Source organism: Humibacter sp. (genome assembly GCF_035547335.1).
Lineage (GTDB): Bacteria > Actinomycetota > Actinomycetes > Actinomycetales > Microbacteriaceae > Humibacter.
In genome coordinates this window covers 1-114,711 of record NZ_DASZVF010000010.1, presented here as the reverse complement: position 1 = coordinate 114,711, position 114,711 = coordinate 1, and the positions used below count along the sequence as shown (strand labels likewise).

At 68.0% G+C, this 114,711-nt stretch carries 98 protein-coding genes, 1 tRNA gene and 1 pseudogene; 38 read left to right on the top strand and 62 right to left on the bottom strand.

The genetic code is table 11. The features are described from left to right. Positions 1–99: 99 nt before the first annotated feature. Positions 100–1,011: an alpha/beta hydrolase gene (locus tag VHB92_RS03715; protein ID WP_325451510.1), complete on the top strand. Its 912-nt coding sequence runs from the start codon at positions 100–102 to the stop codon at positions 1,009–1,011. 36 nt (positions 1,012–1,047) lie between these two features. Beyond that, on the top strand, positions 1,048–1,236 hold the full coding sequence (locus tag VHB92_RS03710) for a hypothetical protein (protein WP_325451508.1): 189 nt from the start codon (positions 1,048–1,050) through the stop codon (positions 1,234–1,236). A 76-nt stretch (positions 1,237–1,312) separates the two neighbouring features. On the opposite strand, the gene VHB92_RS03705 is transcribed toward VHB92_RS03710, so the two are convergent. Both VHB92_RS03705 and VHB92_RS03700 read right to left on the bottom strand, forming a co-directional pair. Continuing rightward, positions 1,313–1,876, bottom strand: coding sequence for a GIY-YIG nuclease family protein (locus tag VHB92_RS03705; RefSeq protein WP_325451506.1), 564 nt, complete (start codon positions 1,874–1,876; stop codon positions 1,313–1,315). Positions 1,877–1,948: 72 nt separating this feature from the next. Beyond that, positions 1,949–2,425: an Lrp/AsnC family transcriptional regulator gene (locus VHB92_RS03700; protein WP_325451504.1), complete on the bottom strand. Its 477-nt coding sequence runs from the start codon at positions 2,423–2,425 to the stop codon at positions 1,949–1,951. Between the two features lie 107 nt (positions 2,426–2,532). Between VHB92_RS03700 and VHB92_RS03695 the strand changes: the two genes are divergently transcribed. Continuing rightward, positions 2,533–2,994: a DUF2000 domain-containing protein gene (locus VHB92_RS03695; protein ID WP_325451502.1), complete on the top strand. Its 462-nt coding sequence runs from the start codon at positions 2,533–2,535 to the stop codon at positions 2,992–2,994. 18 nt (positions 2,995–3,012) lie between these two features. On the opposite strand, the gene VHB92_RS03690 is transcribed toward VHB92_RS03695, so the two are convergent. Both VHB92_RS03690 and VHB92_RS03685 read right to left on the bottom strand, forming a co-directional pair. After that, positions 3,013–3,579 (bottom strand): hypothetical protein, encoded by a 567-nt coding sequence (locus VHB92_RS03690; protein ID WP_325451500.1) that lies wholly within the window; start codon positions 3,577–3,579, stop codon positions 3,013–3,015. Between the two features lie 14 nt (positions 3,580–3,593). After that, positions 3,594–4,742 carry a zinc-dependent alcohol dehydrogenase gene (locus VHB92_RS03685; protein ID WP_325451499.1) on the bottom strand — a complete coding sequence of 383 codons (1,149 nt, stop codon included), beginning with the start codon at positions 4,740–4,742 and terminating at the stop codon, positions 3,594–3,596. Positions 4,743–4,874: 132 nt separating this feature from the next. Here VHB92_RS03685 and VHB92_RS03680 point away from each other — a divergent pair, with 132 nt between their 5' ends. Next, positions 4,875–5,246, top strand: a complete 372-nt coding sequence (locus VHB92_RS03680; RefSeq protein ID WP_325451498.1) for a VOC family protein — start codon at positions 4,875–4,877, stop codon at positions 5,244–5,246. Between the two features lie 153 nt (positions 5,247–5,399). Here VHB92_RS03680 and VHB92_RS03675 read toward each other — a convergent pair whose 3' ends face one another. Further along, positions 5,400–6,446, bottom strand: a complete 1,047-nt coding sequence (locus VHB92_RS03675; RefSeq protein ID WP_325451496.1) for a LacI family DNA-binding transcriptional regulator — start codon at positions 6,444–6,446, stop codon at positions 5,400–5,402. A gap of 160 nt (positions 6,447–6,606) precedes the next feature. Here VHB92_RS03675 and VHB92_RS03670 point away from each other — a divergent pair, with 160 nt between their 5' ends. The 4 genes from VHB92_RS03670 (at position 6,607) to VHB92_RS03655 (ending at position 11,447) form a co-directional block, all read left to right on the top strand. After that, positions 6,607–7,896, top strand: coding sequence for an extracellular solute-binding protein (locus VHB92_RS03670; RefSeq protein ID WP_325451494.1), 1,290 nt, complete (start codon positions 6,607–6,609; stop codon positions 7,894–7,896). Between the two features lie 10 nt (positions 7,897–7,906). Next, on the top strand, positions 7,907–8,929 hold the full coding sequence (locus VHB92_RS03665; protein WP_414653058.1) for a carbohydrate ABC transporter permease: 1,023 nt from the start codon (positions 7,907–7,909) through the stop codon (positions 8,927–8,929). Further along, on the top strand, positions 8,929–9,807 hold the full coding sequence (locus VHB92_RS03660; RefSeq protein WP_325451492.1) for a carbohydrate ABC transporter permease: 879 nt from the start codon (positions 8,929–8,931) through the stop codon (positions 9,805–9,807). Before VHB92_RS03665 ends, VHB92_RS03660 begins: the two co-directional genes overlap by 1 nt. A 140-nt stretch (positions 9,808–9,947) precedes the next feature. Continuing rightward, complete coding sequence (locus VHB92_RS03655) at positions 9,948–11,447, top strand: alpha-N-arabinofuranosidase (RefSeq protein ID WP_325451490.1); 1,500 nt, start codon at positions 9,948–9,950, stop codon at positions 11,445–11,447. A gap of 63 nt (positions 11,448–11,510) precedes the next feature. Here VHB92_RS03655 and VHB92_RS03650 read toward each other — a convergent pair whose 3' ends face one another. The 9 genes from VHB92_RS03650 to VHB92_RS03610 all read right to left on the bottom strand — a co-directional run bounded on the left by VHB92_RS03650 (position 11,511) and on the right by VHB92_RS03610 (position 21,370). After that, positions 11,511–11,996 (bottom strand): hypothetical protein, encoded by a 486-nt coding sequence (locus VHB92_RS03650; protein WP_325451488.1) that lies wholly within the window; start codon positions 11,994–11,996, stop codon positions 11,511–11,513. 40 nt (positions 11,997–12,036) lie between these two features. Then, positions 12,037–13,515, bottom strand: a complete 1,479-nt coding sequence (locus VHB92_RS03645; protein WP_325451486.1) for an aldehyde dehydrogenase family protein — start codon at positions 13,513–13,515, stop codon at positions 12,037–12,039. A gap of 182 nt (positions 13,516–13,697) precedes the next feature. Further along, complete coding sequence (locus VHB92_RS03640) at positions 13,698–14,585, bottom strand: BadF/BadG/BcrA/BcrD ATPase family protein (protein ID WP_325451484.1); 888 nt, start codon at positions 14,583–14,585, stop codon at positions 13,698–13,700. After that, the gene (locus tag VHB92_RS03635) at positions 14,582–15,601 is read right to left on the bottom strand and encodes an SIS domain-containing protein (RefSeq protein WP_325451482.1); all 1,020 of its coding nucleotides are present in this window, start codon (positions 15,599–15,601) and stop codon (positions 14,582–14,584) included. The genes VHB92_RS03640 and VHB92_RS03635 overlap by 4 nt, the downstream gene beginning before the upstream one ends. Further along, entirely contained in the window at positions 15,598–16,737 is a 1,140-nt protein-coding gene (locus VHB92_RS03630) for a Gfo/Idh/MocA family oxidoreductase (protein ID WP_325451480.1), read from the bottom strand. The genes VHB92_RS03635 and VHB92_RS03630 overlap by 4 nt, the downstream gene beginning before the upstream one ends. Further along, on the bottom strand, positions 16,734–17,468 hold the full coding sequence (locus tag VHB92_RS03625) for a sugar phosphate isomerase/epimerase family protein (protein WP_325451478.1): 735 nt from the start codon (positions 17,466–17,468) through the stop codon (positions 16,734–16,736). Before VHB92_RS03625 ends, VHB92_RS03630 begins: the two co-directional genes overlap by 4 nt. Then, on the bottom strand, positions 17,465–19,420 hold the full coding sequence (locus VHB92_RS03620; RefSeq protein WP_325451476.1) for a primary-amine oxidase: 1,956 nt from the start codon (positions 19,418–19,420) through the stop codon (positions 17,465–17,467). The genes VHB92_RS03625 and VHB92_RS03620 overlap by 4 nt, the downstream gene beginning before the upstream one ends. 142 nt (positions 19,421–19,562) lie before the next feature. Next, positions 19,563–20,336 (bottom strand): GntR family transcriptional regulator, encoded by a 774-nt coding sequence (locus tag VHB92_RS03615; RefSeq protein WP_325451474.1) that lies wholly within the window; start codon positions 20,334–20,336, stop codon positions 19,563–19,565. Then, positions 20,333–21,370, bottom strand: coding sequence for a Gfo/Idh/MocA family oxidoreductase (locus VHB92_RS03610; protein ID WP_325451472.1), 1,038 nt, complete (start codon positions 21,368–21,370; stop codon positions 20,333–20,335). The genes VHB92_RS03615 and VHB92_RS03610 overlap by 4 nt, the downstream gene beginning before the upstream one ends. A gap of 255 nt (positions 21,371–21,625) precedes the next feature. On the opposite strand from VHB92_RS03610, the gene VHB92_RS03605 reads away from it, so the two are divergent. From VHB92_RS03605 to VHB92_RS03585, 5 genes are all read left to right on the top strand, one after another. After that, positions 21,626–23,302, top strand: coding sequence for an ABC transporter substrate-binding protein (locus tag VHB92_RS03605; protein ID WP_325451470.1), 1,677 nt, complete (start codon positions 21,626–21,628; stop codon positions 23,300–23,302). A 72-nt stretch (positions 23,303–23,374) separates the two neighbouring features. Further along, a complete protein-coding gene (locus VHB92_RS03600; RefSeq protein WP_325451468.1) occupies positions 23,375–24,358 on the top strand; it encodes an ABC transporter permease in 984 nt (327 codons plus the stop codon). An 8-nt stretch (positions 24,359–24,366) separates the two neighbouring features. Beyond that, entirely contained in the window at positions 24,367–25,320 is a 954-nt protein-coding gene (locus VHB92_RS03595; protein ID WP_325451466.1) for an ABC transporter permease, read from the top strand. Further along, positions 25,317–26,174, top strand: coding sequence for an ABC transporter ATP-binding protein (locus VHB92_RS03590; protein WP_325451463.1), 858 nt, complete (start codon positions 25,317–25,319; stop codon positions 26,172–26,174). Before VHB92_RS03595 ends, VHB92_RS03590 begins: the two co-directional genes overlap by 4 nt. After that, positions 26,171–27,112, top strand: coding sequence for an ABC transporter ATP-binding protein (locus VHB92_RS03585; RefSeq protein WP_325451461.1), 942 nt, complete (start codon positions 26,171–26,173; stop codon positions 27,110–27,112). The genes VHB92_RS03590 and VHB92_RS03585 overlap by 4 nt, the downstream gene beginning before the upstream one ends. A 118-nt stretch (positions 27,113–27,230) precedes the next feature. Here the strand turns inward: VHB92_RS03585 and VHB92_RS03580 are convergent, their stop codons facing one another. From VHB92_RS03580 to VHB92_RS03535, 10 genes are all read right to left on the bottom strand, one after another. Then, the gene (locus VHB92_RS03580; RefSeq protein WP_325451459.1) at positions 27,231–27,992 is read right to left on the bottom strand and encodes a GntR family transcriptional regulator; all 762 of its coding nucleotides are present in this window, start codon (positions 27,990–27,992) and stop codon (positions 27,231–27,233) included. A gap of 121 nt (positions 27,993–28,113) precedes the next feature. After that, positions 28,114–29,088: an NAD-dependent epimerase/dehydratase family protein gene (locus VHB92_RS03575; protein ID WP_325451457.1), complete on the bottom strand. Its 975-nt coding sequence runs from the start codon at positions 29,086–29,088 to the stop codon at positions 28,114–28,116. Then, positions 29,085–29,867, bottom strand: a complete 783-nt coding sequence (locus VHB92_RS03570; protein ID WP_325451455.1) for a sugar phosphate isomerase/epimerase — start codon at positions 29,865–29,867, stop codon at positions 29,085–29,087. The genes VHB92_RS03575 and VHB92_RS03570 overlap by 4 nt, the downstream gene beginning before the upstream one ends. Next, complete coding sequence (locus VHB92_RS03565) at positions 29,864–30,535, bottom strand: ThuA domain-containing protein (RefSeq protein ID WP_325451453.1); 672 nt, start codon at positions 30,533–30,535, stop codon at positions 29,864–29,866. The genes VHB92_RS03570 and VHB92_RS03565 overlap by 4 nt, the downstream gene beginning before the upstream one ends. Positions 30,536–30,608: 73 nt before the next feature. Beyond that, complete coding sequence (locus VHB92_RS03560) at positions 30,609–32,273, bottom strand: ABC transporter substrate-binding protein (RefSeq protein ID WP_325451451.1); 1,665 nt, start codon at positions 32,271–32,273, stop codon at positions 30,609–30,611. 74 nt (positions 32,274–32,347) lie between these two features. After that, on the bottom strand, positions 32,348–33,466 hold the full coding sequence (locus tag VHB92_RS03555; RefSeq protein ID WP_325451449.1) for an ABC transporter ATP-binding protein: 1,119 nt from the start codon (positions 33,464–33,466) through the stop codon (positions 32,348–32,350). Further along, the gene (locus VHB92_RS03550) at positions 33,463–35,535 is read right to left on the bottom strand and encodes a dipeptide/oligopeptide/nickel ABC transporter permease/ATP-binding protein (RefSeq protein WP_325451447.1); all 2,073 of its coding nucleotides are present in this window, start codon (positions 35,533–35,535) and stop codon (positions 33,463–33,465) included. The genes VHB92_RS03555 and VHB92_RS03550 overlap by 4 nt, the downstream gene beginning before the upstream one ends. Before the next feature lie 2 nt (positions 35,536–35,537). Next, the gene (locus VHB92_RS03545) at positions 35,538–36,512 is read right to left on the bottom strand and encodes an ABC transporter permease (protein WP_325451445.1); all 975 of its coding nucleotides are present in this window, start codon (positions 36,510–36,512) and stop codon (positions 35,538–35,540) included. 7 nt (positions 36,513–36,519) lie between these two features. Beyond that, positions 36,520–37,215, bottom strand: coding sequence for a ThuA domain-containing protein (locus VHB92_RS03540; RefSeq protein ID WP_325451443.1), 696 nt, complete (start codon positions 37,213–37,215; stop codon positions 36,520–36,522). Between the two features lie 29 nt (positions 37,216–37,244). Continuing rightward, positions 37,245–38,321 (bottom strand): Gfo/Idh/MocA family oxidoreductase, encoded by a 1,077-nt coding sequence (locus tag VHB92_RS03535; RefSeq protein ID WP_325451441.1) that lies wholly within the window; start codon positions 38,319–38,321, stop codon positions 37,245–37,247. Positions 38,322–38,555: 234 nt separating this feature from the next. Here VHB92_RS03535 and VHB92_RS03530 point away from each other — a divergent pair, with 234 nt between their 5' ends. Both VHB92_RS03530 and VHB92_RS03525 read left to right on the top strand, forming a co-directional pair. Beyond that, positions 38,556–39,488 (top strand): zinc-dependent alcohol dehydrogenase, encoded by a 933-nt coding sequence (locus VHB92_RS03530; RefSeq protein WP_325451439.1) that lies wholly within the window; start codon positions 38,556–38,558, stop codon positions 39,486–39,488. A gap of 146 nt (positions 39,489–39,634) precedes the next feature. Then, a complete protein-coding gene (locus VHB92_RS03525; RefSeq protein ID WP_325451437.1) occupies positions 39,635–41,032 on the top strand; it encodes an APC family permease in 1,398 nt (465 codons plus the stop codon). Between the two features lie 33 nt (positions 41,033–41,065). On the opposite strand, the gene VHB92_RS03520 is transcribed toward VHB92_RS03525, so the two are convergent. The 3 genes and pseudogenes from VHB92_RS03520 to VHB92_RS03510 form a co-directional block, all read right to left on the bottom strand. Then, on the bottom strand, positions 41,066–42,775 hold the full coding sequence (locus tag VHB92_RS03520; RefSeq protein WP_325451435.1) for a glycoside hydrolase family 9 protein: 1,710 nt from the start codon (positions 42,773–42,775) through the stop codon (positions 41,066–41,068). Positions 42,776–42,958: 183 nt separating this feature from the next. After that, positions 42,959–43,474 (bottom strand): SRPBCC domain-containing protein, encoded by a 516-nt coding sequence (locus tag VHB92_RS03515; protein ID WP_325451516.1) that lies wholly within the window; start codon positions 43,472–43,474, stop codon positions 42,959–42,961. Between the two features lie 108 nt (positions 43,475–43,582). Next, positions 43,583–43,726: pseudogene (locus tag VHB92_RS03510) on the bottom strand (ArsR/SmtB family transcription factor); the annotation flags it as partial. Between the two features lie 135 nt (positions 43,727–43,861). Between VHB92_RS03510 and VHB92_RS03505 the strand changes: the two are divergent. Further along, entirely contained in the window at positions 43,862–44,320 is a 459-nt protein-coding gene (locus VHB92_RS03505) for an SRPBCC family protein (protein WP_325451433.1), read from the top strand. Between the two features lie 176 nt (positions 44,321–44,496). Here VHB92_RS03505 and VHB92_RS03500 read toward each other — a convergent pair whose 3' ends face one another. The 8 genes from VHB92_RS03500 to VHB92_RS03465 all read right to left on the bottom strand — a co-directional run bounded on the left by VHB92_RS03500 (position 44,497) and on the right by VHB92_RS03465 (position 54,204). Beyond that, positions 44,497–44,784, bottom strand: coding sequence for a hypothetical protein (locus tag VHB92_RS03500; protein ID WP_325451431.1), 288 nt, complete (start codon positions 44,782–44,784; stop codon positions 44,497–44,499). 157 nt (positions 44,785–44,941) lie between these two features. Then, on the bottom strand, positions 44,942–45,910 hold the full coding sequence (locus VHB92_RS03495; protein ID WP_325451429.1) for an alkaline phosphatase family protein: 969 nt from the start codon (positions 45,908–45,910) through the stop codon (positions 44,942–44,944). A 256-nt stretch (positions 45,911–46,166) separates the two neighbouring features. Continuing rightward, on the bottom strand, positions 46,167–47,258 hold the full coding sequence (locus VHB92_RS03490) for a mandelate racemase/muconate lactonizing enzyme family protein (protein WP_325451427.1): 1,092 nt from the start codon (positions 47,256–47,258) through the stop codon (positions 46,167–46,169). Positions 47,259–47,342: 84 nt separating this feature from the next. Next, positions 47,343–48,167, bottom strand: coding sequence for a carbohydrate ABC transporter permease (locus tag VHB92_RS03485; protein ID WP_325451425.1), 825 nt, complete (start codon positions 48,165–48,167; stop codon positions 47,343–47,345). Further along, positions 48,164–49,090 (bottom strand): sugar ABC transporter permease, encoded by a 927-nt coding sequence (locus tag VHB92_RS03480; RefSeq protein ID WP_325451423.1) that lies wholly within the window; start codon positions 49,088–49,090, stop codon positions 48,164–48,166. Before VHB92_RS03480 ends, VHB92_RS03485 begins: the two co-directional genes overlap by 4 nt. A 72-nt stretch (positions 49,091–49,162) precedes the next feature. Then, positions 49,163–50,482, bottom strand: a complete 1,320-nt coding sequence (locus VHB92_RS03475) for an ABC transporter substrate-binding protein (RefSeq protein ID WP_325451421.1) — start codon at positions 50,480–50,482, stop codon at positions 49,163–49,165. Between the two features lie 44 nt (positions 50,483–50,526). Next, positions 50,527–53,043 carry a hypothetical protein gene (locus VHB92_RS03470; protein WP_325451419.1) on the bottom strand — a complete coding sequence of 839 codons (2,517 nt, stop codon included), beginning with the start codon at positions 53,041–53,043 and terminating at the stop codon, positions 50,527–50,529. 402 nt (positions 53,044–53,445) lie between these two features. After that, complete coding sequence (locus VHB92_RS03465; protein WP_325451417.1) at positions 53,446–54,204, bottom strand: IclR family transcriptional regulator; 759 nt, start codon at positions 54,202–54,204, stop codon at positions 53,446–53,448. A gap of 311 nt (positions 54,205–54,515) precedes the next feature. Here VHB92_RS03465 and VHB92_RS03460 point away from each other — a divergent pair, with 311 nt between their 5' ends. The 3 genes from VHB92_RS03460 to VHB92_RS03450 are packed head-to-tail and all read left to right on the top strand — an operon-like array spanning position 54,516 to position 58,200. Continuing rightward, positions 54,516–54,941 (top strand): heme-binding protein, encoded by a 426-nt coding sequence (locus VHB92_RS03460; protein WP_325451415.1) that lies wholly within the window; start codon positions 54,516–54,518, stop codon positions 54,939–54,941. A gap of 3 nt (positions 54,942–54,944) precedes the next feature. Continuing rightward, complete coding sequence (locus VHB92_RS03455; RefSeq protein ID WP_325451413.1) at positions 54,945–57,107, top strand: malate synthase G; 2,163 nt, start codon at positions 54,945–54,947, stop codon at positions 57,105–57,107. Between the two features lie 43 nt (positions 57,108–57,150). Next, entirely contained in the window at positions 57,151–58,200 is a 1,050-nt protein-coding gene (locus VHB92_RS03450) for a D-2-hydroxyacid dehydrogenase (RefSeq protein ID WP_325451411.1), read from the top strand. Between the two features lie 4 nt (positions 58,201–58,204). Here VHB92_RS03450 and VHB92_RS03445 read toward each other — a convergent pair whose 3' ends face one another. The 6 genes from VHB92_RS03445 to serS all read right to left on the bottom strand — a co-directional run bounded on the left by VHB92_RS03445 (position 58,205) and on the right by serS (position 64,385). Continuing rightward, a complete protein-coding gene (locus VHB92_RS03445; RefSeq protein ID WP_325451409.1) occupies positions 58,205–59,722 on the bottom strand; it encodes a SulP family inorganic anion transporter in 1,518 nt (505 codons plus the stop codon). A 111-nt stretch (positions 59,723–59,833) separates the two neighbouring features. Beyond that, positions 59,834–59,918, bottom strand: a tRNA-Ser gene (locus VHB92_RS03440). A 138-nt stretch (positions 59,919–60,056) separates the two neighbouring features. Next, positions 60,057–61,166, bottom strand: coding sequence for a DNA glycosylase AlkZ-like family protein (locus tag VHB92_RS03435; protein ID WP_325451407.1), 1,110 nt, complete (start codon positions 61,164–61,166; stop codon positions 60,057–60,059). Positions 61,167–61,305: 139 nt separating this feature from the next. Then, the gene (locus tag VHB92_RS03430; RefSeq protein WP_325451405.1) at positions 61,306–62,001 is read right to left on the bottom strand and encodes a hypothetical protein; all 696 of its coding nucleotides are present in this window, start codon (positions 61,999–62,001) and stop codon (positions 61,306–61,308) included. A gap of 273 nt (positions 62,002–62,274) precedes the next feature. Then, positions 62,275–63,120, bottom strand: coding sequence for an HAD family hydrolase (locus tag VHB92_RS03425; protein WP_325451403.1), 846 nt, complete (start codon positions 63,118–63,120; stop codon positions 62,275–62,277). Next, on the bottom strand, positions 63,117–64,385 hold the full coding sequence (serS, locus tag VHB92_RS03420) for a serine--tRNA ligase (protein WP_325451401.1): 1,269 nt from the start codon (positions 64,383–64,385) through the stop codon (positions 63,117–63,119). Before serS ends, VHB92_RS03425 begins: the two co-directional genes overlap by 4 nt. A gap of 247 nt (positions 64,386–64,632) precedes the next feature. On the opposite strand from serS, the gene VHB92_RS03415 reads away from it, so the two are divergent. Then, entirely contained in the window at positions 64,633–65,685 is a 1,053-nt protein-coding gene (locus VHB92_RS03415; protein WP_325451399.1) for a diacylglycerol/lipid kinase family protein, read from the top strand. Positions 65,686–65,804: 119 nt separating this feature from the next. On the opposite strand, the gene pheA is transcribed toward VHB92_RS03415, so the two are convergent. Next, positions 65,805–66,803 carry a prephenate dehydratase gene (gene pheA / locus VHB92_RS03410; RefSeq protein WP_325451398.1) on the bottom strand — a complete coding sequence of 333 codons (999 nt, stop codon included), beginning with the start codon at positions 66,801–66,803 and terminating at the stop codon, positions 65,805–65,807. A 205-nt stretch (positions 66,804–67,008) separates the two neighbouring features. Here pheA and pgm point away from each other — a divergent pair, with 205 nt between their 5' ends. Continuing rightward, the gene (pgm, locus tag VHB92_RS03405; protein ID WP_325451396.1) at positions 67,009–68,628 is read left to right on the top strand and encodes a phosphoglucomutase (alpha-D-glucose-1,6-bisphosphate-dependent); all 1,620 of its coding nucleotides are present in this window, start codon (positions 67,009–67,011) and stop codon (positions 68,626–68,628) included. Between the two features lie 344 nt (positions 68,629–68,972). Here the strand turns inward: pgm and VHB92_RS03400 are convergent, their stop codons facing one another. From VHB92_RS03400 to VHB92_RS03370, 7 genes are all read right to left on the bottom strand, one after another. Continuing rightward, positions 68,973–69,770, bottom strand: a complete 798-nt coding sequence (locus VHB92_RS03400; RefSeq protein ID WP_325451514.1) for an ABC transporter permease — start codon at positions 69,768–69,770, stop codon at positions 68,973–68,975. A gap of 29 nt (positions 69,771–69,799) precedes the next feature. After that, positions 69,800–70,633: an ABC transporter ATP-binding protein gene (locus VHB92_RS03395; protein WP_325451394.1), complete on the bottom strand. Its 834-nt coding sequence runs from the start codon at positions 70,631–70,633 to the stop codon at positions 69,800–69,802. Between the two features lie 273 nt (positions 70,634–70,906). Next, the gene (locus tag VHB92_RS03390) at positions 70,907–71,767 is read right to left on the bottom strand and encodes a DUF4097 family beta strand repeat-containing protein (protein WP_325451392.1); all 861 of its coding nucleotides are present in this window, start codon (positions 71,765–71,767) and stop codon (positions 70,907–70,909) included. Between the two features lie 74 nt (positions 71,768–71,841). Beyond that, on the bottom strand, positions 71,842–72,348 hold the full coding sequence (locus VHB92_RS03385; RefSeq protein ID WP_325451390.1) for a toxin-antitoxin system HicB family antitoxin: 507 nt from the start codon (positions 72,346–72,348) through the stop codon (positions 71,842–71,844). Positions 72,349–72,763: 415 nt separating this feature from the next. Further along, complete coding sequence (locus tag VHB92_RS03380) at positions 72,764–73,405, bottom strand: amidase domain-containing protein (RefSeq protein WP_325451388.1); 642 nt, start codon at positions 73,403–73,405, stop codon at positions 72,764–72,766. A 161-nt stretch (positions 73,406–73,566) separates the two neighbouring features. Continuing rightward, complete coding sequence (locus VHB92_RS03375; protein ID WP_325451386.1) at positions 73,567–74,391, bottom strand: M15 family metallopeptidase; 825 nt, start codon at positions 74,389–74,391, stop codon at positions 73,567–73,569. Between the two features lie 90 nt (positions 74,392–74,481). Further along, positions 74,482–75,474 (bottom strand): amidase domain-containing protein, encoded by a 993-nt coding sequence (locus VHB92_RS03370; protein WP_325451384.1) that lies wholly within the window; start codon positions 75,472–75,474, stop codon positions 74,482–74,484. 388 nt (positions 75,475–75,862) lie between these two features. Between VHB92_RS03370 and VHB92_RS03365 the strand changes: the two genes are divergently transcribed. Both VHB92_RS03365 and VHB92_RS03360 read left to right on the top strand, forming a co-directional pair. Further along, positions 75,863–78,010 (top strand): MDR family MFS transporter, encoded by a 2,148-nt coding sequence (locus VHB92_RS03365; RefSeq protein WP_325451382.1) that lies wholly within the window; start codon positions 75,863–75,865, stop codon positions 78,008–78,010. A gap of 221 nt (positions 78,011–78,231) precedes the next feature. Beyond that, on the top strand, positions 78,232–79,248 hold the full coding sequence (locus VHB92_RS03360) for a LacI family DNA-binding transcriptional regulator (RefSeq protein ID WP_325451380.1): 1,017 nt from the start codon (positions 78,232–78,234) through the stop codon (positions 79,246–79,248). A 126-nt stretch (positions 79,249–79,374) separates the two neighbouring features. On the opposite strand, the gene VHB92_RS03355 is transcribed toward VHB92_RS03360, so the two are convergent. Further along, positions 79,375–80,244 carry a site-specific DNA-methyltransferase gene (locus tag VHB92_RS03355; protein WP_325451378.1) on the bottom strand — a complete coding sequence of 290 codons (870 nt, stop codon included), beginning with the start codon at positions 80,242–80,244 and terminating at the stop codon, positions 79,375–79,377. 122 nt (positions 80,245–80,366) lie between these two features. Between VHB92_RS03355 and VHB92_RS03350 the strand changes: the two genes are divergently transcribed. Beyond that, positions 80,367–80,663, top strand: a complete 297-nt coding sequence (locus VHB92_RS03350) for a GNAT family N-acetyltransferase (RefSeq protein WP_325451376.1) — start codon at positions 80,367–80,369, stop codon at positions 80,661–80,663. Between the two features lie 35 nt (positions 80,664–80,698). Here VHB92_RS03350 and VHB92_RS03345 read toward each other — a convergent pair whose 3' ends face one another. The 5 genes from VHB92_RS03345 to VHB92_RS03325 all read right to left on the bottom strand — a co-directional run bounded on the left by VHB92_RS03345 (position 80,699) and on the right by VHB92_RS03325 (position 85,475). After that, entirely contained in the window at positions 80,699–81,712 is a 1,014-nt protein-coding gene (locus VHB92_RS03345) for a PHP domain-containing protein (protein ID WP_325451374.1), read from the bottom strand. A gap of 154 nt (positions 81,713–81,866) precedes the next feature. Then, positions 81,867–82,175 carry a hypothetical protein gene (locus VHB92_RS03340; RefSeq protein ID WP_325451372.1) on the bottom strand — a complete coding sequence of 103 codons (309 nt, stop codon included), beginning with the start codon at positions 82,173–82,175 and terminating at the stop codon, positions 81,867–81,869. 91 nt (positions 82,176–82,266) lie between these two features. Then, positions 82,267–83,316, bottom strand: coding sequence for a biotin/lipoate A/B protein ligase family protein (locus tag VHB92_RS03335; protein ID WP_325451370.1), 1,050 nt, complete (start codon positions 83,314–83,316; stop codon positions 82,267–82,269). A gap of 210 nt (positions 83,317–83,526) precedes the next feature. Next, positions 83,527–84,372, bottom strand: a complete 846-nt coding sequence (locus VHB92_RS03330) for an alpha/beta fold hydrolase (protein WP_325451368.1) — start codon at positions 84,370–84,372, stop codon at positions 83,527–83,529. A gap of 50 nt (positions 84,373–84,422) precedes the next feature. Beyond that, a complete protein-coding gene (locus tag VHB92_RS03325) occupies positions 84,423–85,475 on the bottom strand; it encodes a beta-ketoacyl-ACP synthase III (RefSeq protein ID WP_325451366.1) in 1,053 nt (350 codons plus the stop codon). Positions 85,476–85,782: 307 nt separating this feature from the next. Here VHB92_RS03325 and VHB92_RS03320 point away from each other — a divergent pair, with 307 nt between their 5' ends. From VHB92_RS03320 to VHB92_RS03305, 4 genes are all read left to right on the top strand, one after another. After that, entirely contained in the window at positions 85,783–86,337 is a 555-nt protein-coding gene (locus tag VHB92_RS03320) for a MarR family transcriptional regulator (RefSeq protein ID WP_325451364.1), read from the top strand. Next, positions 86,334–87,644: an MFS transporter gene (locus VHB92_RS03315; protein ID WP_325451362.1), complete on the top strand. Its 1,311-nt coding sequence runs from the start codon at positions 86,334–86,336 to the stop codon at positions 87,642–87,644. Before VHB92_RS03320 ends, VHB92_RS03315 begins: the two co-directional genes overlap by 4 nt. A gap of 104 nt (positions 87,645–87,748) precedes the next feature. Then, positions 87,749–89,758, top strand: a complete 2,010-nt coding sequence (locus tag VHB92_RS03310; protein ID WP_325451360.1) for a DUF6807 family protein — start codon at positions 87,749–87,751, stop codon at positions 89,756–89,758. Positions 89,759–89,798: 40 nt separating this feature from the next. Next, a complete protein-coding gene (locus VHB92_RS03305) occupies positions 89,799–90,971 on the top strand; it encodes a M24 family metallopeptidase (protein WP_325451358.1) in 1,173 nt (390 codons plus the stop codon). Positions 90,972–91,053: 82 nt separating this feature from the next. Here the strand turns inward: VHB92_RS03305 and VHB92_RS03300 are convergent, their stop codons facing one another. The 4 genes from VHB92_RS03300 to VHB92_RS03285 all read right to left on the bottom strand — a co-directional run bounded on the left by VHB92_RS03300 (position 91,054) and on the right by VHB92_RS03285 (position 95,609). Then, positions 91,054–92,139: a mandelate racemase/muconate lactonizing enzyme family protein gene (locus VHB92_RS03300; protein ID WP_325451356.1), complete on the bottom strand. Its 1,086-nt coding sequence runs from the start codon at positions 92,137–92,139 to the stop codon at positions 91,054–91,056. Further along, complete coding sequence (locus tag VHB92_RS03295; protein WP_325451354.1) at positions 92,136–93,062, bottom strand: 5-dehydro-4-deoxyglucarate dehydratase; 927 nt, start codon at positions 93,060–93,062, stop codon at positions 92,136–92,138. The genes VHB92_RS03300 and VHB92_RS03295 overlap by 4 nt, the downstream gene beginning before the upstream one ends. A gap of 64 nt (positions 93,063–93,126) precedes the next feature. Beyond that, positions 93,127–94,065 carry an NAD(P)-dependent oxidoreductase gene (locus tag VHB92_RS03290; RefSeq protein ID WP_325451352.1) on the bottom strand — a complete coding sequence of 313 codons (939 nt, stop codon included), beginning with the start codon at positions 94,063–94,065 and terminating at the stop codon, positions 93,127–93,129. Beyond that, the gene (locus VHB92_RS03285) at positions 94,062–95,609 is read right to left on the bottom strand and encodes a Gfo/Idh/MocA family protein (RefSeq protein ID WP_414653057.1); all 1,548 of its coding nucleotides are present in this window, start codon (positions 95,607–95,609) and stop codon (positions 94,062–94,064) included. Before VHB92_RS03285 ends, VHB92_RS03290 begins: the two co-directional genes overlap by 4 nt. 326 nt (positions 95,610–95,935) lie before the next feature. On the opposite strand from VHB92_RS03285, the gene VHB92_RS03280 reads away from it, so the two are divergent. Further along, positions 95,936–96,985: a LacI family DNA-binding transcriptional regulator gene (locus VHB92_RS03280; protein ID WP_325451348.1), complete on the top strand. Its 1,050-nt coding sequence runs from the start codon at positions 95,936–95,938 to the stop codon at positions 96,983–96,985. 351 nt (positions 96,986–97,336) lie between these two features. Continuing rightward, entirely contained in the window at positions 97,337–99,583 is a 2,247-nt protein-coding gene (locus tag VHB92_RS03275) for an alpha-L-rhamnosidase (RefSeq protein WP_325451346.1), read from the top strand. A gap of 189 nt (positions 99,584–99,772) precedes the next feature. Here the strand turns inward: VHB92_RS03275 and VHB92_RS03270 are convergent, their stop codons facing one another. Beyond that, a complete protein-coding gene (locus tag VHB92_RS03270; protein ID WP_325451344.1) occupies positions 99,773–102,415 on the bottom strand; it encodes a glycosyl hydrolase in 2,643 nt (880 codons plus the stop codon). A 267-nt stretch (positions 102,416–102,682) separates the two neighbouring features. On the opposite strand from VHB92_RS03270, the gene VHB92_RS03265 reads away from it, so the two are divergent. The 3 genes from VHB92_RS03265 (at position 102,683) to VHB92_RS03255 (ending at position 105,935) form a co-directional block, all read left to right on the top strand. Next, entirely contained in the window at positions 102,683–104,014 is a 1,332-nt protein-coding gene (locus VHB92_RS03265) for an ABC transporter substrate-binding protein (protein ID WP_325451342.1), read from the top strand. Between the two features lie 83 nt (positions 104,015–104,097). Continuing rightward, positions 104,098–105,030, top strand: coding sequence for a sugar ABC transporter permease (locus tag VHB92_RS03260; RefSeq protein ID WP_325451340.1), 933 nt, complete (start codon positions 104,098–104,100; stop codon positions 105,028–105,030). Then, entirely contained in the window at positions 105,027–105,935 is a 909-nt protein-coding gene (locus VHB92_RS03255; protein WP_414653056.1) for a carbohydrate ABC transporter permease, read from the top strand. The genes VHB92_RS03260 and VHB92_RS03255 overlap by 4 nt, the downstream gene beginning before the upstream one ends. An 18-nt stretch (positions 105,936–105,953) precedes the next feature. On the opposite strand, the gene VHB92_RS03250 is transcribed toward VHB92_RS03255, so the two are convergent. Then, the gene (locus tag VHB92_RS03250) at positions 105,954–106,736 is read right to left on the bottom strand and encodes a nucleotidyltransferase domain-containing protein (RefSeq protein ID WP_325451338.1); all 783 of its coding nucleotides are present in this window, start codon (positions 106,734–106,736) and stop codon (positions 105,954–105,956) included. Between the two features lie 11 nt (positions 106,737–106,747). Next, a complete protein-coding gene (locus VHB92_RS03245; RefSeq protein ID WP_325451336.1) occupies positions 106,748–107,752 on the bottom strand; it encodes a LacI family DNA-binding transcriptional regulator in 1,005 nt (334 codons plus the stop codon). Between the two features lie 1,004 nt (positions 107,753–108,756). Between VHB92_RS03245 and VHB92_RS03240 the strand changes: the two genes are divergently transcribed. The 5 genes from VHB92_RS03240 to VHB92_RS03220 form a co-directional block, all read left to right on the top strand. Next, entirely contained in the window at positions 108,757–109,113 is a 357-nt protein-coding gene (locus VHB92_RS03240; protein WP_325451334.1) for an L-rhamnose mutarotase, read from the top strand. 102 nt (positions 109,114–109,215) lie between these two features. After that, on the top strand, positions 109,216–110,379 hold the full coding sequence (gene rhaI, locus VHB92_RS03235) for an L-rhamnose isomerase (RefSeq protein WP_325451332.1): 1,164 nt from the start codon (positions 109,216–109,218) through the stop codon (positions 110,377–110,379). Continuing rightward, on the top strand, positions 110,376–111,308 hold the full coding sequence (locus VHB92_RS03230) for an alpha/beta hydrolase (protein WP_325451330.1): 933 nt from the start codon (positions 110,376–110,378) through the stop codon (positions 111,306–111,308). Before rhaI ends, VHB92_RS03230 begins: the two co-directional genes overlap by 4 nt. Before the next feature lie 59 nt (positions 111,309–111,367). Beyond that, positions 111,368–113,422, top strand: a complete 2,055-nt coding sequence (locus VHB92_RS03225; RefSeq protein WP_325451328.1) for a bifunctional aldolase/short-chain dehydrogenase — start codon at positions 111,368–111,370, stop codon at positions 113,420–113,422. Between the two features lie 17 nt (positions 113,423–113,439). Then, positions 113,440–114,711 (top strand): rhamnulokinase (locus VHB92_RS03220; protein WP_325451326.1); only part of this gene is annotated, 1,272 nt, incomplete at its 3' end.

Genomic DNA, 114,711 nt, shown 5'->3' with positions numbered 1-114,711 from the left:
CCTCGGGGGGCCCGGGCGCCCAGGCCGGGCCCGGGCACCGCAGCCCTCCGCCGCCCCCTTCGGACGGCAACGCACCCACTCGAGAAGGACACCCGGCAGATGCCTGAACTCGGCGAACTGCACACCGCCCGCACGGCTACGCTCGACGTCGGCTACCACGCGCTCGGACCGGAGGACGGCGAGGCCGCGGTTCTGCTGCACGGCTTCCCGTACGACGTCGGCAGCTACCGCGACGTGGCGCCGAAGCTCGCCGCCGACGGCTTCAGGGTCATCGTGCCGCACCTGCGCGGTCACGGTCCCACCCGGTTCCGGCGCACGGATGCCCCGCGGTCGGGACAGCAGGCAGCGCTCGGCACCGACGTCGCCGAGCTGCTCGACGCGCTGCAGCTCGAGAAGGCGATCCTCGCGGGCTACGACTGGGGCGGCCGCGCCGCGTGCGTCGCCGCGGCGGTCTGGCCGGACCGGGTGGCGGGCCTCGTCAGTGTGAACGGCTATCTCATCCAGAACATCGCCGCCGCCGAACGGCCCGTGCGCGCCGACATCGAGGCGGGCCTCTGGTACTTCTTCTACTTCCTGACCGAGCGCGGCAGGCGGGGCCTGAGCGAGCATCGACGTGACATCGCCGAGGTCATCTGGCGCCGCAACTCTCCGCACCGGCCGTTCGACGCCGCGTTGCTCGACTCGATGGCGCGGTCGTTCGACAATCCGGACTACGTGGATGTCGTCATCCACTCGTACCGGCACCGGCTCGGCTACGCAGACGGGGCGCCCGAGTACGAGAGCGTCGAGCGCCTGCTCGCCGCATCGCCCGTCATCCCGGTGCCCGCGATCACGCTCGACGGGACGGCGGACGGCAACTTCCCCGCCACCGACGGCACGGCCGATGCCGCTCGCTTCACGGGCCAGCGCCTGCACCGGCAGGTCGCCGGAGCCGGCCACCACCTGCCGTTCGAAGCGCCGGACGCGTTCGCGGCGGCCGTGCGTGATGTCGCCTCGCTCGCGATGGCCTAGCGGATCGCGACGAGACAGGAGGCGTAGCGTTGTCCCATGAGCCTCGGCATGGGACCGGGCAACCCCGGCCCGATCACGATGAAGCCCGGCGAGGGCGCCACTTCGGGCCTGCCACGACCGCCGGAACGCGTGCCAGGCAGAGCCCGCTGGTTCACCATCGGTCTCGCTACGGGCATCGTCGGAACGCTCATCGTCGTGGCGACGATCGTGACGTTCGCCCCGTAACCCGTGCCCTCCCGCCGTCGTCTTCCTGCGACCTGAACGGGTGAGCCCGCCGGGTCCTGTCCTGTCGCGTTCCGCGTCAGCCGAGCGCGGCGATCGACTCGCTCACCCACCGTGCGTACAGCGCCCACGGATCGCCGGCGCCGAGGCTCAGCCGCGCCACGTGGTCGGCGATCTCGGGCGAGCGCTCGAACCATTCGCTGGGCCCGAGCCGGTACCGCGCGAACTGCTCGTGCCTGGACCTCTCCAGCAGGCGGTCGCCCGGCTCTATCGCGACGAGCTCGTCGTGCCAGAGCCTGCGCATCCGTTGACCGAGGTTGCCGGTCGTTCCGATCTTGATGCGGGTGTCGAGCCTGAGGTAGTAGACGACGTTCACGCGGGCTCGAAGCACCGTCTCCTCCGGCACCTCCCCGTGCACCCATTCGCAGCTGGCGCACACCCATCCAGACGGATACCGCACTCCGACCCGGGATCCGCAGGCCAGGCACGGCGACGGCAGCACGTCTTCCACACCGAAGACCGCACCGGCCCAGTCGGCCGCCGCCGCGAGATGGCGCTCGCACAGCGGGACCGGCGCATCGGCGGAGACAGGGTCACCGCATCCCGGTGAGCAGCAGACGCCCGCCGCTCGCTTGTCGTCCATCACCTCAGCATCCCCCGACCCGGCGACAGCCCGGTCCAGCACGCGCAGGATCGACGTCTCTTCGCAGGCCGGCTAACCGTTCCTGCGCGGCCGGGGCACAGGCGCAGGGTTCTGCAGGTGCTCGTACACGACGGTCGTGCGCACGTTCGCGATCTCCTTGCGCTGGGTGAGCCGGTCGATCACGAACGTGTACAGGCTGTCGTTGTCGGGCACGGCGACGTGCACGACGAAGTCGTCGTCGCCCGTGATCACGAAGAGGCCCAGCACCTCGGGCAGCGTGACCGCCCAGTCCCGGAAGGCCTCGATGTTGGTTCGCGATGGCGGGCGCACGCGCACGTTGATGAGCGCCTGCACGGGCCTGCCCAGCTTGGCCAGGTCGAGCTCGAGACGCGCGCCTCGGATGACGCCGCGCGCGACGAGCGACTTCGTCCTGTCCAGCGCCGTGGTGGGCGAAACTCCGACGGCCGCCGCGATGTCCCGATTCGTGCGCCGTGCATTCGACTGCAGTTCGGCGAGGATCGCCGCATCAAGTGCGTCCAGTTCCGCCATGCCCGGGCTCCTTTCGTACTAAATGCGGTCGATGCGCTACATCGTCACCGTTCTGCCTATCCTCCTGCATGTATCCCGAGATCCATACCGCAGGAGGTCCCATCACCATGCCATCGTTCGGTTTCACCGCTGACGAGATCGACACCTCGGCGCCCACCCGGTCCGCGCGTCTGAAGTGGGTCGTCGTCGTGGATGGAGGACTCGACGCGGGCCGCGCCGTGAACGCCGCCGCGTGTGTGGCGGCGGTCACCGGCCGCGCGGTCGACGGGCTGCTCGGACCCGACGCGATCGACGCGGAGGGCGTGTCGCATCCCGGCCTGCCGTGGGCCGGATGCACGGTGCTCGCGGCTACCGGCGATCAGCTGAGGAGCATCCGCAGGAAGGCTGCGTCGTCCGACGACGTGCTGATCGTCGACATGCCCGTCGACGCGCAGCTCACCCGCGTCTACGACGACTATCTGCGCAGCGTGTCGGCGAAGGGGTCGGACGACCTCGACTACCACGCGCTGGGTCTCGTCGGCCCCCGCAACCGCATCGACCGCATGGTCGGCCGCCTCGCCCTGCTCTGACGTGTTCGACGAGGCGGGCTACCGTCGGCTGAGCCGCACGACCGACCTGGCCAGAAGCACGCCCGCGAGCACCCACGGACCGGCGACGATGATCGGGTCCAGCCAGCTGTGCTTGACGTCGGCACGGCCCACGCCGTACCGGGAAGCGATGGGGTGCCGACCGGATTCCGCGAGGATGCCCGTCTGCGTGATGGGGTTGTCGGGCCGCGAGCTTGCGAACGACCTCAGGTGCGCCCCGACCGACTCCACCCGGTCGCCGAGCACGAGCAGCAGCCAGTGGGCCGTCTGCCCTTCGCTGTAGTTGTCGTAGGCGAACCTGCGGATCATCCCGGACAGCCCGTGCAATGGCTGCGCCGTGCCGAAGACGGGCGTGAGCATCTCGTGCTCGATCGAGCGCTCCCGTCCCTCTCGTGGCTCTTGCAGCACCGGGAGCGTCCAGTGAGCGCCGGTCTCCCCCGCATCGACGAGCTCGCGAGGATGCGACGGCCGGTCGGCCGGATCGCTGTCGACGCCCCATCCCGGGATGCGCTGACGCAGGGCTTCCGGGTCGTATCGCTTGGCGTGGTCGCTGGCGATGTACGGCATGGTCGGCTCCTCTCTCACGCTGCCGTCGGAACGACGAGCGGCTTGATGATCCCGTCGAGCTTCGCCGAGAACAGGTGGTATCCGTCCTCGATGTGCTCCAGCGGAATCCGGTGCGTCACGATGTCCGCCGGCCTCAGGTATCCGTTCCTGATGTGCTCGAACAGCCGAGGCCACTGCCGCTTGACCGGGCACTGGTTGGTGTGGATGGTCACGCCCTTGTTCATGGCGTCCCCGAACTTGACGGCGCTGAAGAGGGGGCCGTACGCCCCCATGACCGAGATGGTGCCGCCCTTGCGCACCGAATCGATAGCCCAGTTGAGCGCGACCGGCGAGCCGCCCTGCAGCTTGAGCTTCGCTGCAGTGATGTGCTGCAGCACGGCGCCGTCCGCCTCTGCCCCGACCGCGTCGATCACGACGTCGGCGCCGAGGCCGTCCGTCGCGTGCTTGAGCGTGTACACGATGTCGGAGACGTCGGTGAAGTTGTGCGTCTCGGCGTGCGCGAAGTCCCGGGCCTTGTCGAGGCGGTAGTCCAGGTGGTCGACCACGACCACCCGGCCGGCGCCCATCAGCCAGGATGACGCCGCCGCATACAACCCAACCGGCCCCGCCCCGAAGACGACCACGGTGTCGCCCTCCGCGATGTCGCCGAGCTGCGCACCGAAGTAGCCGGTCGGCAGCGCGTCGGTGAGCATGACGGCGTCTTCGTCCGACATCCAGTCGGGGATGATCGCGGGCCCGACATCCGCGAACGGCACCCTCACGTACTCGGCCTGACCGCCGTCGTAGCCGCCGGTGGTGTGCGAGTAGCCGTAGATGCCGCCGACCGCCGTGGCGTTGGGGTTCACGTTGTGGCAGTTGGAGTACAGGCCGCGCACGCAGAAGTAGCAACTGCCGCAGTAGATGTTGAACGGCACCATCACCCTGTCGCCGACCTTGAGATTCCGCACGTCGGCTCCGACCTCGTCGACCACCCCGATGAACTCGTGCCCGAACGTGTGGCCGATGCGCGTGTCGGGCATCATGCCGTGGTACAGGTGCAGATCGGATCCGCAGATGGCGGCCAGCGTGACGCGCACGATCGCGTCGCCCGGATGCTCGATGCGCGGCCTGTCCTTCTCCTCCACCCGGATCTTGTACGGCCCCCGGTACGTCATCGCCAACATGTGAGTCCCTCCCTCGCGTGCGCAGTCGGCATCCACCCCATTCGGATCGGCGGGAGGTTTCCAGGCGTTGACACCCTCGCGTCACGCGTGCAGGTGGCGCGCGAGCAGCCGGAGCGGACGTATCGTCGGACCATGCCGGATCGTCGTGGAACCCTGGCCGTCGCGGCGGTCTCACTGGATTGCGCCGACCACGGAGCGCTCGCCGGGTTCTACGCAGAGCTGCTCGGTGGATCCATCCTCTGGCAGACCCCGGCGGCAGCCGCCGTGCGAGCGGGATCGGTGACGCTCATCGCCCAGCGCGTCGAGCCGTACGAGCGGCCTCGCTGGCCGGGCACCGCCATCGTGCACCTGGACATCAGCGGGCCGGACCTCGATCTCCCGGCGCAGGCGGAGTTCGCCGTCGCGTGCGGCGCGACCGTCGCCCCCGTGCAGCCCGACCCGCGCTGGGTGGTGCTGCTCGACCCTGCCGGGCATCCGTTCTGCCTCACCCCGTTCACCCCCTGACGGCGCCCTGCGGATGCGGCGGGCCGGTTGACCGGCCACGCCTCCAACGCGTCCGTGTTGCCGTCCGGTTGTCGTCCGGCGCCGTCGACACCGGTGCCGTCGTCCTGCGCCGTCGACGCCGGCGCTACCTGGCGGGGCGGGGCGGGCAAAGCGTCAGGGTCGCGGAGCGGGTCCGCTCGACGCGCGGGCGACGAGCTCGGTCGTCAGTTCCATCCGCGTCTGGAGCCTGACGATCGAGTCGTCGCCCTTCGCCAGGTCGAGCAGCAGCTTGACCGCCGCTGCTCCGAGCTCGGTGGTCGGCTGGCGGATGGTCGTCAGCGTCGGGCTGATCCAGTGCGCCTCGGGAAGGTCGTCGAAACCGACGACGCTGACGTCGTCGGGGATGCGCAGCCCCCGTTCGGCGAGCGCCGCGTAGACGCCGAGCGCCATGGGGTCGGAGCACGCGAAGATGCCGGTGATGCGAGGGTCGGCATCGAGGAGCTCGTGGGTCGCGGCCGCCGCTCGATCCGTCTCCCACGCGCCGTACGCGACGGACACCTTCGCCCGGCCCAGGTTCGAGGTGTCGGCGGCAGCGCGGAATCCGTCCACCCGCGCGCGGCTGTAGATGTGCCTCGCGTGACCGGCGATCACACCCAGCCTGCGGTGGCCGAGGAGGAGCAGGTGCTCTGCCGCGAGCCGCCCGCCGTCCCAGTTGGCCACACCCACTTTGGCGGCTCCTGGCGGCGGTGTGCTCTGCGACTCGACGAGCACGACAGGCACGCCCGCCGCGGTGAGCGTGTTGAACTGCCGGGAGGTTGGGTCGACCAGCGCGACCACGGTCCCGATGGTGCGGCGACGCAGCACTTTGGACACCCAGTCGATGTCGGGATCGTCGGCCAGTGTGAGCACGACATCAAGCCCTGCTGCAGCTGCCTCGCGCCCGACTCCGGCCAGCACGAGATTCGCCCACGAGCCCTCGAAGTGCGTGACGACCAGGTCGATGAAATCCGAGGGACCGGTGTCATCCGGTGCTGTCTCGACCTTGCTGCCGGGCTTGCGCATGTAGCCCACGGCCTGCACGGCATCCATGACCCGTGCGCGCGTCTCGGCCGAGACGTCCGTGCCGCCGCGCAGCACCTTCGAGACCGTCGGCACGCTCGTTCCAGCAGCCTCCGCGACGAGCGCCAGCGTCGGACGTGTTCCCGCCGGGCGAGGTGACATGCAACAAGGCTATAACGACTCGATAACTTGCGAAAAGTATCGCCTTGCTTAACCCGTGATCGTGGTGTCACCATGACGTGCGGTGTCTCAGTGCGGCGATACTTTGCGCAAACTAATTGCACCGACCCGATCAATGATGATGAGTCAAGGAGTTTCCACGATGACGAGGAAATCACGCAGCGCGGCCGTGGTCGCGATCGGCCTGGGGGTTGCGCTTCTGGCAACCGGCTGCGCCGGCAACCAGTCGAACGGCGGTTCGGCCGACGGCAAGGTGACGCTCACGGTGTGGGAGAACGCCACGACCGGCCCCGGCGTCCAGTACTGGAAGGATGCCGCCGCTGACTACCAGAAGCTGCACCCCAACGTGACGGTGAAGCTTCAGGGCATTCAGAACGAGGACTTCGACGGCAAGCTGCAGACGGCGCTGAACTCGAGCTCCGCACCCGACGTCTTCATGCAGCGCGGTGGCGGCAAGATGAAGGACATGGTCGACGCCGGCCAGCTTCAGACCCTCAGCCTCGACAGCGCGACGAAGAAGGCCGCCGGCGCCGCCCTCCAGGCGAACACGATCGACGGCAAGATCTACGCGGTGCCCATGACGGTGCAGCCGGAGGGCATCTACTACAGCAAAGACCTGTTCGCGAAGGCCGGCATCACGAAGGCGCCGACCACCATGGACGAGCTCGACGCCGATGTCGCCAAGCTGAAGACCACCGGCGTCGCACCGATCGCGGTGGGCGCGAAGGATGCCTGGCCCGCCGCGCACTGGTACTACAACTTCGCCATCCGCGAGTGCAGTCAGGACACCATCAGCAAGGTGGCCAAGACGCTCAAGTTCGCCGACCCCTGCTGGACGAAGGCCGGCGAGGATGTCGCTGCCCTGCTGAAGACCGAGCCGTTCCAGGAGGGCTTCCTGACCACGCCGGGTCAAACCGGCGCCGGCTCGTCTGCCGGTCTGCTCGCCAACCACAAGGCGGCCATGGAGCTCATGGGCGCCTGGGAGCCGGGCACCCTCGCGGGTCTGACGCCCGACCAGAAACCGCTGCCCGACCTCGGCTGGTTCCCGTTCCCGGCAGTCGCGGGCGGCAAGGGCGACCCGAGCGCCCTCATGGGCAACGTCAGCGGCGGCATGTCGCTGTCGAAGAACGCCCCGAAGGAAGGCCAGGACTTCCTCGAATTCCTGCTCACCACCGATCAGCAGAAGGCCTATGCCAAGGCGTTCGACACCATCCCGGTGAACAAGAATGCGCAGTCCGTGGTCACCGAGAGCTACAACGTCTCGTCGCTGCAGGCGTACAACAAGGCGGCGTACGCGGTCGACTTCCTCGACACGGAGTACGGCCAGAACGTCGGCAACGCCCTGAACACCGCGGTCGTCAACCTGATGGCGGGCAAGACGAACGCCGCGGGCATCGTGAAGGCCGTCAACGACGCTGCGGCCAAGGGCTGAGCGGACTCCGATGAAAGACACCCTGGGTACCGCCACGGCCGGCAGCCGTGCGGCGCAGGGCGCGCTTCAGGCCGGGGACGTGGTCTCATCCGCGTTCCCGGCCGCGCGCGCGACGAAGCCTCGTCGCCGCGGGCGCGCACGGATGCGGCTGGAGATCACCCTTCTGTCGGGGCCGGCCATCATCGTGTTCCTGGCGTTCGTGATCTTCCCGGTCGTGCTCGCCGCGTTCTACGGCTTCTACCGCTGGAAGGGGTATGGCGCCCCGACCGACTTCGTCGGCCTGAACAACTACAAGCTGATCCTGACCGATCCGGCGTTCCAGGCCGTGCTCTGGCACAACCTGTGGATCATGGTGCTCTCCCTGGTGATCCAGGGACCGCTGGCCATCGTGCTGGCGCTGCTGCTCAATCAGAAGATCAGAGGACGCTCGGTCATCCGCATCTTGATCTTCGTGCCGTACGTGATCTCGGAGGTCATCGTCGGCACCGGGTTCAGCCTCATGCTGCAGACGAACGGCGCCGTCAACGACCTGCTGCACCAGCTCGGCCTCGGTTTCCTGGCGGCGGACTGGCTCGCCAATCCGAATCTGGCGATCTGGACCCTGATGGCGATCATCTCGTGGAAGTACGTTGGCTTCGCCGTCATCCTGATGCTCGCCGGCCTGCAGTCGATACCCGAGGAGCTCTTCGAGGCGGCGCAGCTGGACGGTGCCTCGTACTGGCAGATCCAGCGGCGCATCACTCTCCCCCTGCTGGGGCCGACGATCCGCATCTGGGCGTTCCTGTCGATCATCGGGTCGCTGCAGCTGTTCGACCTGGTCTACATCATCTGGGGGGCGTACGTCTCCGGCACGGCAGGCACCTCGACCATGGCCATCTACATGGTCGCCCAGGGCCGCAACGCCGGGAACTACGGATACGGCAGCGCCGTCGCCGTCGTGATGTTCCTGATCTCCCTCGTCATCGCGCTGGTCTACCAGCGCTTCGTCCTGCGCCGTGACCTGCGGGGCGCCGTCACGGAAGGAGTCCACTGATGACCGCGACCACCGCCGTCCCTGCCAAGCAGCCCGGGACCGATCGCCGCTCGGACCGGCCGGAGAAGTGGGGCAATCCGGTCACGTACTTCATCGCGCTTCTGCTCATCGCGGTGTGCCTGGCGCCCGTCGTCTACATCGTGCTCGGCGGGTTCAGAACCAACTCGCAGATCTCCACGAACCCCTCGGCGTTCCCCTCGCCGTGGGTGTTCACGAACTACGCGAAGGTCCTCACCTCGGTGACATTCTGGGGCGAGTTCGCGAACTCGATCATCGTCGGCCTGCTGAGCACCATCGGCGTGGTCGTGCTGGGCGTCATGGTGAGCTTCGTGATCGCGAGGTACGACTTCAAGCTCAAGGGCGCCATGTACTCGCTGTTCGCCGCAGGGCTGATGTTCCCCATGGTGATCGCGATCACGCCGCTCTACCTGGTGGTCAAGGATCTCGGTCTCGTCGACAACCTGTTCGGGATCATCATTCCGCAGATCGCCTTCGGACTGCCGACGACGGTGATCATCCTGGTGCCGTTCCTGAGGGCCATACCGAATGAGATCGAGGAAGCGGCGTCGATCGACGGCGCGAGCCGGCTCGGGTTCTTCTTCCGCATGGTCATCCCGCTGGCCGTGCCTGGCGTGGTGACCGTCGCGATCCTGTCGTTCATCGGCAGCTGGAACAACTACGTGCTGCCGCTGTACATCTTGAACTCCCAGGCGAACTTCACCCTGCCGCTGGGCGTTCAGGCGTTCTCCTCGCAGTACTCGCAGGACACGGCAGCCGTGCTCGCGTTCACCTCGCTGGCCATGCTGCCCGCCCTGATCTTCTTCGCGATCTTCCAGAAGCGGATCGTGGGCGGGCTCACCGGAGCGGTCAAGGGCTGAGGTCGCATCGCACCGATCCCGCGCCCTCGACTGTGCCCCTGCCGCAGTAACGGCAGGGGCACAACTCTGCCGCTGTCTCAGCACCGAATCACGACACTCCGGTCGACGACCGACCGTTCCCACTCCGAAAGGACCCTGCTGTGCCCCGCGCCCACATCGAGCTCGACAAGAGAGCCGTCATCGCTCCCGTCCACCGCCGCACCTTCGGCTCTTTCGTCGAGCACCTCGGACGCTGTGTCTACGACGGGCTCTACGAGCCTGGGCATCCGAGTGCCGATGAAGACGGCTTCCGCCTCGACGTCGTTCGGCTCGTCAAGGAGCTCGGCAGCACGACCATTCGCTACCCGGGAGGCAACTTCGTCTCCGGCTTCCGCTGGGAGGACTCCGTGGGTCCCCGCGAGCAGCGTCCTGTGCGGAGGGATCTCGCCTGGCACTCGCTGGAATCCAACCAGGTCGGCCTCGACGAGTTCGCGCGCTGGCTGCGACTCATCGACGCCGAGCTCATGCTGGCGGTCAACGTGGCCACGCGAGGCATCCTGCCCGCGCTCGACCTCCTCGAGTACGCGAACCATCCGTCGGGGACCACTCTCTCGGATCTGCGCATCGCCAATGGATCGCCAGAACCGCACAACGTGCGGATGTGGTGCCTGGGCAACGAGATGGACGGCTCGTGGCAGACCGGATTCATGACGGCCGACGACTACGGCAAGATCGCCGCGCGCACGGCCGCGGCCATGAAGATGGCGGACAAAGACCTCGAGCTCGTCGTGTGCGGCTCGTCGGGCTCGGCGATCTCCACGTTCGGCGACTGGGAGCGCACGGTGCTCGAGCACAGTTACGACTACGTCGACTACATCTCGTGCCACGCCTATTACGAGGAACTGGATGGCGACCTCGGCTCGTTCCTCGCCTCCGCGATCGACATGGACTACTTCATCGACACCGTGGTCGCCACTGCGGACCACGTCGGATACAAGAAGCGGTCGAGCAAGAAGATCAACGTCTCCTTCGACGAGTGGAACGTGTGGTACCTCAAGGCCCACCAGGAGTCGCAGAAGACGTACGACGAGTGGCGCTATGCGCCGCGGCAGCTCGAGGACGTGTACACGGTGGCGGATGCCGTCGTGGTCGGCAACATGCTGATGACGCTGCTGAAGCACAGCGACCGGGTCACATCGGCGTCCTTGGCCCAGCTGGTCAACGTGATCGCGCCGATCATGACCGAGCCGGGAGGGCCGGCCTGGCGGCAGACCACGTTCTATCCCTTCTCGATCACCAGCAGGCTCGCATCCGGTGACGTGCTGCGGCCGGTGATCCAGTCGCCGCAGTACGAGACCGCGCAGCATGGCGACGCTTCTGTCGTCGATGCGATCGCCACCGTCGATGAGGATCGTGCGGCGGTCTTCCTCGTCAATCGCCACCTCACGGAGCCCGCTCAGCTCTCGATCGACGTGCGCAGCCTGGGCTTCTCGCGCATCGCCGAAGCGACGACCCTGTCCGACGCCGACGTGTACGCGAAGAACACGCTCGAGGCGCAGTGCCGGGTCGCCCCGGCCGCGAACGGCACGGCGACTCTCGACGACGGGATGCTGACCATCGAGCTGCCGCCCGTCTCCTGGACCGCGATCGCGCTGAACTGACCGGGCGGGAAGCGTCGGCTCGCGACCCCCATTGGTCGCGGACCGGCCGGGCGAGCCACGGTGTCACACCACGAGCATCACGACGAAGCACGCCGCGGTCACCACGCCCGTGAGCACCTGCCAGCGATGCGGCCCGCGACGGACGGCGAGCGCCACGCGCGCAACGGCCCATACGGCGGCGACCAGCGCGCCCAGCAGCACTCCGCCCGGGCCGGCCGGTCCCATCGCCATGGCGCCGCCTGCCATCGTCATCGCCCCGCCACCTGACGACGAGGCGATGCAGCAGGCGACGCCGGCGATGCCCATGGCGAGCAGGTCGATCGTGTGCACCAGGATCCGATCCGAGCCGCGGCAGAACGGCGCGAGCGCCATCGCGGCCGCCACCAGCACCAGTCCGGCAGCGATCGCAGCGGGCTCGTCGCCGACCAGCATGGGCACGAGCGCGATGAGCATGGCGGCGTGCACGCATCCCTCGGTGAGGTGGAGCGCAAGGCGAGGTGCCGCACGTGCCGCCCCCGATGCCGACCGCGTCTCCGACCCGCCGCTCACCGACGACTCCTCGCGTGAAGGACGCCGCGCCCCGCAGACCTCAGTACGGGTACTGCGGCGTGCCGTGCTGGGTGCTGATCCACTTGCGCTCGGTGAACTCTTCGAGGTTGGCTTCGCCGCCCGCCCGACCCCCGAGGCCCGACGCACCCAGCCCGCCGAACGGCGCCGATGCCTCGTCCGTCGGTGTCGCGTCGTTGACGTGCACCATGCCGCTGCGCACCCGCCTGGCGAAGCGCTCGCCACGGGACTCGTCGGCGGTGAGCACCGCGTTGACGAGGCCGTACGGGGTGTCGTTGACGAGCTCGAGCGCCTCCTCGTCGGTGGCGAACGACATCACGGGCACGATCGGTGCGAAGACCTCGTCGGTCCACAACCGCATGTCGCGGGCGAGGCCGGTGACCACCGTCGGGCGGAAGAACAGCCCCTCTCGCGCACCGCCCTCCACGACCGTCGCCCCTTGCTCGACCGCCTCGCGCAGCAGCAGCTCTCCCCGGCGGGCCTGTCGTTCATTGATCATCGGCCCGATGCCGGTCGAAGGATCCGTCGGGTCGCCGACCGTGATGCGTGCGGCTCGCGCCGCGAGGTTCTCCACGTACGCCTCGACGAGGCTCTCGTGCACGATGTGCCGCCCGGCGGAGATGCAGGTCTGCCCCTGGTAGTGGAACGACGACCACGCCCCGATCATCGCGGCTCGATCGACATCCGCGTCGTCCAGCACGACGAGTGCGTTGTTCCCGCCGAGCTCGAGCGACACCTTCTTGAGTAGCGTTCCCGCGGCACCCGCGATCATCGACCCGACGGCCGTCGATCCGGTGAAGTGCACCATATCGACGAGCGGATGCGTCGTCAGCGCCTCACTGAAGGCGAGATCGCCGCAGACGGCCTGGAACAGTCCGGCGGGCGCTCCCGCCTCCGCGAACAGCGACGCGATGGCCAGTCCTCCCGAGATGGGCGTCTCGGGCGACGCCTTCAGGATGACGGCATTGCCCAGCGCGATCGCCGGCGCGATCACGCGCATGGCCAGGATGAGCGGGAAGTTCCACGGGGTGATCACGGCGACGACGCCGACCGGGATTCGCTCGACGACGCTGGTGCGCCCTGGGTCATGCGAGACGATCAGCTCCCCGCGAGGGCGTGCGGCCAGTCCTGCCGCCGCGATCAGCTCGTCGATGGCACCCCCGACCTCGTAGTCGGCCTTGCCCCTGATGGATCCCGTCTCACGCACGATGAGGTCGGCGAACTCGTCGGCGCGGGCCGCGAGCCGCTCCGCTACCGTGCGCACGAGCTCGGCCCGCACGTTGTACGGCTGCTCGGCCCAGTCCGCCTGCGCTCGTCGTGCAGCGGCGGCAGCACGATCGAGGTCGGCGAGCGACCCGAGGCCGGCCTGGCCAAGTGGCGCACCCGTCGCTTTCTCCAGCACGGTGAGGGACTCGTCGGCTGCGTCGAAGGCGCCGTCGATGTAGACGGCGGCCGGCGCGCGATACCCGGTGTCGAGGGCCGCGGAGAGTGTGTCCGTCATTGGTTTCTCCTTCTTGTTCTGCCTGATCTGTCTTGTTCTGACTGATCTGTCGTATTGCGGACCTGTCTCGTCGCGGATCTCGTTCCGCTGTCTCGTGTCCGCCGTCTGTCGGTGCTGTGAGTAGCAACCGAGGCAACGAGCCGGCCATCACGAGCCGGCCATCGCCGAACGTGGCGTGCCGCTCAGCCCGCGATCCGTCTGGCGAGAGCCACGCCGCCGGCGACGGGCTCGTCGTCGAGCAGCACGACGCGGTGTCCCGGATGCCGCAGCGCCACCCGTTCCCGCAGCCCTTCGAGCAGACGCGGCTGGGATGCGATGACGCTGCCCGCCGCGACGACCGTCTCGCCGAGCGCGCCTTTCGCCTTCACCCGATCGACGATGTCGGCGAGAGCATCCGCCGCGTCCTCGATCACGGCGACGGCGAGCGCCGAGCCGCCGTCCGCGGCACGGAAAACGCTCGGGGCCTTCGGCGCCCAGTTCGGGATCGTGGGGTCGTCGTTCACGGCGCGCGCCAGTCGTTCCGCGTCGGCGACGGCGAACTCCGCCAGCAGGGTGGCGAGCAAGCCGTCGTCCGGCTCCCCTCTATCGTGAGCCGCCAGCGCGGCCTTCGCCGCCTCGCGCACCAGGGCGGCGCCACCGCCCTCGTCGCCGATCACCCATCCCCAGCCTCCGGCGTGCACCGGTTCCCCGGCAGCGGTCGTGCCGACCGCGATGGATCCGGTGCCGGCGATGACGCCGATGCCGGAATCGAGCCCCGCACCCGGCACGAGGAGTGCCGCGTCGTTGACCACCAGCGCGGGGGATCCGAGCGCGCTGAGCTCACGACTGAGCTCGGCCGCGAGCGCCGCGCTGTCGCATCCCTGGGCTCCGACTCCGATGGCGGTGACGTGATCGCCGCCCGTCGCGCGGTCCACCCGGTCGCGCAGCCACGCCGCCGCGGAAGCGGCAGGTTCAGCCGCCCAGTCCTCGGCCTCGTACACGACGTCGGCGATCCGGTGCCCGTCGACGGTCTCGACGCGCACGGCGCACTTCGATCCACCGGCGTCGACCCCGACCAGAACGTCAGTCATGCTTCCTCCCCCGTCGGCACCTTCGTGTCCGCGTTGTGGAAGACGAACTCCTCGATGTCCAGCCCGCGTATCGCCGTCACCGACTGCACCAGAGACTGCAGCACCGCCGCCTCGAGCACCGCTCGCTGGGCGGCGGGGCTCCGAGGAACGGCGATCGGATGCAGCGTCGCCGTCTCCTTCACGGACTCGGCAGACAGCAGGATCACCTGGTGACCCGCGTCCGAGAGCGTGTGTGCCATGTCGAGTTCCCTGCCGTCGCCGAGCACGATGTGCACCCCGTTTCCTGCCGATTCCATAGAACCGTGAAGGTACTGGCGGGTACTCATTCCGGTGGCGGGGATGCGCGCCACCTCACGGAAGAGCAGCGCTCCGGCCTCGGCGGATCCCGCCGCTGGACCCGCACCGACGAAGTCCGCCGATGTGGCGTACTCGAACAGCGGGGCCAGTGCTTCCGCCCTGGCGCGCGCCACCTCGTCGACCGCGGCGAAGGTCTCACCGAGGCGCATCCACCCCGGATCGATCGGCCCGTCGTTCCAGGCGTCGGCCAGGATGCCCAGTGCTGCGACGGTCGCCGTGTATCCGATGGTCGAGGCGTAGCTGTCGTCGAGGTTGCCGAGGGACACCGTCGGCGCGCCGAGCGCAGCCATCGGGGACGGGTCGGTGTTGACGACGACGATGCGCTGCTCGGCCGGGATGGATTCCAGCACAGCGAGCGTCTCTGCGCTCCGCCCGCTCTGCGAGACGCCGACGATGGGGTGGTCGCTGTGCGGATAGGGAACCGGCAGATCTCCGGCCCCCAGCCGCCAGGAGTGGATGCCGCGCGAGCGAAGCGCCCAGACCGGAGCGCCCGCGGCGGCGAAGCTGGCCCCGATGCCGACGAAGACCGGCCCCGGCCCTGCGAGCCGACCCGCGGCGGCGAGCGTGCGCACCTGCTCGACGACGCGCGGCACGGCCAGCTCCAGCAGCGCGCTCTGCTCTCGTCGAGCCTGTGCGAACGGCACGTACCCGTTGGTCATCCTCGAGCCTCCATCTGCTCATCCCTGCTGCCTGCGGTGCGCGCGTTCGGGTCCCACTCGGGTGGCACCTGCGCAACGGCGGTCGTCGTGCTCTCGATGGAGACGGGCGAGCCGGCAACTGTCGACTCCTCGATCGCCAGCATCACGTCGAGCACGTGATACGCCAGGCGGCCGCTCGCGCGCGGCTCGCCCTCCGAGCGGATCGCTCTCGCCAGATCCACGACTCCGGCGCCGCGTTGCCTGCGTGCCCCCTCGGGAGGGACGCTCGCCCACGCGGTCGACCTGTCGTCGCCGTCGAGCACCTCGGTGTCGCCGTCGAAGCCGCTCACCGGTACCCGGAGCACGCCGGAGCTTCCCGTGATCTCGAACAGCTGGCGGCGTTGAGCCGAGTCGAACGAGTACACCGACGTTCCGACGACTCCGCTGGCGAACCGGGTGAGCACGCTCAGGTGCGTGTCGACCTTGACCGGAAAGCGGATGCCGGCATCCGGTCCCGATGCCACGACACGGTGATGCCGCGCCCGATGCCCGAGCGCGAAGACGGACTCGATCGGACCGAGAAGCTGCACGAGCGTCGTGACGTAATACGGTCCGATGTCGAAGAGAGGCCCGGCGCCGCGCGCGAAGAGGAACTGCGGGCGGGGGTGCCACGCATCGGGTCCCGGACCTTGCATGAGGGTGAGCACGGTCTGCGGCGCACCGATCCTGCCGGATGCGAGCAGCGCTGCGGACGTCTGGATGCCCTCGCCCAGAATGGTGTCCGGCGCGTTGCCCACCAGCAGGCCGGCGGCATCCGCTTCGGCCAGCACGCGACGTGCGGCGGAGCGATCGAGCGCCATGGGCTTCTCCGCCCACACGTGCTTGCCTGCCCTGATGGCCTGCAGCGTGACGTCGGCGTGAGCGGCAGGGATCGTGAGGTTGACGACCAGCTCCACGCCCGGAAGGACGAGCAGCTGTTCGACGCCGCCACTGAACGGGATGCCGTAACGCGCCGCCTGCTCGGCCGCTCGCACCACGTCGATGTCCGCGATGCCGAGCACCTCGACATCCGGTGCGGCGGTGAGCGTCCTCAGGTACTCGTCGGAGATGTTGCCTGCGCCGATCACACCGACACCGACGGGTGGGATCGACCTCATGCCGCCACCAGCCCTGCGAAGTATTCCGCGTTCCTGGCGAGCACGGGAAAGACGTCGCCCTCCACCACGACCTCGACGACGGGGAGCTCGAGGCTCGGTCGCGCCAGCTCGAGCACCTCACCGAGGCGCTGCGACACGTCGACTCCGGCGATCGGATGCCTGCCGTCGTACGGCTCGCTCTTCACATGCAGCAGCCGGACCCGCTCTCCCAGTCGACGCAGGAGTTCGAACACGTCAGCGCCGCCGACACTGGCCCAGAACGTGTCGAGCTCCAGCACGACGCGCGGGTCCAGGCGCTCCACCAGGAGGTCATAGGCGGGCCGGCCTCCCACCAGGGTGGCGAACTCGAAGTCGTGGTTGTGGTACCCAACGTGCATGCCACGAGCCGCCGCCTGGTCTGCTGCGTCGGCCATGGCGTCGGCGAGCATCGCGATGCCATCGGCGTCGGTGAACGTGGCGGGAGCGACCCACGGCACGATCACCGTCCGAGCACCGAGCTCTGCTGCCGCGTCGAGCACCCACTGCGTGTCGAGCTCGGTGATCTTGGCGTGCACCGATGCGATCCGCAGCCCGGCCGCCGATGCGGCCGACTTCAGTCCGGCGGTGTCGGTCAGGATGTCGTACGGCTCGACGTGGCTGAAGCCCAGCTCCGCGAGGCGCGCCAGAGTCGCGGGCAGTTCGCCGCCGAGCCGCTCCCTCACGCTGTAGAGCTGTACGCCGAGCGCGCTCACGAGTGTCCTCCCTCATGGTGGTGGTGCGAGGCTCCAGGTGAGCAGTGGTCGCTCTCCGGAATGTCGAGAGCGGGATTGCGCCCGAAGAACCCGTGCGGCCGCAGAGCGAAGCCCGCGGTGTCGACGGGCATCACCGGCCAGTCCTCGATACGGGGAAAGTGGGTCAGTCCGAACGTGTGCCAGATCACGATGTCCGTGTCGTCCACGTTCCGGTCAGCCTCGGTCCAGGCCGGAAGGCCGGCTCCTCCTGGATGCATGTTCACGAAGTCGCCCGCCGGGTACAGCTCGTCCGGCTCGTACGGCGTGACCCAGAGATGTCTCGTCGTGAACGTTGCCCGCTTGTGGATGTCGGACTCGGCATCCGCGAGCAGCACCGGTCTGCCTTCGGGCTGCAGCACGTACCCGACCGCACCGCCGAGCCGGTTGCGCACGGAGGGGTTCGTGACCAGCCAGGCCCGGTTCTTCGCGTTGTCCGCCAGCCGCTGCGCGTGCTTCTCGGTGCGAAGCCTCGTCACGGACTGCGTGAAGCCCGTGCCGGTCGGGTTATCGGGCCCGCGGGGCACGAAGACGGCCTCGAGCTCATCGACCGCGTTCTCGGCGCCGTCGATCATCGTGTCCAGTCGAGCGCTGAAGAGGTGCTGGTGGTACGGAGCTCCCAGGCCGGGGGCGAGCTCCGATGCGAACGGATATCCGGCTCCCGGGTATCCGGACGTGAACACGACTCCGGTGGCCTTCACCTCGAACTCGATGTTGCCGTCCAGCGAGAAGTACCAGTAGAAGCCGTAGTCGTAGTTTCCGACGGTGACGAAGAACGACACGACCAGCCGGCGGTTGCGACGCGAGTCGCTCGATCCGTTCCAGTTGTCGAAGTGCTTCCACAGGATTCCGGCATCCTCCTCGTGGATGCAGATCGCCTGCGGGATGACGCGCACTCCGCCTGCGTTGTCGGCGAGCGTGGCATCCAGGTAGGTGATCTCGCCCACGCAATCGCACCCGAGCTCGAGCGAGTTGGCGAACCCGCCGAGGAGGTACTCGCCGCAGTCGAAGAAGTTCTGGAACCAGCGCTGCGGCGCGGGATCGCCGTACGGCACCACCATCTCCGCGATCGAGGCCCGGTAGAGCACGGGGCGCTGCACGCCTCCGTCGGCGATCGACACGTTGTGCAGCACGAGGCCTTCGCGCTGGTCGAAGCTCACCTGGAGTCGCCATCCCGCCCAGTCGATGACGCCGTCGTCGTCGATCGCGAAGCTCGGGCCCTCCGGCTGACTGATCTCGATGGGCTTGAGACCTTCCCTCTCCGGCTGGTCCACCCACTCCCTGAGGTGGAAGTTGCCGTCCTCCTGCGGCACGGGAAGGTCCGCGTAGTCGATCACGTCGAGCACCTCTCGGGTCACCACATCGACCATTACGGTCACGCCGTCGACGGGATGCGCCCAGCCCAGGTCATCCGGTGTCTTCTGCACGAACGTGAAGCAGCGCTGGATGCGCCGGCTGTGCTCGCCTTCTCCTCCGACTCCCGCGGACAACGGGTTCACGCGCAACGTCGCGATGTCGGTGAGCCCGCGCTTGCGCATCGCGGCGAGCCACCGCTCATCTCGGTGCACGACCTCTTCGACCAGTGCGAACTCATCGAGCACCACGGGCACCTGGCCGTCGGCGACGACATCGAGCACCCTGGCAGAGACGACGCGATCCTCTTCAGGACACACGACCGCATCGTGCTGCACCCCGCTCGACATGTCGACGAGCATCGCCCTGAACCGTCGCGGCTGCGGGCCTTCGGTGAGGAGGGTGCGCTTGTCCTGTTCGAGCAGCCCGAAGTAGGCCACGTGTGTCTTCGGCGTCATGAGGCCCTCGCGGCGCAGAAGCGCCACGCTGGCCTCGATCTCCGAGCCACGGAGGGAGGCGAGCGCGGCGGCGACGCCCGTCGAGAGGGAGGAAGCGGTGTTCACGGATGTCTCCTGCATTCGTCTGGAGTGGGGCGGCATCCCGCCACCGGACCACTACATACCAAAGGTTATCCACTCTGTGCCAGCCGGCGCAAGCGGATCCGGCAGCGTGGGCGATCGACCCCCGTCGGCGCCCGATGGGCTCCTATTCGGCACCGAACGCACCGTGCGCTCCGCCGCGGGCGAAGTAGGTGCGGAGCCGATAGCGGTCGCCTGCATATCGGATGGTCGAGGCGAGGATGGGCCGCTCGGCCCGTGACCGCACGAGCTGGTGCATGACCAGCGTCGGCTCTCCGACGCTGACGCCGAGGTGCTTCGCGACATCCTCCGTCGCCGGCCTGGCCTCGATGGTCGTCTCGGCGTTGGCGAGATCGAGGCCCGCCGAGGCAAGCGTCTCGTACAGGGACTCGGTGCGGAAGTCGACGGAGTCGGCCGACGGGATGAGCGAGAGCGGGATCAACGACGAGTCGATCGCGATCGGCACCTCGTTCAGCATGCGTACCCGGTCGAGCCGGAACACGACGGTGCCCGGAGCGATGGCGAGCGTCTCCGCTTCGTCGATGCTGGCCGGAGCGGATGTCGAGACCAGCACGAGCGAGCTCGGCATCAGGCCCATGCGCTCCGCCGTCTCGCTGAACGACTCGAGGCTGTTCGGCCACTCGTTGCGGTCCTCGCCTGCGATGTACCAGCCGCGCCCGTGCGAGGAGCGCACAAGACCTTCCTCCACCAGATGCGCGAGCGCCTTGCGCAGTGTCACCCTGCTGATCCCGAGCCGCTGGCAGAGCTCGCGCTCCGGCGGAAGCCTCATGCCCGCGCGAAGCGCTCCTGACACCACCTGTTCGCGCAGCGACTCGACCGCCTGCATCCAGAGCGGATCCGGGTAGTCGATCCTGAAGCCCTGCGCCGCCTGTTCCGTCACGACTCCGCCCCCAGCTTCACCCAGACGCCGGACCGCATGGAGGCGTAGCAGGCGTCGATGATGCGGTTGACGACCAGCCCGTCGTCGAAGGTCTCCGACGGCGGCCTGCCCTCGGCGAAGCAGTCGACGAAGTGACGCATCTCCTGGCTGAAGCCGTAGGCGCGGGCCTCCTCGGGCACGGGGTAGACCCAGCCGGTCTCGGCATCCGCCTTCTCCACCAGGTAGCCGCCCGGGTTCTCGATGAAGCCCCACACCGGCGTGTTGGAGGTGTCCGTCACGATTCGCCCTGCGGTGCCGACGAACTCGTGCCTGAGCGCCATGCCGCCCTTCTCGATCCAGGACGATTCGATGGTCGCCAGCTGGCCGCCGGCGAACTTGAGCAGTGCGACGGCCGTGTCCTCTCCCGAGGTCTTGTCGCCGTGCACCATGGTGGCGCCCCACGCGAATACCTCGGTGACGGGGTTCTCCTTGCCGAAGAAGTGCCGCGCGGATTCGACGGTGTGGCATCCCATGTCGAGCAGCGCTCCGCCGCCTGCCGTCTCGGCGTCCCAGAAGTGGGCGGCATGCGGGCCGGAGTGCGCCTCCCTCGCCCGCATGGTCAGCACCTCGCCGATGGCTCCGGCGGCGACCATCTCATGCGCCTTCGCGATGTTCGGTGAGAACACCGAGCTCTCGGCATAACCGTGCCACACTCCGTGCTCCCGCACGATCCGCACGATCTCGGCCGCTTCATCCCCCGTGCGCGCGAGAGGCTTGGTGCAGACGACCCCCTTGCCCGCCCGCGCCGCGATGCCGACGGCCTCCACGTGCGCCTCGTTGGGCAGCGCGATGACGACGAGGTCGACGTCGTCGCGGGCGCAGAGCCGCTCGATGTCGTCGTACTGGTCGGCGATGGACCATCGGCGACCGAACTCGCGTGCCCGGTCGAGGTCGCGCGAGAAGTTCGCCACCAGCTCGGCGTTCCGCACGTCGCGCAGGGCGTCCGCATACGTGTCGGCGATGAAGCCCGAGCCCAGCAGTCCGATTCGAATCACGCAAACCTCCTCAGGTGACGGTAGTCGTCACGATAGCGATGTGGTCCGCTGTTGGTCTACAGCTTGACTTGTCATACGCACAAATACAAATACCTCTTGCTACCTCTAGCTACCCAAACCTATGCTGACCTCCAACGCGGTCTGCGCCGTTGCGCCGTCACTCGAACTCGCTCGAGCTGCCGTGCGTCGGCCGCCCGCACGAGAGCCATACGAAATCGCGACGACCGATCCGAGATCGGCAGTGAGGAGAAGCAAGTGCGTTTGGGCAAGAGAGGTCGCCGGCTGGCGACCGCCGTCGCCGGCGTGGCGATCGCCGCGCTCGCGCTGGCCGGATGCTCGTCATCCAGTGCGTCGGGTTCGTCCGGTCGCTACGTGAACATCTACACCGGCAACCCGGGGGCCATCCCGCAGAACTTCAACCCGTTCTCGTCGAGCGTGTACTGGAGCCCCACAGGGGCGATCCTCGGATCGGTCTACGAGCCGCTGTTCTACTACAACACCGCGAAGAACGAGCCGCCGCAGCCGTGGCTGGCCAAGAGCTTCGCGGTGTCGCCAGACGGCACGACCTACGACGTGACGCTCCGCAGCGGTGTCACCTGGCAGGACGGCAAGCCGTTCAGCGCGTCCGACGTCGCGTACACCTACAACCTCATCAAGTCGACGCCGGCCCTGAACACGTACGGTCTGAAGCTCGCGGGAGCGAAGGCGACGGATGCCACGCACGTGAGGATCTCGCTCACCCAGCCGGACTACACCAACGAGTTCCCGTTGCTCGGCGAGACGTTCATCGTGCCTGAGCACCTCTGGAAGTCGGTCAAAGACCCGGCGAAGTACCTCAACACGAAACCCGTCGGCACCGGAGCGTTCAAGTTCGGCACGTACTCCAGCCAGTCGTTCACCGTCGTGAAGAATCCGGACTACTACGTCAAGGGCGAGCCCTCGGTGCCCGGCCTGCGGTTCGTCGCCGAGAACGGCAACACCGGCGGCCTGAACGCTCTCAACGCGGGTCAGGTGGACTGGGCGGGCATCGCGCTCGAAGACGTGAAGAAGTCGTTCCTCGACAAGGACCCGAAGTACAACAAGGACACAGTGATCCCGGCCGACGTGAAGGTGCTCATCATGAACCTCACGAAGGCGCCCTTCAACGACGTGGAGTTCCGCAAGGCGATCAGCCTGGCGATCGACCGCGACGCGATCATCAAGCAGGCCTTCGGCGGCACAGACACTCCGGCCAACCCGACGAGCCTGCTGCAGCCGCGCGACGCCCAGTACACGGCGCCGCAGTACAAGGGCAAGACGATGACCGAGGACGTGACAGAGGCGAAGAAGCTTCTCGCGGACGCCGGCTACCAGACGGACTCCTCGGGCGAGCTGCTGGGCAAGGACGGCAAGCCGATCACCTTCGACATCGCCACCGTCACGGGATACACCGACACCATCACCGCCAACCAACTGCTCGTCGAGGACTTTGCGAAGCTGGGCATCAAGGCGACGTCCAAGCAGATGTCGCTGGGGGCGTACTCGACCGCTCAGGCGACCGGTGACTTCGACGTGCTTGACGACCGCATCGCGACCGGTCCGACGCCGTTCCAGCAGTTCAACACGGCGCTGAACTCCGACCTCAGCGCTCCGATCGGCAAGACGGCGTCAGCGGACTACGCGCGGTTCTCCGACCCGACGGTGCAGAAGCTGCTGAACACAGCTGCGTCCACCGACGATCAGGCCACCGTCGCGTCGGCGTACCAGCAGCTCGGCACGTACTTCGCGCAGAACCAGCCGTACATCCTGCTGTCGCAGAACGGCGCGGTCACCACGTATCGCGATCAGCACTTCACCGGCTGGCCGACGACCGACGACCTGTGGGCGAACCCCTCGAACTGGATCGCTCAGAACGTCGGCTGGGTGGCCAAGAAGCTGAAGCCCCGTTCCTGACGGATGCCCCGGCGGGCCGCCCTTGGAGCGCGCGTCCCGCCGGCACCCTCCGTCCCCACCGAGGACCACGAGATGCGCTATTACCTGAGAAAGATCGTCTTCTATCTGCTGGCCGGATGGATCGCGATCACTCTCAACTTCTTCCTTCCCCGCATGGTGAAGGGGAACCCGGTTCAGGTCATCATCGCGAAGACGCAGCGGCTCGCCCCGTTGCCTCCCGAGGCGCGACACGCCCTCGAACTGCAGTTCGGGCAGACGCACGACTCCATCGTCGTGCAGTACTGGCACTACCTGCAGGAGATCTTCACGGGCAACTTCGGCCTCTCCGTCACGTACTACCCGACACCCGTCGTCGACGTGATCGGTCAGGCCCTGCCGTGGACGCTGGGCCTCGTCGGCCTGGCGACGGTCATCAGCTACGTGATCGGATTGCTCTTCGGGTCGTACATCGGCTGGCGCCGCGGCACCTGGCTCGACTCGTTCGTTCCGATCTCCACGTTCCTGTCCGCGATCCCGTACTTCTGGCTCGCCTTGATCCTGGTCTACATCTTCGGAGTGAACCTGCAGTGGTTCCCGGTGACCGGAGGCTACGACAACACGATCATGCCCGGCTTCAACCTCGACTTCATCGGTTCAGTGGTCTACTACGGCCTGCTGCCGGCGTTCACGATCGTGCTGGCGTCCGTGACCTCGCAGGTGCTCGCCGCCCGCAACATGATGGTGTCGACGATGGCAGAGGACTATGTCGTCACCGCTCGCGCGAAGGGCCTGCGCCCTGGACGCGTGTTCGGCTCGTATGCGATGCGCAACGCGCTGCTGCCCAGCATCACCGGATTCGCGATCTCGCTCGGATTCATCGTCAACGGATCGGTCGTCACTGAGAGCGTCTTCTCCTACCCGGGCGTGGGATACACGCTCATCCAGGCCGTAGAGAACGACGACTATCCGCTCATGCAGGCGCTGTTCCTCATCATCACCCTCGCTGTCCTCGGCGCGAACTTCGTCGCCGACGTCATCTACGGCGTGATCGATCCGCGCACCCGCATCGCCGGCTAGGAGATCCCATGACCTTTTCCGAGCAAGACCTCGTCGTCCCCGACCTCGTCGAGGCCGAGACCGCGGACACCGGCAGGCGACCGCGCTGGGCGGTCCTTCGCAACGCCTCCTGGAAGCTGTGGACCGGCCTGGCCATCTGCGCGTTCTTCGTCGTCATCGCCGCCATCGGGCCGTTCGTGGCGCCGAACCCCAACCAGACCAGCCCGATCGGACTCGAACCGCCGTCGCCGGCGCATTGGTTCGGCACCACCAACATCGGCCAGGATGTGCTGACCCAGGTGGTCGCAGGAACGACCGGCTCCGTCGCGATCGGTTTCATCGCGGGCGCGATCACCGTCATCCTGTCCATGCTCTTCGGCGTGGGCGGTGGGTTCCTCGGCGGCAAATGGGACGAGGCGTCGTCGCTCATCAGCAACGTGTTCCTGGTGATCCCCGGGCTTCCGCTGCTCATCATCGTGACGGACTACGTGCAGTCCCGAAGCATCGTCGTCATCGCGATCGTCATCGCGATCGTGAGTTGGGCAGGGGCGGCTCGCGTGCTCAGAGCACAGACTCTGTCGGTGCGCTCCCGCGACTACGTCGACGCGGCGCGAGTGGCCAGCGAGTCCACGTGGCGCATCATGCTTCGGGAGATCCTGCCGAACCTCATGCCCATCATCGCCTCGCAGTTCGTGTTCGGTGCGCTCGGCGCCATTCTCGCCGAGGCGGGACTCTCGTTCCTGGGGCTCGGCGCCCCAGGGGGCAAGTCGTGGGGCAGCATCCTGTTCTTCGCCCAGAACGCGCAGGCCATCACGCTGGGAGCGTGGTGGTGGTTCGTGCCGCCCGGACTCTGCATCGCCGTGCTCGGCGCAGCGCTCGGGCTCATCAACTTCAGCATCGATGAGCGCATCAACCCGCGGCTTCGCACTCTCGCCGTGGTGAAGCGTGCGAAGCGCAACGCGACACGGGAGGCGACACGATGACGGAACCGCTGCTGAGCATCCATGACCTGACCGTCGAATACCAGACAGAGACGCCGGTCCAGGCGGTCAGGTCCGTCTCGCTGCACATCATGCCCGGCGAGATCTTCGGACTGGCAGGAGAGAGCGGATGCGGCAAGTCCACGCTCGCCTACGCGATCACGCGTCTGCTGCAGCCGCCTGCCGCCATCACGGGAGGTTCGATCCTGTGGCGCGGCACCGATGGAATCAGCACCGACGTGCTCGACCTTGACGGCGCCGAGCTCAGAGCGTTCCGCTGGAGCGAGATCTCGATGGTCTTCCAGGGCGCCATGAACGCGCTCAACCCTGTGCACACGGTGCGGTCTCAGATCGCCGACATCTTCATCGACCACCGCACCAAGCTGAACAGGAGGCAGCGCACGGCTCGCGCCGCTGAGCTGCTGCACACGGTGGGCATCGACGAGAGACGGCTCACCAGCTATCCGCACGAGCTCTCCGGAGGCATGCGGCAACGCGTCATGATTGCGATGGCGCTCGCCCTGCGGCCTCGGCTGATCGTGATGGACGAGCCCACCACGGCGCTCGACGTGGTGGTACAGCGCAGCATCATCGAGGAGATCAACCGGCTGCGCCGCGAGTTCGGGTTCGCCGTGCTGTTCATCACGCACGACCTCGGCCTTCTGCTGGAGATCAGCGACCGGGTCGGCGTCATGCTCGAGGGACGACTCGTGGAGGAGGGTGTGCCCGACCGGCTGCTCAACGATCCCCGGCACGACTACACCCAGCATCTGCTCCGGTCGTTCCCGAGCCTGCGCGGCGACGCGCCGGTGACGGGAACGCGATACGTCGCCTCGAAGGGAGTCACGACGCCATGACCACACTCGAAGCAGTCGGCCTCAGCAAGGAATATCGCGTGCGCGGCACCGGTCTTCGCACGTCGCGGCTGCTCGCGGTCGACAACGTCTCGCTCATCGTGAAGCCGGGCGAGACCGTGGCGCTCGTCGGCGAGAGCGGCAGCGGAAAGTCGACCATGGCCAAGATGCTGATCCGCCTGACGGAGCCCAGCTCGGGAACGATCCTGCTGGACGGCGCAGAGCCGCGGCCGGGCAGGCACGCCAGCAAGGACTACCGCTCTCGCGTGCAGATGGTCTTCCAGGATCCGTTCTCCTCGCTCAACCCGGCGCTGCCGATCCGGCACCAGCTCGCGCGGCCGCTGCGCATCCACGGCATCGTGCGAACAGGATCGGAGGAGCAGCGCGAACTGGTGCGCCTCATGGAGACGGTCAACCTCGCGTCTGGATTCCTCGACAAATATCCGCACGAGCTCTCCGGCGGGCAGCGCCAGCGCGTCGCGATCGCGAGGGCTCTCGCGCCCCGGCCCGAGGTGCTCATCGCCGACGAGCCGGTGTCGATGCTCGATGTGTCGATCCGGCTGGAGATCCTCCAGCTCATCGACGACCTGAAGCGCGACCGCAATCTCGCCGTGCTCTACATCACGCACGACCTCGCGACGGCGAGGCATTTCTCCACGCAGATCGTGGTCATGCGCACCGGACGCGTCGTGGAGCGCGGGCTCAGCGACGATGTGATCGTCAACCCGATTCACCCTTACACGCAACTGCTCGTGCGGGCTGCTCCGGATCCGAAGTCCCCGCCGTTCGTCATCGACCCCACGCGATACCTGGCGCATCCCGAAGTCGTCATCGGCGACGCCGACCCGGACCTGGCAACATGGTCGCCGGAGTGTCACTGGGCACGCGCCTGGGACGACGACGCCGCGCTGGCCGCACTTCTCGACGCCGTCGCCGTCTGAACCGCGGCTACCTCACGATCCCCGTCGGCGGCATCCGTCGTCAGCAGCGATCGTCAAGACCGATCGCCGGCGGCGATCGCCAACAGCCGCGGTCTGCAAGGCAGTGCCGGCAGCGGCGTCAGCGCGGAGAACGCGCGAAGTAGGTGCGCAGCCGGTAGCGGTCGCCTGCGTAGGTGATGGTCGACACGAAGATCGGGCGCTCCAGCGAGTTGACGACCATCTGCCTCATCACGAGAACCGGCGCTCCCACTTCGACGTCCAGCTCGGCGGCGAGCGAGGCGTCAGCACCCTTCGCTTCGATCGTGGCGTCGGCTCGCAGCGGTTCGACGCCCGCCGCGCCGAGCTTCTCGTAGAGCGAGTCGACGGCGAAGTCGGCGTTCACCACGTCAGGGGCGACGCTCAGCGGCAGGCGAGTGACGTCGAGCGCGATGGGCACGTCGTTGAGCCGGCGGATGCGCTCGAGATGGAACAGCGGCGTACCGGGCGCGATGGAGAGCTCCTCTGCCTCGTCGAGGCTCGCCGGCTTCGACTCGGCGCGCAGCACCGTCGACGACGGAACGAGGCCCATGCGCGCCGCCGTCTCGCTGAACGACTCCAGGCTGTTCGGCCACTCCTTGTTCGTCGGCGCCTGAGCGACGTACCAGCCCCTGCCGTGCGAGGCGCTGAGGATGCCGTCCTCGACCAGCTTGCCAAGCGCCTTCCGCAGCGTGACGCGCGAGATGTTGAGCTGCGCACAGAGCTCGCGCTCCGGGGGAAGCCGCATTCCCGGCTTGAGCACGCCGCTGTTGATCTCGTCGAGGATGAGGTTGACCGCCTGGATCCACAACGGCTCCGGGTAGTCCGGTCTGATCGCGGGCACTGCCTCGCTCGTATCCGTCACAGCGCGAACCTCGTGTCTACCGATGACATGCCTATTTCTTACCACCTAGACCAGCGCTCGCCGGGACCCCGGAACGATGCGCGGCCGAATCGGCGCGCCATCCTGACCGGAAAGCGGCCACTCACGCCTCAGCGATCATCGCCTCGAACGCGGCATCCAGCTCCGGATCCACCGAGTGCGGGCCGGAGGCGTCGTAGTGGCGCAGAATCTGTCGCGCGCCCTCGGAGAACGAGATGGCCGGGGCGAAGCCCGGAGCCAGCCGCTTCAGCTTCGACGTGTCGAACAGCATGGAATGCCGGAAATCGTGCTCCAGCACGTCGCCCAGGCCGGGAACATGGCGACCGACGGTCTCGCTCGATCGGTGCACGAATCGCGGTCGCCGCACGCCTGCCGCAGCGGCCAGCGCCAGGTGGATCTGATCCCAGGTGAGGATGTCGCCGCTCACCACGTTCACGCTCTCACCGACGGCATGCTGATTGCCGAGCAGCGGCAGGAACGCGCGGGCGAAGTCAGAGGAGTGCATCAGCGTCCACAGCGACGTGCCGTCGCCGTGCACGACGACGGGCCGGCCAGCGCGCATCCGCTCGATCGCCGTCGCGCCGGTGAGGATGGGCAGGGTCGTCTCGTCGTACGTGTGGAACGGCCGCGCGATCGTGACCGGCAGGCCAGAACGGTATGCCCGCTCCATCTCGTCCTCGCAGGCGATCTTGCCCCGCGGATATCCGAAGTCGTTCTGTCTGCGCGGCGAGGATTCCGTGATCGGAAGCTGCGGAACCGGGCGTGCGTAGACCGAGCACGTGCTGATCAGCACATACTGACCGGCGGTGTCGATGAACAGGTCGCGGTGGCCGGCGAGGTCGCGCGGCTCGAACGCCACCCAGTTCACGACGGAGTCGAACTCGTCTCCGCCCAGGGCCGCACGCAGCGCTCCGGCATCGCCCACGTCCGCGCGAAGGTGCCGCACCCGCTCGGGCAGAGACCGCTTCGGCTCCCCCCTCGTCACGATCGTGACCTCGTCGCCACGAGCGACGGCGGCGTGCACGACGGCGGAGCCGATCATGCCGGCGCCGCCCAGGAAGAGCAGTCGAGCCGTCATCGCGACCCCTCGACCGCTCGAGCACCGGTCGACAGCCCCGAGCCGACCAGGTGATCGTAGCTGCGGCGCAGCGCCTCGAACGTGTCGACGTGGAGCCGTTCGAGCTCGACGATGTGCCACTCCAGGCCGGATGGCGCACTCAACGCATCCGTCCAGTCGACGGATCCCTCTCCGATCGGCACCATGACGTCGTCTTCATAGCTCACGGCGGGCCCGTCCTTGATGTGGATGAGACGCGCCCGCGATCCCCGTTCCGTCAGCAGCCTGGGCACGTCTGCCCCGCCCATCCGCGCCCAGTACGCGTCGATCTCGAGCACGACCCTCGGGTCGAGCAGGTCGAGCAGCACGTCGTACGCCGTTCGGCCGTCGATCCGGTTCGCGAACTCGGCGAAGTGGTTGTGGTAGCCGATCCGCATGCCGAGCGCTGCCGCGGCCTCCGCCGCGTCGTTGACCCGCTGCACACCCCTGGCGATGTCGTCGGCCGAGTCGAACTCCTCGCGTTCCATGCTCCACACCAGCGTGGACGCTCCGAGCTCGGCGTTGACATCCAAGATGCGCCGGGCGTCGGTTCCCGCAGGGAACGGCGTGTGCGCGCTGGTCAGTCGAAGACCGGCGGAATCGAGCGCGCTGCGTACCCGCGCGGGACCGTAGTGCTCGACGACGCCGTACGTCTCCACACCGAGGTAGCCCAGCTCGGCGACCCTGGCGAACGTGCCCTCGAGGTCGTCCAGGGCCTGCGCGAGCACCGTGTACGCCATCACGGCGATGGGGGCGCTCATGCGTCGACCTTCGCGGTCCACTGCAGAGCCTGGCGCACCAGTGCGCGGAACGACGGCTCGCCCCACGCGCGCATGTCGTGACCGAGCGCGATGTAGACCACGCGCCCGGCACCATGGTCTTTGGCATAGGCGACGGGGATCACCTCGCCGTCTGCTCGGTGGCGCTGCGCGAGCACCATCACGTCGTCGGCCGCGAGCTCGAACTCGTAGTACTCGTCGAACAGCTCGAAGTCGCTCAGGCCGGCCGTCACCGGATGGTCGGCCACGATCTCGATGGTGTGCCTTCCCTCGTGATGCCCGGGTCCGTGCGAGAGATAACGGTTGCCGAGCAGCTCGAACAGCGGACGATCGGCGGGATCCAGTCCGTCGCCCTGCCACCCGAGGATGTTCGCGCCGTGCACGCCGACGAGTCCCTTCCCCGCGGCAACGGCGGCAGCAAGAGCCTCCTGCTGCGAGGTGCTGAACGTCCCGCCGGCCGTATAGAAGAGGTAGGTGTCGGCATCCGCCGTCTCCGGGCGCGGATCGATGAACCGGTTCGTCCCCATCCCCTTGCGGGTGACGAGTCCCGCCTCAAGCCCCAGCTGCTGCATCACCACCGCCGCCGAGAGCAGGTCGTGGTGGATGTCGTCGCCGTTCACGACGACGAGGGCGCGTGGATTCTCGATCATCTTCATTCGCTCAGTCGGTGGCAAGGGAGTCTGTGGACCGCGCGGGCGGGTCGCCCCGCCCACGCGGCATCCGTCATTTCGAGACGGGCTTGAGATGCATCGCGACAACCGGGTTGGGGTATGGCGCGAAGTAGGGGTTGGACTGCGACGGGAAGCCGGTCACCTTCGCCGTGCTCCAGTCGCCGTAGTTGCCCCAGTAGAACATCACGATCATCGGCAGCTGGTCGATCCAGATGCCCTCGAGCTGCGCGAGGATCTTGCTGCGCTCGGCATCCGTCGTCGCCAGCGGGTACTCGTTGAACAGCTTCTTCGCCGTCGGATCGTTGAACCGCTCGATGTTCTCGAACGTGGGCGTCATGGTGCCGATCGGGTAGTACTGGTTCGGATCCATCATGGCCTGATAGATGTTGAACGCCCGAGGGGCGGGACCGACCGGGTAGCCGATCGTCGACTCGAACTGGCCGGTACCGGTGATCTTGTTGATGTCGTTGACGCTCGTCGTGTCGATGTCGAGCTTGATGCCGATGTCCTTGAGCTGCGAGACGAGCACCTGCGCGCGGGCCGCGATGTCGGTGTACGACGCGGGGAAGCTCACCGAGAACTCCACTCGCTTGCCGTCCTTCTGGTAGTACCCGTCGCTTCCCTTCGTGTAACCGGCGTCGGTCAGCTGCTTCTCGGCCGCCGCCTTGTCGTACTTGAAGTCGAGGTTCTTGTACTGCGGCGCGACCTCGGGCGCGAATGCCGGCATCGGCAGACCCGTCTGGTTCGTGGCAGGCGGCGAATCAGTGGCTGCGCCCACCTGCTTGCGATCAACACCCAGGCTGATCGCCCTGCGCACCGCGATGTCGCTGAGCGGCCACTTCTCGAGGTTCGGGATGAGTCCGTCCTGGCCCACGACAGGTGCCCAGTAATGGTTGTTCGGGCTCTTGGAGGTGTAGGTCTTCTCAGCGTCGGCGATGTACGTGCCGCCCCAGTCGGCCTGACCCTGCACCAGCGCGTTGGTCTGCCCCTGGTTGTCCTTGTAGGGAATGAACCGCAGTCCGCCGATCGTCGGCGCACCCTGCCAGTAATCCTTGTTGGCCTTCAGCACGAAGCTCTGCGGCGAGAACGTGCTCAGTTCGAACGGGCCCGTGCCGACGGGCTTCTTGTCCGCGTACTTCGTCGGATCCTTGACCTGGCCCCAGATGTGCTTGGAGACGATGGCAGCGGACACGATCGACGTGAAGTTGATCTCCGACGGCGTCGTGAACGTCATGACCACGGTGTTCGGGCCGTCGGCCTTGATGGTGTCGAACGTGATGCCGCCGACGTTGAGCGCCGGGAACTTCTTGAGCATGTCGTAGGTGAAGACGACGTCGTCCGCGCTGAACGGCTTGCCGTCCGTCCACTTCACGCCGTGCTGCAGGTCGAGCGTCAGCGTCTTGTTGCCGTTCGACCACTTCCAGCTCTTGGCCAGCCAGGGGATGTCGTCGCCGATCTTGACGTTGTTGATCTGTACGAGCGGCTCGTAGATGAATCCGCCGGAGCCCTGGCTCGTGAAGGTGGCGCCCTCTGCCGTGTTCGGAAGATAGGGGTTGAAAGCCTGCGTCAGCGAGTCGGACTGGCTTGCGACGTTGAGGATCAGGCCGTCGCCAGAGGCGTTACTGCCGCTGGAACAGGCGGCGAGACCCGTGATCATCGCACCGGCGACGGCGACGCTGATCAGTTTCCGCCAGCGCGGAATCCTGCCGTTGTGCATCTGTGTGCTCCTTGTCGTGTCTTGCGGAAGGTCATGCTTGATGAGTTCAGTTGCGTGAGTTCAGTTGCATGTGTTCAGAGCTCTCCGTCGGGCACGGGTCGTCCCGCCCGGCGGATCGCCCCTGTGCCGTGCAGCCGAGCGTTCTGCGCTCTGCCTGCCGCGGCTTCGTCGTCGTCTGCATAGAGCCAGCACCTCGCCCACTGCCCGTCGTCGACGGCGAATCTGGGCGGCGCCTCCTCGGCACAGCGCTCCATCGCGAAGGGGCAACGTGGGTGGAACCGGCATCCGCTCGGCGGGTTGATCAGGCTCGGCGGTTGGCCGATGTCGGGCACCCGGTTCTCGTCGGCGCGCGAGGGGTCGGGTGCCGACGAGATCAGGAGCTGCGTGTAGGGATGCGCGGCGTTCTGCGTGACCTGCTCCGAGCTGCCGTGCTCGACCAGCTGTCCCGCGTACATGACGGCGGTGTCCTCGGCGAAGTACCTGGCGGATGCGATGTCGTGGGTCACGTAGAGCAGGGCGACGCCGCGCTCCTCGGTCAACTTGCGGAGCAGGTTGAGCACGCCGAGGCGGATCGACACGTCGAGGCTCGACACCGGCTCGTCCGCGAGGAACACCGCCGGGTCGGCGGCGAGCGCCCTGGCGATCGAGATGCGCTGCAGCTGGCCGCCGGAGAGCTCATGCGGATACTTCTGCGTGAACTGCGCGGCAGGACGCAGGCTCACCTGCGCGAGCAGGTCGTCGATGATGGCCTTGCGACGCGCCGGCGACGCTGTCCTGTGGTGGATTCTCACGGCGCGCATCAGGGTGCGCGCGATCGTCGCCACCGGGTTGAACGACCCGAACGGGTCCTGGAGGATCAGCTGAACGCGGCTGACGTGCTCGCGGAACCGTCTCCCGCCCCTGGCGTCGACCTTCTCGCCCTTGAACAGGATCTCGCCGCGGGTGAGCGGATGCAGCGCGGCGAGAAGTCTCGCGAACGTGGACTTTCCCGATCCGGACTCGCCGACGAGCGCCGTGATCCGGCCCGCGTACAGCACGAGCGACACATCGTCGACGGCATGCACGACGCGACCCTTGCCGCGTCCGAACGGGTTGCCGCGAACGGGGAACTCCTTGGTCACGTGGCGTGCCTCGAGCACCGCGACGCCTGGCGCGGTCTCGTTGCGCACCATGCCGGTCTCGGTCGTGGTCATCGTGCCTCCTCGACCAGCCGGTGATCTTCTCGTGGCGCTCCCTCGTCCGACGGCACGCGGTCCGGCGCGGATCCATCGCCTTCGTAGAGCAGGCACGCCGCCTGCGCCTGCTGCCATTCGGCCTCGCCGGCGAGCGCGAAGAGCGGAGGGACGACGGCCGTGCATCGGTCGAACGCGAGCGGGCAGCGCGGATTGAACGCGCATCCGCTGGGCAGTCGACGCAGGTCGGGTGGCGCGCCCGGGATGCCCTCGAGCTCCCGCTTCGGGCCGGACAGCGTGGGGAACGAACCGAGGAGCCCCCCGCTGTACGGATGCCGCGGGTTGCGGTAGAACTCCTTCGCGTCGGCCAGCTCGACGACACGGCCGGCGTACATCACGGCGATCGTGTCCGACATCTCGATCAGCAGCGACAGGTCGTGCGTGATGAAGATGACCGAGAAGCCAAGTCGGTCTTTGAGCTCGATGATCTTCTCCACGACCTGACGCTGGATCACCACGTCGAGCGCCGTCGTCGGCTCGTCCATCACGATGATCTCGGGGTCGAGCGCGAGCCCGACGGCGATCATGGCGCGCTGCCGCATGCCTCCCGACAGCTCGTGCGGGTAGGCGTCGACCCGGTCCGTCTGGATGCCGACGAGATCGAGCAGCTCGAGCACTCTGGCCGCGCGCTCCCCTGCCGACATGGCGGGCCGGTGGGCCTTGATGGCGTCGTCGATCTGCGTGCCGATCCTCAGGATGGGATTCAGCGCGTGCATCGCGGACTGGAACACGATCGCGAGCTCTTCCCAGCGGAACCGCCGCAGCTCGTCCTCGTCCATGGCGAGGATGTCGATGGTGGTGCCGTCGTCGCGCTGGTAGAGCAGTTCGCCTGCACTGATCTGAGCGGGCGGTTTGTGCAGCCTGGTGATCGCGTGGGCCAGCGTCGACTTGCCTGATCCCGACTCGCCCGCGATCCCCAGCACCTCGCCGCGGCGCAACGTGAGCGAGACGCCGTTGACGGCCTTGGTGATCGATCCCTCGCCGACGTAGTCCACCTCGAGATCGTTGATCTGCAGGATGACGTCGCTCGTGCGCGTGCGCCCCTGCGAGGAGCGCGCCTCGCTCCTCCTCCTCCGCGGCGCCTTGGCGCGCGCGGCCTTCGCCTGTGCGCGCTGCGCCTTCTTCGTGCCGATGCCCGCCTGACGCAGGCGCGGGTTGATGAACTCGTCGATGCCGAAGTTGACGAGCGAGAGTCCGGTTCCCAGAAGCGCGATGGCAGCGCCGGCGGGCACGAACCACCACCACGAGTTCGTCAGCAGCGCGCTCGACACCTGCGCCCAGTACAGGATGGTTCCCCACGACCACTCCGTGACGTTGGTGAGGCCGAGGAACGCCAGGCTGGCCTGGGTGAGGATGGCGCCCGTGACGGTTCCGAGGAACGACGCGGCGATGACGGCGACCTGATTCGGGAAGATGTCGCGGAAGATGATGCTGGTCGTGCGCTCCCCCGTCGCGCGCGCGGCCTCAACGAAATCGCGTTTGCGCAGCGAGAGCGTCTGCGCCCGCAGCACTCTCGCTCCCCACGCCCATCCGGTGATCGAGATGACGAGGATGATGCCGAACGACCCCGTCTTGGGCAGGTAGGCGGCGAGGATCACCGTCAGCGGCAGCGCCGGGATCACAAGGAACACGTTGGCCAGCAGCGAAAGGATCTCGTCCGACACGCCGCCCAGGTATCCGGCGGCCAGTCCCACGACGACGGACAGCAGGGTGGCGACGACGGCGGCCAGCACGCCGACGAGCATCGACACCTGGGTGCCGTAGAGCATCTGCGAGAGGATGTCCTGCCCGGTCTGCGTGGTGCCGAGCCAGTGCTCCGGGCTGGGCGGCTGGAGCGTCGCCTTGCTCACGCCGGACGGGTCGTACGGCGCGATCCACGGTCCGATGATGGCGAGCACGCAGAAGACGCCGACGATGACGACGCCTGTGAGCGTCATGGGGCGACGGAAGGCGCGCAGCCATCCGAACCTGGACGAGCCCGTCGTGTCGGTGGATTCTGCCTCTTGAGCGGTGGCGGCGGAGATGGCCACGGTCAACCCTCCCTGGTTCGCGGGTCGAGGAACACGTACGCGAGGTCGGCGAGCATGTTCGCCACGAGCACGGTCACGGTGATGACGAGGAAGATGCCTTGCATCAACGGGTAGTCCTGGGCCTGCGCCGCCTTGAACAGCACGGTTCCGATGCCCGGGTAGTTGAACACCACCTCGGTGACGATCGACCCGCCGACGACGAAGCCGAGCGACATGGCGAAGCTGGAGAACGACGGCAGCATCGCGTTGCGGGCCGCGTACGTGAACATGATGCGGCGCTTGGGCAGGCCCTTCGCCTCCGCGAGCTTGACGTAGTCCTCGCTCAGCGTGGTGACCATCATGTTGCGCATGCCGATCAGCCATCCGCCGATCGAGGCGACCACGATGGTGAGTGCGGGGAGCACGGCGTAGTAGGTGGCCGACGAGATGAAGCCCCAGTTCAGGCCGATGGTCTCCGTCACCGAGTAGCCGCCGGACAGCGGGAACCAGTGCAGCACGATGGCGAACAGCAGCACGACGCAGATGGCGAACCAGAAGTACGGGATGGACGACAGCAGCGTCGTGATCGGAATGAGCGAGTCGAGCCAGCTGCCGCGCTTCCAGCCGACGATCATGCCGAGACCCGTGCCGATCAGGAAGCCGAGCACCGTGCAGACCGAGATGAGCACGAGCGTCCAGCCGATGCTCTGGCCGAGCACATCGGACACGCTCGTCGGGTAGTACGCATACGAGATGCCGAAGTTGCCCGTGAACACGTTGTGCCAGTAGTCCACGTACTGCTGCCACAGGCTCGCGTGGCTCTGGCCGAACAGCACCCGGAGCGCCTTCACCGCCGCCGGCGTCAGCTTGCCGTGGAACTTCTCGATCAGCGCGTCGGCCGGATCGCCCGGCATGATGCGGGGAAGGAGGAAGTTCAGGCTGATCGCCGCCCATGCGGTGACCAGATAGAAGAACCCTCGTCGGAGCAGCACCCTCATGTCTCGGTCAGTCCTCGTTCTCTCTGGCCTGCGGCAGATCGGCCGCCCAGCTCACGGCCGCGTCGATGAGCTTTCGCACGGCGGGGTTTCCCCAGGCGGCCATGTCGTGTCCGAACTGCACCCAGCACGCACTGCCACGACCCACCCGGTTCGTCGTCATGAGCGGTTCGGGGCCGTACGGCGCATCCCGCCACACGAGAGCCCGCACTCCGGGGAGCGTCGCAGTGCGGTAGTGCTCGTGACCGACCACGGCGCCGTCCACATCGGCGACGGCCGGGGCGAGCGGATGCGCGTGATCGACACGGAGCCGCACGTCACCGCTGTGCGGAAGCGGGCCGTGCGAGCGGAACACGACTCCCGCGAGACGGTCGAACGAGTCGTTCTGCGGCAGCACGCTCGAGTGGACAGAGACGAGTCCAGCCCCCGACTCGACGGCGGCTCGCAGCGCTCGCAGCGGAGCCCCGTCGATCACCACGCCGGCCGTGTACAGCACGATGAGGTCGTCGCACGACGCCTCCTCGAGCGCTGCGATCCCGATCCGCACGCGTGCGACCAGGCCGCGCGCGACGAGCAGATCCTGCAGTTCGCAACTGGCGGTGAAGAGGTCTTCGTACACGTCGTCGCCGGCGATCACGACAAGGGCGCGCTTGCGCGTTCGACGTGTCGCGGCAGCGGGAGCGACGGAGGCTGAAGTGGGGGGCATGGGGTTGTTCCGGGTAGTGGACGGACGGGTCAATACGTGGAGATGGTCTCTCCGATCGGACTCCAGTAGCCGAGGGCGACGCCCTCGGGGATGGTCGTCGCCGCGCGATCGAGCGGAAGAATCACGCGTGCTCGAGCTGCGCTGCTCTGGTACGTGGCGAAGATGAGCTCCGCCCCCGCGGCTGCGTGCCGTGCCGAGCAGACCGGTTCGCGCCCGGTCTCGAGCGCGTCGAGCGCGTCGGCGACGGCATCCGACGTCGCATCGAAGATGGCCGGATCGATGCCGTGGTCCCAGGTGCTGCTGTCTCGGTTCGTCGGCGCCTCGTAGCGTTCCGCCGACCCGCCGAAGCGCTGCACCTGGCAGCCGTCGCCGGTGACGGTGATGCGTCCGCGCGTTCCCTCGACGATGACCCCGAGCGGCACGGCGGGATGCAGCGCGGGCGACCTCGAGTCGCGGCCCGTCGTCACCGTCGCGTGCACGCCGTCGGGCCAGGTGACGGAGGTGAGCGACGCCGTCTCCATCATGGCGCCGTACACGTAGCGGTTGACGCTCACGTCCACCTGGCCGAGCACGTCGATCGGCGCCTGGTCGTCGCGATGGAACAGCAGCAGATCGACGATGTGGCTGCCCCAGTCGAGGAGATTGGGACAGTGCGCCTCGAAGGAGAGCACGTCGCCGATCGCACCGGAGCGGATGGCCTGCCTGGCGTAGCGCTGCACGGGATCGAATCGGCGCTGCAGATTGAAGGTGAGCTGCGCGCCAGCGCGTTCCGCCGCCTCGACGACGTCCAGCACGTCGCCGTAGGACAGCGCGACCGGCTTCTCGCAGTGCACCGCCTTCGTTCCCGCGGCGAGGGCTGCGAGCACGGCCGGCTTGTGCAACGCAGGAGGCGTGCAGACCGAGACGATCTGCGGATGCTCGGTCTCGAGCATCGCTTCGAAGTCACCGTACGTGCGCGGGATGCCGAAGTCCGCGGCGAGCCCCTCGCGTGCCGATTCCACAGGATCGGCGACGGCCACGAGGTCGGCGAGACGAGAGTAGGCGGCGGCATGCACTCGGGCTTGACTGCCCGCGGCGATGATCGCCGCCGTGCGTCTCGTCCGCATCCGTTTCTCCCTCGAAGTACCTATCCCAAAGCTATACCACTTTGAGCCAGCGTAAGACGAATAGGTTCCGCGAGCAAGGGCGATCTGCCCGATTCGTCCACCTTTCCACCCGCCGAGAAGCGTTCAACCCCACCCTCTGTGCTCTCGTATCGGTTTTCCGGCCGATATTCCACACATGACCACTATCGACCACTCGGTACACTGGCGAGCATCCCGCTGCCAGAGAGGACGAGAATGAAGATCAGCCGGCTCATCGCTCCGCGCACGTCCAGGGTCGAGGAGGTCCCGACGCCGCGGCCCGAACCGGGACAGGTTCTGCTCGAGGTGGTCGCCTGCGGCGTGTGCACCTCGGATCTCGACGTCTGGCGCAAGGGACCGGGCGACGGCCGGCCGACCGAACTCGGGCACGAGGTCGTCGGCAAGGTGGTCGCCGCCGGGTCCGCCGACTCCCGCTGGCGCGAGGGCGACCTCGTGACGGGGCTGGGCGGCCCGGGTTTCGCGACCCACGTGGTCACCGAGGAGCGCGTTCTCCTCCCCGTGCCACACGGCATCCGCCCTGAGCATGCGATCGCCGAGCCCATCGCCACACTCGAAGAGGCCATCGCGAGGTGCGCACCCGCTCCGGGAGCTCGGGTGGCGGTGGTGGGCCTTGGGTTCATGGGTCTCGGTCTCGTTCAACTCGCTCTCGCACGAGCCCCTCGTGAGGTCATCGGCGTCGATCCCAGTCCTGCGGCGCGGCAACGGGCGCTCGGTCTCGGCTGCTCCGTCGCGCTGCATCCCGAGGAGGTGGCCGGCTACCTCGGCAACGAAGGCGACAGCCGGGTCGACCTCGTCATCGAGGCGACAGGCGTCACGCCGGGACTGGAGACGGCGTCACCGCTCGTGGCGCCGTTCGGAACGCTCTGCGTCGTCGGCTACCACCACGCCGGAACAGCCAGGTTCGACATGGAGCTCTGGTACAAGGGAGCGACGGTCGTGAACGGCTTCTGCCCCGATCGCGGTCGCGTGATGCGCGCGATGGATGACGCGCTCGGCCTGGTCGCGCGGCGTCGCTTCAGTTACGCTCCGTTGATCACGCACAGCTTCGCGCTCGATCAGGTGGATGCGGCGTACGAGCTGATGGACGCGCGCGAAACGTCTTTCGTGAAGGGCGTCATCCTGCCGTAGGGCGACTTCGGGCAGGTCTGAAATTGGTACTTAACCATTCAAGACCAAAGGTGTACATTCTGCGGTAAGCGGTTTCCAGGGCTGCCCGCGTCGCGGCATCCGACCGCATTCATACCCGAGTGTCACCGCGATCGAAGGAGATTGTCGTGTCCGCTTCGTCCTCGCCCACTGCGCCTGCGCGGCTGAAGCGCTCGCTCGGCACGCCCTCGCTCCTCCTGTTCGGGCTCGCATACATGCTGCCGCTCGCCGTCTTCACCACCTACGGTCTCGTCACCCAGGTCACCGGAGGGCATCTCGCCGGCGCGTACTTCATCACGACCGTGGCGATGCTCTTCACCGCGTACAGCTACGCCAACATGGTGCGCGCCTATCCTGCTGCCGGCTCGGCCTACACGTACACGCAGAAGGCTTTCGGCCCGCACCTCGGCTTCCTCACCGGATGGGCTCTGCTGCTCGACTACCTCGTGCTGCCGCTGCTGAACTACCTCATCATCGGGCTCTACCTGAACCAGGCTTTCCCCGCCGTGCCCGCGTGGGTGTTCATCGTCGTGTCGGTCGTGCTCGTGACGTTGCTCAACGTCATCGGCATCACACTCGTCTCGAGTGCGAATCTCGCCCTGGTCGGCGTACAGCTGGTGTTCATCGCCGTGTTCGTGATCACCGGCATCGCTTACGCGAGCGGGCAGTCCTCCCCGCCGAACCTGCTCGATCCGTTCATCGGATCCAACTCCACGGTCGGCAATCTGATGGCGGGATCCGCCTATCTCGCGCTCGCCTTCCTCGGATTCGATGCCATCTCGACACTGTCCGAGGAGGCGAAGAACGCGCGGCGCTCCATTCCCAGGGCCATCGTGCTCTGCACGCTCATCGGCGGCCTCATCTTCATCGTAATCTCCTACGTCGCCGGCATCGTCTTCCCCGACTACGCGCACTTCAAGGATGCCGACACGGCGTCTCTCGAGGTCATGACGCGGATCGGCGGAGCGGCGCTCTACGCGTTCTTCACCGCTGCCTACATCGCGGGCAGCTTCGCTTCCGTCATCACGTCGCAGGCGAGCGTCTCGCGCATCCTGTACGCGATGGGCAGGGATGGACAGCTGCCTCGCCGCGTCTTCGCAGCCGTCCACGCAAGGTTCAAGACGCCGTGGCTCGGCATCATCATCGTCGGGATCGTCGGGCTGCTGGGCGCCGTCTTCCTGGGTCTGGACTTCGTCGCGTCGATCATCAACTTCGGCGCCCTTGTGGCGTTCAGCTTCGTCAACCTCTCGGTGATCAAGCACTTCATCATCGACCGCAAAGAGCGCGGCACCGCCGCCGTGCTCAAGTACGCGGTCGCTCCGGGCCTCGGATTCGCCATGACCGCATGGCTGTGGACGAGCCTGTCGGGCACGGCGCTGATCACCGGCATCGTCTGGGTGGCGATCGGGCTCGTCATCCTGCTCGTCCTGACCAAGGGCTTCCGCCGCCGGCCGCCCGTGATGGACTTCAGCGAGGACGACCCGGCCCCGCTGCTCGAGGTGAAGACGCCAGAGCCCAGCGCCTGAACGGCATCCGGCCGGCTGCCAGGACGGGACCGCCTAGCGTGCAGTGCACACTGCGAGCAGGAACCACGCGCTGTGCGGTATCCACTGCTCGGCCCAGCGCCACTCCTCGCCGTCGCCGGCCTCCTCGGGCAGGAACGCGATGTCGTTCTCGTCAGACGGATGCGACGTGACGCCGTTCACGATGGCGCCGGGGCTGTTCTGATAGGCGCCGAGGTACTCGACGTTGCCGCGTCCTCTGCCCTGCAGCATGCACGAGTCGAACGGGTTCAGACCACCAACCCACGCGAGGCAATCGGCGGCCAGCACCGAAAGGCGTTCGCCGAGCTCGGCGCCGCACTCCGGCAGCTCTGAGACCAGACTCGCGGCGACCGCGACCGAACCGAGATTGGCGTTCTCGCCCTGCCACCAGTAGCCCGTCTCGTTGTCGTGCGGAAAGAAGAATGCGTTCCGCGGGGCGTCGGAGTGCTCGTCCTGCACAAGCTGGATCGGGTATCCGAACGGATTCGGCACGGCATCGGTTCGCTCGGCGACGGCGGCCATGATCGCAACGGCGAGCGCCCGCGCGACCGGCGCAAGCGGATCGTCGGGTGCGACCGTGGCGAATCGCACCAGCGCGATGGTAGGCAGCCCCGACTCGGCCGCATGGAAGTAGGGACGCCCGAGCCGGTCGCCGACCAGGTGGCCGATGCCATCGGATCCCTGCACCCATCGGCCGCGCAGCCGCTCGACCCGCCCGCGCGCCGCGTCGAGGAACCGCTCGCCTCCACCGGCGGCCACAAGCTCCGATGCGGCGAGAAGCGCGCAGTAGTCGTCGATGATCGACTCCGCGCCGTCGAACAGGTATTCCGTGTTGTGCTCTTCGAGGTGGTCGAAGGCCTGCTGCGCCGCATCCAGATACTCGTGCGAAGCGTGCTCGCCGTGGTCGTCCTGAGTGGATGCTCGCGCGAGAGCCGCGATGGCGAGTCCGCCGCCGTGCCGGAACGCCGCCTGCCACCGCTGCGTGCGAACGCTGTCCTGCAGCGGAGCCGTGATCACGCGCTCGTTCAGGTCTTTGGTGAGCGCGTCGAAGATCGCCGTGTAGAAGTAGCCGTCGGGCGACCGGAACCGCATGAGGAAGTCGGCTCCGAAAAGGCCCTCGTCACGCAGGCGCGCGTGTTGCGACGTCACGAATCCCGGATGCCGCCGCGCGAGCTCGTCCCGCGCAGCGAACATGGCCCACGCGCAGAGCGGGATCTGCTGCGGACTCATCATCCGCGTGTACGTGAGGTGGCTGAGGAACTTGCTGTAGTCGCCGGAGGCGTCGAGCCAGCCGCCGCGAGCGTCCACCTCGGCTCCGCTGTCGTCGCCGTAGAAGCGGGCGTGGGCATCCTTGCGATCGATCTCGCCCGACGAGCGGGCGGACCGGAACGCCGCGGTGATGTCGGCGACGGCGACGCGGGGCAGCCGATCGGGAGCGATCACGACGGGTGCCGTCACCGTCCCGTCCCCGACCCGCACCTGCAACTCGTGCACGCCGGGCTCATCCACCTGCGACAGGTCGATCCTCGAGTACAAGACGGGTCCCCATCCGTCTACGCGCTCCGGTTCGCACACCTCCAGGGGCAGCGCACGGTCGCCCATCCGCAGGACTGCCGACCGCACCGAAGTCCCCGAGACGGCAGCGACGATGGCGGCCTTGGGCGCGTGAGCGTTGTAGCCGAGATGGTCGACCAGCACGATCGGGTCCTCGCCGACGGGCTTCATGCGACTACCGGACCATAGCAAGACCACATGGAACCAAACGTACAGGTGCGACGCTCGTCCGTCATCTCGCCTGGGGTGGGGCGCCGTGCCGCTGCTTCAGGTTCGTGGCTGTATGGACTCGAGCGCGCCAGGTGAGGAGTCCGGAATCGATGCGCGAGCCAGGTCCGTTGTCGAGCCCGCCTGTCATCCGCGGTTACCTGACATGAGCTCTTCCAGTTTGTCGAGCTGTTGCGACCAGCCGGCCCTGAGTCCTGCAATCATCGGGGCCGCGCCTGCAACCCCTCCGCTCGCACGGATGGTCAGGCGAACGAAGGAGTCGGCCTCGCCTTCGATGCGAGCGTCCAACTCGACCCGCACTGCGGTTCGGCCCTGATGGTCCAAGGGCGAGAGCTCGAACGACAGCCTCCTCCCCGGATCGACTGCACTGACCGAGCCCGCCGAAACATACTCGGTCCCGTCGCCTTCCCGGATCACGAGTTCGACGTGACCTGCCGGGTTCGGGTCGATCGAGCATCGGACCACGTCGAAATGACGCGGTGCCCACCATTGCGCGGCAAGCTGCGAATCGGTCCACGCCCGCCACACCGCGTCGGGCGGTGCGGGGATCCGCCGGTCGAGCTCGATCTGGGCCGCCAGAGGATCTCCTCCTGCCGTGCGAGCTTCGGCATCGGCGACGCTCGCAGCGTAGTCGCGCAGCACCGCGTCATCCTCCGTTTCCGTGGCAAGCCCGTCGAACCATGCTCCGAGCCGACGCAGCGTGTCACGGTCGAGCCTCGCCAGCCGGCGACGCCCCAGCCGTTGCACCCGGACGACTCCCGCTGCCTCCAGCGCCTGCACGTGCTTCGTCGTCTGCGGCTGAAGCGTTCCCAGCTCAACTGCCAATTCGCCGACCGTGCGCGGCCCGGCCGCGAGCAGGACGATGATGCGGAACCGGGTCGGCTCTCCGATCACCGCAAGCAGCTGCTGCACGTCCACGCCGCTCCTCCTCGCAATCCTTGACACATTCGTCTAGACGAATATAACGTGACCATCATGACTTCGCCGGCAAGACCCGTTGATCCAGGAACAAGCTCGTCAGGAGACATCATGAAGACCATCGAACGTACCGTGTCCGCCGCCCCGAACCAGGTCTGGAACCTCTGGACCACGCCGGACGGCGTCTCACAATGGTGGGCCCCCGACGGGTTCCGCACCGATGTGAACCGCCTCGATCTACGCCCAGGTGGTGAGCTGATCTACACGATGACCGCCGAGGCGCCGGAGCAGGTGGCGTTCCTCGAACAGAACGGTCTGCCTCTCAGCACAGAATCTCGCAAGGTCTTCACGGAACTGCGCGAGCCGACACGAATCGCCTATCTATCGGTGATCGACTTCGTACCCGATCACGAGCCGTACGAGCAACTCACCGTCGTCGACCTCGAGCCGACGGCTGACGGCACCCGGATCGTCATGCAGGTCGAGGAGATGCACGACGAGATCTGGACCGAGCGCCTGCTTGCCGGCCGTGCCAACGAGCTCGAGAACCTCGGCCGCCTCGTGGGCTGAGACGCCGCCGGACCGAACTCCGTCATCCCTTCACGCCGGTCTGCGCCAGCCCCTCCACGAACTGTCGCTGGGCGATGATGAACACGACCAGAACGGGCACCGCCGTCATCGTCGCCGCGGCCAGCTGCACGTTCCACATCGGTCCGCTGTACGGGTCGACGTAGTGCGTCAGCGCCTCAGGCAGCGTGAACAGCCCCGATCAGCACGATCACGAACAGCAGGATCGCCAGCGTCGATCCGTAGCCGAAGTTGTGGAACTGGAACGCCTGCTGGAACAGGTAGTAGACGAGCACGGTCGTCGAGATGCCAGGTCCACCCTTGGTGAGCACCGCGATCTGCGCGAAGACCTGCAGCGATCCGACGATCGTGATGATGACCGTCAAGAGGATGGTCGGTGAGATGAGCGGCAGCGTGATCCTGCCGAAGTGAGCGTGCGCGCGAGAATTGAATAGACGTGAGGTCATGCGCGTTAGCAACTAGACCACGCGGGTCGCACTTCGGACCGGCCGATGCACGGTCGGACAGGCCGGCACACGTCCGGACGGCCGCTAGGCGGAGGAGCGCTTGCACCCATCGGGCACGGCGGACGACGAGCCGAGGTCGACGCCGTGCGGCCTACGGCTAACCCGGCGGCTGGTCCAGGAGCTGTGTCATGGGCTCGGCCCTGGCATCGTTCGCCGTCAGCGGGGCCAGCCCTAAGGCATCCTCGACGGTCCTCAGAAGCGAGTAGTGCGTGAACGACGTGCTCACGACGGCGTGCGGCCGTGCCGCCGGGCCGGCGAACACACAGGCGACCAGATTGCTGTCGGAGTCCCCTTCGTCGAAGGTCACGACCAGAAGGGAGCGCTGCGCGGCGAACGCCGGTGAGTCGAGGATCTTGGGCACGTTGGTGGCGAGCCAGGCATCCCCGGTGGCCACCGAGCAGTTGTGCATGTCGTCGCACAGGTTCGGGCTGACGAACGAGAAGTCGGGCAGGGCGCCGGATGTCGACAGGTCGGATTTCAGCCGATCGAACGGCACGTCGTGGGCTCTGCAGTAGGAAGAGTCGCGCGTCACGCTCGGAAAGTAGAGGAAGGGGTTGTGCCGCACGACGTACAGCCCGGCATCGGACGCCGTGCACGGCGCCGGCATGCTCTCGGCGTACATCTTCCAGGTCAGTCCGCCGCGGTCGAGCTCCTCGGCGAGATTGTGTCCGGTGGCCAGGCAGCCCGGCCCCGGCGCGCAGTCCGCGGTGATGCCGGCCGTCGATCCGGCGGTGAGAGCGAGGTAGTTGGGAAGACTCGGATGCGTGATCGCGGAGTAGTGGCTCGCCCGGGCACCGGCCTGCGCCAAGGCGTTGAGATAGGGCGCGTCAGGATTGCCGATCACGGATGTCGACGGCTTGTTCTCGTCCATGATCACGACGACGTGCTGAAGGCGCGGCGTCCGCGCCTGACCCACGTCCGCCGGCGCAGACGCGCTGGCCGAAGGGACGCCGGCACCGGTCGTCCCGGGTCCGGATCCGCTGGGGCCGGGCGCACACCCGGCGAGCGCGAGCACCACCGATCCGGTCAGGATGACGGCGGCGATGACCTTGGCGCGGATGCTCACCTGACGGAGGTGCCCCGCTCGCACGGTGAACGGTCATACCGCTTTCTCGTGCCATCGGCGAGGAGCGCACGCCAGCCGGATGCCACAGGGAGCGGAAGGGACACGCGCGCGATCATCGGCCCTCCTGGCTCTCGGAAACGGTGGACGCTCTCGTAGAGATTGCTCCACTCGAGAGTCGACCGCCTACCCTAAGGCTCCTCTAAGCGCCGCACCCTGTGTGCTTCACTCCGTCAGGTCGACCTCGCGAACCTCGCGCTCACGCACTCGTCATGACCGTCGCGGAACGAAGGAACTCGGGATCGATCTCGATCCCCCAGCCCGGTTCCGTCGGAAGCGCCACCTCGCCATCCACGACCTCCAGCAGAGATGCGTAGATCCCCTGCGTCCACGACGGCTTCTCCGCACTCCACTCCTGGAACTGGCTGCACGACGGCATTGCCACCGCCAGGTGCAGGCTGAACACCTGCAGTAACGAGTGGTTCGCGCAATGCGGCGTGCACGGTATGCCGGCCGCCTCCGCCATGATCGCGACCTTGCGAGCGCGAGACACACCTCCGATGTATCCCACGTCGGGCTGGACGATGTCGACGGCCCGCATCGCGAGCATCCGCCGGAACTGCGAAAGCGAGTAATCCTGCTCACCGCCCGAGACCGGGATGTCGAGCGTGGCGGTGACATGCGCCGTGCCCTCGATGTCGGTGTACGGCAGCGGCTCCTCGAAGTGGAAGTATCCGTAGTCCTCCAGCATCCGTCCCACGCGCACGGCGCGGCCGATGGAGAACCCGCCGTTCGCATCGGCGCTGAGCTCGATGTCGTCGCCGAGCACGTCTCGCATGACGGGGATGATCGCTTCTGTTCGTCCTGGCCACTTGTCGACATCCGCCCCCATCTCGAGGCCGACCCGAGTCTTCACGGCCCGGAACCCCTTGTCGGCGATCTGTTCCGCGATCCGCGCCGCCTCCTCCTCGGGCGTGGTCGTGCGGATCATGCTCGACAGGTACATCGGAACGCTCGTTCGGGCCGCGCCACCGAGGAGCCTGTACACCGGCTGGCCGGAGGCCTTGCCGAGGGCATCCCACAGAGCCGTGTCCACGCCGCCGATGGCGCGGTGCAGGAATCCGCCGAGGAACTTGTAGTGCGTACGCAGCGTGCGGTTCACCAGCGCCTCGACATCCCACGGCTCCCGCCCCAGGAACAGCGGCGCCACCATCGTGTGCAGCACCTGTTCGGTCAGTGCGGCCTCGTAGGGAGCCGTCTGTCCCCATCCCTGCAGGCCGTCGTCGGTGGTCACCCGCACGAGCAGAACCTGGTCGCGGAGGAACGTCTCGATCCGATCGATCCTGGTCATCGTGTGTGCTCCTCCGATTCGCGGTTCTCGTCCGTCATCGCCAGCTCCGTCCCGCCCAGCCCTGTCACGCTCAGCTCCGTCATCTCAGCCCTTCAATCCGCTGCCGAAGCTCTTGATCATGTAGCGCTGGAACACGAAGAACAGCAGCAGAACAGGGAGGCTCGCCATCACGAGGCCGGCGAACACCTTGCCCCAGTCCGCGCCGTACTCTCCGACGAAGCCGTAGATGCGCACCGGAATGGTCACCAGATCCGTTCCACCCAGGTAGAGCAGCGGCGTGAAGAACTCGTTCCACACGCCGATGCCGTCGAGGATCACGACGGTGCCGGTCACCGGCAGGAGCAAGGGGATGAGCACGCGCCAGAAGATCTGGAACGAGCTCGCCCCGTCCACCCGGGCCGCTTCCTCGTACTCGGCCGGGATCTGCCTGATGAACCCGGTGTAGAGGATGATCGTGAGCGGCAGGTGGACGCCAGCGCTGATCAGGATGATCGCCAGCGGATTCCCCGTGAGCCCGATGCTCGACATGATCCGGTACAGCGGCAGCAGCCCGATCTGGAACGGCACCATCATGCCCGCGGCGATGATCGCGTACCACCTCATGCCTGCCGCTCCGCGCGAACGTGCGAAGTAGTAGCTGCCTGCGGCTCCGCAGATGACGAGAAGCGCGACGGAGGTCACCGTGATGGCGATGCTCACGATGAACGCCGAGCCCAGCTGGCCCTCGGTCCAGGCCCCGGTGAAATTGTCGAGGTTGAACGAGGTGGGCACGCCCATCGGGTTCTGCGCGACCTCGGGGGCCGTACGGAAGCCGACCGAGATCAGCATCCACAGCGGGAAGGCGAAGGCGGCCGTGACGAGGACCATCACGATCTCGAGGAGGAACGTTCTCCAGGTGTAGCGATTCATGCTGCGTTCCGATCGCGGAAGAGGCGCATCTGCGCGAAAGAGATGACGGCCGTGAGAACGAACACGATGACGCCGAGCGCGATGCCCGAGCTGAAGTGGTTGAACTGGAAGGCCTCGAAGTACAGCAGGGTCGACAGGGTCTGCGTCGAGTAGCCTGGCCCGCCCTGGGTCGTCGCCATCACCTGGTCGAACAGCTTGAACGACATGATCAGCGACAGGGTGATGTTGATCACGAGCGGCGTGCGCAACAGGGGCCACGTGACGTGCACGAATCTCTTCCACACCCCGGCGCCGTCGAGGGCGGCTGCCTCGTTGATCTCCTCGGGGATGCCCTGCATGCCGGCCAGGAAGATCACCATCGAGTAGCCGGCGTGCTGCCAGATCACGACGACCATGACGCCCCAGATCGCGGTCGCCGGATCACCGAGCACGTTGAGATTGTGGATGCCGACGACCTCGGCCAGCCGCGCGATCGGGCCGTTCGGAATGAAGAGGAACTGCCACAGGTAGCCGACGATGATCGGCGTCATCACCACGGGAGCGAACAGGAACGTCCGCAGCACGTTCCTCGACTTGATGCGGCTGTTCACGCCTGCCGCCAGAGCAAGGCCGATGGCGTTCTGGGCGACCGTGATCACCAACGCCATGAGCAGCGTGTTGCCGAGCGCCTGAATGGTCTCGGGGGTCTTGAACAGTTGGATGAAGTTGTCGAGGCCGACGAAGACCGGGGCCGCGCTGATACCGTCCCAGTTCGTGAAGGCGTAGTAGACGCCGAGGACCGTCGGTATCGCAACGATGGCGGTGAAGAACGCGAAGGCGGGGACGGCGAACCACGGCGGCGTTCCGAACCCCTTCGCCCGAACGGGGCGGGTGGCGGTGCGCTGCGCCGGCGGAGTGGGCGGCGCCTGCGTGAGAGTGGTCATGGGAGGGCTCCTTCTCTTGAAGGGATGGCCCCGCTCAGCAGCGCGAGCGGGGCCATCCCGACCATGGTCGGATCACTTGCCGCCGAAGGACTTCTGCACTGCCTTCAGCACACCGTCGACCGTCTCGTTTCCGTTCAACAGGTTCTGGCACTCCGCGATGATCGTCTGCTTGACCTCGGGGTTCGGCCAGAGCGCCGTCGGGAACAGCAGCACCTTGCCCTCCTTGTAGAGCTTTCCGGCGCCCGTGAGTTCGGCGGGGACCTTCACGTCTTTGTTCACGGTGTACGGGAACCCGAAGTTGGCCTGCGCGTCCAGCGCCTGGCGCTGGGGCGTCCCCATGTAGTTCACGAGGGCCTCAGCCGCCGCCTTGTTCTTCGACGAAGCCGAGACACCCCACGCGCTGCCGGGGTTCGCCGTCAGCACGAGATCGCTGGCCTTCTCGGTCGCCGGCAGCGTGGCGAAGTCGATCTTCATGTCGGGAGCCAGCGCCCTGAGGGCGGGCAGCCCGGCACTGATCAGGTAGGTTCCGACAGCCTTCCCGCTCGCGACCATCTGCTTCACCGCATCTTCGGAGTAGCCGGTGACGTTGTCCTGGAAGCAGCCGGCCTTGATCATCGTCTGGTACTCATCGAGCGCTTTCGAAAGCGACTGGTTCCACACCTTCGAATCGGTCCAGGTCTCCTCGCCCTTGCCGAGCTTGGTGAGGTAGTTCGGGTCTTTGGTGTAGGCGATCGAGTTGGCCAGTTGCGCAGGGATGCCGTACGCGAGGTATCCGGTCTGAGCGCCCAGGGCGATCAGCACCAGGCCCTTCTTGCGCACTGCCTTGCAGGTGTTGATGAGGCCCGAGAAGGTGGTCGGCGGTGTGATGCCGAGCTCCTTCATCTTGTCCTTGTTGTAGAAGAAGCCGTAGGGGTTCTGGACGGTGGTGAGGCCATAGACCTTGCCGTTCAGGCTGACCAGTGTCTTCGCGGCGGGATCCATGCTCTTGGCCCACGGCTGGTTGCTCAGGTTCACGAGCTTGCCTGCGCCACCGAGGATCTGAGCCGCCATCGCATTGCCGGAACCGGTCCAGATGAAGATGACGTCGGGGCCCTGACCGGAGTCGAGCTGTGCGCGGATCTGTGCCTGATAGGTGTTCGACGTCGATTGCACATCCCGGATCTTCAGGCCGGGATTCATCGCTCCGAACTTCTTGAGCGTGTCATCCGTGAACGGGTTCCCCGACAGGTACGACACGGTGAGATCGCCGCTGAGCGAGCTCGAGCTCTTGACCGGGTCGGACGACGTGCTCTTCGAGGATGGGCTGCTGGCGCAGCCTGCGAAAGTGAGAGCGATCACCGCACTGACGGCAATGCCGGCCAGAGTGCGGATGGCGCCTTTCTTGTGGAACATCTTCATTCCATTTCTCTTGGGGGGTGATGTTGACGCGAAGGGCGTCACGCAGTGGACACGACCCGATACGGCCTGCCGCAGAGGTTGTCTCCTAGACCAGGCAGGTTCACCGGCGGCGACCCGGGCAGTCGCACAGTGACGTACCACTGCAACGGATATGCCGAGAAGGCCTCGGCGGGGATGACGACGCCGACCCTGCCTTCTGAGCTGGTCGCCGTGGTGGTCGCCCACTGTGCGCCCTGGTTGAGCGGGCGTACGTGGAAGGTGACCGCACCGTCGTCGGGGAGCCCGCAGGCTTGCAGCCGGAAATCACCCGACGGATCCAGCCGAGACTCCGAGAGCGAGATCCGCACGGGCGGCAGATCGACAACCGCAGGGTCCGGTGCGGGGCCCTCGATCCGCGCTGCCCGAATGGCCTGCAACTCGATCAGTTCCTCATCGAGCTGCATTAGTCGGTCTCGCCAGTGCCCGCGCTCGGTAGGCCTGTCGCCGAAACCGAGATCGCGGAAGTAGATGCCGTCGGCCTCGTCGACGATGACGCTCAGAGCGTCGCGCGCGGCCTGGAGCTGCTCGATCGCCGCTTCGAGATGGGAGCCGCCGGCGCCGCGCTGGAAGAGCTCGAAATGCACTCCCGCCCGCAGCCGACGCGCGAACATCCGTCCGAGGTGCGCCACGATGTGCACGTCGAGGGCCACTCGCCTGCGTTGCGGGGCATCATCGCCGAGTGGATCGATCGAGGCCGCCGCTTCGAGCGCTTCATCGGCCAGTCCATCGATGGTGTCTGCCACCACCCGCGGCGTGATGCGCCCCGAGGGGGCTCCTTCGAGGAGACCCTCGACGAATTGCCTGGTGGTCTCGAAGAGCTCTGGATCGAACGGGCTCGCTGCCGCCCAATCGAACGGCTCAGGCATGTCGAACGCGTAGGAGTTGTCCGGTTTCGCCAGCAGCGGGAGGTTGGTGGGAACCTCCGGCCAGTAGTAGTTGCACGACGCGCTGAGGCCGAGCGCCACGGTCGTGAGGGGCAGGATGCGACTGGAAGCGGAGAGGGCTCGTTCGACCGCTTCGCCGACAGTGCCGCGCAGATAGCGACGCCACTCCTCGGGATCGGCGCCCGGGTTGTAGAGCAACCGGCCCCAGATCCGATAGGTGTAGGCGTACTTGCGCCAGTCGTCGCGCGAGGACTGATGGAGCTGCTCGTCGACATACAGGTCACGGGGCCCGTGGCCGGAGTTCTTGCGCCCGCGGAAGGTCAACGGCTCGCACAGCTCGACGCCCAGCGCGCCGCCGATCGTGCTCTCCCGCCCGTAACCCGCGAAGAGTTCCGGATCGGCCCAGAGCAAGAAGCGCTGAGTACCCGGCCACAACCGGAAGATCACATCGGTGTCGCGAGCACTGGCAAGAAAGTCGCCGTAGCCGTATCGCGTGAACCGTCGGGTGTTCCTCGTCACGCCTGCGAGGTCATCGGTGTCGGCAGGACGAGCCCGCTCGAGATCCCTCACACGCGCCTGGTGATAGGGCAGACCCTGGTGCTCGGCCCAGTACTTGGGCGAGAGGCTGACCTGATCGAGAGTGGAACGTGCCGCCTGCAGCAAGGGAGCGTCGACGCCCTTGGCGTGCATGTCGAGCTTGACGGGTCGGCCGCAGGATGCCATGCCGGCGAACACGGTCGTCCAGAAGCCGGTGCGGAGGGCCTCGTGCACACCGCCCTCGTAGTGCACCCGGAATGTGACGCCGGCGATGTTCGGGCACTCGCGGAGGATCACCGACAACGCCTGCGCGGCGTAGTCCGCTGTGTCGGAATCGGCCAGGCCGCGGATCGGGTACTTGAGGTTCTCGTTCGCTTCGAGCTCGGGTTGCACGGCGTGGTTCCACAGACCGAGGAAGAACTCCATGCCCCGCTCCGCCGCGGCATCGCTCGCGAACCGCAGTGCCTCCAGGTTGCGGGCGCGTTCCTGGGCGTCGACGCCCACGGCGCGCACGTCCCACCCCGGAAGGTCGACCAGGAACGGGTAGGCGAACCCGAAGTAGTTGTCGTACACGCCGGGGTCGTGCGAGTAGTTGTACGTCATCCCCAGTGCCAACTGCACGCGGTTGATCCGATGCGCGGCGAGATGGTCGAGATAGGCGGTCCAGAACTCACGGTCCCGGTACCAGTCGAGGTCGAGCGCATCGCTGGAGAAAGCCCTGAGGACCGAGCGCACAGGCGTCGCGGGCGCGAACTCCGCGTCGTGGAGGTCGAGCAGTTCCTGCGCCGGATCGACCGCGAACAGAATGCGGTCGGCGAGTTCCGTGATGCCGTAGGCGACTCCACGCGCGGCACCCCGGACCGTGATGCCATCGGCGGTGCGAGCAAGCTGGAACGCCTCCTCGTTCACCACGTCGGCCGCCGGCACCGCTTGGAGCTCGACGACGGCACGTGCCCTTGCCTCGTCGGCGACCAGAGCGCCTCCGCGTTCCTGCACAGCGCGTCGCAGTTGCTCGATGGCCCAGGGCAGTGGCGACTCGTCCGCGCCCGCTCCTCGGATGCGGACAGCGACCGAGAGGGAGGTCGCGTCGTTCACGACCCCGTCCTCACGTGATCCGAATACGGGAGATCGACGGCTAGGCGCCAGTTCGCCCGACTTCTCCGGAGACTCACCATCGACCTTCCGACCTCCTCGCCACGTCGGCTCACCCGAGCCATGGGAACCGACCATACATGAGCTATCCACCATTTGGAAAGTACTTTTCACTTTCGCAACAACAATGGGTATCCGGTGGAAGCCGAGACCGGCGCGACGGCAGAGGAGGTCGGGGTACGCCTGTCACCGGAGGTCGCCGGACATCGGCCTCTGAACGGATCGTCCGGCGGTTGAGCAACCGCGGATCGCGGTGCACGGGCTCGACAGGATTCCCGATCCCTCGGGAGCGGTCGACGAGAGGGGACTCCGGGTGCGGGAGGCGAGCGTCCGCGGAGCTAGCTGCTACGCGTCACGGACGCCGCCGAACGCCTCCTGCAGCGCCTGCGCGGATTCGTTCAAGGCCGGCACGATCCACTCAGCGGACTCCAGCGTGATCCGGGTGTTCGGACCGGACACCGAGACGGCGGTCATGGACGAAGGGCCGGGCACCGCGATCGCGAAGCACCGCACGCCGACCTCCTGCTCGCCCTCGTCGATCGAATACCCGCGAGCCCGGATCGCTGCCAGATCGGTCAGCAGCGCCGCTTCGTCCACGATCGTCGTGGCCGTGTAGCGCGGCATCCCCGTGCGCCTCACGATGTCGATGACCTGGTCGTCCGGCAGCTGCGCCAGCAGGGCTTTGCCGACCCCGGTCGAATGCGGATAGACGCGACGGCCCACCTCGGTGAACATCCGCATCTGGTGGCGTGACGGCACCTGAGCGACATACGTCACCATGTCGCCGTCGAGGATGGCGAGATTGGCCGTCTCGCGAACGGACCGTTCCAGGTGCTCCAGCGCGGGACGGGCCCACGTGGCCATGAGTGCGCTCGCTCGTTCGCCGAGCCTCACCAGTCCGGGCCCGAGTGCGTACCTCCGTGAGGGCAGCTGACGCACATACCCGAGCGCGAGAAGCGTGCGGATCAACCGATGGATGGTGGGCAGTGCGAGTCCGGACGCTTCGGCGAGCTCGCTGATGCCCGCCTCGCCTCCTCGGTCGCCCAGAGCCTCGAGCAGCTCGAAGGCACGCTCGACCGATTGAACCCCGCCGCTGTCCGTCATGGAAGACCTCCGATGCCCATGATACGGAAAAGAATGTGTCATTCCTGGAGACACGTCACTCCTGTGATTCCGTACCTTGGAAGTACTATTCCAGTCTTGTGCTACTGTGCCTCCATCGTCGTAACGCGCTCGCGGCGGAACCGGCCGGGACCGCCTCGACGCGGTTCCTCGGCACGTGGTCCGTGGCGAGAACGGCAGTTGCGACGACCTCGAATCGGCTGGGGCCGTGCTTCCCGGCCCGGCGAAGCCGGCGCCAGCCGCTTCTGTCACCTTCGACCCGGCGTGCGGCACGCCGACATCAGGAGCACTCGATGAGCACCTACTACTCAGTCCCCACCGTGACGTACGAGACCGCTGCGCGGGCGGTGGCGATCGGGTTGCGACATGCCGAAGCCGCCGGCGTGAGGGCCGTCGTCACGGTTATGGACCCGAGCCTGGTGGTGGTCGCGGTGGGCCGAGCGGACGGGGCTCCCCCGCACAGCGTGGAAACGAGCCGGCGCAAGGCGATCACCGCGTCGTCGACGCGCAAGCCCAGCGCAGCCATTCCCGAAGAGAACATCACACTGCTGGAACACGGCAGCGGCGGTCTGCTGACCGGCATCAAGGGCGGCGTCCCGCTCGTGTTCGACGGCGTGCACACGGGCGGCTTGGGGATCGCCGGCGGATCACCGGAACAGGATGCGGAGATCGCGGCGGCGACGCTCGCGGAGCTGGGCACTGACAAGGCGGAGGCGTAGACGATGACCGAGTATCAGAGCCGGGCAGGACTTCAGGTTGCGCAGCCCTTGGTCGAATTCGTCGAGCGTGAGGGGCTGCCGGGAACGGGGTTGGAGCCCGAAGCCTTCTGGGCCGGCGTCGACGCGATATTCCGAGACCTCGAACCCAGAAATCGGGAACTGCTGGCCGAGCGGGACCGCATCCAGAACGCGATCGACGACTATCACCGCGCGCACCCCGGCACTCCCGACAAGCACGAGTACCGCGACTTCCTGGCAGAGATCGGCTACCTCGTACCGCAAGGCCGGCCCACCATCGCGACGGCGGATGTCGATCCCGAGATCACCTCGCAGGCGGGCCCTCAACTCGTGGTTCCCCTGCTGAACGCCCGCTTCGCCGTCAATGCCGCGAACGCGCGCTGGGTGTCGCTCTACGACTCGCTTTACGGAACAGACGCGATCTCCGAGTCCGGGGATCTGGCACGTGGTCCCGAGTACAACCCGGCGCGCGGCGACGCGGTGATCGCGTACGGTCGCGCTCTGCTCGATGACGTGGCACCGCTGGCATCCGGCTCGCACGCTGACGTGGTCGCCTACCGGGTGTCAGACGGCCGGCTTCAGGCCGAGCTGGCATCGGGGACGATCGCGGAGTTGCAGAATCCGAAGGCCTTCGCCGGCTACACGGGTGACCCGTTGGCTCCTGCCGGCATCCTGCTCGTGCACCATCACCTTCACATGGATGTGCTGATCGACCGCGAGGGCCCGATCGGCTCGCGAGATGCTGCCGGCGTGCAAGACGTCGTGCTCGAGGCGGCGATCACGACGATCATGGACCTGGAAGACTCGGTGGCCGCCGTCGACGCCGAAGACAAGGCACTCGGCTACCACAACTGGCGCGAACTCATGCGAGGAACGCTGTCCGCCACCGTGACCAAGAACGGCCGCACCTTCCTGCGCACCATGAACCCCGCACGCGTCTATTCCGCACCGGACGGAGGGACGCTGTCGCTTCGTGGGCGCTCGCTGCTGTTCGTGCGCAACGTCGGTCACCTGATGACCACGGATGCCGTGCTCATCGACGGCCACGAGGCGCCGGAGGGAATCCTCGACGCGATCATGACCACGCTCGGAGCGCTGCCCGACCTGCGGGGCGATGAGCGCGGATCGAACTCTGCAACCGGGTCCGTCTACATCGTGAAGCCCAAGATGCATGGACCCGACGAGGTCGCGTTCACCGCCGCGATCTTCCGGCGGGTCGAGGAGCTCCTCGGTCTTCCCTCCGCCACGATCAAGGTCGGCATCATGGACGAAGAACGCCGAACGACGGTCAACCTCGACGCCGCCATCGCGGCCGCGCCCGACCGCGTGGTCTTCGTCAACACGGGATTCCTGGACCGCACAGGCGACGAGATCCACACCTCGCTACTGGCCGGGCCCGTCGTGCCCAAGGCCGAGATGAAAGGCCAGCCGTTCCTCGCCGCGTACGAGGCACGCAACGTGGATGTCGCGCTGCGCGCGGGCTTCGCGGGCACGGCGCAGATCGGCAAGGGGATGTGGGCCATGCCCGACCTCATGCACGACATGCTCGAGCAGAAGATCGAGCACGTCCGGTCCGGCGCCACGACCGCATGGGTCCCGTCTCCCACCGCGGCCGCGCTGCACGCCCTGCACTACCACCGGGTCGATGCGTTCGCGGTGCAGCGCGAGAAGGCGAGCGGCGAACCCGTGCCGATCGACGACATCCTGGTGCCGCCGCTCGCGACGGAGCCGCTGACCGACGAGGTGCGCCTGGCGGAGCTCGACAACAACGTGCAGTCCATCCTCGGATACGTCGTGCGCTGGATCGATCAGGGCATCGGCTGCTCGAAGGTGCCCGACATCCATGGCGTCGCGTTGATGGAGGACCGCGCCACCTTGCGCATCTCGAGTCAGCTGCTGGCCAACTGGCTCGCGCACGGCGTCATCACCGAGTCGGAAGTGGACGACTCGCTACGGCGGCTCTCGGCCGTCGTGGACCGGCAGAATTCGGGCGACCCGAACTACGAGAAGCTCATCACCCCGGACGGCCCCGGCCTTGCCTTCCAGGCCGCCCGCGAGCTGATCCTGGAGGGCGCACGGCAGCCCAACGGCTACACGGAGCCGATCCTCCACCGCATCCGTCGCGAGAAGAAGGCGCAGCGGCGCTGAGCTCGAGACACATGAGACGCGGGGTGAAGCGGGGGCGTCGACCATGACGGACGCGATGCCGGTGGGCGACCGCCCTGTGCCGCTCGTCGTCGCCTCCCCGCTCGATCCGGCCTTGGTCGACGTCATCCGCGCCGTGGACGACCGGCTCGAGGTGATGTTCGACCCGGAGCTGCTCGCGGTTCCGCAGCATGCGTCCGACCACTTAGGTGTGTTCCGACCGCTCACCCGCGAGCAGGATGCCAGGTGGCACGACATGCTGGCCCGCGCCGAGGTGTCGTTCGACTTCGACCGCAGAGAGCCGGGCAGCTTCGCGAGGAGTTCGCCGAACCTGCGATGGATCCAGGCGGCGAGCGCAGGCCTGGGTCAGGCATTGCAGCAGTACGAGCTCGATCTGAGCAAGGTCACCGTCACCAGCGCTGCCGGCGTGCATGCTGAGCCGCTCTCGGAATTCGTGATCGCCGCGCTCTTGTACTTCGTCAAAGACATCCCTGGTCTACTCCAGAAGAAAGGCGAGCGCGACTGGACCCGGCACACGAGCCGGACCCTCTACGGGCGCAGGGTCGCCGTCGTCGGCACGGGCGCGATCGGCTCTCGCACCATCGCGAAGCTGCAGTTCCTGGGCGTGGAGACCGTCGCGGTGGGCCGGCCACCGGACCCTGACGAACCGCCTCGACCGGACAGGATCACCACCGACCGGCTCGGGGAAGTCGCACCGGAGTTGGACGCGCTCGTGCTCACTCTCCCGCTCACGCCAGCGACCGAGGGCCTGATCGATGCGGAACTCATCGCGGCTCTCCGACCCGGTTGCGTCGTCGTGAACGTCGCGCGAGGCAAGGTGATCGACGAGCCGGCGCTGATCGAGGCGCTGCAAGCCGGTCACCTCGGCGGTGCCGCGCTCGACGTCGCCTGGCACGAGCCCCTGCCCGCGGGATCGCCGTTGTGGTCGCTCGGGAACGTCCTCCTCTCCCCGCACTCGGCCGCGATGGCTCGGGATCAGAACGCGAGGATCGTGGAGATCTTCTGCGACAACCTGCGTCGCTACCTCGACGGCCGGCCGCTTCGTAACGTCTACGATCCGCGACGCGGGTACTGACCGCTCATCCGCTCAGGGACCCGCTGAGCCGCCTGTGGAACATCGCGCTGTGCTCGTTGAGGCCGATCAGCTCCACTGCGGCCCCGTGCGCGGCGTACTTCGACTCGATGGCGTCGAGGGAGGCCACGCTCGATGCATCCCATACGTGCGATCCGCTCAGGTCGATGACCACGCTCGCCGGATCCTCGGCATAGGAGAACTGGTCGACGAGGTCGTTGCTCGAGGCGAAGAACAACGGCCCGAGCACCGTGTATCTGGCGACGGAGCCGTCCGCCGAAAGCTCTCGCGTCACCCGGGTCACGTGCGCGATCCGGCGCGCGAAGAACACGAGCGCGAGGAGGATCCCGACCCCCACGCCGATGGCGAGGTTGCCGGTCCACACGACCACGGCGACCGTCACGAGCATGACCAACGTCTCAGGGATCGGCATCCTGCGAAGCGTTGAGGGCCGCACGCTGTGCCAGTCCACCGTGCGCAACGCCACAACCATCATGACCGCGGCGAGCGCCGCCATCGGGATCGCCGCCATCACGGGTGAGAGCACGGCTACGAGCAGCAGAAGGAACAGGCCCGCCACCACCGTGGAGACGCGGGTGCGCGCCCTGCCTATCTCGACGTTGACGACGGTCTGGCCGATCATGGCGCACCCGGCGACGCCGCCCCAGACGCCGGCCAGGATGTTCGCCACCCCCAAGCCCCATGACTCACGCCCCTTGGCGGAGCGGCTGTCGGTGAGCTCGTCCACGAGCTTCGCGGTCAGCAGGCTCTCCAGCAGACCGACCACGGCCGCGGCGAAGGCCGTGGGAGCGATGATCTGCAGGGTCGTCAGGTCGAACGGCACCGTCCATGGCGTGAGCCCGGGCAGCCCGCCACTGACGGAGCCCTCGTCTCCGACGGTCGGCACGTGCATCCCGAACACGACGGCGGCCGCCGTCACGACGACGATCGCCACGAGCGGTGCCGGCACCGCCTTCGTCAGTCTCGGCAGAAGCACCACGATCAGGATGGTCGCGGCGAACAGCGGGTACACCTGCCAGGGAACGTTCACGACGTGGCTGACTTGCGCGAGGAAGATCAGCACGCCGAGCGCGTTGACGAAGCCGATCATGACCGATCGCGGGATGTAGCGCACGAGCCTGGCCAGACCCGCCGCGCCGAACGCGATCTGGATGATCCCGGTCAGCAGCACCGTCGGGAGCACGTAGCCGACGCCGTGCGCGTGCGCCATCGGCGCCAGCACCAGGGCGACGGATCCGGCAGCGGCCGAGACCATCGCCGGACGCCCGCCGAGGAACGACATGGCCGCCGCCAGCACCACGGATGAGATGAGCGCGACGTCCGGTCCCACGCCGGAGATGATCGAGAACGAGATGACCTCGGGGATGAGCGCCAGCGTCGTCACCATTCCCGCGAGCACCTCGGTGGTCAGCAGCCGCGGGCGCCGAAGCACGGCGCGTACCGGCACCTGTCCGTTCGCGAGGCGGAACTCGATCGACGGGGGCGCAGAGGGAGAGACAGGCATCGGCTGGTGCGCCAGGCAGCCGCGGACGACCGCGCGGCAGTCCTTTCGGCAGCGGGGGAAGAGGGACGGGCGACGTCATCTCTCACAATCGGAGCGAACGCCGAACAGCAGCGGAGGGCGTGGGATTCGAACCCACGAGGCGTTCCCGCCCACTGGTTTTCAAGACCAGCTCCATCGGCCGCTCGGACAGCCCTCCAGCCGCCGAGTCTACCGGGCGGCAGGAGCGCGTTCCGAGCCCCGCGGTCCACCGGCGCGAGGCACTGCCCGGGGCGACTCCAATCCCGGCCGCCGCGTTGCGCGACTCACTGCAGGCCTGCCGCGCGGCGGGCGCTCCCTACTCGAACACCACCTGCAGACGCAGCATCTCGGCCAAACTCTCGAGCTCGCTGTGCACGGCATCCGTGAGTTGCAGTGTGAACGGCTCGTCCTCGTAGATGCGGTGCACCCGCAGCACGGATGCCGGCGCATCGCTCGTCGCATCCACCTTGCCCACCAGCCGGTCGCCGTGCAGCACGGGCAGGGCGTAGAAGCCGAAGCGTCGCTGCGCCGCCGGCTTGTACATGCCCAGTTGGTAGTCGAATTCGAAGAGCTCGGCCAAGCGCTTGCGATCGAAGACCAGCCGGTCGAACGGAGACAGGATCGCGGTGCGTCCGGTGAAGTCGCGCGCGAACGGCAGGGCGGCGGCATCCACTCGCCACGTGCCGCGCACTCCCTCGACGACGGCCGGCTCGCCCGCGTCGCCGACATCCATCGGTTCGAACTGCGTCTGCGTGGTGCGAGCACGCGCGATGCCGAGCGACCGCAGGCGCCGCGAGCGTCGCTCGCGCTTCGCGTCCTCGAGCGGCACCACGGGGTCGTCGGGGTAGATGCGCTCGGCGAGATCCCACTGCCGCTCGCGGCCGAGCCTGCCTGCCACGGCTACCTCTCCGCGCTGCTCCATGAACTCGAGCATCATCGCCACGTTGCGGCCGGAGTTCCAGCCGCTGGACTGCCACGGCTTCACGCAGGCGTCGTCCGGCAGGTCGCGGGAGGTCATCGGTCCGCTGCGCCGCAGACGGTCGAGGATGTCGCGGCGCAGCGCGTCATTCACCTGTACCCAGTCGGCTTGTGCTCGCTCCCATCCGGGTGCGCTGTCGGCGCCCCACGACTGCATCTCGGCCCGGTACAGCGCGATGTCGTGCGCCGGCCGCATCATGCTGCGCAGCTCGACGATCACCCTGGATGCGAGCGCGCGCGAGAGGTCGTCCGGCCGGTACAGATGCCCCAGTCGGCTCCACAGCACGAGGTCCGCGCTCGGCGCGACCGCGGCAGTCGGCTCGTACTGCACGAGCGTGAGCCGTCGCACGGTGTCCAGCAGGTCGACCGGGCGTGCGGCATCCAGCAGCTGGGCGTGCACGGCGACGCGGCGCGCATCCTGTCTGCTGAGTCGGTGCGGCTCAGTCACGCGATGAAGCGTACGCAGACTGGGCGACTTGTCGGAAGCATCCGCGACCGTAGGCGGCCCAGCGGCATCAGACCCCGCGACACGCATCCGACTTCACTAGCCGCATCCGCGTCCTGCGACCCGAGAGCACGTTGCCGAACTACCAGTCCTCAGCCGGAGCGGAGACGATGGGCACGTCGACGGCGTGCCAGATGGCGCCGTTGTTGTAGTGCCCGCCCGCCCACGGCGACGCGATGATCGCCTGCGCGCTCACCGACACCGGCGAATCGGCGTCGAACGCCTGCGCGATGCCCGAGAACAGGTCGCGGCGCAGCTGCTGCGCCACGTAGCTCGCCGCGATCGTGAGGTTGTCGTAGCTGCCCAGGCCCGATCCGCCGCCGGATCCGAGACCGTTGTTCAGCGGATTGTTGCGCAGGTACCAGCTGTGCGGATCGTTCTCGGAATCCATCCACTGCAGCATCACGGTGAGGTTGTTCGGGGTCACCGGGAACTTGCCGTCCTGCAGCACGAGGGCGGCCCAGTCCACGTTGGTCAGGCCCCCGACGGTGATCGCGGGCGATCCGTCGGGACGGGTGAAGCCGGCGGAGTTGTACTTCGGCTGCTCGACCGCGGCCTGAGCGACCGCACCGGAGACGTGCAGCGACTGGGTGTGCGCCAGCAGCTGGTCGGCGTAGACGGTGCCGGTCGGCGACGTCGTGGCATTGGCCGGGATCGCCACCACCGCACTGCCGGCCAGGAACACGGCGGCAGCTGCGGCGGCCGTCACCCGGCCGGGCGAACGCCACGGTTTGGGCTGCGATCTGTGCTGGGCCTGCGTGCCTCGCGCCGCGTCCATGCGCCGGGATCCGGTGCCCCTGGCTCGACGAGCCGGCCTGCCGGCAGAGGCAGACAACGCCTCGCGGGCAGCGCGTCGAGTGGGGTAAGCAGTCATGGACTCCGGATGCCGCGACGCACCTCGTGCACGCCGCCACTGGTTCGAGGGCCGGGCACTCGCTTTCGGCTGCGAGACCCAAGGTTCGAGGGTAACAAACACCCCCGAACGGGGCCAGGCCGTGCCTCAGTATTGCAGCGCGGAGCGCAGGCACGCGCGTCCGAAGCGCGCTTCGGATCAGCGCACGGCGGTCGAGACGGACAGCAGCACGGATGCCAGCCCGTCGTCGTCCACGCTCTCGGTGACCTCTCCGGCTGCGGCCTTCACCTCGTCGGGTGCCTGCCCCATCGCCACGGCGCGCCCTCCGTACTCGCGTGCGAGCTGGAACATCTCGACGTCGTTGCGTCCGTCGCCCACCACGAGCAGCGAGTCCTTGGGCATCCCGAGCCTGTCGATGACACGGGCAAGCGCGCTGCCCTTGCTGACGCCCTCGGGTGCGATGTCGAGCCACGCCGCCCAGCCAACGGCGTACGTGACTTTGTGCAGGCCCATCCGCTCCACGATGCCGAGGAACTCGTCCGCGTCGTGCGACGGCGAGACGACCACGACGCGGCTGACCGGCTCGCGACCGAGTTCGTCGAACGGCACGGCCTCCGCCTGTCCGATCGCCCAGTCCGTGGCATCCATGCCTGCCGTGTACAGGCGCTTGCCGTCGGCCTTCTCCACCATGTACCCGCCCTCCGGCAGGTATCCGCGCACCATCTCGAGCACCGGGCGCGCGTCGAACGTCTCGACGATCGCGCGACGGTATCCGTCACCGGATCGCTGCAGGATGACGGCCCCGTTGGAGCACACCACGTACTCGGGCGCCATTCCGAACAGCTCGAGCAGCTCGCCGGCCGTCTCCCAGCTGCGACCCGTGGCGAGCGTGACCTCGTGACCGGCCGCGATGGCGGCTGCCACGGCATCCTTGACGGCGTCGGATGACGATCCATCCTCGTGCAGCAGAGTTCCGTCGACATCGAGCGCGATCAGCAGCCGGTCGGGCGCAGCTTCCAGCCCTGCTGCATCCGCCGCGCTCATGCTACGACCGGTCGCAGAGCCTCGAGCCCGCCGAGGTAAGGACGCAGCACTTCGGGAACCGTCACCGAGCCGTCCGCCTGCTGGTGCGTCTCCAGTAGTGCGACGATCCACCGCGTCGTCGCGAGCGTGCCGTTGAGGGTGGCCGCGGGAGTCGTCTTGCCGCTGTCGGTGCGGTAGCGGATTTGCAGCCGTCGCGCCTGGAACGTGGTGCAGTTCGACGTGGAGGTCAGCTCTCGGTAGCGACCCTGTGTCGGCACCCAGGCCTCGACGTCGTACTTGCGGGCGGCGCTCGACCCCAGGTCTCCTGCTGCGGTGTCGATGACCCGGTACGCGAGTCCGAGCGACTGCAGCATCTGCTCCTGTAGGTCGAGAAGGCGCAGGTGCTCGGCCTCAGCCTGCTCCGGCGTCGTGTAGACGAACATCTCGAGCTTGTTGAACTGGTGCACGCGGATGATGCCCCGCGTGTCCTTGCCGCCGCTGCCGGCTTCGCGCCGGTAGCAGGTGGACCAGCCGGCGTAGCGCAGCGGGCCGTCCGAGAGGTCGACGATCTCGTCGGAGTGGTATCCGGCGAGCGCGACCTCGCTCGTGCCGGTGAGATAGAGGTCGTCGTTCTCGAGTCGGTAGACCTCATCGGCGTGCGCGCCGAGGAATCCGGTCCCCTGCATGATCTCGGGCTTGACGACCGTGGGAGTGATGAGCGGCACGAATCCGTTGGCGAGCGCCTTGTCGAGCGCGTAGTTCATGAGCGCGATCTCGAGGCGCGCTCCGACGCCCTTCAGAAAGTAGAAGCGTGCCCCGCTCACCTTGGCGCCCCTGGCCATGTCGATGGCGTCGAGCTTCTCGCCGAGCTCGAGGTGATCGAGCGGGTCGAAGTCGAACGCGGGGATGTCACCCACCTCGCGCAGCGTGACGAAGTCGTCTTCGCCACCGGCCGGCACCCCGTCGATGATCACGTTGCCGATGCGGCGAACCGCGTCGTCGAAGCGCTGCTCTGCCTCGGATGCCCGCGCCTGCGCATCCTTCACGCGCGCAGCCAGCTGCTGCGCCTGTGCGACGAGCTCCTTCTTCTGCTCCTTCGGAGCGGATGCCACGCGCTTGCCGAACGCGTTCTGCTCAGCCCGCAGCGACTCGTATTCGGTGATCGTGGCGCGGCGCTCCGCGTCAGCGCTGAGCGCGGCGTCGACGGTGTCGGGAGACTCTCCGCGCGCCTCCTGCGAATGCCTGATGAGGTCCGGGTTTTCGCGCAGGAGGACGGGATCGATCACCCCCCGAGTCTAGAGGCGATTGAGGATCGGCCGGCGGGAGCTTGCTTCCGATGGCCGAGCCGATTGAGCCTTTGAGCGGCGTAGCCGCGATAATTGGGCCTCACCGTCCTCCCGGACCCCGTCTCACGTGCAGAAAACGCTGTTCGCCCGCTCGCCACCCGCATTTTCCGCCCGTGAAACCCGAACTGGGGCAGCATCCGAAGGCCGGCTGCACCATCTGGGCCGCACTGTCGGTAGCGTGGTGTGGGTGAGCGAGCCGGTCGCATCTGCATCCGATGTCACGTCGGACAGCCCCGACGGGCCTCGCGCGCGCCGCGTCGCAGTCGTGTACAACCCCACGAAGGGCGACCAGCAATCGCTGCGGCAGGCCGTGAACACCGCCCTCTCGCAGGCACGCGACAGCATCTCGGATGCCGACGACTCGGGCTGGGCCGATCCGGTATGGCTGGAGACGACCGTCGACGACGCCGGCATCGGCCTCACGCGGCGAGCGCTCGACGACGGCGCCGATCTCGTGATCGCGGCAGGCGGCGACGGCACGGTGCGCTCGGTGGCGGCCGGCATGCGCGGCAGCGGCGTGCCGATGGGAGTCGTTCCGCTCGGCACGGGCAATCTGCTCGCGCGCAACCTCGCGCTGCCCTACTCCGACACGCAGCAATGCGCCCTGATCGCCTTCACCGGCGTGGACAAGTCGATGGACGTCGGCGTCGCGGAGCTCACCAGGGAGAGCGGCGCATCCAGCGATCACGTCTTCCTGGTGATGGCGGGCATCGGCATCGACGCCGCGATGTTCGCGAACACGCGTCCGCAGCTGAAGAAGAAGGTCGGATGGCTGGCCTACATCGAAGGCGGCCTGCGGTCACTAGGCACGAAGAAGCTGCACATCCACTATCGGTTCCCCGGTCAGCCCGCCCACTCGGCGCATGTCAGCACGATCCTGGCCGGCAATTGCGGCGTGCTGCCCGGCAACATGGAGCTGCTGCCCGACGCTCGCATCGACGACGGCGAACTCGACATTGCCCTGCTCCAGCCACGGACCATCTTCGGCTGGCTCGCCATCTGGCGGAAGGTGACGTGGGAGAACAGGGTGCTGCGCCGCTCCGCGTTCGGGCGCAAGATCATCCGCTTCACCGGATCGGACAAGGCCAGCATGCTCACCTACCTGCGCGGTCCCTCGCTGCACGTGGCCGTCGAGGGCGCCGAGCCGATCGAGCTCGACGGCGACGGGTTCGGCGACGTCGTCGGTGCGCACTTCTGGGCGGATGCCGGCGCTCTCGTCGTGCGCGTGCCCGCCGAGTAGCGCCCGGAGACTCTGCTCGACGCCAGACGTCACCTCGACGCCAGACGTCACCTCGACGCCGGACATCGCCTCGACGCCGGGCGTCACTCCGAGCCGGCCGCGGTGGTCAGGAGAGGCAGTCAGTCCTCGGGTTCGCCACCGATGAGACCGCGCAGCCAGTCCCTCGCCTCGATGAACACGCTGTCGGAGTAGCGCTGGTCGTAGTCGACGGGAACGCGGTCGGCACGCGGATACGAGCCGAGGAACGTGATGTTCGGGCTGAACCGGAACAGGCCGAGCAGCGCATCCGCCACCCGCTCCTCCTTGACGTGGCCGTCAGCGTCGATGATGAACCGGTACCGCCCGAACTCGTCGCCGATGGGCCGCGACTGGATGAGGCTGAGGTTGACGCCGCGCGTGGAGAACTGCTCCAGCATCTCGACGAGCGTGCCCGACCGGTCGGAGGGCAGCTCGACGATGAGGCTCGTCTTGTCCGATCCGGTGGGCTCGGGGATGTTCCTGGTGCGGCTCACGAGGGCGAACCGCGTGACCGCGTTGGCGTTGTCGATGATGTCGTCCGCCAGCAGCGCGAGATCGTGGTGGTGCACGATGCCGGGCGGGGCGATCGCGGCGTCCGCCGGGCTGACCGGCCTGCCGGAGGCATCCGTCTCCAGCAGCGACCTTGCGGCCGCCACGTTGCTCGACGCAGGCATGTAGTCGTGCGACGGCAGGTTGCGTCCGAGCCATTCCTTGCATTGCGCGTAGGCGACCGGATGCGCCGTCACGGTCTTCACGTCGGCGAGCGCCGTTCCGGGTCGTGCGACGAGCACGAAGCCCACCGGCACGAGGTATTCGCCGATGATGCGAAGCCCCTGGATGGTCGCGAGCGCGTCCTGAGTCGCGCTCACTCCGCCTTCGATCGAGTTCTCGATCGCGATCATCGCGGCGACGCTGCGCCCGTCCACCACGTCGTTGAGCGCTTCGCCGACGTTGTTCACGGCTCGCCACGGCTTGCCGGCGGCCTCCGGCACCTGTGCGAGCGCAGCCTCGGTGAAGGTGCCGCTCGGCCCGAGAAAGCTGTACGTCTCGGTTCCCTCGAGGCCGGCAGGGGCGGGGGTCTCGGCGGTGGCATCCGACATGGTGGAAGCCTAACCGGCCGCGGGTTCCCCGCCGTGCCGGTGCTCGCTACGGTGTGCGGCCTAGGGCGCCCCGGCGATCGGCGAACCGCTGCGCGATGCGTCGAGTCGCGGAACGCCGCGGCGGACTCCGGCCGTCGCACTCGCACGCCGAGCGGCGCATCGGAAGGGGCAGACGAGAATGCCTCCGGATGCCAGACTGGTTCGCATGTCCGATCGCGCAGGCACCCCGGCCACTGAAGAAGATCTGATCGACGTCGAGGCCCTGGTGAGGGCGTACTACGACAAGAAGCCGGATGCGTCGGTGCCCGAGCAGCGCGTCGTGTTCGGCACCAGCGGACACCGTGGCAGCGCGTTCGACACCGCGTTCAACGAGGACCACATCGCGGCGATCACGCAGGCGATCGTGGAGTACCGCGCGTCGCAGGGAACCACCGGTCCCTTGTTCATCGGGGCCGACACGCACGCGCTGAGCCTGCCGGCGCAGACGACTGCGCTCGAGGTACTGGTCGGCAACGACATCGACGTGCTCGTCGACGAATACGACGACTTCACGCCGACGCCCGCGGTGAGCCACGCCATCCTCACGTACAACCGCGAGCATCAGGGAGAACCGCTGGCGGACGGCATCGTCGTGACGCCCAGTCACAACCCGCCTCGCGACGGCGGCTTCAAGTACAACCCGCCGCACGGCGGACCGGCCGACACGGACGCCACGAGCTGGATCGCGAACCGCGCCAACGAGCTCATCGCCGACGGTCTCCGCGAGGTGAACCGGGCCGAGCCGAGCGGTGTATCCACGTACGACTTTCGCGAGCGCTACGTCGACGACCTCAAGAACATCATCGACATCGACGCCATCAAGAAGGCGGGAGTGCGCATCGGGGCCGATCCGCTCGGCGGCGCGAGCGCGCACTACTGGTCGCTCATCGGTGAGAAGTACGGGCTGGACCTCACCGTCGTCAACCCGGCCATCGACCCGCAGTGGGGCTTCATGACGCTGGACTGGGACGGCAAGATCCGCATGGATCCGTCGAGCCCGTCGGCCATGGCCTCCGTCCTGACCCACAAGGACGAGTTCGACGTGGTGACGGGCAACGACGCGGACGCCGACCGCCACGGCATCGTCACACCCGACGGCGGGCTGATGAACCCGAACCACTACCTGGCCGTCGCCATCCAGTACCTCTACACGCATCGCCCCGGCTGGCGACCGGATGCCGCGATCGGCAAGACGCTCGTGTCGTCGTCGATCATCGACCGGGTCGCCGAGTCGCTCGGACGCCGCCTCTGGGAGGTCCCGGTCGGCTTCAAGTGGTTCGTGCCCGGGCTCGTGGACGGCTCCGTCGCCTTCGGCGGCGAGGAGAGCGCTGGCGCCTCCTTCCTCCGCATGGACGGAACGGTGTGGACGACCGACAAGGACGGCATCCTGCTCGCGCTGCTGGCGAGCGAGATCATCGCCGTCACGGGCAAGACGCCATCGCAGCTGTACCGGGAGCTGACCGAGCAGTTCGGCGACCCGGTCTACCAGCGGGTGGATGCCGCAGCATCCAAGGAGCAGAAGGCCAAGCTGGGCAAGCTCGACGGCGACGCCATTGCGGCGACGGAGCTCGCGGGCGAGAAGATCATCGCCAAGCTCTCCAAGGCGCCGGGCAACGACGCCCCCATCGGCGGCGTCAAGGTGGTCACCGAGAACGCGTGGTTCGCTGCCCGCCCGAGTGGGACGGAGGACGTCTACAAGATCTACGCCGAGTCGTTCCTCGGGGAGGACCACCTGCGCCAGGTGCAGGCGGAGGCGAAGCGGATCGTGGACGCCGCGATCGCCTGATCGCCATAACATCCCTGGCCTGCTGTTCTCGGTCCTGCTGTTCTCTGCTCCCGAGAACAGCACTCCCGAGAACAGGCCTCCCGAGAACCGGCTCCCAAGAACAGGCCTCCCGAGAACAGGCGGGATGACGCTTTCCACACCAGAACAGGCAGATGCTGCCTGGTGCGGCGACATCTGCCTGTGCTCGTGTGCTGGTAGCGGTGGGTGGGTTCGGATGTGGCCGAGAGGATCCGGGTTCCGGTCGCTGGCATCGGGTCTGGCGGGAGCCGCGCGTTGAGCGCGGCGGGGGCATGCGACCGGAACGCGGATCCTCTCGGCCATCCACCTGCCAGAGGCCGACGCAGCTACGAGATCTTCTTGCGGTAGATCACCTGGGCGAACACGTACGCCACGACAAGGATGCCGACGAGCCACGCCAGCGCGATCCAGATGTCCGAGCCGACCGGCTGGTCGCTGAACAAGTCGCGGATCGAGTTCACGATCGGCGTCACCGGCTGGTACTGCGCGAACCAGGCGACCGGCCCCGGCATGGATGCTGTCGGCACGAACGCCGAGCTGATGAACGGCAGGAAGATCAGCGGATACGAGAACGCGCTCGCACCGTCCACGCTCTTCGCGCTCAGGCCGGGGATCACAGCGATCCAGGTCAGTGCGAGCGTGAACAGCAGCAGGATGCCCGCGACAGCGAGCCAGTCCAGCACGCTCGCCCCGGTGCGGAAGCCCATCAGAAGCGCAACGCCCACCACGACGACCATGGAGACCACGTTCGCCACCATGGAGGTGAGCACATGCGCCCACAACACTGACGACCGCGCGATCGGCATGGACTGGAACCGTTCGAAGATGCCGCCCTGCAGGTCGAGGAACAGCCGGTACGCGGTGTACGAGATGCCGGATGCCACGGTGATGAGCAGGATGCCCGGCAGCAGGTAGTCCACGTACGAGGTGTCGGTTCCCGTGTCGATCGCGCCGCCCAGCACGTACACGAACAGCAGCAGGAATCCGATCGGCATGATGCACGTGGTGATGACCGTGTCGAGGCTGCGGGTGATGTGCTTGATGGTGCGCCCGGTCAGGGCGACCGTGTCGGAGAAGAAGTGGCCGCCGACCTGTGCCGACGCGGCGATGGTGCTCGTGCTCATGACGCTCATGTCCTTTCGTTGTCCCGACGTCACTTCGTGGTCGGGGTGACGGTCGACGGGGTGTTCGTGTCCTCGGATACCGGGTCGTGCTCATTCCCGTCGTCGCCGACGAGTGCGAAGAAGACGTCCTCGAGGGTGGGCTGCTTCTCGACGTACTGCACCTCGGCTGGCGGCAGCAGCGCCTTGAGCTCGGCGAGAGTGCCGTTCACGATGATCCGGCCCTTGTGCAGAATGGCGATGCTGTCGGCCAGTTGTTCCGCCTCGTCGAGGTACTGGGTGGTGAGCAGCACGGTCGTGCCGCCGCTGGCCAGCTCCTTGACGGCATCCCACACCTCGACGCGCGCCTCCGGATCCAGACCCGTAGTCGGCTCGTCGAGGAAGATGACGGGCGGATTGCCGATCAGGCTCATCGCGATGTCGAGACGCCTGCGCATGCCTCCCGAGTACGTGGATGCCTTGCGCGAGCCGGCCTCGGTGAGCGAGAACCGGTCGAGCAGACGGTCTGCCACGCCCTCCGGGTCGGCCACGTGCCGCAGCTTCGCGATCAGCACGAGGTTCTCGCGCCCGGTGAGGATCTCGTCCACCGCGGCGAACTGGCCGGTCAGACTGATGGACTGCCGCACCTGAGCGCCCTGCGCGAATGCGTCGAAGCCGTTCACGGTGGCGACGCCGCCGTCCGCCTTCAGCAGCGAGGACAGGATCCGGATGGCCGTGGTCTTGCCCGCGCCGTTGGAGCCGAGCAGCGCGAAGATGCTCCCGCGCTCGACGTCGAAGTCGACGCCGCGCAGCACCTGCAGGTCTTTGAAGGACTTGGTCAGGCCCCGAACGTGGATCGCGGCATCCGCTGTCTGGTTGGTGGTCATGGTGGTCTCCTCGTTCTTATCGTTCGTTCTGTGGTGGAGGGGTGACTGGGCTCGTCCGCCGGTTTTCGGGCGCGATGATCAGCGCCCCGGTCGGGCGTTCGTGTTGCCGGGCTGCCGGCCGTCGCGCTGCGGGTGCTGCCGGTGCTGCCGGCTGTGGCGCTGCGGGGCTGCCGGCTGTCGCGCTGCGTGTTCTGGCGCTCTCGCTGAGACCGACCGTTCCGGTCGAGACCTACCGCGAGGAGGGAGGTCTCACGCGAGACGGTCGGTCTCGCGCTAGGTGAGCGGGCGACGGATGCTGATGGAGGCGTAGTCCGCGTGCGCCGTGATGGCCACGGTGCGGTCAGTCTCGACCGGAGCGGATGCCGCCTCGAGCTCGTTGCGCACCTGGCCGTGCCGCGACGCGACGTCGAGCCACGCGGCCGTGCCCTCCGGCACGCCGACCTCGATGGAGCCGTAGCCTCCGTCGATCTTGACCTCGCCCGTTCCGACCCGGTCGATTCGCACCTCGCCGTGTGCGCACTTGATCTCGGCCGAGCCGTTCAGCTGTTCGATCACGACGTCGCCCGTCGTCGACTTCACCGTGAGCGGACCTTCCGCCTCGCCGAAGGTGGTGTTGCCCGTGGTGTTCTTGACGTTTCCCTCGCTTTCCAGCGTGCCGATCCGGATGGATCCGGCACCGTTGGTCACGCGCAGCGGACCTGTGATCCTGCCCGCCTGGATCGAACCGGCGCCGCTGTGCAGCGTCGTCCTGCCTGCCTGTTCGATCCGGAGCTCGCCGGCCCCGGTGCGGGCCATGCAGAAGCCGAGCAGCCCCTGAGTGCTGACATTGCCCGCACCCACCTTGGCGTCGAGGCTCGACCCAGTGGGCACGGTGAGGTCCACGATGAGCCGCGGGCTTCCGCTGAACCACGTGTAGTAGCGCAGCGTGCGGGCGATTCGAATGCCGAGCACGCCGTCGGCGAAGTCGACGTTCACCTCGCCGAGGGCGCGCACGTCATCCTTCTTCGTGGGGTCGGCGGCTTTGATCGACAGTGTCGTCGTGTTCGTGTCGGCGGCCGTGACGGTCAGGCTCACGACGACGAGCATGTCGAGCACCACCTGGATGGGCTCCGGGGTCTCGTACTCGGTGTTCATGGTTGCTCTCCCCTGCGGATTCGAGGTGGAAGTGATGGATGCCGCTGTGCCGTCGGATGTCGTGCCCACGTTCGTCACCGAACCCATCCCGTGACGCGCTTGCCCGTCACCTCGCGCGCGGCGGGACGGGAAGCCCCGCCGTCCAGTGCAGCGGCGATCGTGCGGACGAGCCAGGTGTTGACCGACACACCGGCGTGCGCGGCGGCGGCTTCGACGCGCGACTTGAGCTCGTCGGGAAGCCGCAAGGTGGTGCGCGTGGTGGATGCCTCCTCCCCCTCGATGGCCGCGGGCACCGCGGGGGCCGCCGCAGCTGAGGGAGTCGACGACTCGGACCACTCGGGCGCCGCCGTCACGACGAACTCCGGCTCCCGCCCACGGAGTCGAAGATCCACGGAGCCCGGCGTCAGCTCGGTCGTGATCTCGCTCGCCGCAGCGCTGAGCGCCTCGATCAGCATGAGCCGCGCGGCGGCGTCGAGAGCCGTGGTGAGGCGCTCTGCCGTCTGGCGCGTCTCATCCGTGCCGGCCGCGGCCGCTGCCACGAGCTGACGCTGGAGTTCTTCGACATACGTTTCCAACTGCATGACACCACAATGACACCATCATGGTGTCATGTCAACAGGCAATCTCGGAGCGGGTGACACCACACGGTGTCACCCCCGCGCGTTGCCCCGCGGTCTTCCGCTCTCACCCCACGGCGAACTCAGGAGATCCGGCCACTCGGCCGCGATATACGGCCGAGGTCGTGCTCATCCTGAATACGGCCGCACGGGCGCGCGACTCGCGGTCGAAGCTGCCGAGAGCAAGGGTCGAAGAACACGGCGGGCCGAACAACACGGCGGGCCGAAGGAAACGGGCCGGCCGAAGGAGACGCAGGGGCGAACGAAGCGCCGGACCGAAGGAGGCGCAGGGCAAAGAGATGCAGAGCCGAAGGAGCCTGCGGGCCGAAGGAGGCGACGTGCTGAGGGACTAGCACGCATCCGAGCGCGCGAAGCGACCTCAGCTGCTGGGCGTCGGCGAGGCGGTGGGCGGCAGCGCGATGTGCCAGAAGTGGCCGGCGGCGCCCGGATATTCCTTGTCGATCACGTAGTCGAGGTCGCGGTACTTCGTGTCCTTGTTGTGGCCGGCCATCTTGATGTCGACGTGCTTCTTGCCGTCGACCGTCGTGTCGGTCACCTTGCTCACGATCTCGACATGGTCGTAGGAGCCGTCGTGGTCCCAGTCGAACATGACGATGTCACCCACGGCGATCTTCGAGCGCTTGTCGAACGGGTACTGCGCGAGCCCGAGCGTCTTCGCGTTGGCCGAGAAGTACTTGTCCATGGCGGGCACGTATCCCCACGCGGGACTCCAGTCCGCCGCCGCGTCGTGGTTGTACCACTCGCCTGTCATCTTCCAGCCGCGCGCGACGAGCGTCTGGCTGACGAAGTTCGCGCAGTCGCCGCCCACGGGATTGAGGTCGCCGTAGGCCTTCAGGTTGTAGTGGTTCCAGTGCGCCATGGCGTAGTCGAGCTGCTTCTGGATGGGCGCAGGCAGCGGGGCGGGGCCGGCGGAGCATCCAGCCAGAGCGAGCGCCGCGAACACCGAGAGAGCGGATGCCGCACGCCACCACCACCTGCTGCGCCGTCTCGTCGAGCTCATGGTTTCGACGTTACCGACGGCATCCTGGGCATCGCCTCGACCTGCCGCCCTCTCAGGGGGTTGCAAGGTCGCGGGCCGACGCGCGCACGACTGTTGCACGGCTAGCGCTGCTCGGACTGTTGCGCGGCTTGGCTCTTGCACGCGGCACCTCGGCTGCAACCTCAGCCCGGATATGACTCCCCGCCTGGCACCCCGAAGTACTCCTCGAGCGTCGTCACGCCTGTCTCGTGCAGCTCGGTCGCCAGCGGAACGCCCACGTACCTGAAGTGCCACGGCTCATAGGTGAAACCGGTGACGGCCACCTTGTCCTGCGGATACCGCAGCAAGAAGCCGAACCGCCACGCGTTCGCGGCAAGCCATCTGCCCTCGTCGGTCTGCCCGAAGCACGCGTCGAGGCTGCAGCGGCCGGAGGCGGCACTGATGTCGACGGCGAGGCCCGTCTGGTGCTCGCTGTGACCCGGCCGTGCGGTATCCGTGTCGGCATAGACCTGCCCGTTGGCGGCGACATCCTCGTCGTAGACCGAGACCTGGGTGTCGTACGAGCGGTATCCGCTCTGCAGCGTGAGATCCAGTCCTGCCTCGGACTTCGCGGCGGCGAACAGTGCGGCGAGCGCGTCGGAGACGGCTTTGCGCACGGGCTGCCCGTTGATGTTCGGCACGGGAGGCTGCACGAGGTCCGGCGGGACGGCGTCGACGGGGTTCAGCGCCCTCGACTTGTTGACCACGACCCAGATGCTCGCCGGGTCGTCGATCGAGTACGCACCGCGGTCGAACGAGGGGGTCGGTACGGGCGTCGGTGTCGCGGCGAGCGCCGTCGACGGAGAGCTGACCGGGGCGGGATGTGCAGTGCCCGTCGAACGGGCTTCGACCGCGTCGGCGTTCCGGGTGGCGGCAGCGGCGATCGCCCACACTCCCCCGCCGACCACGAGAAGCCCGGCGGTCAGAGCCGCGACGACCGCACCGACTCTGGTGCGCCTGGATGCCACGAGTCGAGTGTAGGGGAGCACCGACTGTCGACCCGGCGGCCGGCCGACCCCTGTTCGAGGGCGTGCGGAACGAGAGCCAACCGGCCGCGCTCAGCGCGTCAGGTGCCAGAAGTGGCCCGTCGCACCCGGGTGCTGCGTGGTGATCGTGTCGTCCAGGTCGCGGTAGGCGTAGTCGTCGTTGTGGCTGGCGAGATCGATCTTGTACTGACCGTCGACCTTGGTGATCCGGTCGACGACCTCGACGTGGTCGGGAGAGCCGTCGGCATCCCAGTCGAAGACCGCGATGTCGCCCAGCGCCACCTTGGCTCTGCTCGCCTGCGAGAAGTCGAGCTTCTCGAGACCGAGCCCGGCCGCGTTCTCGGCGAAGTAGTCATCCATGGCGGGAACGTACCCCCACGCGGGACTCCAGTCGGAGGCCGCACCGTGGTTGTACCAGTCGTCGTTCATCGTCCACCCGCGGGCGATGAGCGTCTGGCTCACGAAGTTGGCGCAGTCGCCGCCGACCGAGTTGAGGTCGCCGTACTGGGCCGTGTTGTAGTTCTGCCAGTGCGCGAGCGCGTACTGCATCTGTGCGGCCACGCCTCCCGCTGCTGTGTACTCGAGCGCATCCGGCTTGCTGACGAGTGTCTTGCCGGACTGCCCGACCAGCTTGAGGTTCACGGTCGACGGCTGGTAGTTCGCGGCGGCCGGTGCTTGGGCGACGACCTTGCCCTGCGATGCCGAGATGACGCTCACGCTCGTCGACCCGAACGTCACCTTCTTCACGTTCTGCAGATCGCTGCCGGTGATCGTCACCTTCTGCCCGACGACGGATGCCTGGGCTGGAGACACCGCGGTCACCGACGGCGACGCCTGCGCTGTGTGGTCGGTAGCAGGAGTGGTCTGAGCGTGCGGCGCCGTGCATCCGGTGAGCACGAGAAGGGATGCCGCGACAGCGGCGACCACCGCGCCTCGCGCGCCGCTCGTGCCCGGGCGTGCCCCGCGCACGAACCGCCCAGCCCGCTCGGTCGCCCGAGCGCTGCGGGAACGGGGAGTGACGGTGGAGCGGATGCCGGCGTGCGACTCGTTCGGGGGGTATGACATGGCGTGGGACAAGCTACCGGCTGCTCCTTGGAATAACCGGTGTGCAGCCTTTCGTGGTCCTCACTTCCCGGCGGCACCACGCCGCCGGAGAACACGGGCCGGTGCAGCGGTGTTCGCGGGCGGCGAACTGAGCGAACCTGAAACCTGCTATGGTTCGACGCGCGCACTCGCCGGGTGTAAATTTGCAGTCACCGCAAAAATCTCATCACCCGCTCTTCGAGGCGATCGTTCCCCGAAGAGCCGCCCTCTCCACCATGCCAACGACGGCGAGACCGCCGTCTGGCGTGTCATCGCTGCCGCGCCCTTCACCGCTATGAAGCAGAACGTACGGGGATCCATGTCAGAAGTCGCAACGTCAGCGTCGGCGCAATCCGCGCCCAAAGCCATCATGACCCACCGCCAGATCCTCTTCGTGATCTTCGGTCTCATGGCGGGAATGTTCCTCTCCGCCCTCGACCAGACCGTCGTCGGCACCGCCATCCGCACGATCGGCGACGACCTGCATGGTCTGAGCCAGCAGGCATGGGTGACCACCGCCTACCTGATCGTCTCGACGATCGCCACGCCGATCTACGGCAAGCTGTCCGACATCTTCGGCCGGCGGCCGCTGTTCATCATCGCCATCATCATCTTCGTGATCGGCTCGATCATGTCGTCGTTCTCGACGTCGATGATCGAACTGGCCGGATTCCGTGCCATTCAGGGCCTCGGCGCCGGTGGCCTCATGTCGATGCCGCTGGCGATCATGGGCGACATCCTCGCCCCGCGAGAGCGCGCTAAGTACCAGGGATACTTTCTGGCCGTCTTCGGCATCTCGAGCGTGGCGGGACCGCTGATCGGCGGTCTGTTCGCCGGTGCGAACCAGATCCTGTGGATCGCCGGATGGCGCTGGGTGTTCCTCATCAACGTGCCGATCGGCATCGTCGCGCTCATCATCGTGATGGCCTTCCTGCACATCCCGCGTCACGATCACCACTCCGTGCGCATCGACTGGTGGGGCGCTGCCGGCGTGATCGTCGCGCTGGTGCCGCTGCTTCTCGTCGCCGAGCAGGGTCGTGACTGGGGCTGGGCCAGCCCGTCCGCGATCGCGTGCTACGTGATCGGCGCCATCGGTGTCGTCGGGTTCATCATCGTCGAGATGCTGATGAAGGATGACGCGCTCATCCCGCTCAAGCTCTTCCGCTCGAACACGTTCTCGATGGCCACCATCATCGGTGTGCTGGTCGGTTTCGGCATGTTCGGCGCCATGCTCACGCTGCCGCTGTACCTGCAGCTCGTTCTGGGGTCGAACCCGACAGAGAGCGGACTGCAGCTGCTGCCGATGATCCTCGGCCTGATGATCGCCTCGATCGCGAGCGGTCAGATCATCGCCCGCACCGGGCACTACCGGCAGTTCCCGATCATCGGCACGCTGCTGCTGTCCGGCGGGTTTTTCTGGCTGACGTTCCTCAAGTTCGACACGTCGTACTGGTTCATCGCGGGCGCCATGCTCCTCATCGGTCTCGGCCTCGGCCAGCTGATGCAGACGCTGACGATCGCCAGCCAGAACGCCGTCGGGCTCCGCGACATGGGTGTGGCGACGAGCGCATCCACGTTCTTCCGTCAGATCGGTGGAACGCTGGGCACCGCCGTGCTCATCTCGGTGCTGTTCGCCGCCATGCCGGGCAACATCCAGTCGTCGCTGGCCGACAAGCCCACGCTGACCGCCGCACTGGATGCCGCCTTCGACCCGTCGGTCGCCAAGGCTCCCGAGAACAAGGGCATCATGAACACGATCTACAAGCCGATCGTGGACAAGGTGACCAAGAGCACCACGAAGGAGCTGCAGGCCGGCGTCGACAAGGCGACGGCCGCCGCGAAGGCAGCGGTCGACAAGGGCGTTCAGGCGGGAACCATCCCGCCCCAGGCGCAGCAGGCCGCCGAGGCGCAGGCCGAGCAGCAGGCCCAGCAGGCCGTGCTCGCTCAGATCCAGAAGAAGGTGCCCGTCGCCCGGCTCGACGCCAACGGCACGGTGTCGCTCGACTTCTCGACCGCATCGCAGCGCAACGAGTTCGTGGACAGCCTCGTGCCGACCGTTCAGAAGCAGCTCGACAAGTCGGGCAACACGACGACCGTGAACAGCAGCGCCATCAACGACACGTCATTCCTCAACAACGCCGACCAACGACTGGCGAAGCCGTTCCTCGTCGGGTTCAACGCCTCGGCGGTGGAGGTCTACTGGATCGCCATGTTCGTGGTGCTGCTCGCGTTCGTCCTCGCGCTGTTCTTCAAGACGCCGCCGCTGCGTGCGAAGTCGGCGCTGCAGGAGGCCGCGGACGACGAGGCCGTGCGTGCGGCGTCCGCCGCGGAGGAGACGGGCGCGCTTGTGCTGCCGGATCTCGGTGTGGACGACGACCTCGTTCCCTCGGGGCCGGTGCCCGGTGCTCGCGAGAGCGTCGAGCCCGTCGAGGTGCTTAACGTCGACGGCGAGGCGAAGGATGGCGGTCCTCGCCACGGCCGGCACATCGCGAAGCCCGGTGAGGTCGCAACCTCCTAGAACGACAAGCAGCGTTCCGTCGCGGATGCCGCGGGTTCGGTCACTCGACCGCCCCGCGGCATCCGTCGTTCACGGGCCGGCGGCATCCACCGACACGGGCCAGCGGCATGGACCGTTACCGGCCGGCCGCACCCACCAGTGTGAGAGCGCGCTCATTCAGTCGACGACTGGGCTCGCCCCGCGCTCGGAATCGCGCTAAGTTCGGGCGGGGAAGGGACGACATGGGCTTGAATGGCGCGGCGCAGGCGCCGACACTCGAGATGGTGGCGGCACGAGCCGGTGTGTCCCGAGCCACCGTCTCTCGGGTGGTGAATGGGTCGCCGAAGGTGAAGCCCGAACTCATCTCCGCGGTCAACGCCGCGATCGCCGAGCTGAACTATGTGCCCAACCGCGCCGCCCGGTCGCTCGCGAGCCGCCGCACGGAGTCGATCGCCCTGGTCATCCCCGAGTCGACGAGCCGGGTGTTCGCCGATCCGTTCTTCGCGATGATCATCCAGGGCGTTGCCGTGCATCTCGCGGCGACCGACTACACGCTGGGCATCGTCGTCGCCTCCGAGGCGAATCCCGACAAGACTCGTCGGTACCTCACGGGAGGCAACATCGACGGCGCGCTGGTCGTCTCGCATCACTCGGGCGACCACTCCTACGAACGACTCGGGCGCACGGTGCCCGTCGTGTTCGGCGGCCGTCCTCTGCACGCGGACGACGGCGAGAGCTACTACGTCGACGTCGACAACATCGCGGGCGCCGTCACAGCGACCCGGCACCTCATCGAACGCGGGCGACGGCACATCGCCACCATCGCCGGTCCCGCCGACATGCCGGCCGGGTTCGACCGCGAGCTGGGCTGGCGGCGGGCGATGACCGAAGCGGGCCTCGACACGGGACTCATCGAGTGGGGCGACTTCTCCCCGGCATCCGGCGCGATGGCCATGCGCCGCCTGCTTGCCCGCAAGGTGCCGCTCGACGCCGTCTTCGCGGCCAACGACCAGATGGCGCTCGGCGCGTACGCGGTCATCGCCGAGTCGGGGCTGAGCATCCCGGATGACATCGCCGTGGTCGGATACGACGACGACGCGCTGGGATCCGCCGCGGCGCCCGCACTCACCACCATGCACCAGTCCATGACCGAGCTCGGAGCCGCGATGGCCGAGAAGCTCGTGAAGCTCATCGAGGGCGAGCCGGCGGAGCACGCGACGATCCTGCAGACCAGGCTCATCGTGCGCGGATCCAGCTGACGCGACGCGCGGCCCGGCCGCCCGCTGCGCTGCAGCCACCGCCGGTTGAGCTTGTCGAAACCGCTGCCCAGAGGAGCTGAGTTTCGACAGGCTCAACCCTCGGTTGCGAGCCGGGTTTCGACAGGCTCAACTCTCGGTAGCGAGGCGGAAGTCGACGTCGGGCATCCGCTGGAATCGCGTGCGCATCACGGCGATCGCCTCGGGGTTGCTGTCCACGAGCACGAACCGGCGATCGAGGGCGGCGGCGACCGAACCCGTCGTACCGCTTCCGGCGAAGAAATCGAGCACCCAGTCCCCCGGGCGCGAGGATGCCTGCACGATGCGCCGCACCACTCCCTCCGGCTTCTGCGTGGGATAGCCCGTCTTCTCGCGGCCGCTCGTGGTCACGATGGTGTGCCACCAGACATCCGTCGGCAGCTTGCCGCGGGATGCCTTCTCCGCCGTCACGAGGCCGGGCGCCATGTACGGCTCGCGGTCGACGGCATCCGAATCGAAGTGATAGGCGCGCGGATTCTTCACGTACACGAGGATCGTGTCGTGCTTCGCCGGCCATCGGCGCTTGGCCTTCGCGCCGTAGTCGTACGCCCAGATGAGCTCGTTGAGAAACGATGCCCTGCCGAACAACGCGTCGAGCAGCACCTTCGCGTAGTGCGCCTCGCGGTAGTCCAGATGCAGGTACAGCGTGCCGTCGTCGGCGAGCAGCCGCCACGCCTCGACGAGGCGCGGCTCGAGGAACTCCCAGTAGTCGTCGAAGCGGTCGTCGTAGCGCAGCAGATCGCCGCGGATGCGCTGATACGTGCGCCCCTGGAAGCCCGCCACCGCGCCCACCGCCTCGCTGCGCACCGAGGTCACGGGGCGGCGTTCCTGGCGGCGTCCCGTGTTGAACGGCGGATCCAGGTAGATCAGGGTGAACGAGTCGTCGGGCAGAAGGGGCAGCACCGCGAGGTTGTCCGCCTCGAACACGAGGTTCGGGCTGTCGGGCGACCAGGCGGGCATTGTTCCATTGTGGCCGCGTGCCGCGTGAGACGGGGCGTCGACGCCCGGTGGTCACCGGTGAATTCGCCGGTGACCGGCCGAAACGGCGGCACGGATCGCATCCGCGTGCCTATGGTGGCCACATGAGCGCACAGGTACGCGACGACCGGGATGCCTCCCGCTACGTGATCGAGCTGGACGGCCAGATGGTCGGCGCGGCGTATTACAAGCGGTTCGACGACCACATCGTCTTCACGCACACCGAGGTGGACGAGGGACATCAGGGCGAGGGACTCGCGGGACAGCTGGTGCAGACCGCACTGGATGACACGCGCGCCGCCGGTCTGCGCGTCGTCGCGCTGTGCCCCTACGTGCGCGCGTGGATCCAGCGGCATCCGGAGTATCAGGACCTGCAGAAGACGACGCAGAGCGCCGACTGACCTGGCTGCGCGGCGTCGGGGCTGCGCGAAGCCGGTCAGCCGCGCGCGGCCAGCCACTCCCGCAGGCGGGGCAGGGGCCACGTCGTGACGACGCGATCGGCGGGCACGCCGGCCGCCTCCGCTCGGGCCGCGCCCAGCGCCACGAAGGCGAGATGCCCCGGAGCGTGGGCGTCGCTGTCGATGCTGAACAGGCATCCGGCGTCGAGCGCCATGGCGATGAGCTCGTCGGGCGGATCCTGACGCTCGGGGCGCGAGTTGATCTCGACCGCGACTCCCTCGGCCGCGCATGCTGCGAACACCTTCTCCGCGTCGAACTCCGACTGCGGTCGCGTGCCGCGCGATCCCTGGACGAGCCGGCCCGTGCAGTGTCCGAGCACGTTGGTCGCCGGGTCGTGCACCGCGGCGAGCATCCTCGCGGTCATCACCGCTCGATCGGCTCGCAGCTTGGAGTGGACACTCGCCGTGACGACATCGAGTCGACCGAACATCTCCCTGGTCTGATCGAGCGTGCCGTCTTCGAGGATGTCGACCTCGATTCCCGTGAGCAGCGTCACGTCGTGCTGCGAGGTGCGGTTCCACTCGTCGATGTCCGCCAGCTGCTTCTGGAGGCGCTCGACGCTCAGCCCGTTGGCGACCGTCAGGTGGGGCGAATGGTCCGTGATGGCGATGTATTCCCGTCCGAGCATGTCGGCGGCATCCGCCATCGCCGCAATCGGCACCGTGCCGTCCGACCACTCGGTGTGGGTGTGCAGATCACCGCGCAGGAGTCCGGCCAGTTCGGACTCGGGAGGTGCCTGTCGTGCATCGCGAAGCTTCGCGAGGTAGTCGGGCAGCTCTCCCTCGAGCGCCTGGGTGACGACCTGCAGGGTGCGGTCGCCGATGCCCTTCGTGCGGGCCAGCCTGCCGTCGGCCAGGCGGTCGCGCAGCTCGGCATCCGGCACGCCCGCGATAGCGGAGGCCGCGCGCCGGAACGCCTGCACCTTGAAGCGCGGAGCGAGATCGTACTCGAGGAGGAAGGCGATCTCGTTCAGCGCGGCGACGGCATCCATCCGCTCATCATGCCGCGACGCGGCGACGCGGGGCCAGCGGTTGCGAAGCGAGGCCGACATCCGTTGGGCAGGATTCGGGCGGGATGCTGCGCGGTCGTCGCCCTCCGGCGGCCGGTGCGGAGTCACCGCCGAGGTGAGCCGGGGACGGCGTGCGTCAGGGAAGAGGATTGCCGTCGGAGTCGAGCCGGATGCGCACGGGACCCTCGCCGAAGATGCCCTTGTCACCGTCGCCCGGCACCGGTGCCGGGATGGGCAGCCGAGCACGCTCGTCGAGCTCAAGCTGCGCCTCGTACTTGGCGGGTGCGAAGACCTCGTCGCCGATCAGGAGCATGCCCGAACTGCGCGTCGAACCGCTCTTCGACGGCTTGCGGCTCTTGTCGCTGAGGTCGATCCAACCCAACCGGTTCGCGAGGTAGAGAAGGATGCAGACGGCGACGACGCCGACCAGTACCCACCAACCCACGCCGGTACTGTAGCGCGGTCTCACTGCGCGCCCGCTGGGATGTTCCCCCGGCATCGGTCGACGGCTTACCGCCGGCCGATCGGCCGAGGGTTCACGGCACGCGGTAGAGCCACTCCTCCGTGCCGAACTTCTCGGCGACCAGGCGTTCGGCATCCGCGTATTCGGCGTCGGAGATGTCGCCGGGCTTGGCGCCATAGAGCTCGGTGAACGTCTGCTTCATGAGGTCGATGATCGCGGCACGGCTGAGACCGCTCTGCTGGCGCAGGGGGTCGACGCGTTTGGCGGCGGACGTGATGCCCTTGTCGCTGATCTTCTCCCGGCCGATGCGCAGCACCTTCGTCAGCTTCTCGCCGTCCATGTCGTAGCTCATGGTGACGTGATGCAGCACCACTCCGTTCTTGAATCGCTTCTGGGCGGCGCCGCCGATCTTGCCCTGCGGGCTGGCGATGTCGTTGAGCGGCTTGTAGGTGGCATCCACTCCGAGCGAGCGGAGTGCGACGAGCGCCCAGTCGTCGAGGTAGGCGTAGCTGTCCGCGAAGCTCATTCCCGACACCAGCTCCGCGGGCACGTACAGCGAGTAGGTGACGACGTTGCCCTTCTCCATCATCATGGCGCCACCGCCGGTGATGCGCCGCACGACGTCGAAGCCGTACTCCGCCGCGCCGTCGGGGTCGACCTCGTTCTTGACGGACTGGAAGCTTCCGATCACCACGGCAGACTCGTCCCACTCCCAGATGCGCAGCGTCGGACCCCTGTGGCCCGCAGCCAGCGAGTTGCTCAGCGCCTCGTCGAGCGCGAGATGCAGGCGAGGCGGAACGGCCTTCGCGTGCACGATCGTCCAGTCGTAGTCGCGCCAGGAGGTGGCGTTCGCGAGCGAGCGACGGATGGCGACGGCCACGGCCTCCGGGGAGAATCCGAGCAGCGCGGCATCCGACGGAAGCGCCCTGCGGATGGCGTCCGCGATCGCACCCGAGTCGGACTCGGCCGAGAGGCCGTTCACGGCCGCGTCGATCGCCTCCAGCGCCGAGTCGGGTTCCAGGAAGAAGTCGCCGGACAGGTGGAAGTCGGCGATGGCGCCATCCGCCACCTCGAAGTCGACGACGACGAGCTTTCCGCCCGGAACCTTGTATTCACCGTGCATGCTCCCAGCGTATGCGGCGGCCCCCGTGGGCCGCGCGGGTCGCCCTCCGTCCGCCCCCGCGGTCCCACTCCCGCGCTGAGACATACCTATTGGGGTGAGACATCACGCCAGGCGTGCGGTCTCGAACGGATCGGCATGTCTCGGCACGGGAGGCGTCGTGGGACACACGAACACGCAGGCCGCGCGGGCGGGCGCCGACGCGCCCGCCCGTCAGACGCGGGCGGGGAAGCGGACGTCGAGCCAGCGCACGAGGTCGGCGAAGACCTCTGCGCGGTTCGTCTCGTTGAAGACCTCGTGCCGCGCCCCCGGATAGATGACCAGCTGCGTGTCGGTGAGTCCGGAGCGCTTGCGGTAGGCGGCGACGAGCATCCGCGCGCTCTTCGGACCGCCCAGCGAGTCCTCTTCGCCGATCATCACGAGAAGCGGAAGGTCGCGGATGCCACGCGCAGGCCGCCCGTAGAGCCGCAGCCCGTCGGCCACACCGAAGAGCTTCAGCACCTTGGCGTCGAACGTGAGCGGGTCGGCCGCGAACTCGGCAGCGACGCTCGCGTCTCGGCTGAGCCATTCGTATCCCGTGGTGCCGAGCGTCTTGTGCCGCTTGTTGAGGTTGCCGGCCTCCATGTGCGCGGGCATGCGGTAGGCCGTCCCGGTGAGCACGAGCGCGTCCACCTCGTCGGAATGCCGGTTCACGAGCATCTGCGCCATGAGCGAGCCCCAGCTGTGCCCGAGCAGCGCGACGGGAATCCCAGGGTTCTCTTCGCGGATGATGCGGCCGAGCATCCGCACGTCGTCGACCGCGGCGCGCAGGCCACCCGGTCCGAGGCGCCCGAGTCTGGAGCGGTCGCCGTTCCATTGCTCGAGCCCCGTCTGACCGTGGCCGCGCTGGTCGGCGGCGTAGACCGAGAACCCGTTCTCGTTGAGCACGTCCACGAGCTGCTGGTAACGCGTCGCATACTCGCCCAGGCCGTGCACGAGGTGGACCACGGCGCGCGGATGCTCGACCCGCCACACGTAGTAGCTGACGGTGACGCCCTGTTCATCCTCGAAGCTCGGCACGCGGCGATTCTCCCACCCCACGTGTCAGTGGGCGATGGCGTCGCGTCGCCTCACTCGGCCGCGACGGGCGGGTTCGCCGTCTCGCCCACGTGATCGGGCAGCACGACGACCTGAGCCGCGTAGTCCAGCCCCGCGCCGAAGCCGAATTGGAGCGCGATCTGCCCGCCGTGGGCCTCGCCCTCGCGCAGCAGGCGCTCCGTCGCGAGCGGCACGGAGGCGCCCGACGTGTTGCCGGTGTCGACGATGTCTCGCGCGACCACGACGTCGTCCCTCAGCCCGAGCCGCTCCTGCAGGCTCTCGATGATGCGCAGGTTCGCCTGGTGCGGGATGAAGACGTCGATGTCGGCGGCCGTGAGGCCGGCCTCGGCGATGGCCCGTTCCGCGATGTCCGGCATGGCCGAGATCACCCAGCGGTACACCGATGGGCCCTCCTGGTACACGGTGGGCCAGGGCACGGTGCCCGGCTCGGCGTATTTGAAGTCGAGCCAGGAGTGGGTCATGGTGATCACGTCGGCCTTCGTGCCGTCGGATCCCCACACGGTCGGACCGATTCCCGGCTCGTCGGACGGCCCGAGGATGGCCGCACCCGCCCCGTCGCCGATGATGAACGACAGGCTGCGATCGGTGGGATCGCCGATGTCGCTGAGCTTCTCGGCGCCGATCACCATGACGTGCCCGGCAAGGCCCGACCGGATCATCGCGTCCGCCTGGCCGATGCCGTAGCAGTAGCCCGCGCATCCGGCGTTGACGTCGTAGGCGGCCGCGTCGGGGATGCCGAGCCGCGATGCCACCTGAGGCGCCATGCCGGGAGTCGACTGCAGCCACGACACGGTCGACACGATCACGGCGTCGATGTCGGCTGCGTCCAGACCGGATGCCGCCAGCGCTGACCGCCCCGCGTCCTCTGCCAGCTGCTCGACGGTGACCTCACGGGGAGCCCGGCGCCTGGTCACGATGCCCGTGCGGCGGCGGATCCACTCGTCCGAGCTGTTGATGGGCTCGATGATGTCGGCGTTGGGAACCACCAGTTCGCCTCGGGCACCGCCGACGCTGAGGATGCGGGAATGGGCCGTGGTGGGCGCGGACTTCAGAGATGGCGACACGTTGAGTTCCTCCGAGAAACGACGCCTTCGAGTCTATCCGCGCACCGCTCGGCGCCTTCGGGCCGCCGGTCGGCAGGCGGCGGATGCAACGGCGGGCTGACGCCCGCGCAGCAGTAGGCGGGCGCCGGGGCAGCAGCAGGCGGCCGCAGGTGGCGTCACACGGCGGAGGCCGGAGCCAGCGGGCGGACAGCGGCCTCACCGCAGGAGGCGCCCCAGAACCTCCGCGCCTCGAGACGCGGCACTCGGGAACGCGACGAAAGCCCAGTTCCGAAATAGTTAGCGTGGCTAATTTGTTATGCTAAACATCATGACTCCTCCGATGACTCCGAGTGCGACCGCCGTGTCGCCGAGGCAGGCGGGGTCGAGCGTCTCGTCGGCGGTCTCCGCTGCGACCATCGCCGGCCCGCCGCCGCAGACGCGATCCGAGTCGTCGTCGCGACGCATCACGACGCACGAGCTGTCGAGCGATGTGCGGGTCGCCGTGGCGCGGCTGTCGCGACGCATCCGGGCAGAGAAGGCCGACGGCGCCCTCAGCGACGGTCAGTACAGCGTTCTCGCGCTGCTGTTCCGCGAGGGCGAGAAGACTCTGAGCGAGCTCGCCGAGCACGAGCGCGTGACGCCGCCGTCGATGAATCGCACAGTGAACAAGCTGGAGTCGGCGGGATACGTGGTGCGCCAGGCGTCCTCCGACGACCGCCGCAAGGTGCTGTTCGTGCCGACGGATGCCGGCCGCGAGCTCGTCAAGGAGACCCGCAGGCGCCGAGACGCCTGGCTCGACCGGCGGCTGGCGAGGCTGCCGCCCGCGACTCGAGCGCTGCTGGCCGACGCCGCGCAGGTGATGCGGGAACTGGCCGATTCATGACGGCGATGTTCCGTTCGCTGTCGTCGGTGAACTACCGCATCTGGTTCGCGGGCGCGCTCGTGTCGAACGTAGGCACCTGGATGCAGCGCACCGCGCAGGACTGGATCGTGCTGACCCAGCTCACGCACAACGACGCGCTGGCCGTCGGCGTGGTCATGGCGCTGCAGTTCGGTCCACAGCTGATCCTGCTCCCCGTCACCGGATACGCCGCAGACCACCTCGACCGCCGCAAGCTCATGATGGCGACGCAGGGCGCCATGGGCGTGCTGGGTCTGGGGCTGGGCATCCTCACCATCAGCGGCGCCGTGCAACTCTGGCACGTCTACCTGTTCGCTCTGCTGCTCGGCGTGGTCGCCGCGTTCGACGCCCCTGCGCGGCAGACGTTCGTCGGTGATCTCGTCGGCACGAAGCTGCTCGGCAATGCCGTCGCGCTCAACTCCGCCTCGTTCAACGCCGCGCGGCTCGTCGGTCCCGCCGTCGCGGGGCTCCTGACGGCCGCTGTCGGCGCCGGCTGGGTGTTCCTCATCAACGCGGTGAGCTTCGCCGCCGTGCTGGCATCCCTCGCGCTGATGCGGCGTGATCGCCTGCATGCCACGAAGCGCGCCACGCGGTCCCGCGGAAGCCTGGTCGAGGGGTTCAGGTACGTTCGCCGGCGCCCCGACCTCCTGACGATCTTCACCATGGTGTTCCTCGTCGGCACCTTTGGTCTCAACTTCCCGATCTTCGTCGCGAGCATGGCGAGCACCGTCTTCCATAAGGGCGCGGGAGAGTACGGCATCCTGTCGTCGGTCATGGCGGTCGGCTCGGTCGTCGGCGCCCTGCTGGCGGCGCGGCGCGAGAAACCGCGCGGCTCGTTGCTTGCCGTCTCGGGTGTGATCTTCGGCATCGGATGCGTCGCCGCCGCTGCCGCCCCCGGCTACTGGTTCTTCGGCGCCATGCTGGCGATCGTCGGCGTGGCATCGCAGACCTTCAACACGACGGCCAACGGGGTCGTGCAGCTGAGCACGGACCCGGTCGTGCGCGGCCGCGTGATGGCCATCTACATGGCCATCTTCATGGGCGGCACCCCGATCGGTGCGCCGATCGTCGGCTGGGTGGCCGACGCCTTCGGGCCGCGCTGGGCGCTCGTGGTCGGCGGCGCATCCGGCATCCTGGCCGCGGCGGTTGGCATCTACTACATGGTGCGGTACCGCGGGATGCGCCTGGCCTTCACGGAGCGCAGGCTCCGCTTCACGTTCCAGCAGCCGAGCCGTGGACTGGCGATTGCCGAGATGGAAGGCGACGAAGCGGCCGCGCAGCGGGCGTGAGGCACCTCGGCGTCGCCGCGCAGTGGGAGAAGCGGCGCTGGAAAGCGCTTTCTGACATGATGTAAGCGGCCGTCGAGAGCGACACACAGTGAGGTGACAAGGGCATGACGCACAGCGATGCGGTTCCGCACGTCGTGATAACCGGCGTAGGGGGTTACGGGAGGCTTCACCTCGAGAACGCTCGTCGCCTGGCGGCTGAGGGTCGCCTCTCGATCGTCGGACTCGTGGATCCGGCCGTGGCCGCCAAGCGCGACCGCGACGGCGACATCCCGCTCTACGCCGACCTCGATGCCGCGCTCGCCAGGCATCGGGCCGACATCGTGATCGTGGCGACTCCGCTGGACACCCATGAGCGTCTCGCCGAGATCGCCATGCGAGCAGGAGCCGATGTGCTTCTCGAGAAGCCGCCGGTGCCCTCCATGGCTGCCTTCGAGCGCCTGCTCGCCGTGCAGCGCGAGACCGGTCGAGCCGTACAGGTCGGCTTCCAGAGCCTCGGGTCCACCGCGATCGCCGCGCTCCAGGATGACGCGCTCGACCTGGGACCCATGCGATCCGTCAGCGCGACCGGGCTGTGGAGCCGCGCCAAGTCGTACTGGGAGCGTGCACGGTGGGCCGGCCGGCGCACACTGGACGGACACGCGGTCGTCGACGGCGTCGTCACGAACCCGCTCGCGCATGCCGTCGCCACGGCGCTGCGGATCGCCGGCTACGACACGGCCGAGTCGGTCGGACTGGTCGAGACCGAGCTGTACCGGGTGAATGCGATCGAGGCCGACGACACGTCCGTGATCCGGGTGAGCGCGTCGGGGCGCCCGACCGTGACGTGCGCGCTCACGCTGTGCGCCCCGCCCGAGCTGCACGACGCGCCGGATCGCGCCGCGACGGTCGCGGTGAGGGGGACGCAGGCATCCGCGTCGTTCTCGTACACGACCGATGTGATCACTGCCGACGGGAATGAGACCTCGTTCGGGCGGTCCGATCTGCTGGAGAACCTCATCGAACACCGCAGGAACGGGGTCGACCTGATCGTGCCGCTGGTGTCGACTGGTGCGTTCATGCGCGTCGTGGAGGCCGTGCGGGAGGCGCCGGAGCCGACGAAGATCGACCCGCGCCTGGTGACCTGGCACGGAGAGGGCGCGGCCGAGTACCCGATCATCGACGGCATCGTCGCGACCGTGCAGGCGGCATCGGAGCAGGGCGCGACGTTCAGCGAGCTCGGCGTGCCGTGGGCGACGCCGGGCGCCGACAGCGTCATCGCGACGGCGCATGTGGACGGCGTCACGGTGGCGCGCGAGGTCGACGGCGGGGGAACTATCTCGTTCTCCAGCCCCCACCCCTACCTGCACCCCGTGCGCACGCTGGGCGGAGTGACGGTGACGGCGACGCATCCGGCCGACCACGACTGGCATACCGGAGTGGCATTCACGGTGCAGGATGCCGACGGCATCAACTTCTGGGGCGGCCGCACCTACGTGCACAATCGCGGCTACGAGACGCTCGATGACCACGGCCGCATCGAGGTGCTGAGCACAGATCCGACGGATGACGGCGTTCGGCACGAGCTGGCCTGGCGCGGCCCGGCGGGCGAGTCCGTGCTGGAGGAGAGCCGTGACATCCGCTGGCGGGCCCTGCCGTTCGGCGACGGCCGCACCGCTTGGTCGCTCGAGTTCGATGTGCACCTGACCCCGTCGCAAGGCGAGGTCACGCTGGGCAGTCCCGGCAGCAAGGGCAGGGTCGGGGCCGGCTATGGCGGGTTCTTCTGGCGACTGCCCGACTGCGTGGATGTCGCCGTGTTCACCGCGGATGCCGCGGGCGAAGACGCCGTCAACGGCAGCGTCGCACCGTGGCTCACCTTCAGCGCGGACTTCCTGGCAGGACCGGAGCAGAACGGCACGGCTTCCATCGTGCTGACCGGTGGCGACGAGACCACCGCGGGCGACCCGTGGTTCGTGCGCGTGAAGAACTACCCGGGCATCGGATGCGCCGTGGCGTGGGATGCCCGCACGCCCGTGCCGGCGGACGGCCTGAGCCGCAGGTATCGCGCAGCGGTCATCGACGGCGCCGTCTCGACCAGCGAGGCGAACGAGCTCGCAGAGACGCTTCGTCGCGGATGACGCCGGACGACACAGACGACATCGATCGGGATCGGACGCGATGAGACAGGGACCAACAGAGCACACGGCCGAAGCGGGATCGGAGGCAGTCGGCATCCACGAGGAGTCGTCGGGGCCGGCGGAGGCGTCGTCGCGGCCGGAGCCGACCACGGCGGCCCAACGCGCGTCGGATCGCGCCGTGAAGCGCGCCAGGGTGCTCGAACTGCTCGATCGAGCCGACGCCGAGTCCGTGCTGCTGACGAGTGCCGCGGCCGTGGCCTGGTACCTCGACGGCGGACGGCAGAACGTGAGCCTGGCGGCCGACCCGATCGCGGCGGTGCGAGTCGGCCGCGACGACGACGAGGTGTTCGTCACCTCGAACGAGGCGGAGCGCCTGGTGGCCGAAGAGCTGCCGGCGGGCGTCGTCATCCGTGATCGGCCCTGGTACGAGGCGCTCGAGATGCCCGCAATCTCGAGCGCCCTGCACGAGCACCAGCTGGATGCCGAGCTGCGGGCAGCGCGGGCCGTGCTGCTGCCCGGCGAGCGGCAGCGGTTTAGAGCGCTGAGCGCCGATGCAGCGGCAGCGGTCACCGACGTGCTGCTCGCCGCCCAGCCTTCGTGGTCGGAGCGCCGGACAGCGGCCGAACTGGCCGGCCGGCTCGTCGCGATCGGCGCCGACCCGCTCGTGCTGCTCGTCGCCGGAGAGCGGCGGGCATCCCTGCCGCATCCCCTGCCGACCGACGGCCCGCTGGGCGGCAGAGCCATGGTGGTCGTGTGCGCACGGCGCGACGGGCTCATCGCGAACCTCAGCCGATGGGTGGCGTTCCGCCCGCTCACCAGCGACGAGGAGGATGCGCAGCGACGCATCCTCGAGGTCGAGGCCGACGCGCTGGATGCGACGCGGCCCGGCACCGTGCTCAGCGACGTACTCCAGGTGATCGCCGGCGCGTACCCGGCGCACGGCTTCGACGCCGAACAGTGGCGGCGACACCACCAGGGCGGAGCCGCCGGATACGGCGGCCGCGACCCGCGCGCCACACCCTCGACGAGCGACGTCGTTCGGCTGGGTCAGGCGTTCACATGGAATCCCTGGGTGCCTGGCGCGAAGATCGAGGACACCGTACTCCTCACCGGCACGCCGGAAGCGCCCGTCATCGAGCCCATCACGCGGGATGAGCGCTGGCCGACGACGCGCGTCGGGGGGCGGGAGCGGCCGGTGACGCTGCAGCGGTAGCGATCGAGCGGCCCGCACGCAGGGCGAGATCTCTCAGCCCGATCGGTGGCCTGCGAGAGGGGTCGCCGGCACCGGAGCCGCCTCAGGCGAAGACGATCCCCAGGCCCTCGCGACCGGTCACGGTGGCGACGGTTCTGTCGACCGTGACGGGGCCGGGCTCGGCGAGCAGTCCGAGGCGCTCGAACCCGGCATCCTCGACCTCCTCGACCAATGTCGGATGCGACATCGCGACCGCCAGCTGCGCGGAAACGTCGGGGAGCAGGTGCGGGTAGAGCGGCACGTCCGCTTGCTCGGCGACCTCGGCGATCGCGAGGAACGGCGTGATGCCGCCGACCCGCACGACGTTCGGCTGAACGATGTCGGCGGCGCCACCCTCGATCGCCTCCCGGAACCGGTAGACGGTGTGCAGGTTCTCGCCGAGCGCGACCGGAACATCGACGGCGGAGCGAAGCGTCGCATGGCCCAGGAGGTCGTCGGCGCGCAGCGGCTCCTCGATCCAGCGCAGGCCGAACCGGCTCAGCTCGCCGATGGCATGCTCGGCCTCCTCGAGAGACCACAGCTGATTCGCGTCGATCGCGAGTTCCGTGTCGGCACCGATGGTCTCCCGCACGGCGGCGATGCGGTCGACGTCTTCCGACAGCGGACGGCCGCCCACCTTCATCTTCACGAGGCCGTATCCGGCATCCGCCCAGCGCTGCGCCTGCTCGACGAGCTCGCCGAGGGGATAGTGCCTGTTCACGCCGCTGCCGTACACCCCGACGGACGATCGTGGCGCGCCGAGCAGTTCCGCGACGGAGGCGTGCGCGGCCCTGCCCGCGGCATCCCACAGGGCCAGGTCGAGCCCGGCCATCGCGATCGTGGTGACGCCGCCGGAGCCCGCCTCGTGCAGGTGACGCCACAGCGGCGGCCAGAGTGCGCGGGCATCCGCTTCACGACCCACGGCGAAGTCGCGGATGTCGTGGGCGAGCATGGCCGCGACCGCATGAGCTCCGATGGAGGGCGTCCAGCTGAATCCGTGACCCGTGACACCGGCCTCGGTATCGACCAGCACCTCGATGAGATGCAGGCTTCGCACGTCGTCGCCCCACGGCCGCAGCAGCGGCGCGTCGATCAGACGCGTTCTGATGCCCGCGACGCGGCCGAGTTCGGGTGCGTGCGCACCGGTCATCGCGAAGCGCCCACCAGCTCGTCGCCGATGGCGAGGATGCGACGCAGCTCGTCGAGCTGCGCTTCGTTCGGGTCCACGAGCGGCGGCCGCACTCCTCCCACGTCGAGCGCCGGTGCACCCGCTGCGCCGATCCGCACGCCCGCCTTCACCAGCGACACGGCGAAGCCGGGCACCTCATCGCGGAGCCGCACGAGCGGCAGGTAGAACGCGTCGAGGATCTGGAGCCGCCGCTCGTCGTCGCCTCCGGCGTACGCCTCGTAGAACGCCTTCGCCACGCGGGGCGCCATTGCGAACGCGGCGGACGAGTACAGCGCGATGCCGATGGCCCGGTACGCCTGCTGCGTCAGCTCGGCTGTCGGCAGCCCGTTGAAGAACGCGAAGTCCGCTCTGCCCGTCTCCGCCACGGCTCGCACGAGTTGCTGCGCGACACCCAGGTCGCCGACGCCGTCTTTGAAGCCGAGCACCCGCGGGTTGCCGGCGAGCCGCTTCGCCGCATCCTCGGTGAGGCGTGCCGTTCCCCGGTGGTACACGATGATCGGCAGATCGGATGCCGCCAGCACGGCCTCGAGGTACGCCACGGTCCCCGCGGTCGTGCTCGCCACGAGGTATGGCGGCAGCACGAGCAGGGCGTCGGCTCCGGCATCCGCCGCGCGCCTCGCGCACTCGATCGCGTGCCCGAGCGGGCCGCCGGCACCCGCAACGACGGGCACCCGGCCGCCAACGACCTCAGCACTCGCAGCCACGACCTGCCCGACCTCCGAAGCGCTCAGCGCATGGAACTCGCCCGTGCCGCATGCCGCGAACACACCGCCCGGCTCGTACTCCAGCCGCGACGCCACGTGCTCGGCCGTGAGCGCGGCATCCACCGACCCGTCGGCGGCGAACGCCGTCACGGGAAAGAACAGAACACCGTCGAATCGCATTACTCTCCTCGTTCCTCGCGGTGGATGACACGCATGCCGTCGGCCGGCCACGCGCGCACCGGCATCACCAGCCGCTGCCCTCGAGTGACTCGGCCAGCCGATCGGACTCACTCGCCGGCGCCTCGCCGAGCTCGGTGCGCCAGTCGTGCGCCGGCGACCAGCCGAGAAGCCGCCGCGCCTTCGCGATCGAGAACGCCGGCGTCGTGCCGGTCAGCTCTTGCGCGGCTTCCGCCGCTGCCGGCACATACTGCGGCATGAGCTCGGCCAGCGGGCGGCGGGCCAGGGCGTCGGCGGCGCCCACGATGAAGGTCTGAGCGTTCGGGATGTCATCGAGCGCCGCGATCAACGTATGCAGGAAGTCCCCGACGTCACGGGCATCCACATAGTTGAAGAGAGCGGGCGCCGACAGGGCGGGGTCGTCGAGCCGCTGCGCCACGGTGTGCCCCTGCTGCGTCAGGGCACCCTGCCATTCCTCTGGGGCGATCACGTAGCACGGGCGGAACGCGGCAAGCCGTACGGCCTCGCCGCGCTGGGCAGCGAACATCTCCATGGTGCGTTCGGCGAGCAGCTTCGAGAGCGCGTAGGCGTTCCACGGCCGGGGCTGCACGTCCTCGGTCAGCGGCAACCGCTCGGGAGCCCACCCGGCCGGCGACCCGTACCCGAACACCGTGGGGCTGGATGCCGTCACGATCTTGCGAACGCCCGCGTCGACGGCGGCCTGCATGACGTTGAAGGCGAGCGACGCGTTCGTGCGGAGGATGTGCTGCTCTGGCGCGCTGAACGGAACGGCGATCGCGGCGAGGTGGATGACGGCATCCGGCTTGGCCCCGCCGATGACGTCCGCTGCGACGGCCGGCTCCGTGAGGTCCGCCGCGTACGCATCCGCGTGCTCGGCGGGCACGGTGAGATCGACCTCGACCACCTCGTGACCCCGCTCGGCGAGCACCGCGACGACGCTCCGGCCGAGCCGCCCGGAACTGCCGGTGACGAGGATCCTGCTCATCGAACGGGCTCCTGCGCCGCCTGTGCCGCCGGCTCGCCGGACTCGTCGGCAGAGCCGCCGGCGAGATCGCCGTCCGAGCCGCTCAGGCGCACGCCCAGCTCGAGCTCGTCGACGCGCACCGGAAGCCCGGTGGCCAGCGAGCGGTTGCCCGCGATGCCGACCGCGATGGCGCGGATGCCATCGCGATAGTCGGCCGCGCGGCCCAGCTCATCCGGGTCGTCCGCGCTTCGACCCACGAACACGTCGCGCAGCAGGATGGCGTCGCCTCCGCCGTGGCCGCCCTCTCCGGCCGGGATCTCGACCTCCTGAGGCGCCTCCCAGTGCCGCTGCAGCAGGATGCGCTCGCCGCGCGGACGCAGCGACGTCGACCTGGCATCCGCCACGGCGGACGGGTCGATGATGCGGCCCTCGGCATCCAGGCTCACGTCGCTCCGCTCGACCACTTCGAGCTCCACCCGGCCCTCCGTGCCGTTCACCGCGATGCGGTAGCCCTCCCACGGGCTGTGCGCATTGAGCGAGTAGCTCATGCTCGGACCGCCGGCATAGTCGACGACGAGAGAGAGGTTGTCCTCGATGGTAATGCCAGGGTCGAACACGTCCCGGTCGCGGCGGTAGCCGTCGAAGCCCTCGTTCTTCAGGTACAGGTCGCGCAGACGCGGGTCCCTGTTCTGGTCGAGGGCGAACGGGTCGGCGTTCCAGGCATCCGTGCCGCGCTCGGGACGTTCCCCGCCGCCACGCCGACGCCAGTTCTCCTCGCCGTAGAAGCGAAGGCCACCCGAGGCGAAGACGCGGGTCGGCACATCGTCGATCCACCAGTTCACGAGGTCGAAGTGGTGCGAGGCCTTGTGGATGAGCAGACCGCCCGAGTTGGTCTTCTGCCGGTGCCAGCGACGGAAGTAGTCGGCGCCGTGGGATGTGTCGAGCACCCACTCGAAGTGCACCGAGAGCGGGCGGCCGATGGCGCCGGATGCGATGGCGCGCTTGAACGCGCTGTTCCGCGGCGCGTAGCGGTAGTTGAACGTCATGACCACGTCGCCGTCGCTGTCGCGCACGGCATCCACGATGCGACCGCTGCCGGCCTCGTCGATGGTGAGCGGCTTCTCCACGACGACGCGGGCCCCTGCCCGCAACGCCCGTGACACGTACTCGGCGTGCGTGAAGTCGGGCGAGGTGACGATCACGCGCTCGATGCGCTCCTCGCGGATGATCCGCTCGAGGTCGTCCGGATGCGCCGTCACCGGCCGCGTGGCATCCTGCGTCGCGCCTGTCGATGCGGCGTCCGCCGACTCGGCGTCCTTCGGTGCGGCGGCTGCCGATGCGTCCGATGCCGACCCGCCCCGCCCGGCGCTGGCGATGTGCTCGAGGTAGTGGTCGAGCCTGCCCTGATTCGGGTCGAGCATGGCGACGAGCTCGGCGACATCCGCATGCTCGCCGATGATGGCGTCGATGTACATCTGGGCGCGGGAGCCGGTTCCGACGATGGCATACCGGGTGCGGTGCGACACGATGTTCCTCTCTTGGCGGTCCGATGGGGTTCCGCGCATTCCTGCTGCCCGGCGTGGGGGACCCTTCTTCGGCGTCCGCGGCGCGTCGCTGCTGGCGTGAGAAAACGCTTTCCGCCAACATACACGATATGTTGAGCAGCGTCGGCGACCGCAAGGATCCGGCCGGGCGGGGTCGCCGGAATCCGAGACGCCGAAGGCGCGACGCCGACCGGCGAACCGATCTCGGATGCCACATCGCCGATGCGCCACACCCCGCGATTGCGCCCAGCCAACCTGGCGCAGTCGCGAAGAAGTGGCGCAAATAGAAGAGAGACTTCGAGCGGCCGGACCGGTCGCACGAAGGACCCGGATGGAAGGGGGACGTGATGGCCAGATCGCGATCCGGAGTGCGACGAGTCGGAGCGACCATCGGCGATGTCGCGTCGCAGGCCGGGGTGTCGCTCTCCACGGTGTCGCGCGTGATGAACGGCAGCAAGACGGTGGATGCCGCGCTCGCCGAGCGGGTGCGCGAGGCCGCCGCGTCCCTCGGCTACACGGCCAGTCCCCTGGCGCGCAGCCTTGTGCTGGGCACTACTCAGACGATCGCCGTCGTCGTGCCGGATCTCGGCAACCCGACGTTCCAGGGCGCGCTGCGCGGGCTCAGCGACGGGGCATCCGAGCAGGGCTACCACGTGCTGGTCGCCGACTCGCACGAGCAGGCTGACGAGGAGCGCGTGCTGGCACTGGATGCCCGCCGGCGCTGCGACGGCATCGTGCTGTGCGCTCCTCGCATGCCGGAGGAGGAGCTCGCCGCCCTGCTGCCGCTGCTCGCGCCGGCCGTCGTGATCAACCGCATACCGGAACCGCCGGCTGTCGGCGACGGGCAGGAGGCGTCATCCGTGCCGTCTGTCGTCGCGGACTATGAGGCGGGGCTGACCGGACTGCTTCAGCACCTGTACTCGCTCGGGCACCGGAAGATGCTGTATCTGGCCGGCAGCAGTCAGGCCTCGTCCAACCAGAGCCGTCTAGCCGCGATCCGCGAGTTCCAGGCGTCGAATCCCGACGCGGCCATCGCCACGAGCCCGTGCGGCGTCGGATTCGAAGACGGCCACGGCTCCGCTCAGGTGGTCGTCGACTCGGGCGCCACCGCGGTGCTCGCGTTCAACGACCTGGTGGCGATGGGCCTGCTGAGCGCGCTGGGCGAGCGAGGCATCCGCGTGCCGCAGGATGTCTCGGTCACCGGTTTCGACGACATCCCGTTCGCGCGGTACACCACTCCTCCTCTCACGACGGCGACCATCCCCGTCGAGCAGCTGGGCCAGCAGGCATGGCACCGCCTGTCGGCACTCCTCAACGGAGAGACACCGGAGCGCGACCTCTCGTTCGGGCCGCAGGTGGTGCCGCGCGGCTCGACGGGGCCGGCGCCCGAGCGCTGATCGCACGACGCGGCGCGTGTCCCGTCGACCGCCCGTAACCGCGTCTCGTGCTCCCGCGTCGCGCAACTCAGGATGACGCCCACCTCGCCCGCATATCGCAGCCGAAGCACGTCGCATCCTGATTTCGAGCACGAGGCACCCTTCGGCCACCCGCCGAATCGAAGTCATCGGACTCCCCGCCTAGAGCCTGCCTCGGGCACACCCGTGGTGCGCCACGGGACCAGGATGAATCGTCACAACTCATGCTTGACACCGCTCGGCCTTGTCTCTAACTTCGGTTGAAGTGCTTCAATTGAAGCGTTTCAATTCGCACAGCGAGAGAACGAAGACACAATGACGTGGCATGCCCAGATGATCGCTCCCGATTCCGAGTTCGACGGGGCGCCGCTGCTCCGCACCGAGTTCGAGCTGGAAGGTGGCCACGGCGACGTGGCACGCGCGACGCTCTTGCTCACGGCCCGCGGCATCGTCGAGGCCTGGCTCAACGGCAGCCCGGTCTCCGATGACGTGCTCACGCCGGGCTGGAGCAGCTACGAGTGGCGCCTCCGCTACGCAGAGTACGACGTGACCGGCCTCATCGATGAGCGAACCGTGCTCGGGCTGGCCCTTGGCAAAGGATGGTTCGGAGGCCGCCTGGGCTGGGCCGGGAACGGCTCGTTCTACGGCTCAGAGCTCGGGGCGTTCGCGCAGCTCGAGATCGAGTTCACCGACGGATACCGCCAGATCGTGGCCACCGACGACCGCTGGACGAGCGGCCCGAGTGCCGTGCTCGCCAACGATCTGTACGACGGGGAGACCATCGACGCACGACTGCTCGACGACGCGTGGAAGCGACCGGGCTTCTCGGCCGACGGCTGGGCGGGCGTTCACACCGTCGACTTCGACACGTCGACGCTCGCTCCCTACATCGGTCCCCACGTGAAGCGCTGGAACGAGCTGCCCGTCACCGAGGTCATCACCTCGCCGAGCGGCAAGACCCTCCTCGACTTCGGCCAGAACCTGGTCGGCTGGCTGCGCGTGCACGTGCAAGGACCGGCCGGCTCCGAGATCACCGTGAGGCATGCCGAGGTGCTCGAGCACGGCGAGCTCGGCACCCGCCCGCTGCGCACGGCGCAGGCGACCGATCGATTCATCCTGAGCGGCGCCGAGGACGAGTTCGAGCCGACGTTCACCTTCCACGGCTTCCGCTATGCCGAGATCTCCGGATGGCCGGGAGATTTCGACCCGGCCGCGATCACCGCCGTCGTGATCGGTTCCGAGCTGACGCGCATCGGCAGCATGACGACATCCGATCCCTTGCTCGACCAGTTCCACCAGAACGTCGTCTGGGGCATGCGCGGCAACTTCGTCGACGTACCCACCGACTGCCCTCAGCGCGACGAGCGTCTCGGCTGGACAGGCGACATCGCGGCGTTCGCACCGACGGCGGCCTTCCTGTTCGACGTGGACTCGTTCCTCTCCGACTGGCTCGTCGACCTCGACCTGGAGCAGCAGCACCGCGACGGCATCGTCGGGTTCGTCGTGCCCGACGTGCTGAAGTACATCGACCGCGAGCGCTCGGACGACCTCGGCCGCCCGATCAACTCGACCGCGATCTGGAGCGATGCCGCCGTCTGGGTGCCCTGGACGCTGTACCAGGCATACGGCGATGAGGAGGTGCTACGCCGCCAGTTCGGCTCGATGACCGCGCACGTGCGCCACGTGCGCGGGCTGCTCTCGCCATCCGGCGTGTGGGACGACAACTTCCAGTTCGGGGACTGGCTCGACCCGGATGCGCCGCCGGACGACCCGGCGCGCGCGAAGGCCGACAAGGGCGTGGTGGCGACGGCATCCATCTACCGCTCGGCGCGCATCGTCGCCGACGTCGCCGACATCCTCGGGCTCGCCGACGAGCGCGCCGAGTTCGAGGAGGTGGCGAACGGCCTGCGCCAGGCGTTCAACGACGAGTATGTGGATGCCAACGGTGTCGTCAGGAGCGACTGCACGACCGTGTACTCGCTCGCGATCGTGTTCGGGCTGCTGAGCCCTGAGCACGAGGAGTTCGCGGGCCGGCGACTGGCCGAGCTTGCCGAGCAGGCCGGCTACCGCGTCTCGACGGGCTTCGCCGGAACCCCGTTCATCACGGATGCGCTGACCAAGACGGGACACGTCGACGCCGCGTACCGGCTGCTGCTGGAGCGGGAATGCCCGTCGTGGCTCTATCCCGTGACCATGGGCGCGACGACGGTGTGGGAGCGCTGGGATTCGATGCTGCCCGACGGCACGATCAATCCGGGCCAGATGACGAGCTTCAACCACTACGCGCTCGGCGCCGTCGCCGACTGGATGCACCGCGTCGTCGGTGGCATCGCACCCCTGAAGCCCGGATACGCCTCAGTACTGGTGGCACCCCAGCCGGGCGGCGGGCTGACCGACGTGGAGACATCGCTCGAGACCCGTCACGGACGAGTCAGCGTGCACTGGACCGTCAAGGACGGTCGGATGACGGTCGACGCCGAACTCCCGGACGGCGTCGACGGCGTGCTTCGCCTGCCTGGCGCCGAGGATCGCGCCATCGGCGGCGGGCACGTGAACGCCGCCGTCGAGCTGACCGTCTGAGCGGCGACAGCCCGTCCAGCGAGCCTGGTTCGGCACCACCGACCAACACCACGATGCCCGTCCCGCTCACCGGCGGGGCGGGCATCGTCGTTCACTCGTCGCGCTCGGTCCTGACCGGCGGCGCTCGTCGTCACTCGTCGCGCTCGTTCCTCACCAGTCGCGCTCGGCCCGCACCCAGCGCGCTCGTTCTCACTCGTCGCGCTCGGCCCACCACCTGAGCACGGGGATCGACAGCAGCCCCGACCGCAGTCCATCGGCCGCGTGCTCGACGTCTTGCATGCGGAAACGCGCGCCGTATCGCTCGTGTGACGCTGCGACATCCGCTTCCAGCCGACGTGCGGTCTCGGGGGCCGCGAGAGCGGCGGCCGTGGCGTTCCCCACGACGACCCGCACGTGGTTCTCGCCCGCGCGCACCGCCTTCGACACGTCCACTCGGTAGGGCGGCGCGTACAGCGTGCCGCACTCGACACCGTTCACGCTGACGGCGGCGACCTCGCGCACGGGCGCCTCCACCATCGCGCGGTATGACGCCCCGCGCATCCCGCGCTCGGCGGCGTCGCCGGCACCGATCGGTGGGGCTTCTCCGAAGTCGAGCTCCACGCGAGCGGGAACCTCGGAACCCCACACGTCTGCGCCCTCGAACGCGTGCTCGTAGACGGCGGATCCGGCGTAGTGCGGCCGCTGCTCCGTCCAGTCGTGCGGGAGTTCGACGGATGCCGGCTCCTCCGCGTCGAAGGCGGCCGTCCAGCTCGGGACCGCGGTGGAGCCCGAGGATGGCTGCCCATCGACACCGACGACACCCGCTCGCGTCGCGCCCGCAAGGGCGGTCTCGGTCGGCAGGTCGTCACCGAACACGAGCACGGCCGCTTCGTACGGCGCCAGCTCGAGCCTCACGACCGCGCTCTCGCCGCGCGCGATCACGGTGCCGCTCTGGGCATCCCACCGCTGCCACGACGATCGCGTCGCACGCGGCACAACCGAGAAGCGGCGGATGTGTGGCCCGGCGTTCGCCACGAAGTAGACGTCGGCTCCCTCGACGTCCCTGTGCACGAAGCCGACATCGCCGAACACCGGCTCGATGCGCAGATCGGGAAGGCCAGCGGCGCGCAACTCGCTCCCGAGCTCCGCGTCGGACGTCGTGAGCCAGGATGCGCCACCGCTTCGCGCGATCTCTCGACGCTCTGCCGCTTCCTCTCCGACGTCAAGGATCGTCCCCCCGGCATCGCGCACCGATTCCAGCCACCGAACCGTGCGCTCGGGCAGCCGCCGCACGTGTGGCAGCACCACGGGACCGGTCGCGGCGACCTGCGCGGGATCGAGCTGCTCCAGCATCCTGTCGTCGACCAGATCGAAGTCGAACCCTGCGTCGCGGATCGCCGCCGGCACCGCCTCACCGATGATCGCGCGTGCGGTGCGCCAGAGGTCGAGAGATCCGCCCTGCGCCGTTCCGAGCCGGTCATACGCATCGGCAGACGGCAGATAGAGCGTCACGTCCGCCACTGGGCGACCCTGCCGAAGCAGCCAGCTCAACCGGGTGAGGTACTCGCCGAGCGCCGGCATGGCCGACCACCACGCGTTCCGGTCGTCGAGTGCGCCCGACGCATAGAAGAGGCGTCCGGGGTCCTCGCCCTCAGGGGACGCCGGCCACCCGTGCCCGATCAGGTGGTTGACGCCGAGCAGGAAGTGCTCATGCGCCTCTCCCTTCAGGTCCAGCGGGGTGGCACGCAGCGAAGGCGAGTGCACCCACGTCCACGCTTCGGCCGAGACGATGTCCCTGTGCAGGCGATGCGCCGCGGATGCCGCCCATCGCGTCTGCGTGACGCTTCGCCAGCCCCAGCCCTCGCCCTCGATGATGTCGACGCTGCGATAGGCGCTGAGCGTCGTGAGCGGCACGCCGTAGTTCTGCACCCGGAACGGTACGCCACGCTCGGCCGCCCAGGCCCGGATGACGCGGAGGAAGTTCTCCTCGAACAGCTCGGACAGCGTCTCGTAGTACTCGCCGCGGAACTGCGCTGAGGCAGGAGCGTCGAAGCGGAGCATCCACAGGTGGTCCAGAAGATCATGAGAACGCCGAGCGCCGAACTCCTTCCGCAGCGCGGGCGTCCAATCGGCCTCGTACGCCTCGAGGCTGTCGCAGAACACGGATCCGACGCGCTCGGCCCCGACGGCGTCGAGCAGCGGACCCGCCACCGCGCGAAGGTGGTCGCGCACCGCGGTGGCCGAGTAGTGGTCGAGCACGGGCCCTTCCGCACCGGCGGCAGCACGTTTGACCTGCTGCCCCGTCGGTGCCGACCAGGCGAGCGCGACGAGCCGCGGGCTCCTGCCGCTCTCGATCGACACCGTCGCAGCCGTGACGGGAACGCGGTCGAAGGCCACCGGCGGCTCCTGCAGCGATCCGTCGCCGACGTACGCGGCGACGAGCTCCTCTCCCGGCCAGCGCGGCTGGGCGCCCAGCGTCACGGCGTCTCCGCCGATCTCGCGCACGTCCCACACCAGCTTCCGCGACGCGGTCTCGCTCGTGATGTGCGGCCCGCCGAACGACCAGCCGCTGCCGAGCGTGAGGTCGAACCGCAGCCCGAGCGATTCGGCGATATCGGCCGCGAACCGGAGGTCGTCGAGGAACTCCGTGCCGAGGAACGGATGCTCCACCCGGCTGAGCGGGTACACGTAGGCGACCTCGACTCCGCCCAGCCCCGCGTCGCGGATCGCCCTCAGCTGACGCACGATGTCGGCGCGTTGCACCTCAGGCCCGAACCACCACCAGCGCATCATGGGCCGCGCCTGCGGCGCCGGCTCGGCGAATCCTGCCAGTAGTTCGGTGGCGTTCGTCATGCAACCTCTCCTTCGCCTGCTGGCGCCCTGCCGCGCGAGATGGATGGCGTCGGCGCACGTTTCATCCTGAAACGATTCACGGTCCGAGTCAAACAATGAAGTGACCGTCGTGAAGGGTTACGTGATCGTGATGACGCCCGTGGAATTCTGCTTGACCGCATCCGAATGGGGTCGTATCGTTCCACCATTGAATGGTTTCAATTACCGTTCGAGGTGTTCCCGCTGGCGAGCGGAATGGCCCGTCTCGCCTTACAAGGAGGTAACGGGATGAAGCTCTCCCCCATGCGCCGCGCCGCGGCCGCGACAGCAGCGATCGCGGCGGTCGCACTCGCTCTCACCGGGTGCAGCGGATTCGGCAGCACAGGCTCGAATTCCGGGAGCAAGGTGACGATCACCTTCCTCACCCAGAACGATGCCCCGACCCGGACGCAGAGCAAGGCGCTCATCGAGGCGTTCGAGAAGAAGTACCCCGACGTCACCGTCAAACTCGACACGCAGCCGCCCGGCACCCAGGGCGACAACCTGATGAAGACGAAGCTGTCGACGAAGACGATGGACAATGTCTTCCACTACAACTCCGGGTCTCTCTTCCAGGCGCTGAATCCGAAGACGTCCATGGTCGACCTCAGCGGCGAGAGCTGGGTCAAAGACCTCGACAAGAACTTCAAGCAGGTCGTCTCGGTCGACGGCAAGGTCTACGGGGCGCCGCTCGGCACGTCCTCGGCGGGCGGCATCCTCTACAACAAGAAGATCTACCAGCAGCTGGGCCTGTCCATCCCGACGACTTGGGATGAGTTCATCGCGAACAGCAACAAGATCAAGACCGCCGATCCCAATGTCACGCCGATCCTGCAGTCGTTCGGTGACACGTGGACGAGCCAGCTTCTGGTGCTCGGCGACTTCGCCAACATCAACAAGCAGGACCCGAACTGGGCGACGGACTACACCGAGAACAAGAATGGCGCCAAGTACGTCAACCAGCCGGCGTTCGAGGGCTTCCAGCACACGGCACAGATCGTCCCGGCCGGACTGGTGAACAAGGACTATGCGTCGATGACGAACGCACAGGCGATGGATGCCCTGGCCAACGGAACAGCGGCGCAGTACCCGATGCTCACCGGCTCGATGGCGACCGTTCAGCAGAACGAGCCGGACAAGATCAACGACATCGGCGTGTTCGCCATCCCGTCTCCCGACGCTCAGTACACGTCGCTGACCCTGTGGGAGCCGAACGCGCTTTACATCTCCAGCACGACGAGCGGCGACAAGCTGAAGGCGTCGAAGGAGTTCGTGGCGTTCGCGAACTCCCCGCAGGGCTGCGAGATCCAGAACAAGACGGGTGCGGCAGCGGGTCCGTACTCGACGAGCGCCTGCTCGCTGCCGTCCGACGCACCGGCCTTCACCAAGGACGTGCAGAAGTACATCGACGACGACAAGGCGAGCCCCGCACTCGAGTTCAAGTCGCCGATCAAGGGGCCGAACCTGGAGACGATCCTCATCGCCGTCGCCTCAGGATCGACGAGCGCGCAGGTCGGAGCTCAGCAGTACGACCAGGATGTGAAGGCACAGGCCCAGCAGCTGGGCATCAAGGGCTGGTGATCCACCCCGCGTCCTGAGGATCCACCGGAAGTGGGGGCCGGTATGCGTACCACCGGCCCCCACTTCCTGAGCAAGGAGTGCCTATGACCACCGCATCCGTCACCATCGATCCGGCCGCCCCGACGAGAGCCCCGCGAAAGACGAAGAGCGACCGCCGCGGAATGCGGAGCCCTTACCCGTCGTGGTTCTACATTCCGGCAGGCGTCCTCTACCTGATCTTCTTCGCACTGCCGACGTTCTCGTCGTTCTACTTCGCACTGACCAGATGGACCCTGTTCAGTCAGACGTTCATCGGCTTCGGCAACTTCGTGCAGTTCTTCCAGACGCCGGCTCTGACACAGGGCTTCGTCAACACGTTCATCTATGGATTCGTCACGTCGGCGGCGAAGGTGGTGCTCGGGCTCGCGCTCGCCCTGCTCCTCACCGGCGCGACATTCGGACGGGGCTATCTGCGCGCCGTCGTCTTCTTCCCGGTCCTCGTCTCCACGGTGGGCGTCGGCCTCACGTTCAAGGCGCTCCTCGACCCGTTCCACGGGGTGGTCAACCAGGTGCTCGGGTTCTTCCATCTGCCGCAGCCCGGCTGGTACACGGACCCGCACCTGGCGCTGCTCACCGTTGCCGGCGTCGACATCTGGAAGGGCGTGGGGATCGCGACGCTGATCTTCATGGCCGGCATCGTCGCCATCCCCTCCGAGTACTTCGAAGCGGCTCGCGTCGACGGCGCCGGATCGTGGAACGTGTTCCGCAACATCACGCTCCCGCTCGTGCGTCCCGCGATGGCGACGGTGATCATCCTGTCGCTCATCGGCGGACTGCGTTCGTTCGACCTGATCTGGGCGATGACCAACGGAGGCCCCGGCTTCTCCAGCGACGTCATCGCGTCGGTCATCTACAAGCAGTACCAGGCGGGGTTCTTCGGCCTGTCGACGGCGGGCAACGTGATCCTGTTCCTCGTGGTCACCGCGATCATGCTGCCCGTTCAATGGCTGCTCAACCGAAGGGAGGCGGACCTGTGACCGTCACGAGAGCGATCACCACTGCTCCGCGCGGAGAGCGCGGCGTGCTGCACCCGCCGCGGCGCCCCATGACGGCACGCAGATTCGCCAGGAAGTACCTGATCGGCATCATCGCGATCCTGGTGTCGATCGTCGTGTTCCTCGTGCCGTTCATCTTCATCCTGTTGCAGGCGGCAAAGGATCCGAAGGACGCCGGGCTGATGGGCTTCGACCTGCCCACGACCTGGCAGTTCTGGCAGAACCTCGTGGAGGTCATCCAGACGAACAGCTACCAGGTTCTCGCGGCGTTCATCAACAGCTTCATCCTCACGATCGCGAGCGTCGCCATCATGGTGGTGTTCTCGGCGATGTGCGGATACCTGCTCCATCGCAGGCGCACGAAGCTGAACCCGCTCGTCAACTTCCTGGTGCTCGCAGGGCTGATCGTTCCTCCGGCCGTCGTGCCCACCATCTGGGTGCTGCAGGGTCTCGGCATCTTCGACACGCTGCCCGGCATGATCCTCGTGGAAGCGACCCTCGGTCTGTCGTTCTCGATCCTGCTGTTCCGCGCCTTCGTCGCGACGATCCCCCGAGAGCTCGATGAAGCGGCGATCATCGACGGCGCCGGGCCGATGCGCCTCTTCTTCCAGGTGATCCTGCCCCTGCTCCGCCCGGTGCTGATCACCGTCATCGTCGTGCAGGCCGTCGCGGTGTTCAACGACTTCACCGGTCCGCTGTACTTCTTGCCCAGCAGCAGCAACCCGACTGTGCAGCTGACGCTCTACAACTTCCAGAGCCAGGCCGTCAGCCAGTACAACCTGCTCTTCATGAACATCCTGCTCATCACGATCCCGCCGCTGATCATGTACATCTTCTTCAACCGGCAGATCGTGGCAGGCATGACGAGCGGCGCCGTCAAGGGATGACTGAGCAGCGGCGGCGCGTCAGAAGAACTCGGCTGGCGCGCCGCCGCGCAGCCAGGTGAGCTCGTTGTCGCGGATGAAGGTGGACAACGCCTCGTCCGGCGTCATGCCGTGTCCGAGCCAGTCGAGCAGACGGCGGAGGAGCTCGGCGCCGCTGTCCATCCCGGGATCGGAGACGGCTCGGTCCCAGGCCGGCAGGAATCCATCGGGCGTGGGAACGGCGCGCATGAGGCCGGAGATGTACTTGGGGCCCGGCATGAGGACGTGCGCAGAGGCAAGTGCGGCCCGTGCCGCCGCAAGTGTCAGGTGCACGGAGGCGTGGCGAACGAGGAACGCGTCGTTCCCCTGCGCGCCCTGCACGAGAAAGTAGCCGCCGTACAGGCGCGCCTGCGCCACGTGCGATCGCACGCGTTCGTCCCAGGCGGCATCCGGGAGCGTGGCGATCCTCGTGACCAGCTCGGCGAGACCGTCGCGTCGGCTGAACGCCACCCGCGCACCGGCGAACGACGACCTGGTCGGGTCGTCACCGTGCACCGACGCGATCTCGAGATATCCGGGGCTCGCCAGTTTGACGTCGATGTACGAGCCGGGATAGTCGAGGTCGTGCCGCTCGGTCCAGGCGAAGCGACCGGCATCCGTCTCGCGGGCGAACCGCTCGTCGGTCACCACAAGGTAGACATCGACGTCCGACTGCTCTCGCTCGGATGCCCGGGCGACGGATCCGACGAGGATGACGGCGAGCACGTCCGCATCGCCGCGCACACCCTCGACGTAGGCGGACAGCGCCCTCTCGTGATGCTCCATGGCGCCCCCGCTCAGCGCCCCGACGTGGACTGGCGAACGACGAGTTCGGGCTGGTACACGATCTGCTTCGGCTCGAATCCCTCACCGTGCTGCGCTTCGCCGAGCAACAGGTCGACGGCGGTGTGCCCGATGAGCGTCGCGGGCTGGCGCATGGACGTCAGCGGAACCGTCGCCGTCGCCGCGAAGTCGATGTCGTCGTATCCGATGATCGCGAGGTCGTCCGGCAGACTCATGCCGGCAAGGCTGGCGGCTTGGAGCACCCCGATCGAGACGAGGTCGTTCGCCGCGAGCACGGCATCCGGCCTGCTCGCCGGCCCACGAGCCACCAGCTCCGTCGCGGCCTCCACTCCGGCTCGCACGGTGAGCGAGGAAGTCGGCACGTACTCGAGCGCGACTCCCGCCCGCTCGGATGCCGCGATGCGCGCCCCGGAGAGACGGTCGGACACCTGCCTGATCGACTCGGGACCTCCGACGAACGCGATCCGCTTGCGCCCGATCTCGATCAGGTGCTCGACAGCGGCCCGACCGCCTGCCACGTCGTCGACGGCGACCGAGGAGAAGCTGCGGTCGGGTGCCTGCCTGTCCACGAGGACGACAGGGATGCCGCGATCGCGCGTCTTGCGGAGCCGGGGCAGCACGTCGGCGACGGGGCTGATCAGCACGCCATGAACGCGCTGCTCCTCGAACAGATCGAGATAGCCGCCCTCGCGCGAGCTGGACTCGTCGCTGTTGCCGAGCAGGATCGAGAAGCCGTCCTCTTCCGCACGTCGCTCGGCTCCTCGCGCCACGTCGGTGAAGAAGGGGTTGCCCACGTCGAGCACGATGAGGCCGATGCTCCTGCTGCGACCCGCTCTGAGCTGCCGAGCCGCGTCGTTCCGTACGAAGCCGAGGTCCGCGATGGCGGCGTTGACGCGTTCGACGGTGGCCGCCGCGACGCGGTCTGGCCGATTGAGCACATTGGAAACAGTGCCGACGGAGACGCCTGCCGCGATCGCGACATCTCTCACACTGACCATCGGAAGAACCTCCAGATCGCCCCTCGTCCCGAGGCAGCGTTCGATGTCGCGCGCAGACCGCCCGGCGCCCGAGAGCAACGACGCGCAAACGAAGCGGAGCGCCGATCCCATAGTGGCCTGCTGAAACGAATCATCTCACCTCAGGCGCGCCACGCCCCGTTCCTCCGGGTGCGATCCCGCGTCCCTGTGGGCGGGCCGCTGTCGGCGGTACGTGCGCATGGATGCCGGCGCCGCGCCCCGGGCGCCCCTCACCTCCTGGCTCCGACGACAGGCTCCGGGTGTCCCTCACGTCTCGACTCCGACTGCGGGCTCCGAGTGCTCCTTACGTCTCGACTCCGACACCGGGCCCCGGCGGCGGGCCCGACAGCGTGGTTCACGTCCCCTCCCGCCCCAACTCCGATCGCACGCCTGCTCAATGCACTCCGAATTCAGGAGATGCGACCACACGGCTGCGATATGCGGCCGAAGCGGCGCTCATCCTGAATTCGATTCGGCTGCCCCGAAGGGGGGCGACGAGAAGGGCCGACGAGAGCGGACGACCGACAAGAAAACACAGCTGATGGGAGTGTGCACTAACGGGAGAAGACGGACCTGCCGGGGCCAGCGCCGACGACGGATGTCACACTCACCGCGCGCCGTATTCAGGAGACGCGACCACACGGCTGCGATATGCGCCGACGCCGCGCTCATCCTGAATTCGACGACGCGGGCCGGCAAGCGGGCGGCGACGGCCGGCGGACGGCGGAGCAGGCGGGGCTGCGGACGGTCGACGGCCGGCGACGGGCCGAGGGCTAGGGACTGGGGCGGGGGACGGCGATGGTGGACGGCGACGCCGGCGGATGGCAACGCACGGTCGACGGCTGCTGGCCGGGGCCGGCGGACAGCGGTAAGGATGCGGCGGCACCGTCCCCCGGCCGACGGAACGAATGCCGCCACTCGCATACGCAGCACGAGTTGCGGGAGCGCCCGATCTATGAAACGATTCAATCGCGAAAGGAAAGCCGATGACGTCGACGCAGCGAGTGTGCTTCCGCCTCAGGGTCAGGCCGGAGCTCCTCGACGAGTACAAGACGCGGCATGCTGCCGTGTGGCCGGAGATGCTGCGCGAGATCGAGGCATCGGGTCGCCGGAACTATTCGCTGTTCCTCGCTGACGACGGCGAGCTGATCGGATACTTCGAGACGGACGACGCCGAAGCGAGCGAGCGCTACCTCGCGCAGTCCGAGGTGGCGGCACGGTGGGAGGCCGACATGGCGCGCTTCTTCGTGGCGCTCGACGGACGCGCGGACCAGGCATCCGAACGGCTGACCGAGGTGTTCAACCTCGACGAACTTCTCGCGGCCATCCCGGACGGACGCTGACACCATGCATCAGAGACCGTCTCCCGCCACCGCGCAGCTCAGCACTTCGTCACCATCACAGCAGCCCCACGGCGTCGCGGGGCACGCAAGAAAGGCATCAGCATGACGATCCCGTCCCCCACCCTCGATCTGCTCGCCCGGCAGACCATCGAACTTCCCAGCTGGGCGTTCGGCAATTCGGGAACGCGCTTCAAGGTGTTCGGGCAGGCGGGCGTTCCCCGCGACCCGTTCGAGAAGATCTCGGATGCGGCGCAGGTGCACAAGTACACGGGTCTCGCGCCGAGCGTGGCGCTGCACATCCCGTGGGACAAGGTGCCCTCGTACTCCGACCTGAAGAAGCACGCCGAAGACAACGGTGTCAGCCTCGGCACCATCAACTCGAACACGTTCCAGGACGACGACTACAAGCTGGGTTCCGTCACGCACTCCGACCCGGTCATCCGCCAGAAGGCGATCGACCACCACTTCGAGTGCATCGACATCATGAACGAGACGGGGAGCCGCGACCTCAAGATCTGGCTCGCGGATGGCACGAACTACCCCGGACAGGACGACATGCGGGCCCGGCAGGATCGCCTGCACGACTCGCTGTCGAAGATCTACGCTTCGCTCGGCGAGGGCCAGCGGCTCGTGCTGGAGTACAAGTTCTTCGAGCCGGCGTTCTACCACACCGACGTTCCGGACTGGGGAACGTCCTACGCGCAGGTGAGCGCGCTCGGCGACCGCGCCGTCGTCTGCCTGGACACCGGTCATCACGCGCCCGGCACCAACATCGAGTTCATCGTCATGCAGCTGCTGCGACTCGGAAAGCTCGGCTCGTTCGACTTCAACTCGCGCTTCTACGCCGACGACGACCTGATCGTCGGCGCGGCCGATCCGTTCCAGCTGTTCCGCATCCTCCTCGAGGTGATCCGCGGCGGCGGCTACGCGAACCCGGACGTGGCGTTCATGCTCGACCAGTGCCACAACATCGAGAAGAAGATCCCGGGGCAGATCCGGTCGGTGCTCAACGTGCAGGAGATGACGGCGCGTGCGCTCCTCGTCGACCGTGACGCCCTGACCGCGGCGCAGGACGCCGGCGACGTGCTCGGCGCCAACGAGGTCGTCATGGACGCCTTCTACACGGATGTGCGCCCCGACCTCGCCGACTGGCGCGAGTCGCGCGGTCTGCCGCGCGATCCGGGCGCTGCCTTCGCGGCATCCGGGTACCAGGAGCGCATCGAAGAGGAACGGGTCGGTGGAACGCAGGCAGGATGGGGCGCATGACCACCGCTGACACCTCTACTTCCACCTCCACCTCCAGCCCCGCCGCCGGGGACGTGACCACCGAGGAACGCGCGCTCGAGGGACCTCACGGCCCGCTCCGCGTTCGCCTCTACCGCCCCGCGAAGGCGACGGGCCCCGGCCTGCTGTGGCTGCACGGCGGCGGGTTCTCGGGCGGAGACCTGGACATGCCGGAGGCCGACTGGGTGTCGCGGAGCTTCGCGGAGCACGGCATCGTCGTCGCGTCGCTCGACTACCGCCTCGCACCCACGCCACCCGAGCGCGCCGACGCCCTCGGACGTCCCGTCGTGCTCGAGGGCGTGCACTACCCCGTTCCGGTCGACGAGGCCGTGTTCGCGTTCCGCTGGGCGGTCGGCGCGGGAATCGCGGAAGGTCCCTGGGCCATCGGCGGGGCGAGCGCCGGCGGCAACATCGCGACGGGCGCCGTGCTCCGGCTCTCGCACGAGGGCGATGCGGTGCCCGCCCTGGCGGTTCTGGCGTATCCGACGCTGCTCGCGGCGCAGCCGCAGCCCGACGCCGACCTGCGCGCGGCGCTGGATGCCAACCCGGAGGCCGACCGGTTCGGTCCGGCTTCGGTCGCGCAGATGTACCAGAACTACCTCGGCCGGCCGCTGGACGAGACGCCCAGCGAAGCGCCGATCTACGCCGTGCCCGGGCTCGCGACACCGGAGCAGCTCGCATCCTTCCCGCCGACGATCATGATCAACGACGAAACGGACGAGCTCCGCGTCTCCGGTGAGGCTTTCGCCCGCACGCTGCGCGAGGCGGGCGTGCCCGTCGACGTGTCGACCGAGGCCGGCACCATGCACGGCCACCTGAACCGCCCGGACGAGGGCGCCGCGCAGGCATCCATCGACCGATTCGCCGCTCGCATCCGTGCACTGACCGCAGCGAACACCTCCTCGCACTGATCCGTGCGCTCGCTGAGGCTGCGCGGCCGTCGAACCCCGACTGACATGGAGAACCAGACATGACGAACCAGGCCGTCAGCGACCTGATCGAACGCAGCAACCGGCTGGGCGCCGACCCGCGCAACACGAACTACGCAGGCGGCAACACGTCGGCGAAGGACAGCGAGACCGACCCCGTCACCGGCGATGACGTGGAGCTGCTCTGGGTGAAGGGCTCGGGCGGCGACCTCGGCACCCTCACCGAGAGCGGGCTCGCCGTGCTGCGCCTCGACCGGTTGCGCGCCCTGCCTTCCGTGTATCCCGGCGAAGAGCGCGAAGACGAGATGGTAGCCGCCTTCGACTACTGCCTCCACGGCAGAGGCGGAGCAGCACCGTCGATCGACACCGCGATGCACGCGCTGGTGGATGCCGCGCATGTCGACCACCTGCATCCCGACTCCGGCATCGCCTTCGCGACCGCGGCCGACGGCGAGCACCTGACGCGGGATGCGTTCGGCGGCCGAGTCGTGTGGGTTCCGTGGCGTCGTCCCGGCTTCCAGCTCGGGCTGGACATCGCGGCCGTGAAGCGCGACAACCCGGATGCGGTCGGATGCATCCTGGGCGGGCACGGCATCACGGCCTGGGGCGCGACCTCGGACGAGGCGGAGGCCAACTCGTTGTGGATCATCCGCACGGCCGCCGACTACATCGCAGAGCACGGCCGGCCCGAGCCGTTCGGCGCCGTCGAGAACGGCTACGAGCCGCTCGCCGAGCAGGAACGGCGCGCAAAGGCCACCGCGCTGGCTCCCGCGCTGCGGGGGCTCGCGTCGACGGATCATCCGGTCGTCGGCCACTTCACCGACGACGAAGCGGTGCTCGACTTCGTGTCGAGGGCGGGGCATCCGCGTCTGGCCGAGCTCGGAACCAGCTGCCCCGACCACTTCTTGCGCACGAAGGTCAAGCCGCTCGTGCTCGACCTGCCGGCGGATGCGTCGATCGAGGACTCCATCGCTCGCCTGCGCGAGCTGCACGAGGCGTATCGCGCCGACTACACGGCGTACTACGAGCGCGGCGCCGCCGCGGCCAGGGCGCGCGGCGAGGAGCCGCCCGCGATGCGGGGCGCGGATCCCGCGATCGTGCTGATTCCCGGCGTGGGCATGTTCAGCTACGGCCCCGACAAGCAGACCGCCAGGGTGGCGGGCGAGTTCTACGTCAACGCGATCAACGTCATGCGCGGCGCCGAGGCGATCTCGTCGTACGCGCCGATCGACGAGTCGGAGAAGTTCCGCATCGAGTACTGGTCCCTCGAGGAGGCCAAGCTGCAGCGGCGGCCCAGGCCGGAGCCGCTCGCCACGCGGATCGCGCTCGTGACGGGTGCGGCATCCGGCATCGGCAAGGCGACCGCCGCTCGACTGGCAGCGGAGGGCGCCTGCGTCGTGATCGCCGACCTCGACCTCGAGAAGGCCGAAGCGGCAGCGGCGGAGATCGGGTCGACGGATGTCGCCATCGGCGTTCGCGCCGACGTCACCGACGAGAAGGCGGTGCAGGCCGCCGTCGACGAGACCGTGCTCGCCTTCGGCGGGCTCGACCTCGTGGTCAACAACGCCGGCCTCTCGCTCTCGAAGTCGTTACTCGAGACGACCGTCGCGGACTGGGATCTGCAGCACAACGTGATGGCGAAGGGCTCGTTCCTGGTGTCGCGTGCGGCAGCGAAGGTGATGATCGAGCAGGGCCTCGGCGGCGACATCGTCTACATCTCGTCGAAGAACAGCGTCTTCGCCGGGCCCAACAACATCGCCTACTCGGCCACGAAGGCCGACCAGGCGCACCAGGTGCGGCTGCTGGCCGCCGAGCTCGGCGAGCACGGCATCAAGGTGAACGGCATCAACCCCGACGGAGTCGTCAGAGGCTCCGGCATCTTCGCCGGCGGCTGGGGCGCCAAGCGGGCGGCCGTCTACGGCGTGCCTGAGGAGAAGCTCGGCGAGTACTACGCGCAGCGCACGCTGCTGAAGCGCGAGGTCGTGCCGGAGAACGTGGCCAACGCGGTGTTCGTGCTGTGCACGAGCGACCTCGACCACACGACCGGCCTGCACATCCCTGTCGACGCGGGGGTCGCTGCCGCGTTCCTGCGATGACCGTCTCGAGTCCGGCGGTGCCAGGTGAAGCGGCACAGCCGATCGTCGTCGCCGCCGTCGATCTGGGCGCGACGAGCGGGCGGGTCATGCTCGGCCGGGTGTCCGCCGGATCCGCCGATTCGCCCGGCACGCTCGCCCTCGAGGAGATCGCGCGGTTCCCCAATGAACCGGTGCAACGCGAAGACGGCCTGCACTGGGACATCGCGGCGCTCCGCGAGGCCGTGCTCGACGGTCTGGCGGATGCGCATGCCGCCGCTGCGCAGGCAGGCGAGCGTATCGCCTCCATCGGCATCGACTCGTGGGCCGTGGACTACGGCATCCTGCGCGGCGGCGGGCTGATCGGTGAGCCGTTCCACTACCGGGACGCCCGCAACGACCGCGGCGTCGAACTCGTGCACGCCGTCGTTCCGTTCGAGGAGCTGTACGAGCGGAACGGCCTGCAGTTCCTGCCGTTCAACACGCTGTATCAGCTGGCGGCCGACGAGGCGATCACGGGCGCGAGCGCTGAGTCGAGCGCTCAGTCGAGCGCGAACGGCATCGACGGCATCGCGCTCATCCCCGACCTCTTCGCCTACTGGCTGACGGGTGAGCGGGTGGCGGAGGAGACGAACGCGTCAACGACCGGGCTGGTGCCCGCCGCGACGGCGACGCCGCAGTGGGATGCCGAGCTCGCCGCGCGCATCGGGCTGCCGGCCGGCATCCTGCCGCGCATCGTGCGCCCCGGTTCGACGATCGGCACGCTGACGCCCGAGATCGCCGAGCGCACGGGCCTGCCCCGAGCGACCGCCGTCGTCGCTGTGGGCTCGCACGACACGGCATCGGCCGTCGTGGCCACGCCCCTCGGGGCCACGGGCTCGGTGTTCGTGTCGTGCGGCACGTGGGGTCTCGTGGGCGTCGAGACGCCTGCGCCCGTGCTCACCGCGGCGGCGCGGGATTCCGGATTCACGAACGAGCGCGGCGTCGACGGCACGACGCGGCTGCTGCACAACGTGATGGGTCTGTGGGTGCTCAACGAGTGCGTGCGCGCCTGGCGTGCCGACGACGGCGCAACGGACGACCTCGACCTCAGCGCGCTGCTGGATGCCGCGTCCCGCCCCGGCGTGCGCTTCACGGCCTTCGACATCGACGACCCCCGGCTCATGCCGCCAGGCGACATGCCCGCCAGGGTCGCGCAGTTGAGTCAGGAGGCGGGCGGCGGCGTACCGGACGGCCGGGCCGAATACGTGCGCAGCATCGTCGAGTCGCTTGCGGATGCGTTCGCGCGCGCGGCTGCAAAGGCATCCGCGTTG

Excerpts from the sequence above, each read along its gene's own strand:
- VHB92_RS03225 (WP_325451328.1), top strand. The coding sequence starts at position 111,368 with ATGACGAACCAGGCCGTCAGCGACCTGATCGAACGCAGCAACCGGCTG.
- VHB92_RS03355 (WP_325451378.1), bottom strand. The coding sequence starts at position 80,244 with ATGCCCGCCTGGTCGCCCGACAGCCCGAACCTCGTGTTCGAGGCGGAC.
- VHB92_RS03490 (WP_325451427.1), bottom strand. The coding sequence starts at position 47,258 with ATGACCAGGATCGATCGGATCGAGACGTTCCTCCGCGACCAGGTTCTG.
- VHB92_RS03585 (WP_325451461.1), top strand. The coding sequence starts at position 26,171 with ATGACCACACTCGAAGCAGTCGGCCTCAGCAAGGAATATCGCGTGCGC.
- VHB92_RS03505 (WP_325451433.1), top strand. The coding sequence starts at position 43,862 with ATGAAGACCATCGAACGTACCGTGTCCGCCGCCCCGAACCAGGTCTGG.
- VHB92_RS03630 (WP_325451480.1), bottom strand. The coding sequence starts at position 16,737 with ATGAGGTCGATCCCACCCGTCGGTGTCGGTGTGATCGGCGCAGGCAAC.
- VHB92_RS03305 (WP_325451358.1), top strand. The coding sequence starts at position 89,799 with ATGAGACAGGGACCAACAGAGCACACGGCCGAAGCGGGATCGGAGGCA.
- VHB92_RS03360 (WP_325451380.1), top strand. The coding sequence starts at position 78,232 with ATGGGCTTGAATGGCGCGGCGCAGGCGCCGACACTCGAGATGGTGGCG.
- VHB92_RS03245 (WP_325451336.1), bottom strand. The coding sequence starts at position 107,752 with ATGGTCAGTGTGAGAGATGTCGCGATCGCGGCAGGCGTCTCCGTCGGC.
- VHB92_RS03300 (WP_325451356.1), bottom strand. The coding sequence starts at position 92,139 with ATGACCGGTGCGCACGCACCCGAACTCGGCCGCGTCGCGGGCATCAGA.
- VHB92_RS03370 (WP_325451384.1), bottom strand. The coding sequence starts at position 75,474 with ATGTCATACCCCCCGAACGAGTCGCACGCCGGCATCCGCTCCACCGTC.
- VHB92_RS03600 (WP_325451468.1), top strand. The coding sequence starts at position 23,375 with ATGCGCTATTACCTGAGAAAGATCGTCTTCTATCTGCTGGCCGGATGG.
- VHB92_RS03260 (WP_325451340.1), top strand. The coding sequence starts at position 104,098 with ATGACCACCGCATCCGTCACCATCGATCCGGCCGCCCCGACGAGAGCC.
- VHB92_RS03285 (WP_414653057.1), bottom strand. The coding sequence starts at position 95,609 with ATGCGCGGAACCCCATCGGACCGCCAAGAGAGGAACATCGTGTCGCAC.
- VHB92_RS03660 (WP_325451492.1), top strand. The coding sequence starts at position 8,929 with ATGACCGCGACCACCGCCGTCCCTGCCAAGCAGCCCGGGACCGATCGC.
- VHB92_RS03250 (WP_325451338.1), bottom strand. The coding sequence starts at position 106,736 with ATGGAGCATCACGAGAGGGCGCTGTCCGCCTACGTCGAGGGTGTGCGC.
- VHB92_RS03240 (WP_325451334.1), top strand. The coding sequence starts at position 108,757 with ATGACGTCGACGCAGCGAGTGTGCTTCCGCCTCAGGGTCAGGCCGGAG.
- VHB92_RS03270 (WP_325451344.1), bottom strand. The coding sequence starts at position 102,415 with ATGACGAACGCCACCGAACTACTGGCAGGATTCGCCGAGCCGGCGCCG.
- VHB92_RS03475 (WP_325451421.1), bottom strand. The coding sequence starts at position 50,482 with ATGTTCCACAAGAAAGGCGCCATCCGCACTCTGGCCGGCATTGCCGTC.
- VHB92_RS03315 (WP_325451362.1), top strand. The coding sequence starts at position 86,334 with ATGACGGCGATGTTCCGTTCGCTGTCGTCGGTGAACTACCGCATCTGG.
- VHB92_RS03690 (WP_325451500.1), bottom strand. The coding sequence starts at position 3,579 with ATGCCGTACATCGCCAGCGACCACGCCAAGCGATACGACCCGGAAGCC.
- VHB92_RS03345 (WP_325451374.1), bottom strand. The coding sequence starts at position 81,712 with ATGGATGCCGTCGCCGCGCTGAACGAGATCGCCTTCCTCCTCGAGTAC.
- VHB92_RS03640 (WP_325451484.1), bottom strand. The coding sequence starts at position 14,585 with ATGACTGACGTTCTGGTCGGGGTCGACGCCGGTGGATCGAAGTGCGCC.
- VHB92_RS03645 (WP_325451486.1), bottom strand. The coding sequence starts at position 13,515 with ATGACGGACACACTCTCCGCGGCCCTCGACACCGGGTATCGCGCGCCG.
- VHB92_RS03560 (WP_325451451.1), bottom strand. The coding sequence starts at position 32,273 with ATGCACAACGGCAGGATTCCGCGCTGGCGGAAACTGATCAGCGTCGCC.
- VHB92_RS03565 (WP_325451453.1), bottom strand. The coding sequence starts at position 30,535 with ATGATCGAGAATCCACGCGCCCTCGTCGTCGTGAACGGCGACGACATC.
- VHB92_RS03425 (WP_325451403.1), bottom strand. The coding sequence starts at position 63,120 with ATGAGCGCGGCGGATGCAGCAGGGCTGGAAGCTGCGCCCGACCGGCTG.
- VHB92_RS03290 (WP_325451352.1), bottom strand. The coding sequence starts at position 94,065 with ATGAGCAGGATCCTCGTCACCGGCAGTTCCGGGCGGCTCGGCCGGAGC.
- VHB92_RS03700 (WP_325451504.1), bottom strand. The coding sequence starts at position 2,425 with ATGGCGGAACTGGACGCACTTGATGCGGCGATCCTCGCCGAACTGCAG.
- VHB92_RS03520 (WP_325451435.1), bottom strand. The coding sequence starts at position 42,775 with ATGAAGCCCGTCGGCGAGGACCCGATCGTGCTGGTCGACCATCTCGGC.
- VHB92_RS03685 (WP_325451499.1), bottom strand. The coding sequence starts at position 4,742 with ATGTTGGCGATGACGTACCGGGGGCCGTACAAGATCCGGGTGGAGGAG.
- VHB92_RS03430 (WP_325451405.1), bottom strand. The coding sequence starts at position 62,001 with ATGGACGCGGCGCGAGGCACGCAGGCCCAGCACAGATCGCAGCCCAAA.
- VHB92_RS03595 (WP_325451466.1), top strand. The coding sequence starts at position 24,367 with ATGACCTTTTCCGAGCAAGACCTCGTCGTCCCCGACCTCGTCGAGGCC.
- VHB92_RS03385 (WP_325451390.1), bottom strand. The coding sequence starts at position 72,348 with ATGCAGTTGGAAACGTATGTCGAAGAACTCCAGCGTCAGCTCGTGGCA.
- VHB92_RS03320 (WP_325451364.1), top strand. The coding sequence starts at position 85,783 with ATGACTCCTCCGATGACTCCGAGTGCGACCGCCGTGTCGCCGAGGCAG.
- VHB92_RS03545 (WP_325451445.1), bottom strand. The coding sequence starts at position 36,512 with ATGAGGGTGCTGCTCCGACGAGGGTTCTTCTATCTGGTCACCGCATGG.
- VHB92_RS03705 (WP_325451506.1), bottom strand. The coding sequence starts at position 1,876 with ATGGACGACAAGCGAGCGGCGGGCGTCTGCTGCTCACCGGGATGCGGT.
- VHB92_RS03310 (WP_325451360.1), top strand. The coding sequence starts at position 87,749 with ATGACGCACAGCGATGCGGTTCCGCACGTCGTGATAACCGGCGTAGGG.
- VHB92_RS03380 (WP_325451388.1), bottom strand. The coding sequence starts at position 73,405 with ATGAGCTCGACGAGACGGCGCAGCAGGTGGTGGTGGCGTGCGGCATCC.
- VHB92_RS03400 (WP_325451514.1), bottom strand. The coding sequence starts at position 69,770 with ATGAGCACGAGCACCATCGCCGCGTCGGCACAGGTCGGCGGCCACTTC.
- VHB92_RS03230 (WP_325451330.1), top strand. The coding sequence starts at position 110,376 with ATGACCACCGCTGACACCTCTACTTCCACCTCCACCTCCAGCCCCGCC.
- VHB92_RS03555 (WP_325451449.1), bottom strand. The coding sequence starts at position 33,466 with ATGACCACGACCGAGACCGGCATGGTGCGCAACGAGACCGCGCCAGGC.
- VHB92_RS03335 (WP_325451370.1), bottom strand. The coding sequence starts at position 83,316 with ATGCACGGTGAATACAAGGTTCCGGGCGGAAAGCTCGTCGTCGTCGAC.
- rhaI (WP_325451332.1), top strand. The coding sequence starts at position 109,216 with ATGACGATCCCGTCCCCCACCCTCGATCTGCTCGCCCGGCAGACCATC.
- VHB92_RS03390 (WP_325451392.1), bottom strand. The coding sequence starts at position 71,767 with ATGAACACCGAGTACGAGACCCCGGAGCCCATCCAGGTGGTGCTCGAC.
- VHB92_RS03280 (WP_325451348.1), top strand. The coding sequence starts at position 95,936 with ATGGCCAGATCGCGATCCGGAGTGCGACGAGTCGGAGCGACCATCGGC.
- VHB92_RS03450 (WP_325451411.1), top strand. The coding sequence starts at position 57,151 with ATGACGGACGCGATGCCGGTGGGCGACCGCCCTGTGCCGCTCGTCGTC.
- VHB92_RS03590 (WP_325451463.1), top strand. The coding sequence starts at position 25,317 with ATGACGGAACCGCTGCTGAGCATCCATGACCTGACCGTCGAATACCAG.
- VHB92_RS03480 (WP_325451423.1), bottom strand. The coding sequence starts at position 49,090 with ATGACCACTCTCACGCAGGCGCCGCCCACTCCGCCGGCGCAGCGCACC.
- VHB92_RS03665 (WP_414653058.1), top strand. The coding sequence starts at position 7,907 with ATGAAAGACACCCTGGGTACCGCCACGGCCGGCAGCCGTGCGGCGCAG.
- VHB92_RS03535 (WP_325451441.1), bottom strand. The coding sequence starts at position 38,321 with ATGCGGACGAGACGCACGGCGGCGATCATCGCCGCGGGCAGTCAAGCC.
- VHB92_RS03265 (WP_325451342.1), top strand. The coding sequence starts at position 102,683 with ATGAAGCTCTCCCCCATGCGCCGCGCCGCGGCCGCGACAGCAGCGATC.
- VHB92_RS03485 (WP_325451425.1), bottom strand. The coding sequence starts at position 48,167 with ATGAATCGCTACACCTGGAGAACGTTCCTCCTCGAGATCGTGATGGTC.
- VHB92_RS03710 (WP_325451508.1), top strand. The coding sequence starts at position 1,048 with ATGAGCCTCGGCATGGGACCGGGCAACCCCGGCCCGATCACGATGAAG.
- pgm (WP_325451396.1), top strand. The coding sequence starts at position 67,009 with ATGTCCGATCGCGCAGGCACCCCGGCCACTGAAGAAGATCTGATCGAC.
- VHB92_RS03350 (WP_325451376.1), top strand. The coding sequence starts at position 80,367 with ATGAGCGCACAGGTACGCGACGACCGGGATGCCTCCCGCTACGTGATC.
- VHB92_RS03275 (WP_325451346.1), top strand. The coding sequence starts at position 97,337 with ATGATCGCTCCCGATTCCGAGTTCGACGGGGCGCCGCTGCTCCGCACC.
- VHB92_RS03680 (WP_325451498.1), top strand. The coding sequence starts at position 4,875 with ATGCCGGATCGTCGTGGAACCCTGGCCGTCGCGGCGGTCTCACTGGAT.
- VHB92_RS03570 (WP_325451455.1), bottom strand. The coding sequence starts at position 29,867 with ATGAGCGCCCCCATCGCCGTGATGGCGTACACGGTGCTCGCGCAGGCC.
- VHB92_RS03395 (WP_325451394.1), bottom strand. The coding sequence starts at position 70,633 with ATGACCACCAACCAGACAGCGGATGCCGCGATCCACGTTCGGGGCCTG.
- VHB92_RS03365 (WP_325451382.1), top strand. The coding sequence starts at position 75,863 with ATGACCCACCGCCAGATCCTCTTCGTGATCTTCGGTCTCATGGCGGGA.
- pheA (WP_325451398.1), bottom strand. The coding sequence starts at position 66,803 with ATGTCGGATGCCACCGCCGAGACCCCCGCCCCTGCCGGCCTCGAGGGA.
- VHB92_RS03575 (WP_325451457.1), bottom strand. The coding sequence starts at position 29,088 with ATGACGGCTCGACTGCTCTTCCTGGGCGGCGCCGGCATGATCGGCTCC.
- VHB92_RS03530 (WP_325451439.1), top strand. The coding sequence starts at position 38,556 with ATGAAGATCAGCCGGCTCATCGCTCCGCGCACGTCCAGGGTCGAGGAG.
- VHB92_RS03695 (WP_325451502.1), top strand. The coding sequence starts at position 2,533 with ATGCCATCGTTCGGTTTCACCGCTGACGAGATCGACACCTCGGCGCCC.
- VHB92_RS03465 (WP_325451417.1), bottom strand. The coding sequence starts at position 54,204 with ATGACGGACAGCGGCGGGGTTCAATCGGTCGAGCGTGCCTTCGAGCTG.
- VHB92_RS03500 (WP_325451431.1), bottom strand. The coding sequence starts at position 44,784 with ATGACCTCACGTCTATTCAATTCTCGCGCGCACGCTCACTTCGGCAGG.
- VHB92_RS03715 (WP_325451510.1), top strand. The coding sequence starts at position 100 with ATGCCTGAACTCGGCGAACTGCACACCGCCCGCACGGCTACGCTCGAC.
- VHB92_RS03635 (WP_325451482.1), bottom strand. The coding sequence starts at position 15,601 with ATGACCAACGGGTACGTGCCGTTCGCACAGGCTCGACGAGAGCAGAGC.
- VHB92_RS03455 (WP_325451413.1), top strand. The coding sequence starts at position 54,945 with ATGACCGAGTATCAGAGCCGGGCAGGACTTCAGGTTGCGCAGCCCTTG.
- VHB92_RS03540 (WP_325451443.1), bottom strand. The coding sequence starts at position 37,215 with ATGCCCCCCACTTCAGCCTCCGTCGCTCCCGCTGCCGCGACACGTCGA.
- VHB92_RS03670 (WP_325451494.1), top strand. The coding sequence starts at position 6,607 with ATGACGAGGAAATCACGCAGCGCGGCCGTGGTCGCGATCGGCCTGGGG.
- VHB92_RS03675 (WP_325451496.1), bottom strand. The coding sequence starts at position 6,446 with ATGTCACCTCGCCCGGCGGGAACACGTCCGACGCTGGCGCTCGTCGCG.
- VHB92_RS03295 (WP_325451354.1), bottom strand. The coding sequence starts at position 93,062 with ATGCGATTCGACGGTGTTCTGTTCTTTCCCGTGACGGCGTTCGCCGCC.
- VHB92_RS03460 (WP_325451415.1), top strand. The coding sequence starts at position 54,516 with ATGAGCACCTACTACTCAGTCCCCACCGTGACGTACGAGACCGCTGCG.
- VHB92_RS03445 (WP_325451409.1), bottom strand. The coding sequence starts at position 59,722 with ATGCCTGTCTCTCCCTCTGCGCCCCCGTCGATCGAGTTCCGCCTCGCG.